General features: G+C 74.1%; 80 protein-coding genes. 30 read left to right on the top strand and 50 right to left on the bottom strand.

Translation table 11 applies throughout. The annotated features are described in order from the left end of the window. Positions 1 to 19 precede the first annotated feature (19 nt). The 3 genes from ACIOHG_RS19080 to tdh form a co-directional block, all read right to left on the bottom strand. Positions 20 to 940: a LysR family transcriptional regulator gene (locus ACIOHG_RS19080; protein ID WP_400951877.1), complete on the bottom strand. Its 921-nt coding sequence runs from the start codon at positions 938 to 940 to the stop codon at positions 20 to 22. 233 nt (positions 941 to 1,173) lie between these two features. Next, positions 1,174 to 2,364, bottom strand: coding sequence for a glycine C-acetyltransferase (locus ACIOHG_RS19075; protein WP_400951874.1), 1,191 nt, complete (start codon positions 2,362 to 2,364; stop codon positions 1,174 to 1,176). 47 nt (positions 2,365 to 2,411) lie between these two features. After that, positions 2,412 to 3,443: an L-threonine 3-dehydrogenase gene (gene tdh / locus ACIOHG_RS19070; protein WP_400951872.1), complete on the bottom strand. Its 1,032-nt coding sequence runs from the start codon at positions 3,441 to 3,443 to the stop codon at positions 2,412 to 2,414. A 459-nt stretch (positions 3,444 to 3,902) separates the two neighbouring features. On the opposite strand from tdh, the gene ACIOHG_RS19065 reads away from it, so the two are divergent. Next, complete coding sequence (locus ACIOHG_RS19065) at positions 3,903 to 5,855, top strand: fibronectin type III domain-containing protein (RefSeq protein WP_400951871.1); 1,953 nt, start codon at positions 3,903 to 3,905, stop codon at positions 5,853 to 5,855. Between the two features lie 73 nt (positions 5,856 to 5,928). Here ACIOHG_RS19065 and ACIOHG_RS19060 read toward each other — a convergent pair whose 3' ends face one another. The 3 genes from ACIOHG_RS19060 to ACIOHG_RS19050 form a co-directional block, all read right to left on the bottom strand. Continuing rightward, the gene (locus ACIOHG_RS19060; protein ID WP_400951869.1) at positions 5,929 to 7,227 is read right to left on the bottom strand and encodes a hypothetical protein; all 1,299 of its coding nucleotides are present in this window, start codon (positions 7,225 to 7,227) and stop codon (positions 5,929 to 5,931) included. Positions 7,228 to 7,306: 79 nt separating this feature from the next. Continuing rightward, on the bottom strand, positions 7,307 to 8,830 hold the full coding sequence (locus tag ACIOHG_RS19055; protein ID WP_400951867.1) for a serine hydrolase domain-containing protein: 1,524 nt from the start codon (positions 8,828 to 8,830) through the stop codon (positions 7,307 to 7,309). Between the two features lie 93 nt (positions 8,831 to 8,923). Next, a complete protein-coding gene (locus ACIOHG_RS19050; protein ID WP_400951864.1) occupies positions 8,924 to 10,141 on the bottom strand; it encodes an FAD-dependent monooxygenase in 1,218 nt (405 codons plus the stop codon). 170 nt (positions 10,142 to 10,311) lie between these two features. On the opposite strand from ACIOHG_RS19050, the gene ACIOHG_RS19045 reads away from it, so the two are divergent. Then, entirely contained in the window at positions 10,312 to 11,313 is a 1,002-nt protein-coding gene (locus ACIOHG_RS19045; protein WP_400951863.1) for a TetR/AcrR family transcriptional regulator C-terminal domain-containing protein, read from the top strand. Positions 11,314 to 11,370: 57 nt separating this feature from the next. Here the strand turns inward: ACIOHG_RS19045 and ACIOHG_RS19040 are convergent, their stop codons facing one another. Continuing rightward, positions 11,371 to 12,165 (bottom strand): class II aldolase/adducin family protein, encoded by a 795-nt coding sequence (locus ACIOHG_RS19040; protein ID WP_400951860.1) that lies wholly within the window; start codon positions 12,163 to 12,165, stop codon positions 11,371 to 11,373. Positions 12,166 to 12,335: 170 nt separating this feature from the next. Between ACIOHG_RS19040 and ACIOHG_RS19035 the strand changes: the two genes are divergently transcribed. Continuing rightward, positions 12,336 to 13,574 (top strand): helix-turn-helix domain-containing protein, encoded by a 1,239-nt coding sequence (locus ACIOHG_RS19035; protein WP_400951859.1) that lies wholly within the window; start codon positions 12,336 to 12,338, stop codon positions 13,572 to 13,574. 7 nt (positions 13,575 to 13,581) lie between these two features. Here the strand turns inward: ACIOHG_RS19035 and ACIOHG_RS19030 are convergent, their stop codons facing one another. Continuing rightward, positions 13,582 to 14,091: a DUF4188 domain-containing protein gene (locus ACIOHG_RS19030; protein WP_400951857.1), complete on the bottom strand. Its 510-nt coding sequence runs from the start codon at positions 14,089 to 14,091 to the stop codon at positions 13,582 to 13,584. Between the two features lie 99 nt (positions 14,092 to 14,190). Here ACIOHG_RS19030 and ACIOHG_RS19025 point away from each other — a divergent pair, with 99 nt between their 5' ends. Continuing rightward, the gene (locus tag ACIOHG_RS19025; protein WP_400951855.1) at positions 14,191 to 14,886 is read left to right on the top strand and encodes a MerR family transcriptional regulator; all 696 of its coding nucleotides are present in this window, start codon (positions 14,191 to 14,193) and stop codon (positions 14,884 to 14,886) included. Positions 14,887 to 14,958: 72 nt separating this feature from the next. Here ACIOHG_RS19025 and ACIOHG_RS19020 read toward each other — a convergent pair whose 3' ends face one another. Genes ACIOHG_RS19020 through ACIOHG_RS19010 form a run of 3 tightly spaced genes read right to left on the bottom strand, consistent with a single transcriptional unit; the run spans position 14,959 to position 18,388 of the window. Beyond that, entirely contained in the window at positions 14,959 to 15,687 is a 729-nt protein-coding gene (locus ACIOHG_RS19020; protein ID WP_400951853.1) for a succinate dehydrogenase/fumarate reductase iron-sulfur subunit, read from the bottom strand. Next, on the bottom strand, positions 15,684 to 17,627 hold the full coding sequence (locus ACIOHG_RS19015) for a fumarate reductase/succinate dehydrogenase flavoprotein subunit (protein ID WP_400951852.1): 1,944 nt from the start codon (positions 17,625 to 17,627) through the stop codon (positions 15,684 to 15,686). Before ACIOHG_RS19015 ends, ACIOHG_RS19020 begins: the two co-directional genes overlap by 4 nt. A 29-nt stretch (positions 17,628 to 17,656) precedes the next feature. Beyond that, complete coding sequence (locus ACIOHG_RS19010; RefSeq protein ID WP_400951850.1) at positions 17,657 to 18,388, bottom strand: succinate dehydrogenase cytochrome b subunit; 732 nt, start codon at positions 18,386 to 18,388, stop codon at positions 17,657 to 17,659. An 84-nt stretch (positions 18,389 to 18,472) separates the two neighbouring features. On the opposite strand from ACIOHG_RS19010, the gene ACIOHG_RS19005 reads away from it, so the two are divergent. Further along, entirely contained in the window at positions 18,473 to 19,417 is a 945-nt protein-coding gene (locus tag ACIOHG_RS19005; RefSeq protein ID WP_400951847.1) for a LysR family transcriptional regulator, read from the top strand. 145 nt (positions 19,418 to 19,562) lie between these two features. On the opposite strand, the gene ACIOHG_RS19000 is transcribed toward ACIOHG_RS19005, so the two are convergent. Continuing rightward, positions 19,563 to 20,600 (bottom strand): transcriptional regulator, encoded by a 1,038-nt coding sequence (locus ACIOHG_RS19000; protein ID WP_400951845.1) that lies wholly within the window; start codon positions 20,598 to 20,600, stop codon positions 19,563 to 19,565. Between the two features lie 47 nt (positions 20,601 to 20,647). Between ACIOHG_RS19000 and ACIOHG_RS18995 the strand changes: the two genes are divergently transcribed. Continuing rightward, the gene (locus ACIOHG_RS18995; protein WP_400951842.1) at positions 20,648 to 21,553 is read left to right on the top strand and encodes an aldo/keto reductase; all 906 of its coding nucleotides are present in this window, start codon (positions 20,648 to 20,650) and stop codon (positions 21,551 to 21,553) included. 47 nt (positions 21,554 to 21,600) lie between these two features. Here ACIOHG_RS18995 and ACIOHG_RS18990 read toward each other — a convergent pair whose 3' ends face one another. Together ACIOHG_RS18990 and ACIOHG_RS18985 are read right to left on the bottom strand one after the other, a co-directional pair. Next, a complete protein-coding gene (locus ACIOHG_RS18990; protein ID WP_400951840.1) occupies positions 21,601 to 24,366 on the bottom strand; it encodes an AAA family ATPase in 2,766 nt (921 codons plus the stop codon). 122 nt (positions 24,367 to 24,488) lie between these two features. Continuing rightward, complete coding sequence (locus tag ACIOHG_RS18985; protein WP_400951838.1) at positions 24,489 to 26,657, bottom strand: M4 family metallopeptidase; 2,169 nt, start codon at positions 26,655 to 26,657, stop codon at positions 24,489 to 24,491. 259 nt (positions 26,658 to 26,916) lie between these two features. Between ACIOHG_RS18985 and ACIOHG_RS18980 the strand changes: the two genes are divergently transcribed. After that, positions 26,917 to 27,786 carry a hypothetical protein gene (locus ACIOHG_RS18980; RefSeq protein WP_400951836.1) on the top strand — a complete coding sequence of 290 codons (870 nt, stop codon included), beginning with the start codon at positions 26,917 to 26,919 and terminating at the stop codon, positions 27,784 to 27,786. A 7-nt stretch (positions 27,787 to 27,793) separates the two neighbouring features. On the opposite strand, the gene abc-f is transcribed toward ACIOHG_RS18980, so the two are convergent. The 3 genes from abc-f to ACIOHG_RS18965 form a co-directional block, all read right to left on the bottom strand. Then, complete coding sequence (gene abc-f, locus ACIOHG_RS18975; protein WP_400951833.1) at positions 27,794 to 29,533, bottom strand: ribosomal protection-like ABC-F family protein; 1,740 nt, start codon at positions 29,531 to 29,533, stop codon at positions 27,794 to 27,796. 265 nt (positions 29,534 to 29,798) lie between these two features. Further along, on the bottom strand, positions 29,799 to 30,767 hold the full coding sequence (locus ACIOHG_RS18970) for a formylglycine-generating enzyme family protein (protein ID WP_400951832.1): 969 nt from the start codon (positions 30,765 to 30,767) through the stop codon (positions 29,799 to 29,801). A gap of 85 nt (positions 30,768 to 30,852) precedes the next feature. After that, positions 30,853 to 32,274, bottom strand: coding sequence for a sulfatase (locus ACIOHG_RS18965; RefSeq protein WP_400951830.1), 1,422 nt, complete (start codon positions 32,272 to 32,274; stop codon positions 30,853 to 30,855). A 289-nt stretch (positions 32,275 to 32,563) separates the two neighbouring features. Between ACIOHG_RS18965 and ACIOHG_RS18960 the strand changes: the two genes are divergently transcribed. After that, complete coding sequence (locus ACIOHG_RS18960; protein WP_400951829.1) at positions 32,564 to 33,169, top strand: ArsR/SmtB family transcription factor; 606 nt, start codon at positions 32,564 to 32,566, stop codon at positions 33,167 to 33,169. A gap of 107 nt (positions 33,170 to 33,276) precedes the next feature. Then, a complete protein-coding gene (locus tag ACIOHG_RS18955; protein ID WP_400951827.1) occupies positions 33,277 to 34,467 on the top strand; it encodes an MFS transporter in 1,191 nt (396 codons plus the stop codon). A gap of 83 nt (positions 34,468 to 34,550) precedes the next feature. On the opposite strand, the gene ACIOHG_RS18950 is transcribed toward ACIOHG_RS18955, so the two are convergent. From ACIOHG_RS18950 to ACIOHG_RS18935, 4 genes are all read right to left on the bottom strand, one after another. Then, positions 34,551 to 37,223 (bottom strand): glycoside hydrolase family 9 protein, encoded by a 2,673-nt coding sequence (locus ACIOHG_RS18950; RefSeq protein WP_400951824.1) that lies wholly within the window; start codon positions 37,221 to 37,223, stop codon positions 34,551 to 34,553. A 152-nt stretch (positions 37,224 to 37,375) separates the two neighbouring features. After that, positions 37,376 to 38,143 (bottom strand): GntR family transcriptional regulator, encoded by a 768-nt coding sequence (locus tag ACIOHG_RS18945; protein ID WP_400951821.1) that lies wholly within the window; start codon positions 38,141 to 38,143, stop codon positions 37,376 to 37,378. 112 nt (positions 38,144 to 38,255) lie between these two features. Further along, a complete protein-coding gene (locus ACIOHG_RS18940) occupies positions 38,256 to 38,888 on the bottom strand; it encodes a hypothetical protein (protein ID WP_400951818.1) in 633 nt (210 codons plus the stop codon). A gap of 208 nt (positions 38,889 to 39,096) precedes the next feature. After that, a complete protein-coding gene (locus tag ACIOHG_RS18935; RefSeq protein WP_400951815.1) occupies positions 39,097 to 39,657 on the bottom strand; it encodes a sigma factor-like helix-turn-helix DNA-binding protein in 561 nt (186 codons plus the stop codon). A 273-nt stretch (positions 39,658 to 39,930) separates the two neighbouring features. On the opposite strand from ACIOHG_RS18935, the gene ACIOHG_RS18930 reads away from it, so the two are divergent. Both ACIOHG_RS18930 and ACIOHG_RS18925 read left to right on the top strand, forming a co-directional pair. After that, positions 39,931 to 40,791, top strand: a complete 861-nt coding sequence (locus tag ACIOHG_RS18930; RefSeq protein WP_400951812.1) for an SAM-dependent methyltransferase — start codon at positions 39,931 to 39,933, stop codon at positions 40,789 to 40,791. Positions 40,792 to 41,012: 221 nt separating this feature from the next. Then, positions 41,013 to 42,530 (top strand): alkaline phosphatase family protein, encoded by a 1,518-nt coding sequence (locus ACIOHG_RS18925; protein ID WP_400951810.1) that lies wholly within the window; start codon positions 41,013 to 41,015, stop codon positions 42,528 to 42,530. Positions 42,531 to 42,606: 76 nt separating this feature from the next. Here ACIOHG_RS18925 and ACIOHG_RS18920 read toward each other — a convergent pair whose 3' ends face one another. The 3 genes from ACIOHG_RS18920 to ACIOHG_RS18910 all read right to left on the bottom strand — a co-directional run bounded on the left by ACIOHG_RS18920 (position 42,607) and on the right by ACIOHG_RS18910 (position 45,045). Further along, positions 42,607 to 43,782 carry an 8-amino-7-oxononanoate synthase gene (locus tag ACIOHG_RS18920; protein ID WP_400951808.1) on the bottom strand — a complete coding sequence of 392 codons (1,176 nt, stop codon included), beginning with the start codon at positions 43,780 to 43,782 and terminating at the stop codon, positions 42,607 to 42,609. Positions 43,783 to 43,919: 137 nt separating this feature from the next. Continuing rightward, positions 43,920 to 44,144, bottom strand: a complete 225-nt coding sequence (gene infA, locus ACIOHG_RS18915) for a translation initiation factor IF-1 (protein WP_400708730.1) — start codon at positions 44,142 to 44,144, stop codon at positions 43,920 to 43,922. Between the two features lie 136 nt (positions 44,145 to 44,280). Beyond that, the gene (locus ACIOHG_RS18910) at positions 44,281 to 45,045 is read right to left on the bottom strand and encodes a GNAT family N-acetyltransferase (protein WP_400951805.1); all 765 of its coding nucleotides are present in this window, start codon (positions 45,043 to 45,045) and stop codon (positions 44,281 to 44,283) included. A gap of 256 nt (positions 45,046 to 45,301) precedes the next feature. On the opposite strand from ACIOHG_RS18910, the gene ACIOHG_RS18905 reads away from it, so the two are divergent. After that, complete coding sequence (locus ACIOHG_RS18905) at positions 45,302 to 46,474, top strand: HEAT repeat domain-containing protein (protein WP_400951802.1); 1,173 nt, start codon at positions 45,302 to 45,304, stop codon at positions 46,472 to 46,474. Positions 46,475 to 46,626: 152 nt separating this feature from the next. Here ACIOHG_RS18905 and ACIOHG_RS18900 read toward each other — a convergent pair whose 3' ends face one another. The 4 genes from ACIOHG_RS18900 to ACIOHG_RS18885 all read right to left on the bottom strand — a co-directional run bounded on the left by ACIOHG_RS18900 (position 46,627) and on the right by ACIOHG_RS18885 (position 50,271). Continuing rightward, the gene (locus ACIOHG_RS18900) at positions 46,627 to 46,815 is read right to left on the bottom strand and encodes a hypothetical protein (protein WP_400951800.1); all 189 of its coding nucleotides are present in this window, start codon (positions 46,813 to 46,815) and stop codon (positions 46,627 to 46,629) included. Beyond that, complete coding sequence (locus tag ACIOHG_RS18895; RefSeq protein ID WP_400951797.1) at positions 46,812 to 48,011, bottom strand: hypothetical protein; 1,200 nt, start codon at positions 48,009 to 48,011, stop codon at positions 46,812 to 46,814. Before ACIOHG_RS18895 ends, ACIOHG_RS18900 begins: the two co-directional genes overlap by 4 nt. Before the next feature lie 79 nt (positions 48,012 to 48,090). After that, entirely contained in the window at positions 48,091 to 48,486 is a 396-nt protein-coding gene (locus tag ACIOHG_RS18890; protein ID WP_400951795.1) for a hypothetical protein, read from the bottom strand. Positions 48,487 to 49,404: 918 nt separating this feature from the next. Continuing rightward, complete coding sequence (locus tag ACIOHG_RS18885; RefSeq protein WP_400951792.1) at positions 49,405 to 50,271, bottom strand: nitroreductase/quinone reductase family protein; 867 nt, start codon at positions 50,269 to 50,271, stop codon at positions 49,405 to 49,407. Between the two features lie 358 nt (positions 50,272 to 50,629). Here ACIOHG_RS18885 and ACIOHG_RS18880 point away from each other — a divergent pair, with 358 nt between their 5' ends. Both ACIOHG_RS18880 and ACIOHG_RS18875 read left to right on the top strand, forming a co-directional pair. Continuing rightward, positions 50,630 to 52,087: a ricin-type beta-trefoil lectin domain protein gene (locus ACIOHG_RS18880; protein ID WP_400951790.1), complete on the top strand. Its 1,458-nt coding sequence runs from the start codon at positions 50,630 to 50,632 to the stop codon at positions 52,085 to 52,087. 32 nt (positions 52,088 to 52,119) lie between these two features. Then, entirely contained in the window at positions 52,120 to 54,297 is a 2,178-nt protein-coding gene (locus ACIOHG_RS18875; protein WP_400951787.1) for an RICIN domain-containing protein, read from the top strand. Between the two features lie 80 nt (positions 54,298 to 54,377). On the opposite strand, the gene ACIOHG_RS18870 is transcribed toward ACIOHG_RS18875, so the two are convergent. Further along, positions 54,378 to 54,812 (bottom strand): VOC family protein, encoded by a 435-nt coding sequence (locus tag ACIOHG_RS18870; protein WP_400951785.1) that lies wholly within the window; start codon positions 54,810 to 54,812, stop codon positions 54,378 to 54,380. Between the two features lie 148 nt (positions 54,813 to 54,960). Between ACIOHG_RS18870 and ACIOHG_RS18865 the strand changes: the two genes are divergently transcribed. Together ACIOHG_RS18865 and ACIOHG_RS18860 are read left to right on the top strand one after the other, a co-directional pair. Beyond that, the gene (locus tag ACIOHG_RS18865; RefSeq protein ID WP_400951782.1) at positions 54,961 to 55,536 is read left to right on the top strand and encodes a VanZ family protein; all 576 of its coding nucleotides are present in this window, start codon (positions 54,961 to 54,963) and stop codon (positions 55,534 to 55,536) included. A gap of 95 nt (positions 55,537 to 55,631) precedes the next feature. After that, positions 55,632 to 56,633, top strand: coding sequence for an LD-carboxypeptidase (locus tag ACIOHG_RS18860; protein WP_400951780.1), 1,002 nt, complete (start codon positions 55,632 to 55,634; stop codon positions 56,631 to 56,633). Between the two features lie 28 nt (positions 56,634 to 56,661). Here the strand turns inward: ACIOHG_RS18860 and ACIOHG_RS18855 are convergent, their stop codons facing one another. From ACIOHG_RS18855 to ACIOHG_RS18835, 5 genes are all read right to left on the bottom strand, one after another. Beyond that, positions 56,662 to 57,141, bottom strand: a complete 480-nt coding sequence (locus ACIOHG_RS18855; protein WP_400951778.1) for a macro domain-containing protein — start codon at positions 57,139 to 57,141, stop codon at positions 56,662 to 56,664. A gap of 296 nt (positions 57,142 to 57,437) precedes the next feature. Further along, positions 57,438 to 58,064: a hypothetical protein gene (locus ACIOHG_RS18850; protein WP_400951776.1), complete on the bottom strand. Its 627-nt coding sequence runs from the start codon at positions 58,062 to 58,064 to the stop codon at positions 57,438 to 57,440. A gap of 122 nt (positions 58,065 to 58,186) precedes the next feature. After that, on the bottom strand, positions 58,187 to 60,307 hold the full coding sequence (locus ACIOHG_RS18845) for a hypothetical protein (protein ID WP_400951773.1): 2,121 nt from the start codon (positions 60,305 to 60,307) through the stop codon (positions 58,187 to 58,189). Further along, positions 60,304 to 60,741 carry a hypothetical protein gene (locus ACIOHG_RS18840; protein WP_400951772.1) on the bottom strand — a complete coding sequence of 146 codons (438 nt, stop codon included), beginning with the start codon at positions 60,739 to 60,741 and terminating at the stop codon, positions 60,304 to 60,306. The genes ACIOHG_RS18845 and ACIOHG_RS18840 overlap by 4 nt, the downstream gene beginning before the upstream one ends. A gap of 312 nt (positions 60,742 to 61,053) precedes the next feature. Continuing rightward, positions 61,054 to 61,506: a MarR family winged helix-turn-helix transcriptional regulator gene (locus tag ACIOHG_RS18835; RefSeq protein WP_400952200.1), complete on the bottom strand. Its 453-nt coding sequence runs from the start codon at positions 61,504 to 61,506 to the stop codon at positions 61,054 to 61,056. A 207-nt stretch (positions 61,507 to 61,713) separates the two neighbouring features. Between ACIOHG_RS18835 and ACIOHG_RS18830 the strand changes: the two genes are divergently transcribed. After that, positions 61,714 to 62,292, top strand: coding sequence for an SDR family oxidoreductase (locus ACIOHG_RS18830; protein ID WP_400951770.1), 579 nt, complete (start codon positions 61,714 to 61,716; stop codon positions 62,290 to 62,292). Positions 62,293 to 62,366: 74 nt separating this feature from the next. On the opposite strand, the gene ACIOHG_RS18825 is transcribed toward ACIOHG_RS18830, so the two are convergent. The 4 genes from ACIOHG_RS18825 to ACIOHG_RS18810 form a co-directional block, all read right to left on the bottom strand. Continuing rightward, entirely contained in the window at positions 62,367 to 63,365 is a 999-nt protein-coding gene (locus tag ACIOHG_RS18825) for a TIGR03842 family LLM class F420-dependent oxidoreductase (protein WP_400951768.1), read from the bottom strand. An 86-nt stretch (positions 63,366 to 63,451) separates the two neighbouring features. Continuing rightward, positions 63,452 to 64,840, bottom strand: a complete 1,389-nt coding sequence (gene hydA / locus ACIOHG_RS18820) for a dihydropyrimidinase (protein ID WP_400951765.1) — start codon at positions 64,838 to 64,840, stop codon at positions 63,452 to 63,454. Positions 64,841 to 64,843: 3 nt separating this feature from the next. Continuing rightward, positions 64,844 to 65,686 (bottom strand): nitrilase-related carbon-nitrogen hydrolase, encoded by an 843-nt coding sequence (locus tag ACIOHG_RS18815; RefSeq protein WP_400951762.1) that lies wholly within the window; start codon positions 65,684 to 65,686, stop codon positions 64,844 to 64,846. A 364-nt stretch (positions 65,687 to 66,050) separates the two neighbouring features. Then, positions 66,051 to 66,515 (bottom strand): hypothetical protein, encoded by a 465-nt coding sequence (locus tag ACIOHG_RS18810; RefSeq protein WP_400951761.1) that lies wholly within the window; start codon positions 66,513 to 66,515, stop codon positions 66,051 to 66,053. Positions 66,516 to 66,905: 390 nt separating this feature from the next. On the opposite strand from ACIOHG_RS18810, the gene ACIOHG_RS18805 reads away from it, so the two are divergent. Further along, positions 66,906 to 68,102, top strand: a complete 1,197-nt coding sequence (locus ACIOHG_RS18805) for an IS110 family transposase (RefSeq protein ID WP_400952197.1) — start codon at positions 66,906 to 66,908, stop codon at positions 68,100 to 68,102. 8 nt (positions 68,103 to 68,110) lie between these two features. Here ACIOHG_RS18805 and ACIOHG_RS18800 read toward each other — a convergent pair whose 3' ends face one another. From ACIOHG_RS18800 to ACIOHG_RS18785, 4 genes are all read right to left on the bottom strand, one after another. After that, complete coding sequence (locus ACIOHG_RS18800; protein WP_400951758.1) at positions 68,111 to 68,716, bottom strand: TetR/AcrR family transcriptional regulator; 606 nt, start codon at positions 68,714 to 68,716, stop codon at positions 68,111 to 68,113. A 150-nt stretch (positions 68,717 to 68,866) separates the two neighbouring features. Further along, a complete protein-coding gene (locus ACIOHG_RS18795) occupies positions 68,867 to 69,280 on the bottom strand; it encodes a hypothetical protein (protein WP_400951757.1) in 414 nt (137 codons plus the stop codon). 43 nt (positions 69,281 to 69,323) lie between these two features. Further along, on the bottom strand, positions 69,324 to 69,740 hold the full coding sequence (locus ACIOHG_RS18790) for a hypothetical protein (protein WP_400951754.1): 417 nt from the start codon (positions 69,738 to 69,740) through the stop codon (positions 69,324 to 69,326). A gap of 627 nt (positions 69,741 to 70,367) precedes the next feature. After that, a complete protein-coding gene (locus ACIOHG_RS18785; RefSeq protein ID WP_400951752.1) occupies positions 70,368 to 70,592 on the bottom strand; it encodes a DUF397 domain-containing protein in 225 nt (74 codons plus the stop codon). Positions 70,593 to 70,991: 399 nt separating this feature from the next. Between ACIOHG_RS18785 and ACIOHG_RS18780 the strand changes: the two genes are divergently transcribed. From ACIOHG_RS18780 to ACIOHG_RS18770, 3 genes are all read left to right on the top strand, one after another. Then, positions 70,992 to 74,120, top strand: coding sequence for an ATP-binding protein (locus ACIOHG_RS18780; protein ID WP_400951749.1), 3,129 nt, complete (start codon positions 70,992 to 70,994; stop codon positions 74,118 to 74,120). Between the two features lie 132 nt (positions 74,121 to 74,252). Beyond that, positions 74,253 to 74,711 carry a hypothetical protein gene (locus tag ACIOHG_RS18775; protein ID WP_400951747.1) on the top strand — a complete coding sequence of 153 codons (459 nt, stop codon included), beginning with the start codon at positions 74,253 to 74,255 and terminating at the stop codon, positions 74,709 to 74,711. Between the two features lie 170 nt (positions 74,712 to 74,881). After that, complete coding sequence (locus ACIOHG_RS18770) at positions 74,882 to 77,134, top strand: ATP-binding protein (protein WP_400951744.1); 2,253 nt, start codon at positions 74,882 to 74,884, stop codon at positions 77,132 to 77,134. A 54-nt stretch (positions 77,135 to 77,188) separates the two neighbouring features. Here ACIOHG_RS18770 and ACIOHG_RS18765 read toward each other — a convergent pair whose 3' ends face one another. Beyond that, a complete protein-coding gene (locus ACIOHG_RS18765; protein ID WP_400951742.1) occupies positions 77,189 to 77,809 on the bottom strand; it encodes a hypothetical protein in 621 nt (206 codons plus the stop codon). Positions 77,810 to 78,204: 395 nt separating this feature from the next. On the opposite strand from ACIOHG_RS18765, the gene ACIOHG_RS18760 reads away from it, so the two are divergent. Next, positions 78,205 to 79,155 carry a beta-ketoacyl-ACP synthase III gene (locus ACIOHG_RS18760; protein ID WP_400951739.1) on the top strand — a complete coding sequence of 317 codons (951 nt, stop codon included), beginning with the start codon at positions 78,205 to 78,207 and terminating at the stop codon, positions 79,153 to 79,155. A gap of 27 nt (positions 79,156 to 79,182) precedes the next feature. On the opposite strand, the gene ACIOHG_RS18755 is transcribed toward ACIOHG_RS18760, so the two are convergent. After that, positions 79,183 to 79,518, bottom strand: a complete 336-nt coding sequence (locus ACIOHG_RS18755) for a hypothetical protein (protein WP_400951738.1) — start codon at positions 79,516 to 79,518, stop codon at positions 79,183 to 79,185. A 199-nt stretch (positions 79,519 to 79,717) separates the two neighbouring features. On the opposite strand from ACIOHG_RS18755, the gene ACIOHG_RS18750 reads away from it, so the two are divergent. After that, complete coding sequence (locus ACIOHG_RS18750) at positions 79,718 to 82,210, top strand: DEAD/DEAH box helicase (RefSeq protein ID WP_400952194.1); 2,493 nt, start codon at positions 79,718 to 79,720, stop codon at positions 82,208 to 82,210. 7 nt (positions 82,211 to 82,217) lie between these two features. Here the strand turns inward: ACIOHG_RS18750 and cpt are convergent, their stop codons facing one another. From cpt to ACIOHG_RS18735, 3 genes are all read right to left on the bottom strand, one after another. Next, positions 82,218 to 82,757, bottom strand: coding sequence for a chloramphenicol phosphotransferase CPT (gene cpt, locus ACIOHG_RS18745; protein ID WP_400951735.1), 540 nt, complete (start codon positions 82,755 to 82,757; stop codon positions 82,218 to 82,220). A gap of 44 nt (positions 82,758 to 82,801) precedes the next feature. Continuing rightward, complete coding sequence (locus ACIOHG_RS18740) at positions 82,802 to 83,971, bottom strand: UDP-N-acetylglucosamine--N-acetylmuramyl-(pentapeptide) pyrophosphoryl-undecaprenol N-acetylglucosamine transferase (protein ID WP_400951733.1); 1,170 nt, start codon at positions 83,969 to 83,971, stop codon at positions 82,802 to 82,804. A 180-nt stretch (positions 83,972 to 84,151) separates the two neighbouring features. Further along, the gene (locus tag ACIOHG_RS18735; RefSeq protein WP_400952192.1) at positions 84,152 to 84,739 is read right to left on the bottom strand and encodes a TetR-like C-terminal domain-containing protein; all 588 of its coding nucleotides are present in this window, start codon (positions 84,737 to 84,739) and stop codon (positions 84,152 to 84,154) included. Between the two features lie 322 nt (positions 84,740 to 85,061). On the opposite strand from ACIOHG_RS18735, the gene ACIOHG_RS18730 reads away from it, so the two are divergent. The 6 genes from ACIOHG_RS18730 to ACIOHG_RS18705 all read left to right on the top strand — a co-directional run bounded on the left by ACIOHG_RS18730 (position 85,062) and on the right by ACIOHG_RS18705 (position 92,522). Beyond that, entirely contained in the window at positions 85,062 to 86,072 is a 1,011-nt protein-coding gene (locus tag ACIOHG_RS18730; RefSeq protein WP_400951730.1) for a zinc-binding dehydrogenase, read from the top strand. A 129-nt stretch (positions 86,073 to 86,201) separates the two neighbouring features. Beyond that, positions 86,202 to 86,678, top strand: a complete 477-nt coding sequence (locus tag ACIOHG_RS18725; RefSeq protein ID WP_400951728.1) for a carboxymuconolactone decarboxylase family protein — start codon at positions 86,202 to 86,204, stop codon at positions 86,676 to 86,678. A 107-nt stretch (positions 86,679 to 86,785) separates the two neighbouring features. Then, entirely contained in the window at positions 86,786 to 87,325 is a 540-nt protein-coding gene (locus ACIOHG_RS18720) for a GNAT family N-acetyltransferase (RefSeq protein WP_400951725.1), read from the top strand. 287 nt (positions 87,326 to 87,612) lie between these two features. Beyond that, positions 87,613 to 88,440 carry a hypothetical protein gene (locus ACIOHG_RS18715; protein ID WP_400951722.1) on the top strand — a complete coding sequence of 276 codons (828 nt, stop codon included), beginning with the start codon at positions 87,613 to 87,615 and terminating at the stop codon, positions 88,438 to 88,440. A 62-nt stretch (positions 88,441 to 88,502) separates the two neighbouring features. Next, positions 88,503 to 89,429, top strand: a complete 927-nt coding sequence (locus tag ACIOHG_RS18710) for an aminoglycoside phosphotransferase family protein (RefSeq protein WP_400951720.1) — start codon at positions 88,503 to 88,505, stop codon at positions 89,427 to 89,429. A gap of 180 nt (positions 89,430 to 89,609) precedes the next feature. Further along, the gene (locus ACIOHG_RS18705) at positions 89,610 to 92,522 is read left to right on the top strand and encodes a discoidin domain-containing protein (RefSeq protein ID WP_400951717.1); all 2,913 of its coding nucleotides are present in this window, start codon (positions 89,610 to 89,612) and stop codon (positions 92,520 to 92,522) included. A gap of 166 nt (positions 92,523 to 92,688) precedes the next feature. Here ACIOHG_RS18705 and ACIOHG_RS18700 read toward each other — a convergent pair whose 3' ends face one another. The 3 genes from ACIOHG_RS18700 to ACIOHG_RS18690 are packed head-to-tail and all read right to left on the bottom strand — an operon-like array spanning position 92,689 to position 95,238. Continuing rightward, positions 92,689 to 93,324 (bottom strand): C39 family peptidase, encoded by a 636-nt coding sequence (locus tag ACIOHG_RS18700; RefSeq protein WP_400951715.1) that lies wholly within the window; start codon positions 93,322 to 93,324, stop codon positions 92,689 to 92,691. Beyond that, the gene (locus tag ACIOHG_RS18695; RefSeq protein ID WP_400951713.1) at positions 93,317 to 94,306 is read right to left on the bottom strand and encodes a threonine/serine dehydratase; all 990 of its coding nucleotides are present in this window, start codon (positions 94,304 to 94,306) and stop codon (positions 93,317 to 93,319) included. Before ACIOHG_RS18695 ends, ACIOHG_RS18700 begins: the two co-directional genes overlap by 8 nt. Next, positions 94,303 to 95,238, bottom strand: coding sequence for a D-alanine--D-alanine ligase (locus tag ACIOHG_RS18690; RefSeq protein ID WP_400951711.1), 936 nt, complete (start codon positions 95,236 to 95,238; stop codon positions 94,303 to 94,305). Before ACIOHG_RS18690 ends, ACIOHG_RS18695 begins: the two co-directional genes overlap by 4 nt. A 150-nt stretch (positions 95,239 to 95,388) precedes the next feature. On the opposite strand from ACIOHG_RS18690, the gene ACIOHG_RS18685 reads away from it, so the two are divergent. Beyond that, positions 95,389 to 96,283: Scr1 family TA system antitoxin-like transcriptional regulator (locus ACIOHG_RS18685; RefSeq protein WP_400951708.1), on the top strand; the 895-nt coding region annotated here is incomplete at its 3' end.

The following is a 96,283-nucleotide window of genomic DNA, read 5'->3' as shown; positions in this document are numbered from 1 at the left end:
GCGGGGTCAGGTCGGGTGCTCAGGCCGGGCGGTCGAGGTGGGTGGCGGTGGCGGCGAGGGTGTCGAGGACGGGGCGGATCAGGGGGTGGTGCTCGGCGCCGGCGCGGGTGGCGGCGAAGACCCGGCGGGTGGCGAGGGCGCTGTCGACGGGGCGGACGGCCACGGTGGAGAGTTCGGCGCCGCGGAGGGCGGAACGGGGGACGAGGGCGACGCCCGCGCCGGCGGAGGCGAGGGCGGTGACGGCGCGGAAGTCGTCGGAGGAGTGCACCAGGCGGGGCTGGAAGCCGGCGTGCTCGCAGGCGAGCAGGACGACGTCGTGGCAGGGGTTGCCGGGGTAGGGGCCGATCCAGGGTTCGGCGGCGAGGTCGGCGACGGCGACGGGGCCGTCCCGGCCGGCCAGCGGGTGGTGCAGCGGGAGGACGGCGTCGAAGGGCTCGGCGTACAGCGGGAGCATGGTGAGCCGGCGGTCGTCGGGGCGGGGCGCGCCGCGGTACTCGACGGCGACGGCGATGTCGGCGCGGCCGTCGAGCAGCATCGGGAGGCTGGCGTCGCCCTCGGCGTCGAGGACCCGGACCCGCAGGCCGGGGGCGGTGCCGGCCAGGTCGGCTATCGCGGGGGCCAGCACGAGGGCGATGCCGGTGGCGAACGCGGCGACGGTGACCTCGCCGGCCGCGCCGGTGCTGTACGCGGCGAGGTCGGCCTCGGCGCGTTCCAGCTGGGCGAGGACGGCGTCGGCGTGGCTGAGCAGGATCTCCCCGGCAGCGGTGAGGCGGACGCCGCGGCCCGCGCGGACCAGCAGGGTGTGGCCGGTCTCCTGTTCGAGGGCGGCGAGCTGCTGGGACACCGCGGAGGGGGTCAGGTAGAGCGCGGCCGCCGCGGCGGTCACCGTCCGGTGGTCGGCCACGGCCCGGAGGGTCCGCAGCCGTCGTGCGTCGATCACGTGGTCAATTCTGCCAGGGCGGCGGAGTGCGGCGGGACGGGACGGGACAGCACGGGACGGCACGGGACGGCACGGGCAGGGGACGGCAGGGGGCGGCGCGGGCAGGAGGCGGCGCGGGGAGCCGGGTGCATCGGCTCCCCGCGCCGGACGGGGGCGCCCCCGCTGCGGGCGGGGCGTCCTCGTCGGGGAACGGCGCGGTCGAGGGTGGTACCGCGCCTTGGTCGGTGGGGCGCTCAGCCCTCCAGCGCGGCCCGGGCGTCGACGAACGCGGCGACGGCGCGCTCGACGTCCTCGGTGCTGTGGGCGGCGGAGAGCTGGACCCGGATCCGGGCGGCGCCGTGCGGGACCACGGGGTAGGAGAAGCCGATCACGTAGACGCCGCGTTCGAGCAGGAGCTCGGCGAGGCGGCCGGCCTTGGCGGCGTCGCCGACCATGACGGGGGCGATGGCGTGCTCGCCGGGCAGGATCTCGAACCCGGCCTCGGTCATCCTCGTCCGGAACAGCTCGGTGTTGGCGCGCAGCCGGGCCCGCAGGTCGTCGCTGGTCTCCAACAGGTCGAGCACGGTGAGCGAGGCGGCCGCGATCACCGGGGCGAGCGAGTTGGAGAACAGGTAGGGGCGGGAGCGCTGGCGCAGCAGCGCGACGATCTCGCGGCGGGCGGCGACGTAGCCGCCGGAGGCGCCGCCGAGGGCCTTGCCGAGGGTGCCGGTGATGATGTCGACGCGGTCCATCACGCCGTGCAGTTCGGGGGTGCCGCGGCCGGTGGGGCCGACGAAGCCGACGGCGTGCGAGTCGTCGACCATGACCATGGCGTCGTAGCGGTCGGCGAGGTCGCAGATCTCGGCGAGCGGGGCGATGTAGCCGTCCATCGAGAACACGCCGTCGGTGACGATCAGGCGGCGGCGGGCGTCCTGGGTGTCCTGGAGCTGCTTCTCCAGGTCGGCGAGGTCGCGGTTGGCGTAGCGGTGGCGGCGGGCCTTGCTCAGGCGGATGCCGTCGATGATGGAGGCGTGGTTGAGCGCGTCGGAGATGACGGCGTCGCGCTCGTCGAGCAGGGTCTCGAAGACGCCGCCGTTGGCGTCGAAGCAGGAGGAGTACAGGATGGTGTCCTCCTGGCCGAGGAACTGGGAGAGGCGCTGCTCCAGTTCCTTGTGGACGTCCTGGGTGCCGCAGATGAAGCGGACGGAGGCCATGCCGTAGCCCCAGCGGTCCAGGGCGTCCTTGGCGGCGGCGACCACGGCGGGGTGGTCGGCGAGGCCGAGGTAGTTGTTGGCGCAGAAGTTGAGCACCTGGCCGCCGGTGCCGGAGGTGACGGTGATCTCGGCGGACTGCGGGGTGCCGATGACGCGTTCCGGCTTGAACAGGCCGGCTTCGCGGATCTCGGCGAGGGTGGCGGCGAGGTCGTCGCGGACGTTCTCGAACACGGGGTGTCGCTCCTAACGAGGGATCAGCGGGCTTGCCGTCAAAGCGCTTACAGCGTCGTCCAGTCGAGGATGACCTTGCCGCAGTGGCCGCCGGCGGCCTCGTCGAAGGCGGCTTCGAAGTCCTGGGCGGCGTGCCGGCCGGTGATCACCGGGCCGAGGTCGAGTCCGCCCTCCAGCAGCACGGACATCGCGTACCAGGTCTCGAACATCTCGCGGCCGTAGATGCCCTTGATGGTGATCATCGAGGTGACGACGCGGGCCCAGTCGATCGGGAAGTCCTCGGCGGGCAGGCCGAGCATGGCGATCTTCCCGCCGTGCGTCATGTTGGCGATCATCGACTGCATGGCCTCGGGGCGGCCGGACATCTCCAGGCCGACGTCGAAGCCCTCGCGCAGGCCGAGCTTCTGCTGGCCCTCCTCGATGGTGTGCTGCGAGACGTCCAGGGCGAGCGTGACGCCGAGCTTGCGGGCCAGGTCGAGGCGGTACGGGGAGACGTCGGTGATCATCACGTTGCGGGCGCCGGCGTGCTTGGCGACGGCGGCGGCCATGATGCCGATCGGGCCGGCGCCGGTGACCAGGACGTCCTCGCCGACCAGCGGGAAGGACAGCGCGGTGTGCACGGCGTTGCCGAACGGGTCGAAGATCGCGGCGACGTCGAGGTCGACGGGGACGCGGTGCACCCAGACGTTGGAGGCGGGCAGCGCGACGTACTCGGCGAAGGCGCCGTCCCGGTTGACGCCGAGGCCGATCGTGTTGCGGCACAGGTGGCGGCGGCCGGCCAGGCAGTTGCGGCACTTGCCGCAGACCAGGTGGCCCTCGCCGCTGACCAGGTCGCCGACGGTGACGTCGGTGACGGCGGCGCCGACGGCGGCGACCTCGCCGACGAACTCGTGGCCGATGGTCATCGGGGTCCGGATGGTCTGCTGGGCCCAGCCGTCCCACTTGCGGATGTGCAGGTCGGTGCCGCAGATGCCGGTGCGCAGGACCTTGATCAGGACGTCGCCGGGGCCGATCTCGGGCTCCGGGACGTCGGTCATCCAGAGGCCGGGTTCGGCGTTCAGCTTGACGAGTGCCTTCACGGCGAGCGCTCCTGACGCAGGGTCGGTCCGGGCCTGCTGGTCGGCAGGCCGGTGGGCGGGCCTGCGCGGGCGCAGGTCCGGTCGGGCGGCCCGGCGTGCGGCGGTCACCGGCCGGGCAGGGTGAAATCTGCCTGGTCACGGCGGGTGCGGTCCATCGAGGAATTCTTAACGGGTGCCACAGCAGGGCTGAACGATCGTGCCCGAGCTGGGCCCCGGAGCCCGGCGCGGCGTGCCGGGGGACACCCGGACGGAGCAGTGGCGTCCCGTCCGGGCGGGGCGGATCGCGGCGGGTCGGCGGGGCGTCGGGCGGGTGTTGACGGAGGGTCGGCGGAGGGTGTTGACGGAGGGTCGGCGGCGGGTCCGGGTTTTGACCAAGCCTTGACATCCGCAATTGGTCCAGTCCATTTTGTAGTCCGCGCTCCCTCGCACCTCCGCCCCCAACCCCCACTGGAGGTCCCCGTGCACGCCCCCACCCGTCGCCTCACCGCGGTCGGCGCCGCCGCGCTGCTGCTGGCGACCGCCGCGGTCGCGGCCGTTCCCGGCACCGCGAGCGCCGCGAACATCCTGGTCAACCCCGGTTTCGAGACCGGCACGCTGAGCGGCTGGAGCTGCTCCGGCGGCCTCGGCTCGGTGGTCTCCACGCCCGTCCACGGCGGCGGCAAGGCGCTGGCCGCGGCGGTCAGCGCCTCCGACAACGCCAAGTGCGTGCAGACCGTCGCCGTGCAGCCCAACACTACCTACGCGCTGTCGAGTTGGGTCCGCGGCAGCTACGTCTACCTGGGCGTGACGGGCGGCGGTTCGACCTGGACGCCGGCGGCCGCCGACTGGCAGAAGCTCACCGTGTCGTTCACCACCGGCGCCGCGCAGACCACCGCCGAGGTGTACCTGAACGGCTGGTACGGGCAGGGCACGTACTACGCGGACGACGTCAGCCTGGACGGCCCGGGCGGCGGCACCCCGGACACCCAGGCCCCGACCGCGCCGACCGGCCTGACCGCGACCGCCACCGCCGCCACCCAGGTCTCGCTGAGCTGGGGCGCCGCCACCGACAACGTCGGCGTCACCGGCTACGACGTGTACAAGAACGGGACGCTGGCCACCAGCGTCACCGGCACCACCGCGACCGTCACCGGCCTGACCGCCGCCACCGCGTACACCTTCACCGTGAAGGCGCACGACGCCGCCGGCAACGCCTCGGCCGCCTCCAACTCCCTCTCGGTGACCACGAGTTCGGGCTCCGACACGACCGCGCCGAGCGCGCCGACCAACCTGGTCGCCACCGCCACCGCCGCCACCCAGGTCTCGCTGAGCTGGGGCGCGTCCAGCGACAACGTCGGCGTGACGGCGTACGACGTGTACAAGAACGGGACGCTGAACACCTCCGTCACCGGTACCACCGCGACCGTCACCGGGCTGAGCGCGTCCACCGCGTACACCTTCACGGTCAAGGCCCGGGACGCGGCGGGCAACGCCTCGGCCGCCTCCAACGCGCTCGCGGTGACCACGCCCCCGGTGACCGTGCCGAGCGGCTTCAAGCAGGCCGCGCCGTACCTGTACAACGGCTGGGGCAACCCGCCGGCCGCCGCCACCGTCATGAACGCCACCGGCATCAAGTGGTTCACGCTGGCCTTCGTGCTGGCGCAGAACGGCTGCAACCCGACCTGGGACAGCCAGCGCCCGCTGCTGAACGGCGTGGACCAGCAGACCATCAACGCGGTGCGGGCCGCGGGCGGCGACGTCGTCCCGTCCTTCGGCGGCTGGTCGGGCAACAAGCTCGGCCCGAACTGCGCCGACGCGACCGCGCTGGCCGGGGCCTACCAGAAGGTGATCGACGCCTACGGCCTGAAGGCGATCGACATCGACATCGAGAACACCGACGAGTTCGAGAACTACACCGTGCAGGACCGCATCCTGAACGCGTTGAAGATCGTCAAGCAGAAGAACCCGGGCATCCGGACCATCGTCACCTTCGGCACCGCCACCAGCGGCCCGACCGCGGACGGCAACCGGCTGATCGAGCAGTCCAAGGCGCTCGGCGCGGACATCGACGTCTTCACCATCATGCCGTTCGACTTCGGCAACGCCTCGACCGACATGTACGCCGCCACCGTCAGCGCCGCCACCGGCCTGAAGAACAAGCTGAAGTCGGTGTACGGCTGGGACGACGCCACCGCGTACGCGCACGTCGGCATCTCCGGCATGAACGGCCTCAGCGACAACAACGAGACCACCACGGTCGCCAACTGGACGGCGATCCGCGACTGGGCCAACACCAACCACCTCGCCCGGCTGGCCTTCTGGTCCGTCAACCGCGACCGCGGCTGCGCGGGCGGCGGCCTCCAGGAGACCTGCTCCGGCATCGCCCAGTCCGACTGGCAGTTCACCGCCATCACCGCCGGCTTCACCGGCTGACGCACCACCCCTCCCCCGCCGGCCCCGCCCCCACCCCACCGGGCGCGGGGCCGGCCCCTTTGCCGCCCGCGCTTCAGGGCCGCAGGTAGTGCGCCAGGTGGGCCAGGTGCTCCGGGTCCAGTTCACCGGCCCGGCGGCGCTCCCGGGCGGCGGTCCGCAGCGTCTCCTCGGCCAGGTAGCGGTAGGCGAACACCTCGGTGCTCGGGGCGCACCAGAACAGCTCCGCCGGCCCGACCGACACCAACTCGCCGTCGGGGCCGTACCGTTCGACCGGCTCCTCGGTCAGGTCCCGGGTGGAACCGACCACGGCGGAGGAGCCGTCGCGGTGCAGGTAGAGGTACTGGAGGTAGAGGCTCTGGCCCTCGCGCAGGAACGGCACCAGCCGGTCGTCCGGGTGCAGCGGGCTGGGCAGCGGCCCCGTCACGTCCGTCCGGTCGCCGCCCGCCCGGTCGAGGCAGCGGTGCAGCCGGGACCGGGTGATCAGCGCGACGAAGTCGGCCGGGAGGGCGAGGCCGTCGGGTGCCAGGGCGGCGGCGATCCGGTCGGTCACGGCGGTGCGGTGCTCCAGCGGCTCGCCGATCCCGCCGGTTCCGTCGGCTCCGTCGGCTCCGTCGGTTCCGCCCCTTCCGCCCCTTCCGTCGGTTTCCCTGAACCAGGACCAGTCGCCGGTGAAGGAGTCCTCGTCGAGCGGCGGGAGCAGGTCGAAGGAGCGACCGAAGCCGTCCTCGGGGTCGTGCGCCCACGGGTCGGCCGGCGGGTACGGGACGCCCGCGTAGCAGAACCAGCGGGCCGGGAGCCGGAGCGCCGACGGACCGTCACCGATCCACCGGTAGCCGTCGTCGGGGCCGTTCCGGCCGGTCGGGCGGGTCTCCAGGACGCGGGTGCGCGGGCTCCACGCGACGGCGGGCAGCACCAGGTCGGGGCGGCCGAGTTCGTCCGGCGGCACCACCCGGTCCGGGTCGTCCAGCGGGTCGGGCTCCGGCGGCGGGGCCAGCAAGTCCCCGTAGCCCTTGCGCAGTTCCGCCGGCCAGCGGGCGTCCACGGCCAGCGCCTCGGACCGGCAGTCCGGGCACTCCTCCGCGTCGTACCCCCACCCGCCGTACGGGGAGCCGGCCAGGTCGGGCCGTTCGATGCCGCACAGCGTCCGCCCCCGGCCGCTGTACGCGTGCCGCCCCGCGTCCGGCAGCAGGTCCGAACAGGCCCGCTCCCAGCGCAGGTCCCACGGGACGTACGGCTGCCGACTCACCGTCAGCCCGGGCCCGTGCCGGGTCACCTTCGCCCGGCACCACCCGCACTCCCAGCACTCCCGCCACCACCGACCGGGCGGCACGTCCCACCGCTCCATCGCCCGCCCGCACACGTCACAGCTCACGCCGGGCATCCTGCCACCCCGCCCCGGCGGCGCAGGACGGACCGGGCCACGGTTCGCATGCGCCTGATGGGCAGGGTGGTCAGGCGACGTCGGGGCGGGTCATCAGGGGGGTGCGGAGGTGGAGTTCGAGGCGGGGGCCGGTGAGGGGGACGGTGGTCCAGGTGGCTCGGGCGGTGGCGGTGGTGGTGTCGACGGTGAGGCGGACCCGGTGGGGGGTGGTGATCGGGCAGAGGTCGGCGGTGAAGGTGTCGCCCTGCCAGGCGCCGGTGGCGAGGACGGGGCGGCCGAGCGGGGCGCTCTCCTGCCAGGTGGTGCGGCCGACGGCGAGGGTGAGGGTGGTGCCGGTGTCGGGGAGCGGGCCGATCCGGAGCTGCCAGCCGTCCGGGGCGGGGGCGAGGTGCACGGGGGTCGCGGCGGGCAGTGCGGATTCCTCGGTGGCGGGGCCGAGTCGGGCGTCGGCGGTCCGGCCCGGGGCGGGCGCGCCGGTGGGTACGGGCAGGGCGAGCCGGTGGAGGCGGTCGGCCAGGACCCGGTCCGCGCGGGTGCCGTCCGGGTGGCCGAGGCCGGGCAGCAGGCACTCCCAGAGGGCGTCGAGCACCTGTTGGGCGTCCGTCTGGGCGGTCACCGCGACCACCAGGTCGTACTCGGGCACCACCACGCACTGCTGTCCGAAGGCGCCGTGGCCGTGGTAGCCGTGCCGGGACCGCCAGAACTGGTAGCCGTAGCCGCGGGCGAAATCGGGGTCGGCGGCCCCGGCCCGGTAGGGCGTGCAGTCGACGTGCCGCCGAGTGGCGCGCTCGACCCAGGCGCGCGGGAGGAGTCGGCGCCCGCCCCACCGGCCGCCGCGGCGCAGCAGTTCGCCGAACGCGGCGACGGCCTCGGTGGTGAGGTGCAGGCCGTGGAAGCCGAAGGCCGCGCCGCTGCCGACCCGGTCCCACTCGGCGGGGCCGATGCCCATCGGGGCGAACAGTCGCTCGTCCAGGAACTCCGGGAGGCCGCGGCCGGTGACCCGTTCGACCATCCGGGCCAGGACGAAGGTGGTCGCGTTGTCGTAGGTGTGCCGCGTCCCCTCCGCCGCGGTGAACGGCAGCGACAGGAAACCCCGCACCAGGTCGGCGGGTTCGCGTTCCCACGCCTCGGCGAGGGTGTCGGCCGGGTGTCCGGCGGTCATGGTCAGCAGGTGGTGGACGGTGAGCCGGCGGGCCTGGGCCGGGGCGCCGGCCGGGACGTGGTCGGGCAGCACGTCCACCACCCGGTCGTCCGGTGAGAGCAGCCCGTCGGCGACCGCGAGGCCGACCGCGACCGAGGTGAAGGACTTCGTCAACGAGTAGAGCAGGTGCGGGCGTTCGGCCGAGTACGGGGCCCACCAGCCCTCGGCGACCACCGCGCCGCGGTGCACGATCATCAGCGAGTGGCACTCGACGGAGCGCGCTTCGAGCCGGTCCAGCAGCGCGCCGACCGCCCGGGCGGAGAGGCCGGACGCGCTCGGGGTGCGGCGCGGCAGCAGCGGCATCGGCACCGTCACCGGCACCGGCACCGGCACCGGAGGCGACTTCGGTGACGGTGACGGCGACACCGGCAGCGGCAGCGGCAGGACGGGCATCGGGGCGGCTCTCCGTCGGGGGCGCGGGCCCCGGCATGCTACGGGCGGCCCCGCTCCGGGAGCCACGGGTTTTCCGGTGCGGCGGCCGGCCCATCATCCTCGCGGGAGGGCGAACTCGGTGGCGTAGTCGGGGAGTTCGACCTCGGAGGCTTTGGCGACCTGGGCCTCCATGAGGCGGCGCAGCGGCCAGCGGGTCATCCAGCGCATGGAGGCGGCGCGCAGGCGGATCATGGCGGCGCTGCCTGGGGCGTAGCCGGTCATGCCGCCCGGGGGGAGTTCGCGGGCCTTGGCGGCGTAGGGCTGCATGCGGTGCTGGTAGGTGGCGTAGGCGGTGGTGAAGTCGCCGCGGGCGGCGGCGAGTTCGCCGGCCAGCAGGTAGGCGCCGACCAGGGCGAGGCTGGTGCCGAGGCCGGTGAGGGGGGTGGGGCAGCAGGCGGCGTCGCCGATCAGGGCGGTGCGGCCGCGGGTGAAGTCGTTCAGGCGGACCTGGCCGAGGGATTCGAAGTAGAAGTCGTCGGCGTCGGCCATCGCGGCGAGCAGGCGGTCGGTCTCCCAGCCGGCGCCGGTGAACTTCTCGGCGAGCAGGCGCTGTTGGGCGGCGCGGTCGCGGCGGTCGTAGGCGATCGGGGCGGAACGGAAGCTGAGTCCGGCCTTGGTCTCACCGGGGAGGCGGCCGGGCCGGGCGGTGGCGACCAGGCCGCCGGGGGCGTTGTACATCAGGAACCAGCCGTCGAGGTCCAGTTCGGTGCGGGCGGTGAACCAGGCGGTGTAGCCGCCGATCGGGACGACGAGTTCGCTCTCGGGGCCGAAGGCGAGGCGGCGGGTGACGGAGTGCAGGCCGTCGGCGCCGACCACCAGGTCGAAGCGGCGGGGCGGGGCGTTCTCGAAGGTGACGTGGACGCCGTCGGCGTCCTCGGTGAGGGCGGTGATGCTGTCGTCGAAGCGGTACTCGACGTCCTCGGCGGTGGCCTCGTACAGGACGGCGGCCAGGTCGCCGCGGAGGATCTCCAGGTCGGAGACGATGCCTTCGCCGCCGAAGAGTTCGGTGGGCAGCCGGGCGGTGTGCCGGCCGTCGCGGTCGACCAGGGCGATGCCGCGCTGGTCGACGGCGAGTTCGCGGACCCGGTCGAGCAGTCCCATCCGGGTGATCACGGTGCGGCCGGCGCCGCGCAGGTCGACGGTCTGGCCGCCGGGCCGGGGGGCGGGGGCGCGCTCCACCACGACGGGGCGGAAGCCTGCCTTGCGTAGCCAGTACGCCAGGGCCAGGCCGGCGATTCCGCCGCCCGAGACGAGGATGTCGGTGTTCTCCATGGCTCTGAATGTACGGCGTACGCAGTGCACTGGTCAAGCAGGAAAAGCAAGGCAGTTGGGGGTCGCGCACTAGTGCACTAGTGCGGTGGCGGGCGGCCCCGCCCTGGTGTCGCGACCGTCCCGGCAGCTAGCATGGGCCGCACTGGTGCACTAGTGCGGAGGTGGGGCGGGTGGACCGCTACGAGCAGATCGCGGCCGAACTCGGGGAGCGGATCGGGCGCGGCGAGCTGCGCCCCGGCGACCGGGTGCCGTCCACCCGGGAGATCACCCGGCGGTGGGGCGTGGCGATGGCCACCGCCACCAAGGTGCTCGCCGAGCTGCGCACCCGGGGCCTGGTGCGGGCCGTCCCGGGCGTCGGCACGGTGGTCGCCGAGCACCCGCCGGGCGCCGACTCCCCCGACTCCCCCGGCGGCCCGGCGCCCCGGCCCGCCGCGCGTCCGGCCCCGGCAGCTGCGGCGGCCCCGGCAGCCGGGGCAGCCGCACCGCCCCGGCGCCCGGCCGTCGACGGCGGTCTGACGGCGGACCGGATCGTCACGGCGGCGGTCGCCGTCGCCGACGCGGAGGGCCTGGAGGCGCTGTCGATGCGCCGGGTAGCGGCCGAACTCGGCGTCGCCACCATGTCGTTGTACCGGCACGTGCCGGACAAGGATGGCCTGGTCGAGCGGATGATGGACCGGGTCTTCGGCGAGCTGCGGTTCTCCCCCGCCGAGACGGCGCTGCCCTGGCGGCCCCGGCTGGAGCTGGCCGCGCACCGGTTCTGGGCGCTCTGCCGGGCGCACCTGTGGCTGGCGTCCGCACTGTCGGTGACCCGCCCCCAGCCGCTGCCCAACGCGCTCCCGTTCGGCGAGTGGGTGCTGTCCGCGCTGGTCGGCGCCGGGCTGGCGCTGCAGGACGTGCTGACCGCCTACCTGACGCTGGTGAACTACATCCGCGGCACGGCGTTGAACCTGGAGCTGGAGGCCGCCGCGGAGGCCGCCACCGGGCAGGACGCGGAGGCCTGGATGGACCAGCAGGAGCCGCGCTACACCGAGCTGGTGGCCGGCTTCCCGACCTTCCGCCGACTCACCGAGGAGGGCTACGACTTCGACCTGGACGGCCTGTTCGAGTTCGGCCTGCAGCGCCAACTCGACGGCCTGGCCGTCCTGGTGGAGCGGACGGCCGAGCCGGGGTGAGACCGTGCGGGGCGGTCACCGGGGTTGTCACCGGGATGGGACCGTGCGGGGCGGCAGTCAGTCGAACAGGTCGGGCTGCTCGCGGACGATCTGGTCGTGCAGCGGCTGGTAGTTGACCCAGCCGGCCAGGTCGCTGCCGATCTGGCGGTACGTCAGGGCGGCGTTCTCCGGGGAGATCGGGACGGGCGTCCCGGCGGCCTGGGCGAGCAGCTGGACCTGGCAGGAGCGCTCCATGGTGATGAACCACCAGGCGGCGGCGTCCACCGTGCTGCCAACGGTGAGCAGGCCGTGGTTGCGCAGGATCAGCGCCTTGCGGGAGCCGAGCGCGGTGGCGATCCGCTCGCCCTCCTCCAGGTCGGTGACCAGGCCGGTGTAGTCGTCGAACAGGGCGTGGTCCTGGTAGAAGGCGCAGACGTCCTGGGTGATCGGCTCCAGGGTGCGGCCCAGCGCGGAGAGCGCCCGGCCGTGGGTGGAGTGGCTGTGCGCGGCGGCGACGGCGTCCGGGCGGGCCCGGTGGATCCGGGAGTGGATGACGAACGCGGCCTGGTTGACGGGGTAGCGGCCCTCGACCACGGTGCCGTGGTGGTCGACCAGCACCAGGTCGCTGACCTTGACGTGCTTGAAGGACATCCCGAACGGGTTGACCCAGAAGTGGTCGGTGCGCTCGGGGTCGCGGGCGGTGATGTGCCCGGCCACGCCCTCTTCGAAGCCGAGCTTGCCGAAGATCCGCAGTGCGGCGGCCAGCCGCTCCTTGCGGTGGCGGCGCTCCTCCTCGACGGTGGCGAAGCTCGGCGGGAGGCGGAAGACCAGATCGGCGGGCAGCCGGTCGAGGATCGACTCGGTGTCGGACATGGCGGCTCTCCTCTGGGTGTGCGGAAGGGTGCCGGTGTCGTCCCGGCGGGCCAAGCTCAGCAGAGCGGTGGCGCCCGGCCTAGGCTGTGGGCGCCCAAGACGGACGGGGCGGATTGTCCGCCGGGGACAACCATGGGACAACCAGGGGACAACCACGGGAGGCGGGTGCGGTGGACGGCGCGGCGGGCGGCACGGACGGCATGGCGGACGGTTTCGTGCGGCTGGTGGCGGGCCGGACCGCCGACCCGGAGGTGCTGGCGGCGGCGGTGCGGGCCGCCCGGGCGGCGTCCGGACTGGTCGCGGGGCTGCCGGAGGGCGAGGTGCGCCGGCACACCCGGGCGCTGCTGGACGGGGTGCGCACTGCGCTGGAGGCGGGCGGCGAGGTGGACGCGGGGGTGCTCGCGGCGGCGGCGCTGCTGGGCTCGGACCGGGCCCGGCAGGGAGTGCCGGTGGCGGCGCTGCTGGACGGGTTCCAGGCGGGCCGCGCGCACCTGGTGGAGTCGGTGGTCGCGGCCGGACGGCGGGCCGGCGTCCCGGCGGACGACCTGCTGGACGGGGTGACCCGGATCGACCGGATCAGCACCGCACTGGCCCGGCGGATGGTGCAGGCGCACCGGGAGGCCGAGCTGGAGTCGGCCCGCACCGCCCGGGAGGGCGCGGTGCTGGCGCTGCGTCAACTCCTGCACGGGGAGGCATTGCAGGCCCTGCCGGGGGTGCTGTCGGCGGCGGGGCGCTACCACTGCGTGGTGACGGCGGTCGGCGACCCGGCGGCGGCCGGGCCGCTGGAGCGGGTGCTGTCGGCGGCGGGGCCGGGCCTGTGCGGGTTCGTGGACGGGCGGCTGACGGCATTGGTCGCCCCCGTACCGAACGCTGCCGTCCCGGTCGCCGCCGTACCGGTCGCTGCCGCATCGAACGCTGCCGCGTCGGGGGCGTTCGGGCCGGAGGCGTCCTGGTCGGCGGTGCTGCCGGTGGACGGTCCGCTCGCGGTGGTGACGCCGGCCGCGCCGCCCGAGGGGCTGGCGCCGCTGTACGCGCTGGCCCGGGAGGCGTTGCGGGCGGCCGAGGAGGCGGGGCTGGCGGGGCCGCACCGGCTGGCCGACCTGGCGCTGCTGACGGCGGCGCCGACCGGGCCCGGCGGGCTGGGCGCGGTGCTGGCGGCCGAGCTGCTGGGCGGGTTGGACCGGTCCGACGCCTTCCACCGCGAGCTGGCGGCCACCGCGCTGGCCCAGCTGGCGCACGGCGGCGGCCCGGAGCGGACGGCCGCCGCGCTGCACGTGCACGCCAACACGGTGAAGTACCGGCTGCGGCGGCTGCGCGAGCTGACCGGCGCGGACCCGTTCGCGGGCGGGGTGGAGCGGGCCGCGCACTGGTGGTGGGCGCTGCGCTGCTGGCTGGCCGGCCCGTCCTGACGCCTCGTCACTCCCCGGCGGGGGCGGGCGCGGTTCCGTGCGCGAAGCGGTCGCGGGCGGTGCGGCCGCGCCGTTCGGCGGGGACGGTGCCGGTGGCGGCGCCGAGGCCGTAGGGCGGCATGTCGCCGTACAGGGACTCGTAGTTGCCGGGCGGGACGACGTAGGTCTCGTGCCAGATGCCGACGTGGCGGCGGCCCAGCCGTTCGAAGCGGTGGATCGTCCCCCAGGAGCGGCGGTGCAGCTTCTCGGGGGCGCCGGCGTAGGCGAGCAGCTTCTCGGCGGACTCCCAGTACTGGACCACGTAGTAGGTGCGCGGGGAGCCGGTGAGGAGCTGGAAGTGCAGCAGGCCGGAGGCGGGGTCGCGGGAGAGTTCGCGCAGCATCCGCGGCATGCCGAGGAAGACGGGCAGCCAGTGGTGGGGCGCCCAGAAGTGGTTGATCCGCATGCCGATCAGGAAGACGACGACCTCGCCCTCGGCGGCGGCGGTGGTGCGGCCCGGCAGTGGTTTCGTGAACATGGCGGCCCCCTCGTCGGAGCACCCCGTGGTGGGATGTCCCTACTCTTCAGTTGCTCACTTTCTTGGATAGTGGCACTCACCAATGGAGGACACAAGAGGATGCGCCTGGCGGACCTGGGCGAGCGCAGCGGCGTCCCGCTCGCCACCGTGAAGTACTACCTGCGCGAGGGGCTGCTGCCGCCCGGGCAGCGGGTCAGCGCCACCCGGGCCGAGTACGACGAGTCGCACCTGCGGCGGCTGCGGCTGGTGCGGGCGATGATCCAGGTCGGGCGGCTCCCGGTGGCCACCGTGCGCGAGGTGCTGGCGCACGTGGACGACGAGTCGCTGGGCACCTCGATCCGGCTGGGCGCGGCGCTCTGGGCGCTGCCGCACTCCGCGGGCGGGTCCGAGCAGGAGGCGGGCCCGGCAGCGGGCCCGGCGGCGGAGCCCGCGGAACCCGAGCAGGCCGACCCGGCGCGGGCCGCCGCGGACGCGCTGGTCGGGGAGCTGCTGGCCGAACTCGGCTGGGACGCCGCCCGGGAGATCGGCGGCCTGTCCCCCGCGCACCGCGCCCTGGTCGCCGCGCTGGCGACGCTGCACCGGCTCGGCTACGCGTTCACCGCCGCCGACCTGCTGCCGTACGCCCGCACCATGGAGCAGGCCGCCGGGCACGACCTGGACCGGATGGAACAACTCCCGGACACCCGCGCCCGGGTCGAGTACGCGGTGGCCGGCGCGGTGCTCTTCGAACCGGTCCTGCTCAACCTCCGCCGGATCGCCCAGGCCGAGCAGTCGACCCGCCGCTACGGCATCTGACGGACCGTCAGGTCACTGGTGACCGGCTGCGGTCAGCTGCGGTCAGCTGCGGTCAGCTGCGGTCAGCTGCGGTCAGCTGCGCAGGAACTCCCGGTTGAGGCGGGCGATGCCGGTCAGCGGGATGCCCTTGGGACAGGCGGTGGCGCATTCGCCGGTGTTGGTGCAGCCGCCGAAACCCTCGTCGTCCATCGCGCCGACCATGTCGCGGACCCGGGAGGCGCGTTCGGGAGCGCCCTGCGGGAGGACGTTGAGGTGGACGACCTTGGCGGCGGTGAACAGCATCGCGGAGCCGTTGGGGCAGGCGGCGACGCAGGCTCCGCAGCCGATGCACTCGGCGTGTTCGAAGGCCAGGTCGGCGGCCTCCTTGGGGACGGGGGTGGCGTGGGCCTCGGGGGCGGAGCCGGTGGGGGCGGTGATGTAGCCGCCGGAGCCGATGATCCGGTCGAGGGCGGAGCGGTCGACCATCAGGTCGCGGACGACGGGGAAGGCGCCGGCCCGCCAGGGTTCGATGTCGATGGTGTCGCCGTCGTCGAAGTGCCGCATGTGGAGCTGGCAGGTGGTGGTGCGTTCGGGGCCGTGCGCCTGGCCGTTGATGACCATGCCGCAGGCGCCGCAGATGCCTTCGCGGCAGTCGTGGTCGAAGGCGACCGGGCGTTCGCCGCGCAGGATGAGTTCCTCGTTGAGGGTGTCGAGCATCTCCAGGAAGGACATGTCCGCGCTGATCCCGGAGACCCGGTACTCGGTCATCTCGCCCGGGGTGTCCGGGCCTTGCTGGCGCCAGATGCGCAGGGTGAGGTTCACGCGTAGCTCCGCTGGGTGGGGTGGACGTGCTCGAAGACGAGCTCTTCCTTGTGCAGGACGGGGGCGGTGCCGGTGCCGGTGAACTCCCAGGCGGCGGCGTAGCCGAACTCCTGGTCGCGGCGGGCGGCTTCGCCCTCCGGGGTGGCGGACTCGGTGCGGAAGTGGCCGCCGCAGGACTCGGCGCGGTGCAGCGCGTCCAGGCACATCAGTTCGGCGAGTTCGAAGTAGTCGACCAACCGATTGGCCTTCTCCAGCGCCTGGTTGAGTTCCTCGCCGGTGCCGGGCACCTTGATCCGGTGCCAGAACTCGTCCCGAATCTGCGGGATGCGGGCCAGTGCGCGGCGCAGTCCGGCCTCGTCGCGGGCCATGCCGCACTCCTCCCAGAGGAGTTCGCCGAGTTCGCGGTGGAAGGAGTCGGGGGTGCGGTCGCCGTCGACGGCCAGGATCAGGTTCAGCCGGTCGGCGGATTCGGCTTCCACGGCGGCGAGTTCGGGGTGGTCGGCGGGGACAGCGGGCAGCTCGGTGCGGCCCAGGTAGTCGTTCAGGGTGGGCGGCAGCACGAAGTAGCCGTCGGCCAGGCCCTGCATCAGGGCGCTGGCACCGAGCCGGTTGGCGCCGTGGTCGGAGAAGTTGGCCTCGCCGATCGCGAACAGGCCGGGGATCGTGGTCTGCAGGTCGTAGTCGACCCAGAGGCCGCCCATCGTGTAGTGGATCGCCGGGTAGATCCGCATCGGGACGGTGTACGGGTCCTCGGCGGTGATCCGCTCGTACATCTCGAACAGGTTGCCGTACTTGGCCTCGACGGCGTCCCGGCCGAGCCGGGCGATCGCGTCGGCGAAGTCCAGGTAGACGCCCTGCCCGCCGGGGCCGACGCCGCGGCCCTCGTCGCAGACCACCTTGGCGGCCCGGGAGGCGATGTCGCGCGGCACCAGGTTGCCGAACGCCGGGTAGATCCGCTCCAGGTAGTAGTCGCGCTCGTCCTCGGGGATCTGCGCCGCCGGGCGGGTGTCGCCCTTCGCCCTGGGCACCCAGATCCGGCCGTCGTTGCGCAGCGACTCGCTCATCAGGGTCAGCTTGGACTGGTGGTCGCCGGAGCGCGGGATGCAGGTCGGGTGGATCTGGGTGAAGCACGGGTTGGCGAACAGGGCGCCGCGCCGGTGGGCCCGCCAGATGGCCGTCGCGTTGGAGTTCTTGGCGTTGGTGGAGAGGTAGAAGACGTTGCCGTAGCCGCCGGTGGCGAGCACCACGGCGTCCGCGGTGTAGGAGCGGATCTCGCCGCTGACCAGGTCGCGGGCGACGATGCCGCGGGCCCGGCCGTCGACCACCAGCAGGTCGAGCATCTCGGTGCGCGGGTGCAGCTCGACGTTCCCGGCGGCGACCTGCCGGGACAGCGCCTGGTAGGCGCCGAGCAGGAGTTGCTGCCCGGTCTGGCCGCGGGCGTAGAAGGTGCGGGAGACCTGGACGCCGCCGAAGGAGCGGGTGTCGAGCAGGCCGCCGTACTCGCGGGCGAACGGGACGCCCTGGGCCACGCACTGGTCGATGATCTCGACCGAGACCTCGGCGAGGCGGTGCACGTTGGACTCGCGGGCCCGGAAGTCGCCGCCCTTGACGGTGTCGTAGAACAGCCGGCGCACCGAGTCGCCGTCGTTGCGGTAGTTCTTGGCGGCGTTGATGCCGCCCTGCGCGGCGATCGAGTGCGCACGTCGCGGCGAGTCCTGGAAGCAGAACTGGACGACGCGGTAGCCCTGTTCGGCGAGTGTGGCACCGGCCGCGCCGCCGGCCAGGCCGGTGCCGACCACGATCACGGTGTGCTTGCGGCGGTTGGCGGGGTTGACCAGCTTGGCCTCGAACCGCCTTTGTTCCCAGCGCTGTTCGATCGGCCCGGCGGGGGCGGCGGTGTCGGTGACCGGCGCACCGAGGGTGTAGTCGAGGTAGCTCATTGCCGTGCTCCCGGTGGGGTGGTGGGGGTTCATCGGACCAGTCCGGTCATCACGGCGACCGGCACCGACAGGAACCCGGCGGTCAGCAGCAGCGCCAGCCCGTTCGCGGCGAGCTTCAACGCCCGGTCGCGGCGCGGGTTGTTGACGCCCAGGGTCTGCGCGGCGCTCCAGAAGCCGTGCCGCACGTGCAGGCCGAGCGCCAGCATCGCCAGGCAGTAGATCGCGCCCGAGTACCAGGTCGAGAACGAGGCCACGATGTTCTGGTACGGGTGGCCCTCCTCGGCGGCCGGATTCACCGTGAGGGTGGTCAGGTCGAGGAGGTGCCAGACGACGAACAGCCCGAGGATCACCCCGCCCCACCGCATCGTCCGGGTCGCGTACGTGGCCCGCTGCCGCCGGTGCGCGTACTTGACCGGACGGGCCTTCAGGTCGCGGCGGGAGAGCTGGTAGGCGGCGGTGCCGTGGGCGAGCACGGCCGCGAGCAGGACCAGCCGGGCCAGCCAGAGGAACCAGCCGTGGTGCAGGAAGGGCTCGCCGATGGTGCGCAGCCAGTGCGCGTAGCCGTTGATGTCGTCCGGGCCGAAGAACACCTTGAGGTTGCCCAGCATGTGGGCGACCAGGTAGGCCAGCATCAGCAGGCCGCTGACCGCCATCACCGCCTTCTTGCCGACGGAGCTGCGCCACAGCGACGCCAGGGAGGACGGGTGCCGGCCGGGGGCGGCGGTCCGGGTCGTCCGGTTCGTCCGGGTAGCAGGAGCCATGACCATGACCGTAGGCCGGGCGCGTCGGGGGTGTCCAAGACATGAAAACGCCGCTGGTGATAGGTCATGCCTATGATGGCTGGTGTGCAGTTGCAGCAGCTCGCCTACTTCGTCGCGGTCGCCGACGCCCGGCACTTCACCCGGGCCGCCGAGGCCAGCCACGTCTCGCAGCCCTCGCTCTCCCAGCAGATCCGTGCGCTGGAACGGGAGTTGGGCGCCGAGCTGTTCCACCGCTCGCGGGCCGGCACCACCCTGACCGACGCCGGGCAGGCCCTGCTGCCGCTGGCCCGGCGCATCCTCGCCGACGCGGACAGCGCGCGGCGGGCCGTCGCCGAGACGGTGCAGCTGCGGCGCGGCCGGGTCCGGTTCGGCGCCCCGCCCTCGCTCTGCGCCAGCCTGGTCCCGGAGGTACTGCGCGCCTACCGGGCCCGGCACCCCGGCGTTGACCTGCACCTGACCGAGGGCGGCTCCCGCGACCTGGTCCGCGACCTGGAGGCCGGCGAGCTGGACCTGGCGCTGGTCATCGCCCCCGACCCCGCGCCGTGGGCGGCGCTCGCCGTCACCCCGCTGCTGCACGAGGACCTGGTGCTGGTCGCCGCCGAGCCGCTGCCCCGCCGCCGGGCCCGGATCACCGACCTGCGCGGCCGGGGCCTGGTGATGTTCCGCGAGGGCTACGACGTCCGCGAGACCACCCTCGCCGCCTGCCGGGCGGCCGGATTCGAGCCTTCGTACGCCGTCGAGGGCGGCGAGATGGACGCCGTGCTGGCCGCCGTCCGGGCCGGGCTCGGCCCCGCCGTCGTCCCCGGCATGGTCGCGGCCAGCTCCGGCCTGCCCGCCGCGCCCTTCACCGCCCCCGGGCTGGGCCGCACCATCGCCCTCGCCCACGGCCGCGACCTCCCGCTCGGCCGGGCCGCCGCCGCCTTCCGCAGCGCGCTGCTCGCCCACCTGGCCGACGCCGACCGGGCGGGCGCGCTCCCGCCCGGAACGCGGCTGCCGGCGTTCGACCGCACTGCATCCGTCGGCCGTTGACGACCGGTCAGGTCCGGTCGGGGAGCTGCGGTCCGACCGTCCGGAGGGTCGCGCCCGGGACGCGGCCGCCGGGTCGCCGTGGTCGTCCGGCGCCGGGGAGGGGTCGTTGTCCCGACGGACCGTCACCGGGTGCGCGCCCGGGGGCTCAGGCCCCGGCGGCCGCGTCGAGCAGGGTCTCGGCGGCGGCCGTCCGGGCGTAGAGGACGCTGCGGCCGACCCGGTGGGCGGTGACCAGGCCGGCCGCGCGCAGCGCCGTCAGGTACTGGGAGACCCCGGCCGGGGAGAGGCCGGTGCGGTGGGCGAGCCGGGTGGTGGAGGCCGGGGTGTCGAGTTCGGCGAGCAGCCTGGTCCGGGAGCGGCCGAGGACGGCGGCCAGCGCCCCGGTGCCGCCGGTGGGCGCGGGGGCCCAGAGCGTGCCGGTGCCGCGCGCCGGGTAGACGAGCTGCGGCGGGTCCGGCGGGGCGATCCGGGTCGGCACCCGGGCCGCCGTGAAGACCGACGGCACCAGGACCAGCCCGGGCCCGGCCGTCGGCCGGGACAGCGCCTTGGGCCAGCGGGTCAGGTGCAGCGCCTCGCCGTCCCAGCTCACGGCGGTGTGCAGGTCGTCCAGGGCCCGGCCCGCGCCGTGCTCGGCGACCTGGCGGGCCCGGTGCAGGACGTCGGTCTCCAGCACGGCGCGGATCCGCGCCCAGTACGGGGCGAGCGCCACGTCCCAGAACGCCCGGACCTCCCGGGCCAGCCCGTCCAGGGCCGGTCCGGGGTCGTGCCGGAGCTCCCGGGCCCGGGGGCCGAGCGGCCCGCGGTGGTGCTCCAGGTGGGCGAGGTCGCGGTGCACCAGTTCCGCGGGCGCGGACCGGAGGGCCGTCAGTTCCTGTTCCAGCGTGGGGGCGTGGCCGGTGGGGGCCGGGTTCAGGAACTTCGGGTAGAACCCGTCCGGCGGGACGAGTTCGGCGAGCCGGCCGCGGTCCAGTCCGGCCGCCGCCACCCGGGGCCCGACCTGCTCGGCCCAGGCCCGGTGCACGGTCGACCCGGCCGTCCCGCCGCGCAGCAGCCGGTAGCCCGTCACCACCTGCCACATCGGCGTGACGGCGAAGCGCAGTCGGGCCAGGTCGCCCGCCGAGAAGGCCAGTTCCGCCACGCCGCTCCCCGCCCCGTCCGGTCGATTCAGTATCGATTCAGTCATGTGTGAATCATTGGCGGCCACCCTAGCGGGGCGGTGATCCTTCCGGCATGACTCCACTCCTTCCCCTCGCGGCGGCCGCCGGTACCTGGGTGCTCGGCGACCGCACCGTCCACCGGATCGGCCTGGGCACCATGCGGCTGCCCCAGCTGGGTCCGGCGCTGCGGCCCGACGCCGAGCCGCGCGACCGGGACGGCGCGATCCGCCTGCTGCGGCGGGCCGTCGACCTGGGCGTCGACCACCTGGACACCGCCGCCTTCTACTTCTCGCCGCTGCGCTCGGCGAACGAGCTGATCAGCCGGGCGCTCGGCCCGTACCCGGCGGGGCTGACCATCGCCACCAAGGTCGGGCCGGGCCGCGACCCGTCCGGCCACTGGCTGCCGCACGCGACGCCCCGTCAGCTGCGCGGCCAGGTCGAGGAGAACCTGCGGCAGCTCGGCCGCGACCACCTCGACCTGGTCAACCTGCGGATCGTCGGCACCGATTCGATCGCCGAGCGCTTCGGCGCGCTCGCCGAACTGCGGGCCGCGGGGCTGATCCGGCACCTGGGGCTGTCCAACGTCCGCCCGCACCACCTCGACGAGGCGCTGGCGGTGGCGCCCGTGGTGTGCGTCCAGAACGCTTTCGGCCTCGGGGCCTCCGCCGAGCAGCGGGCGTTCCTGCGGACCTGCGGGGAGCGCGGCATCGCCTTCGTTCCGTTCTACGCGATCGCGGGCGAGGGGCGCACCACCGGGCGCACCGGCCCCGAGCCCGCCGCCGTCCGGGCCGTCGCCCGCCCGCACGGCGCGAGCCCCGCGCAGGTCCGCCTCGCCTGGACCCTGCACCAGGGTCCGCACGTCCTGGCCATCCCGGGCACCGGCGACCCCGCCCACCTGGCCGAGAACCTGGCCGCGGGCGCCCTGCGGCTGAGCCCGGCCGAACTCGCCGCCCTGGACGCCGTTCCCGGGCCGGGCTGACGGGCGGTCGGTCGCGGCGGCGGGCGGGCGGGCGCGGTGGCGGGCCGTCAGTCGCGGTGGCGGGCGAGTTCGGCGCGGCCGCGGACGCCGTACTGGCGGTAGAGGCGGGTGAGGTTGGCCTCGACGGCCTTGACGGAGAGGTGGAGGGCGGCGCCGATCTCGCGGTTGGTGGCGCCGTTGCGGATCAGGGCGAGGATCTGCTGCTGGGTGGGGGTGGGGTCGGCCTCCAGGGCGTCGAGCGCGGCGAGGGCGGTGGCGGTGTGCTGCTGCCAGGGCAGGCAGGCGGCGGCGGTGTAGCGGGCGTGCGCCTCCTGGAGGGCGGTGCGGGCGGCGGCGCGGCGGCGGGAGCGGCGTTCCAGGTGGGCCAGCGCCAGGTGGGCGCGGGCGAGTTCGAGCGGGTAGGGGTGGGTGTCGGGGAGCAGCGCCCGCAGGGTGTCGGCGGCCCGGCGGGGGTCGGTGGCGGCGGCGAGGTGGGCCTCGGCGCGATGCAGGCCGAGCAGGACGACGTCGCGGCCGAGCCGGCCGGCGCGTTCGCGGGCGTCGGCGAGGACGGCGGCCGCCTCCTCGTGGCGGCCGGAGAGGGTGAGCGCCTCGGCGAGGTCGGCGTCGACCAGGAACAGCGCGGGGTCGTGGAACTCCATCCGGCGCAGCTGGGCCAGGCAGCGGGTGAGGTGGTCGGCGGCGGCGGGGTGGTGGCCGCGCAGGAGTTCGACCCGGCCGCGCAGGCCGTGGGCGTAGGCGAGCCATTCGTGGTCGTGGTCGTCCTCGGCGGCGCGGATCGCGGAGTCGAGGAGCCGGGCGGCGCGTTCGGCGGTGCCGCCGTTGAGTTCGGCGGCGCCGCCGAGGACGCGGGCCGGCCCCGGGCTGGGTTCGATGCGTTCGCGCAGGTCGTGGGCGGCGCGGCCGGCGGCGAAGGCGTCGGCGCAGCGGCCGGCGCGTTCGTAGACGGAGGCGGCGATGTAGAGGACGTTGGCGAGGTCCTCGGTGCGGCCGGCGGCCTCGACCCGGTCGCGCAGGGTCTCGACCTCGTCGAGGGCGCGGGGCAGGTCGCCGGTGCGCAGGGCGGCGATGGCCAGGCCCTGGTGGCAGAAGACGGCGGCGGCGGTGAGCGGGCGGCCGGCGGCGAGGCGGGCGCCGCGTTCGAGCTGGGCGAGGCCGCGGGCGGGGTCGGTGAGCAGGGTGATGGGGGCGCGCTGGGCGAGGAGTTCGACCAGCAGGTCGGGGTCGTCGGCGTGGTCGGCGTGCTTCTCGGCGGTTTCGAGTTCGGCCATGCCGGTGGCCCGGTCGCCGTGGTGCAGGGCGCGGACGGCGCGTTCCTGGTGGACGGCGGCGGTGAGGGCGGGGTGGCCGCCGGTGTCCTCGGCGGCGGCGGCGAGCAGGGGTTCGGCGCCGGGGTGGTCGGGGCCGAGCAGGCGGGCGAGCAGCAGCCGGGCGTGCACCCGGATGTCGGCGGCGGGGGCGGTGGTGAGGCGTTCGGCGCAGGAGCGGGCCAGGTCGGGCAGGCCGGCGGCGGCGGCGTTGCGGGCGGCGGCGAGCAGGCGGCGGCCGGCGGCGTCGGGTTCGGGGGTGTGGTCGGCGGCGAGGCGGAGCAGTTCGGCGGCGGTGCCGGGGGCACCGCGGGTGAGGGCGGCGTCGGCGGCGCGGGCGAGCCGGGAGGCCAGCCGGGGGTCGGGGCGGTCGGTGGCGAGGGCCTGGTGACGGACCTGTTCGACGGGGTCGGCGGTGAGGGTGGACAGCAGCCGGTGGGCGGCGTGCAGGTCGTCGGGGTCGGCGTCGGCGAGCAGCACCTCGGCGACCAGGGGGTGACTGAACTGGGGCGTGCCGCTGGGGGTTTGGCGGATGACGCCGTGGCGGCGGGCGGCGGCGAGGGCTTCGGTGACGGCGGCGGGCAGGTCGGTGCCGGGGCGGGCGGCGGCCAGGACGGTGAGGGACTGCCGGGCGGAGTCGGGGAGTTCGCCGATCCGGGCGGAGACCAGGGCGCGCAGCCGGTGCGGGACGTCGAGCGGGCGGGCGGGGTCGGCGGCGAGCGCGGCCTCGCTGCCCCCGGCGGCCAGTGAGCGGCCCAACTCCAGCGCGTAGTAGGGGTTTCCGCCGCTGACCCGGTGCACCCGGGTGAGGGTGAGGCCGCTCAGCCGGAGGCCGAGGCGTTCGCGCAGCAGGGCGCCGGTGCCGCGTTCGCCGAGCGGGCCGACCGGGATCTCGCGGGCGGCGGGCGGGCAGAGCCGTCCCATCGCGGGTTCGGCGTCGGTGTGTTCGGTGCGTTCGGTGACGGCGAAGCGGACGGGCCGGTCGGTCAGTCGGCGGGCGGCGAAGGCGATGACCTGGCGGCTGGCCTCGTCGAGCCACTGGGTGTCGTCGAGCAGGACGAGCACGGGGCCGCGCTGGGCGAGGCGGCGCAGTGCCTCCAGGACGGCGACCCGGACGGCGAGCGGGTCGGTGGGGGTGCCGGGGGCGGGGGCGCGGTGCAGCAGGGCGCGTTCGAGGGCCTGCCGGAGGTGGTCGGGGAGGTCCTCGGCGAGGCCGGGGAGGGCTTCGCCGAGGAGGTCGATCAGCGCCAGGTGGGGGAGGTCGGCCTCGGCCGCGGTGGGGCTGCTGCGCAGCACCGACTCCCCGGTGGTGTCGGCGTGTTGGGCGAGCGCGTCGAGCAGGGCGGTCTTGCCGATGCCGGCCGGTCCGTGCAGCAGGACGCCGCCGGTGGCGGTGAGGGCGGCGCGGATCTCGGCGAGCAGGTTCGCACGGTCGACGAGCGGGAGCCCGGTCGGGTCCGCCGGGGTGGTGGCGGACCCGACCGGGCCGGTGTGGATGCCGGTCATGGCGGTCAGTGTGCCGCCTCCGCCCCGGCTGCGCGAGGGTGTCGCATGAACACGACACCTCCGCGATCTCCCGTTAAGCCCCCCTTAAGGATCGGCCGCGGGGGCCGGTCCCTGACGGTGCGTCAGCCGAGGGCGACGTCGTCGAGCAGGAAGGTGGTCGCCAGGTAGGCGTCCTCCTGGCCGGCGAACTCCAGGCTGACGGTCTGGCCGCGGTAGGCGGACAGGTCGACGGTCTTCTGCACGTACCCGGCGCTGGCGTTGGCGTTGGAGTAGGTGGCCAGGGTGGTGCCGTTGACGTTGACCTTCAGCGTGTCGTAGACGGTGGAGCCGGACTCGGCGGTGGTGACCTTCAGCCAGAAGGTGAGCTTGGGCGAGCCGGTGGCCGGGACGGCGATGTTGTTCTGCGACAGCGACTCGGTGGCGGCGCTGCCGTAGCCCATCATCCAGGCGTACCAGGAGCCGCCGTGCGCCTGCTGCTGGGTGGAGTTGGTGATGTCGTTGGCGCTCTGCGTCCAGCCGGTGGCGCCCTGCTCGAAGCCGCCGTTGGTCAGCGCGTTGCCCGGGTTGGGGTTGGTGGGCGAGGCGGTCGGGGACGGGCTGCCGGTGCCGGTCGGCGAGGGCGAGGGGGTGCCGTTGCCCGGGTCGGGCAGCGCGGTGCCGATGGAGACGGCGGCCCAGGCCTTGGAGACGATGTACCGCTCCTGCGAGTTGGCGCCGTACAGGTCGGCGGCGGCCTGCAGGGTGGCGGTGCGGGCCGCCGAGTAGTTGGTGGTGGAGGTCATGTAGGTGGACAGCGCGCGGTACCAGATCTGCGCGGCCTTGTCCTTGCCGATGCCGCCGAAGCTGTCGCCGTTGCACGGGGTGCCGTTGTGCGGCAGGCCGCCGATGGTCTTGGCGCCGGTGCCCTCGGCGGTCAGGTAGAAGAAGTGGTTGGCGATGCCGGAGGAGTAGTGCACGTCGACCTGGCCGGCCCGGCTGCTGTAGCAGGACAGCGAGGAGCCGTCGGCGGCCGGGTTGTCCATCCGGCGCAGGTAGCCGTTGCCCATGTTGAGCTTCTCGCCGATGTAGTAGTCACCGGGGTCGGTGCTGTTGCCGGCGGAGAACTCGACCATGGTGCCGAAGATGTCGGAGGTGGCCTCGTTCAGGCCGCCGGACTCACCCGAGTAGTTCAGGTTGGCGGTGGCGGCGGTGACGCCGTGGCTCATCTCGTGGCCGGAGACGTCGAGCGCGGTCAGCGGGATGTTGCCGTTCTGCGAGGAGCCGTCGCCGAACGACATGCAGAAGCACGAGTCGTCGTAGAAGGCGTTCAGCAGCTGGTTGTCGACGTGCACGTACGCCGGGGCGCCGCGGCCGTCGTTGCGGATGCCGGAGCGGTTGAAGGTGTTCTTGTAGAAGTCCCAGGTCTTGGCCAGGCCGTAGGAGGCGTCCACGGCGGCGCTCTCCCGGCTCGACGTGGAGCCGTTGCCCCAGGAGTTGGAGGACTTCGAGAAGGTCCGGGCGTTCTGCGCCGGGTTCGACTGCGGGCTGTTGTACGAGTCGTAGACGATCGTGGAGCCGTGCAGCGCGTCGGTCAGCGTGTAGCCGCTGCCGCCCTGGCTGGTCTCGATGGTGACCTGGCCGACGTTGACGCCGTTGCCGGTGCCGGAGACGCCCTGCTCCAGCTCGTACTGGTCCAGCACGGCGCCGCTGGCGGCGTCGACCAGGACGGCCTCGCGGGACTGCGCGCCCGCCTCGCCGTCGCCGGTGACGGTGGTGCGGTAGGCCAGCAGCGGGACCTTGCCGACCGCCCAGACCACCAGCTGGCTGCTGTCCAGGGTGCCGGTGCGGGCCTGCTTGACGTGCTTGGCGCTGCGCTCGGCGGTGGCCGAGGCGTCCTGGGTGCTCAGCTTCGGCGCGAGGCCGGCGACCTTGATCGCGCCCTCGTGCGCCCAGCTGGTGGAGGTGATCCGGCCGTTCTTCGCGCGGTACACCACCAGGTCGCCGCCGACCACCGGCAGGCCCCGGTAGGTGCGGTCGTAGCGCACGTGCCGGGAGCCGTCGTTGTCGACCAGGACGTCCTTGGCCAGCAGGCGCTCGTCGGAGCCGAGGCCCAGCGACTTCGCCACCGCGTCGGCCTCCCGGCCCGCCTGCTCCATGGCCGCCAGGCGGCCCACCGTGCTCATCGCCTGGAACCCGGCCCCGGACTGGGTGGTGGGGCTGGCCAGTGCGACGTTCTGCGAGCTCGCCACGAAAGCACTGCCCAGGGTGAGGGCGGCCGCGACGGCTGCCGTCAGCGCGGTCTTGCGGTTCATCGGGTTTCCTCCCGCCGGGCCGGGGTTGATGGGGGACGGCCTTCGGCTCCGATGGGGTGTGGAGCCTCGGCCGGTACGGCTCGGCGGCAGGACGCTAGGACCGCCGGGCACCCCCGCGACATGCCCTCGCCGACCCGGCAAGGGCCGGTCAAGGGTGGATCACGGGAACCCGGCGCGGACGCCCGGGGTCGCCGGGAGGGTCACCGGGGCAGGGGAAAACCGGTCGCCGAAGGGCGTTCCGGCCCGTCATCCTGGCCCGGTGGGAGACCGGGCGAACGTCGTCGTGGTGCGCGCGGACGGCGCGCACGAGCTGTACCGGAGCGGGTGGGCGGTCGGCCTCGACCTCGACCTGCTGGACGGCCCGGCCGCGCTGCTCGACCTGCTCCCCGGGCTGCACCGGGACGGCTGGTGGCTGGACGAGGTGATGGCCGACGGCGGGGTCCTGGTCGACCTCGGCCGACGGGTGCTGCTGTTCTTCGTCCGGGAGGGCCCGAGCGGCGAACTTCGCCACCACGCGGCCCTGTTGGAGCTGGTCCGGGCGGCCTGGCCGGGCTGGGAGGTCCGCCGGCTGTACGACGGCCCGGCCGAACTGCGCGCCCACCTCGGGCTGGACGCGGAGTACGTCCGCTGCCCCGACGCGCCGCTCTGTCCGGCGCCGTTCCTGGCGCCCGACGACGAGGACCTGGCCGGGCCCGACCCGGGCGGCGTGCTGGTCACCGTCGCCGGGGGTGGCTGCCACGTCGCCTCCCACTGCTTCGACCACCCCGTCCACGAGGGGCCGGCCCTGCTCGACCGCCTGGCGGACGCGCCCGGGCACGACACCGGCCGCCTGCACGTCAACGCCGGCCTCCACCTCGACCCGGCGCGCCGCCGCCTGGGCTGGTGGACGCTCTGCTTCTCCCCCGGGGCCTACCGCGCCCCGGAGTCGTGGCCGGGCTGGACGGTCGAGTTCTGGCAGGACGACTGGCGACGGCACGCCGCGGCCGACCCCCGCTGCGCCCCGGCCCCGTTCGACGCCGGGGCGACGGCCCTGACCGCCGTCCGCACCGAGGCCGCGGAGCGCCGGGCCGCCCGGGAGGAGCACCGCGCCCTGGTCGAGAAACTGCGGGCGGCACGGGCCGCGAGGTGAGGCGGCGTCAGCCGGCGTTCGCGGCGGCCTCCCGCGGGGTGAGGGCGAGGTGCTGGTCGGCGGGGAAGCGGGCGCGCAGGCGGCGGTCGTGGGTGACGAGGGCGACGGCGCCGGGGTAGGCGGACAGGGCGGACTCCAGTTCTTCGACCAGGGCGGGGGCGAGGTGGTTGGTGGGTTCGTCGAGCAGCAGGAGGTCGACGGGTTCGGCGACCAGGCGGGCGAGTTCGATCCGGCGGCGCTGGCCGTAGGAGAGGTCGCCGATCCGGCGGCCCAGGTCGGCGCGGTGGAACAGGCCGAGCGAGAGCAGCCGGTCGAGGTGGTCGGCGGGGTCGCCCGGGCGGCCGTGCGCGAAGGTCCGCAGGACCGTCAGGCCCGGTGGCCACGGGGTCTCGCGCTGGCGCAGGTGGCCGATCCGGCCGCGGGTCCGGACGGTGCCCCGGGCGGGGTGCAGTTCGCCGGCCAGGACCCGGAGCAGGGTGGTCTTGCCCGCCCCGTTGGGCCCGGTGACCAGGAGGCGTTCGGCGGGGCCGATCCGCAGGGCGGGCAGCGCGAGCCGGCCGGGGACCAGGACGCCGTCGAGCTCGGCGGCGGGCGGCGGCGGGCCGTCCGCCGCCGGTCGCTCGGCGGTGCCGATCCGGGCGGCGAACACCAGGGGTTCGGGCGGGGGCAGGACCGGACGGTCCGTCAGGCGGGCGACCCGCTCCTTGGCGTTGCGGATGCGGACGGTGGCGCCGTGCGCCCGGCCGCGGGCCCGGAAGCCGCCGTGGCCGAAGACGGCCAGTGGCGCCTTGCGCGGGATCGCGGCCAGCCGCGTCACCTGGGTGGCGGCGAGTTCCTGCTGGCGCGTCAGTTCGGCGCGCCACTCGGCGTGTTCGCGCAGCCGGCGGCGGCGGTCGGCGGCGCGGGCCGCGAGGTGGCCCGCGTAGCCGTCGCCGTGGCGCCGGACCCGGCCCTCGGCGACCTCCAGCACCGTGTCGGTGACGCGTTCCAGGAAGACCCGGTCGTGCGTGACGGCGAGGACCGTGCCGCGGTGGGACCGCAGGTGGGCCTCCAACCAGCCGAGGGCGTCGTCGTCGAGGTCGTTGGTGGGCTCGTCCAGCAGGAGCAGTTCGGGGCGGGCGGCGAGGGTGGCGGCCAGCGCGAGGCGGGCGCGCTCGCCGCCGGAGAGCGTGCCCAGGCGGCGGGCCCGGTCGAGCCCGGGCAGGCCGAGGCCGTGCAGGGCGGCCTCCACCCGGCTGTGGGCGGTGTACCCGGCGCGGGCCTCGTACCGGGCGACCAGCCGGCCGTACTCGGCGAGCGCGGCGGCCTGCCGGCCGTACTCGGCGAGCGCGGCGGCCTGCCGCGAACCGTCCGACCCGCCGGAGCCGCTGGAGCCGTCGGGGCCGTCGGGGCTGTCGGGGCCGTCGGCGAGGTCGGCCTCGGCGCGGCGCATCCGGCGCTCCAGGGCGCGGAGGTCGGCCATCGCCTCGTCCACCGCGTCCTGCACGGTGGCCTCCGGCGGGAGGGCGGAGGACTGGGCGAGGTGGCCGGTGCCGCCGGGGGCGCGGACCGTCAGTTCGCCCGCGTCGGGCGCGTCCAGCCCGGCGATCAGCCGCAGCAGCGTGGACTTCCCGGCGCCGTTGTCGCCGATGACGCCGACCCGCTCGCCGGGCCGGACGCCGAAGGAGACGTCCTCCAGTACGGTGCGGTCGCCGAAGCGGCGGGTGACGTGCCGGAGCGTGAGAGAAGCGAGTGATGAGGTGCGCATGCGCGGCCCCCTGTTCCCGGCCGGAGCGGGCCGATGGGCGTGGGTGGTGGACACGCCCGCGCACGCCGCCGCGTCCTCACGGCGGCCGGAAGACCGGCCGTACCGGAGGCGCGGAGGGCGCGGGCGGGAACGCGCGGCGGCGGAGCCTTGCTCGACGCGGCCGCGCGGGGAGTGTCACAGAGAACCCATGCGCAGAACGGTAGACGGCGTCCCGGATCGGACACAAGCGATTATTCGGGCGCCCGCTCCCCCGGTGCCGCCGGGCTCAGCGGGCCACCCGGAAGCCGATGTTGCCGCTGGAGCTGTCCGGGGTGTTGGAGGAGCGGGCGGCCAGCCGGTAGCGGTGGCAGTAGGAGGCGTGGCAGAGGTGGGAGCCGCCGCGCATCACCCGGTTCGGGCCCTCGGCGGGGCCGGTCGGGTTGTCGCGGGTGGCGGGGGTGGCGGCCCGGTGGTGGTCGGGGCTGAAGCGGTCGGCGCACCACTCCCAGACGTTGCCGAGCACGTTGTGGAGGCCGTACCCGTTGGGCCGGTAGGCGCGCACGGGGGCGGTGGAGCGGTGTCGGCCGGTCCTGCGGGTCGGGAAGTCGCCCTGCCAGATGTTGAGCATCTCCCGTCCGTCCGGGGCGAGTTCGTCGCCCCACGGGTAGCGGGTGCCCTGGCGGCCGCCGCGCGCCGCGTACTCCCACTCGGCCTCGGTGGGCAGCCTGGTGCCGGACCAGGCGCAGTAGGCGAGGGCGTCATGCCAGGAGACGTGCACCACGGGGTGCTGCTGCCGGGCCGCGAAGTCGCTGCCCGGGCCCTCCGGGGCGCGCCAGCTCGCGCCTTCGACGGAGCGCCACCACGGGGTGGCGGCGACCGGCGGCGAGAGGGCGCGCAGCCGGTCGGTGAGGAAGCCCTCGAAGACGAAGCTCGACCCGAAGCGCTCGGCCTCGGTGCGGTACCCCGTCTCCCGGACGAAGGAGGCGAACTCGGCGTTGCTGACGGTGGTCGCCGCGATCGCGAACGCGTCCACCCGCACCTCTCGGACCGGCCCCTCGCCGTCCCCCGGTATCCCGTCCGGGTCCTGACCGCCCATCAGGAACGCCCCGCCGGGCAGCTCCAGCAGCCCCCGGGCGGCCCGCCGGGCGGCGGGCGAGGGCTCGGGGGCGGACGGCGGGAGCAGCGGGAGCAGCGGGAGCGGTGGAAGGCCGGGGTGGTCGGTGGGCTCGTGCCCGGGGGTGCAGCAGGAGAGCATGGCGGCCTCTTCTTCGCGTTCTTCGCGGAGGTGCGGGTCCGGCCGGCCGCCGGGGAGACGACCGGCCGGGGTACTGGGGGTGGGGTCAGGCGCTGCGCTCGGCGGCGAGGGTCGCGGCGAGGGCCGGGATTCCGAGCGCCTGCTCCTGGGCGGGGGTGGCCTGGTACAGGCGGTTGACCAGCTGGTACGGGTCGGCGGCCAGGTCGTAGTACTCGCGGAAGGCGACCTCGCCGGTGCCGACGGGCAGGCCGTCCGCGTCGGTGTGCAGCTTGTAGTACTCGGTGTACTGCTCGGTCTTCGACAGGTACGAGGACCAGGTGTGCGGCCGCCCGGCCTGGTGCACGCCCTGCTCCCAGTACTCGGTCAGCAGGTGGTCGCGGCTGTGGGTGCCGAGCAGCGAGTGCCCGTCGAGCGCCCAGCCGGGGGTGATCCCGGCGGCCTCCAGGACGGTCGGGGCGATGTCGATGTTGGCGACGATCCGGTGGTCGGCGGGGCTGCCCGCGCCGAAGCCGCCGGCCGGCCAGGACAGGTAGAACGGCACCTCGACGGAGGGCAGGTAGGGCACCGACTTCTTCGACCAGCCGTGGTCGGCCCAGGTGTAGCCGTTGTCGCCGAGGTAGATCACCAGGGTGTTGTCCAGCTGTCCGAGCGCGGCCAGCCTGTCGTGGAGGGCCTGCACGGCGTCGTCCACCGAGAGCAGGGTGCGCAGCTGGCGCTCCCTCAGCTGCCGTCCGGTGGCGAGGGTGCCGGTGGCGTTCTGGATCCACTCGGGCTTGTCGCTGCGGTCGGCCTCGCCGACGGACGGGCGGCCGTCCCAGACGGGGACGGGCGTGGTGGCGTACCGGGGCTCGGGCGTGTTGGGTTCGTGCGAGGCCTTCGGGGCGACGAAGGCGAACCAGGGGCGCGGGTCGGCGGCGGCCTTGTCCAGGAAGGCGAGGGCCCGGTCGCGGATCACCGTGGTGGAGTAGCCGGGGACGGTCCGCACGGTGCCGTTGTCGTTGTACTGGCCGTCGTTGTAGACCACCGGCGCGGCGAGCAGCCACTCGTCGAAGTGCGGCGGGTTGTCGGCGGGGTGCCAGGCGTTCAGGTACTTGCCGAACAGGCCGGTGCGGTAGCCCGCCTGGTGCAGCAGCCGCTGGAAGGTGTGCCGCTGGTCGAGGCGGTACGGGTGGCCGTTGTCGCGGACGCCGTGGTGGTGCGCGTACTGGCCGCTGAAGATCGAGGACCGGGAGGGCGCGCACAGCGGCGTGGTGACGTGCCCGGAGGTGAAGCGCACCCCGTGGCCGACCAGCCAGTCGACCGTCCGGGGCGTGGCCCACTCGGTCTGCTTCGGCTGGTCGTCGGTGAGGATCACCAGGACGTTGGGCCGGGCGGCGGGCCCGGCGGCGACGGCGCTGCCCGCGCCCAGCGGCAGGGCGGCCGCGGCGGCGACGGACGCCGCCCCGGCCAGGAACCCGCGGCGGCCGAACGTCGGCTCCTCGCGGGACGGTTCGGGATTCCGACTCATGGCGTGCAGACCCTCTCTCGGCGGGACGGGCGTGCGGACGGAAGGAAGTCGGCGGGCGTCCCCGACCGGACGGAGCGCGCGCTGCGCACTGCCCGGCGAACCTACGACCGCCCCGGAACCCCCCGCAATCGCTTCCGCCCGGACAACGCACGCTTTTCACGGCCCTGTTGCAATGTTGCGCGTCGGTGTTGCGCACCGTGCCGCCGGGGTGCCGGCGGGGTGTCGGCGGGTGCCCCGCCGGGAGATCTGAGAGTTGACGCTCAGGATATGTGAGAGGATGCTCTCAGGAATGAGTTCCGAGAATCCGCTGGGTGACGTCGAGGTCACCGATCCCCGGGCGATGCGCGCCCTGGCCCATCCCGTGCGGTTGGCGATCCTGGAGCGGTTGCGGCTGCACGGGGCCGCCACCGCGAGCGAGTTGGCGCCGCATGTGGGGGCGACGCCGACGGTGGCGAGTTGGCATCTGCGGCACCTGGCGGAGTTCGGTCTGGTGCGGGACGCCGAGCCGGGGCCGGACCGGCGCAAGCGGCGGTGGGAGGCGGTCGGGCGCGGGTTCCGGTTCGCGGCCGGGGCGGAGGAGGGGTCGGCGGAGGCGGCGTCCGCGCTGTCGCAGCTGATGTTCCAGCGCTCGGCGGCCCTGCCGGCCCGCTGGATGGCCGAGGTCGAGCCCGAACTTCCGCTGGAGTGGCGGAAGTTGTCCGGCCTGGCGAACACCCGGGTGGTGCTCTCGCCCGCGGAGCTGGCCGAACTGGAGGAGGCCGTCGAGCAGTTGCTCGCCCCGTACGTGCACCGCGAACGCGCCGACTGGCCGGCCGGGGCCCGGGCGGTGCGGCTGATGCGCTATGCCCTGCCGGAGGCCACCGAGGCCACCGAGAACTTGGACGGCACCCCGTGACGGCCCCGACCGGATCCGCAACCCCGGCTACGACTCCGGCCACGACTCCGGTCCCGGCCCCGCTCTGGCGTGACCGGCGGTTCCGGCGGTTCTGGGCGGGCCAGTCGGTGTCCCAACTCGGGGACCGGATATCGGAGCTGGCGCTGCCGCTGATCGCCGCCGGAGCGCTGGACGCCTCGGCCGTGCAGGTGGCCGCGCTGACGGCGCTGGCCTGGGCGCCGAACCTGCTGGCGGTGCTGCTGGGGGCCTGGGTGGACGGCCGCCCCGGCAAGCGCCGGCTGATGGTGCTGGCGGACGTGGTGCGCGCCCTGGCGCTGGCCTCGCTGCCGGTGGCGGCGCTGTGCGACGCGGTGACGCTCGGTCAGCTGTACGCGGTGGCGCTGGTGACGGGCGCGGCGGGCGTGCTGTTCAACAACGCGTACGCGCCGTTCTTCGCGCACCTGGTGCCGCGCGCCTCGTACCTGGAGGCCAACAGCCGCCTGAGCACGACCCGTTCGGCCGCGCAACTGGCCGGTCCGGCGCTCGGCGGCGTGCTGGTGCAGGTGCTGACGGCGCCGGGCGCGGTGCTGGTGGACGCGCTGTCCTTCCTCGGTTCGGCACTGCTGATCGGCCGGATCGACGTCCACGAGCCGGAACCCTCGTCCGCCGCCGGTCCCTCGGTGCTGGCCCGGGCCGGGCACGGGCTGCGGTTCGTGGCCGGGCACCCGTACCTGCGGGCGGCGCTGGGCTGCTGCACGACCGTCAACTTCTTCACCTTCCTCGGCTACGGCCTGACGGTGCTGTTCGCCAGCCGGGAGCTGGGCCTGTCGGCGGGCGGCATCGGCCTGGCCTTCGGCGTCGGTGCGAGCGGTGCGCTGCTGGGCGCGGTGCTGGCCCCGGCACTGTCGCGCCGGATCGGGGTGGGGCGGACGATCGTGCTGGGGGCGGTGCTGTTCCCCGCGCCGGTGGCGCTGCTGACGGTGGCGGACGGGCCGCCCTGGGCCCGGGCGGGCGTGCTGGCGGCGGCCGAGTTCCTGTCCGGCCTCGGCGTGATGCTCTTCGACGTGAACTTGAATTCGGTGCAGGCGGCGGTGATCCCGGAGGCGCTGCGCAGCCGGGTCTCGGGCGCGTTCGCCACCGTCAACTACGGGGTCCGCCCGCTCGGCGCGCTGGCCGGCGGCCTGCTCGGCTCCACGGCGGGCCTGCGCGCCGCGCTGCTGACGGCGGCCGCGGGCGGCGTGCTGTCGGTGCTGTGGCTGCTGCCCTCGCCGATCCCCCGGGTCCGCGCCGTCGCGGACCTGGACGTCCCGGCGTGTTGACGCGCTGATGTGCCGACGTGCTCCGGCGGCACCCCCCACAGGTGTCGCCGGAGCGCGGTGCGCGCCGGGTGCTAACGGTCGGGTCAGCCGGGCGTGCCGGGGACGACCAGGCGGTCGAGGTCGGGGGCGGCGCCGGACGGGTTGGCCACCGCGAGGGTGTTGCCGCCCGCCGCGAGGGCGAGCGGGACGGTGACGGTGCCGGGGGTGGTGAAGGCGCCGGTCGGCGGGAAGCTCACGGTGGTCACCGGGCCGCCGTTGACGGACAGTTGGGCGGAGCGGGCGCCGGCCGAGCCGTTGGTGTAGGTGATCCGGACCTGGTACGTCCCGGCGGTGGCGGTGGTGATGCCCTGGAAGGTGAGGCTGCCGGTGCCCGCACTGACGGTGCCGAGGTAGCCGATCCGGGTGCCGCCGGAGCAGTCGGGGCAGGCCACCGGCGCGGCCCGGCCGGTGCGGGTGTTGCCGGCCGCCTCGGCCTCGTACGCGCGGTCGGCCGGGGCGGTGCCGGTGACGGTCAGGGTGTAGCCGGCGCTGTGGGCGGTGGAGCCGGAGGTGCCGGTGACGGTGATCGGGTAGCTGCCGGGCGCGGCGCCGGCCGCGACGGCGGCGGTCAGGGTGGCGGTGCCGCCCGCGGTGACGGTGGCCGGGCTGAAGGAGACGCTGACGCCGGCGGGGGCGCCGCTCGCGGTGAGGGCGACGGGCTGGGCGGCGCCGGCGACGACGGTGGTGGTGACGGTCGCGGTGGCGCTGACGCCGGGCGCGGCGGAGCCGGTGGCGGGGCCGACGCTCAGCGCGAAGTCGTCGGCGGGCGCGGTGCCGGTGCTGTTGACGGCCTGCTGGAGCGCGGCGCCGATGATCGCGGAGGCGGTCATGTCGATGGCGGGCTCGGAGGTCTGCCAGGACCGGACGTCGTCCACGTAGCGGCTGCTGTGGCCGGTGAAGGCGTTGAACGGGTCCGCGCCGCCGGCCGGGCAGGTCTTCATGCCGCTCTCGTAGCCGCCGAGGCCGCCGCTGAAGATGCCGGAGGAGTTCGGCCCGTTGACCACCGCGCCGACCGGGATCGCGCCGGTGCCGTCGGTGGAGCCGTTGATGTTGGCGACCTGGTGCTGGATGCAGTGCGGGAAGGTGGTGCCCTCGCCGACCATGAAGCTGGTGCCCCACGGGTTGGCGCCGAACAGCCAGTTGCGCTGCTGGGTGGCGTAGTTGTCGTACGTGGTGTCGCCGCTGGCCTGCTTGTAGAGCGCCTCGGTGGCGAGCAGGCCGAAGCTGTGCGAGTTGACGTCGAAGTCGGTGTAGTTGCCGCCCGCGTGGAACATGTCGGCGGCGGCGTGGTCGGCGCCGGCCTTGGTCTGCCGCTTGAGGTCGGCGGTCAGGTCGGCGGTGCTGACGGCCAGTCCGCCGGGGTTGCCGGCCGCGGCGATGGCCCGGATCAGGTCGGCGTGGGCGAGCGCGCTGGTGTCGTACAGGTTGAAGGTGTCGCCCTTGTCGTTGGCCAGGTAGCCCTTGGCCCAGGTCGCGGCGGCGGTCAGGTACGGGGTGGCGTTCTGGCCCAGCTTCTGGGCGGCGAGGGCGAGTTCGGCGGCGCCGAACTCCATGTCGTCACGCCAGGTGGACTCGGGGTAGTAATCGTTGGGCACCGCGGTGGTCAGGGTGCTCGGCGGGTTGGCGGTGTTCGCCAGCGCGTACAGCGAGGTCGCGGCCTGGTAGTACGCCTGTGCCTGGACCGGGTTGGTCGCGGCGTCGACCTGGGCGGCCAGCGCGAACGCCGCCGAGACCCGGCCGGCCAGGTTCGGACTGACTTGCCCGCCGGGGGTGTTGGCGCGGAACACCGGCCGGTGCGCGGCCGCGTAGCGGTTCTTGGACGAGGTGTCGCCGTCGTCCTTCTCCGGGAGCCGCCACAGGTCGTGGTCGCCGGTGAAGGTGCCGGCCGAGTTGCCGGAGCCGATGCCGACCTGCAGGTACAGGGTCTTGCTGTTCTGGTCCCACATCCGGTTCAGCCAGGCCGCGCCGAAGTGCGCCTCGGCGTCCAGGGCGGCGGGCGCGGCGGAGCCGAGGGCGCGCTGCGAGGCCAGCAGGACGGCGTCCGCGTAGGCGGTGGTGTGGGTGAACTTGAGGTAGTCGCCGGCGTCCGACCAGCCGCCGGCCACGTTCACCGGGCCGCCGATCTTCGACAGGTCGCTGTTGGTGATCTCGTCCGAGCCGCCGCTCTTGAAGGACGGCACCGCGTAGACGTTCGCACTGGCGTCGTTGAGGTGCGCGGGCTTGCGGTTCAGCGTGCCGGGGACGGTGTCGGCGCCGTCCCGCTGGGTCTGGAAGAAGCTCACCCCGTCGGTGACGAACTTGCCGTAGAGACCGGCGGGTTGGGTCACCTTGAAGCTGGGTGAGGTGGCGCTGACGCCGCCGCTGACCACCACCTTGTAGGTGCCGGGCGCGGTCAGGCCGCCGATCGTGATCGGGTAGACGGCCGGGTAGGCGGTGTTCCACGAGCCGAGGCTGGTGGTGCCGACGGTGCCGGTCTTGACGGTGGTGCCGTTGGAGTCGACGACGCTGAAGCTCGCCGAGCCGACACTCGCGCTGGTCATCAGGTAGGCCTGCTTGGCCTCCCCCGGCAGGAACCCGGCCTGGTCGACCCGGACGAGTCCGGTGGTGGCGGCGTGCGCGGGGGCACTGACGAGCGCGAGCGGCGCGGCGGTGAGCGTGGCAGCGAGGGTCGCGCCGAGCGCGGTGCGGCGTCGGGCGCGACTGCGGGCAGGGGGCATCGGCGACTCCAACCGTTCAACAGTTAGGAACATTTCCTAACTGATCGCAGGAAAGCTAGAACCTCCCCGCGAACCGGTCAAGGGGCCACGCACACCCACCTCCCCGGGTTCACCGTCCCGACACCTGCCTCGACGGGCGCGTTGACGGGGCGTCAGCCCCGTGGCGGGGCGGTGAGGTCGAGGGTGAAGCTGAAGCGGTCGCCGCGGTAGAGGGTGCGGACGAGTTCCAGGGGGTGGCCGGTGGCGTCGCGGCTGCGGCGGTGCAGCAGGAGCATCGGGAGGGCGGGCGGGGTGCCGATCAGCAGGGCCTCGCGGGGGGTGGCGAGGACGGTCTCGATGCGTTCCTCCGCGCCGGCCGGCCGGACGCCGCGCTCGGCCAGGTGGGCGTAGAGCGAGCCGGACGGGTCGAAGTCCCGTTCCAGGTGCGGGAGTCGGGCCACCGGCAGGTAGGTGGACTCCAGGCCGACGCGCTCCTCGTCGGCGCGCAGCACCCGCTCCAGGTGCCAGAGCGGTTCGCCGGGCGGGACGGCGAGGCGTTCGGCGGTGGCGGGGTCGGCGGGCAGCCGGTCCAGGGCGATCAGGGTGCGGCCCGGGCGCAGGCCCTGGCGGGTGACGCCCTCGGTGTAGCTGGCCAGCGACAGCGGCTGCTCGATCTTCGCGCCCGCCACCACCGTCCCGCGCCCCTGCCGCCGCAGCCGCCCCTCCACCAGCAGGTCCCGCAGCGCCTGCCGGACCGTGGCCCGGGCCACCCCGTACCGCTCGGCCAGGTCCGCCTCGGTGGGCAGCCGCCCGCCCGGCCCCAGCTCCCCGAGCAGTTCCTCCACCCGGGCCTTCACCAGGAAGTACTTGGGCACCCGCCCGTGCTCCGGCACGCCGGACCGGGCGGGGGCGACAGGGCGGTGCGCAGAGCCGTGGTTCACCGCCCCACCCTACCGACGCCGCACCGGCCCCGGACGGCCGGACGACCGGACAGCACGGATGCGGACAGGCGGGTGGGCGGACGGATGCACGGGCGCACGGACGGTTCGGCGTTCACCCGGCCAGGTCGCGGACCAGGGTGGTGCTCACCTGGGGCAGTTCGCCGTACTCGGGGTCGTCGCAGGCGACCGGGAGCCGGTGGACCACGGCGGCCAGCCGGGGCGGGAGCTTCACGTCCAGACCCTCGTGGCACAGGGCGAGGAGTTCCGCGAGCACCCCGGGCGGGAGCAGGGTGTCCCGGGCCTCCAGCACCCGTTGCGGCGGGCGGGGGCCGACGGCCAGGGTCTCGGCCTGGCGGCGCCAGACCTCGGCGTCCAGGAACTCGCCGAGGCTGCGGTGCAGCAGGCTCAGACAGGACGCCGCGGTGTAGGAACCGCCACCGGCCGCGAACTGCCACCAGAACTGGGCGCCGTCGCGGTGGCCGGCGACGTACAGCAGCGCGCCCAGGACGAGCGCCCCCTCGGGGTGGATGCGCCGGTCGTCGACCAGCAGGTCCAGCGAGGCGGCGGCGGTCGGCATCGCCAGGACCAGGCTGGCCGCCAGGTCGAGTTCGTGGGCGGCCTGCAGGTGCTCGGAGGGGAAGGGGCGCGGGGCGGTCAGCAGCCGCTCCCAGGACACGCCGGTGTCGTCGGGGCGCGGCCGGGGCGCCCGGGCGGGCAGGTGCAGGCTGTCGCGTCCGGCGCTCATCGCTGTTCCCCGTCCATCCGCCCGGCCTGCTCCCCGGTGCCGCCGAACCCGCTCGCCCGGCCCGCCCCGCCCCCGCCGTGCGCCCGGCCCGTACGGTCCGTACCGGGCATTCGATCCCTGCCGGGCATTCGATCCCTGCCGGGCATCCGGTCCGCACCGGGCATCCGGCCGCTGCCGGGCGCCCCGGCGGTCCGGTGCCGTCGGCCGCTCACCGGTGCCGCTCGCGCGGGCGGCCGCCGAGGGCGCCGGCCAGCCGGTCGAGGGCCTGGCCCGCGGTGGAGCGCACGTTGGCCTCCGTCGTGGCCAGGCTGTCGGCGATCTGAGTGTCCGTCAGGCCGATCAGGTAGCGCAGCACGACGACGTCGTGGCGCCGTTCGGACAGTCCGCACAGGGCGGCGTGCAGCCGCTCGTGACCGGCCTCGGTCTCCGGCAGGTCGCCCGCCCGCTCGGCGGCGGCCCGCACCGCGTGGACCCAGCGCGGGACGGGCCCCGGGGCGGGCGACGGTTCGCCGTCCATCATCCGGCGCAGCAGGGCCGTGGCCACCTCCTCCTTGAGGATCGTCCACGCCTGGAACGCCGGGTACGGCTCGCGCAGGATGCGCTGCCACTCCCGCCACACCCGGTCCTTCGCGGTCTCCACCGCCTCGCGCGCGGCACTCTCGTGCAGGCGGGTGCCGGCGAAGCCGGACCACGTCCGGTGGTGCGTGTCGCAGAACGCGTCGAACGTCAGGCGGCGCCGGTCCCCCACCGCCCAGTCACTCTCGTTCACGCACCCAACCCCTCACCGGTGGCCCCGGGCGACGGCCGTACCGTGCCGCCGCGGGAACTCGCTTCCCTGGTAAGAACATTAAGGCGCATGAAGGGTCGAAAGGGTAATCCGGCCCAAGAGGTTTCCGGATCGGACGCAAGTCACTCCATCGGACAATATGTCCATCCGACCTTTCCATCGCCCGGGGCCCGACACTCCCCGTCCCCTTGATTGCCCGTTCGTGCGTATGGGCATAGTGGGGGCGCAGTGACAGACGATCAGGGGGGACCACCCATGGCAGACGCACACGTGCAGACCGACGGAGCCCACGGGACCGACGGGACGGACCGGACGGACCGGCCGGACGGGGTCGAGGTCAACCTCGACATCCATCTGGCGCACTCGGCCCGCATGTACGACTTCTACCTGGGCGGCACCACCAACTTCCCGGCCGACCGGGAGGCCGCCGGTCGCGCCCTGGCCGTCTTCCCGTACGCGCGCTCCGCCGCCCGCGCCAACCGCGCCTTCATGCGCCGCACCACCCGGCGGCTGGCCGAGGCGGGCATCCGGCAGTTCCTCGACATCGGCACCGGCATCCCGACCTCCCCGAACCTGCACGAGGTCGCCCAGCGGATCGCCCCGGACGCCGCGGTGGTCTACGCCGACAACGACCCGATCGTGCTGCTGCACGCCCAGTCGCTGCTGCGCGGCACCGAACAGGGCGTCACCGCCTACGTCCAGGCCGACGTGCGCGAGCCCGACGCCCTGCTGGAGGCCGCCGCCCGCACCCTGGACTTCGACCGGCCGATCGCGCTCAGCATGAACGCCCTGCTGCACTTCGTGCCGGGCGAGGCCCACCGGATCACCGAGGGCCTCAAGGCCCGACTGGCCAGCGGCTCCGCCTTGGTGATGAGCCACCTCACGCCGGACTTCGCGCCCGACGAGACCGCCCGGCTGATCCAGGTCTACACCGCCGCCGGCACCCCCGTCGCGGCCTGCACCAGCGAGGAGTTCGGCCGTTTCTTCGCCGGCTGGGACATGCTCGCCCCCGGCGTCGTGGCCACCCCCCGCTGGAACCCCTCCCCCGACGACGACACCGAGCAGATCACCGACGCCGGAGCCTCCTGCTACGGCGCCGTCGCCATCCGCCCCTGACACCCCCGCCCCTCCCACACCCCCGGGCCGACCGGCCCGCCGATCGGCCCGGGGGCTGCATTCGACCGCTGACGAACCATCACGAAAATGTAACCGGTCTGGACTGAATTTCGGCGCTTGTTCATACAAGCGTGGATTCGGAGCGGGTTCGCGCTCGCCCGGCCGCTCCATCCTCGGTGTGCCGGTGCGACCGCACCGTCCGCTTTCCGTTGGGAGCCCCCGTGCGCAACTCCCGTTCCACCATGGCCCTTTCGCTGTCCGCCGCCGCAGTGGTCGCGGCCGCCCTGCTGCCGCTGGGCGGCGCGTCCGCCGCCGCGGCGACCGCCTCGTACAACGGCCTGCCGAACGGCACCAAGCAGGCCAAGACGCTGGTGATCGGCATCGACGGCACCCGGTACGACAAGATCGCCGCGGCCGACGCGCCGAACCTGAAGGCGCTGATGGCCTCGGGGACCACCTCGACCTCCGACCTGTACGCGAACCCGCTGGCGCCGACGCTCTCCGGGCCGGGCTGGTCGACCATCGCCACCGGCGTGTGGCCGGACAAGCACAAGGTGCTGGACAACACCTTCACCGGCGCGCGCTTCGACCTGTACCCGGACTGGGCGAGCCGGCTGGAGACCGCCGACCCGGCCACCTCCACGCTGGTGATCGGCTCCTGGAACCCGATCACCGCGAACGTCTTCAACGGCAAGGCCGACCTGCGGATCGCCGAGAGCGAGAACGACGCCAAGACCGCCGCGGACGCCGCCGACTACCTGGCGCACGGCAACCCGGACGCGGTGTTCCTGCACTTCGACGAGGTGGACGAGGCCGGGCACTCCTACGGCGGCGCGTCCAGCCAGTACCTGGCCGCGATCCACGGCGTGGACGGCCTGCTCGGGCAGGTGCTGGCCGGGCTCAGGTCCCGTCCCACGTACGCCGCCGAGGACTGGCTGGTGGTGGTCACCACCGACCACGGCCACACCGACGCGGGCGGCCACGGCGGCAACTCCGCCAACGAGCGGCAGACCTGGATGGTCCTCAACGGCAAGGGCTACAGCGCCGGTTCGCGCCGCTACGACGTCAAGCCGGTGGACATCGCGCCGACCGTGCTCAAGCACGAGGGCGCGCCGATCGACCCGGCCTGGGGCCTGGACGGCAAGCCCGCCGACGAGATCGTGCCGGACGAGTTCGACGCGCTGCGCCCGAGCCTGCAGACCCGGGTCGACGAGACCGGCATCGGCTCCACGATCAAGGGCTTCACCCACACCCCGCCGGCCGGCTGGTCGATCGACAACGCGCGGATGCCGTCCGGCGGCGTCACCGAGTGGCGCGGCTGGGCGTTCGCCACCGACGAGTTCTGGACCGCCGCGCAGCTCGGCCAGAGCCGGGAGACCAACGTCCGGGCCCGCAACGTCTTCGCGGTCGCCGACTCCGACGAGTGGGACGACAAGGCGCACGGCGCCGGGCAGTTCGACTCCACCCTGGTCAGCCCGGCCTACCCGGTGGCGGGCCGCACCCGCACCACGCTGTCCTTCGCCACCGACTACAAGGTCGACGGCCCGCAGACCGGCGACGTGTACGTGTCCTTCGACGGCGGCGCCGCCCAGCTGGTGAAGTCCTACCGGGCCGACCTGAACACCGTCGAGCACCTGGAGGTGGCCGTACCGGCGGGCGCCTCGACGGCCCGGTTCCAGTTCCGCTACACCGGCACCAACTCGGCGTTCTGGACGGTCGACCAGGTCGTCGTGGGCTGACCCGGCCGGTCCGCCGGGGCCCACCGGGGCCCGCCTGGGTGAGCGGCCCCGGTGGGCCTCAGCGGGTTCAGCGGGTTCAGCGGGTCTTGAGCACCACCGCGACGGCGAAGGCGATCTGCTCGTCCGTCAGGTCGGCCCGGGCGGTCAGCCGCAGGCGCGGGACGCCGTCGGGGACGGACGGCGGGCGGAAGCAGCCGACGGCCAGGCCCTCGGCCCGGCAGGCGGCGGCCCAGCGCACCGCGTGCTCCGGGTCGTCGGCGCGGACGGACACCACCGCGCCGTCGGGGGCGGAGGCGTCCAGGCCCGATTCGGCGAGGCGCCCGGCGAGTTCGCGGGTGACCCGGACGGCGTCGGCGGCCCGCCCGGGTTCGGCCCGCAGCAGGCGCAGCGCGCCGAGGGCGGCGCCGACGGCGGCCGGGTTGAGGCCGGTGTCGAAGATGAAGGTGCGGGCGGCGGAGACCAGGTGGCGGATCACCCGTTCGGGGCCGAGCACGACGCCGCCCTGCGAGCCGAGCGACTTGGAGAGCGTCGCGGTGGCGACCACGTCGGGCTGTCCGGCCAGGCCGAAGGCGGCCCCGGCGCCCGCGCCGCCGGGGCCGAGCACGCCCAGGCCGTGCGCGTCGTCGATCACCAGGGCGGCGCCGGACTCGCGGGCGGCGGCGTGCTGTTCGACCAGCGGGGCGGCGTTGCCGTCGACCGAGAAGACCGAGTCGGTGACCACCAGGGCGCGCGGCTCGGCGCGGGCGGCGAGGTGCGCGCGGACGGACTCGGGGTCGGCGTGCGCGGCGCGGGCGACCCGGCCCCGGGCCAGGCGGCAGCCGTCGATCAGCGAGGCGTGGTTGTGCGCGTCGGAGACGATCAGGGTGTCGGGGCCGGCCAGCGCGGTGAGCACGGCCAGGTTGGCGGCGTAGCCGGAGGAGAACACCAGGGCGGACTGGTAGCCGCAGAACTCGGCGAGTTCGCGCTCCAGTTCGGTGTGCGCCTCGGTGGTGCCGGTGACCAGCCGGGAGCCGGTGGCGCCGCCGCCCCAGCGCCGGGCGGCCTCGGCGGCGGCCGCGGTGACGGCCGGGTGGCGGGTCAGGCCGAGGTAGTCGTTGGAGGCCAGGTCGAGCACCGGGTCCTCGGCGGGGCGGCTGTGCAGCCGCCTGGTCAGCCCGGCGGCGTCGCGGTCGGCGGCCGCCGCGTCCAGCCAGTCGAACACCGTCTCCGGCCCTGCGGCCCGTTCCCCCGTGCTGACCTGCGCTTCTCCCATGCCCGGCACTCTGTCATCCGGGGCGGCCCGGAGCAACGGACTCCGGCCCGATGTGCCGTGTCGCACACCACGGCGCGGCCCGCCGCCCCGCCCCCGGGCGGGGGTGGGACGGCGGGCCGGACGCACCTGACAGGGGATCAGGTGCGGTAGCGGTACATGATCCGTCCCCTGGTCAGGTCGTACGGGCTCAGTTCGACCAGGACGCGGTCGAACGGGAGGATCTTGATGTAGTTCTTCCGGATCTTCCCGCTGATGTGGGCGAGCACGTGGTGCCCGTTCTGGAGCTCCACCTTGAAGGTGGCGTTGCGCAGGCACTCGAGGACGGTGCCCTCGATCTCCAGGCCCTTCGAAACTCGTGGCAAGGCTTCTCGCTTCTGTGAGACGGGGTGGGTTACTGCTCGGGGTGGTGCTGGGGGTGTTCTTCGGATCGTGGCACAGGTCGTGGCACCGGCGGTGGCACCGGTCGGCGCGGACGCGCCGGGTGCCGCCGCCCGGGTGTCAGCGGCGCACCAGCTGCAGGGTGTGGCCCGCCCGCTCGGCGCCGAAGCGCTCGAACAGGGCGGTGGCGGCGCTGTTGGACTGGTCGACCTCGGCCCAGGCCCGGGAGACCCCCGCGCCGTCCAGCTCACTCAGAGCGTGCCCGAGCAGGGCCGCGCCCACACCACGGCCGCGGTGCTCGGCGCGGACGGCGAGCAGTCCGATCCGGGCGGGGCCGCGGCCCCGGACCACCCGGACCAGGCCGGCGTACTCGCCGTCACGGACTGCAACAGCGTACAGGGAGGGGTCGACCAGGGTGTCCCCGGGCGGGCCGCAGCGCAGCTCGGCGGGCATGGTGTGCCAGCCCCGCTCCGCCTCGACCTCGCCCCGGAGTGCGCCGTCCAGCTCCCGCAACCGGGCCTCGTCGGCCGTCCCGGCGGGCAGGACCGTCACGCCCCGCACCACCTCTTCCGTACCTCCGAACGCCCCGGTGCCGAGCGAGTATTCCCACTCCCGGCGCTCGGGGACGAACCCGGCCCGCTCCCAACGGGCCGTCAGCTCGGCGTCCTCGCCGCCGACCAGGGTGTGCAGCGGCGCGGGCAGGGCCGCGACCATCGCCTCGGCGAGCGGGGCGAAGGCGGCGTCGTCCCAGACGTCGATGCTGACGAAGCGCCGCCCGTCGGGACGGGTCGAGACGTCGCCGCTGCCGACGACCGTCTCGCCCGCCAGGGCCTGCCACTGGGTCTCGTCGACCCGTTCGACGATCAGCTCGGTGTTCGTGTTCATGGCTTTCGCCTTTCAGGAGTGCCTGCGTGTGTACAGCGGGCGCTCCCGACGACACCTGAGGTCAGTCGATCACCGTGCGGGAAAGGCGGAGCACCCACCTCGATCCAGCTCTCATGGGTCACACCTCCTCGCGTCCTGTCACGGTGATCCGTACGTTAGCAAGCCCGGGCCCGCCGTCCAACCCATTTACCGCTCCGCCTCCCGGAGTCCGGAAAACCGCTGGTGGACGGCGCTTCCGCCGGGGAACATTCTGCGGGTGGACCTCTCCCCGCTGCTGGCCGCGATCGACCGCGCCGACGTGCCCGCGCTGTGCCGGCTCCTCGACGCGCGCCGCGACGGACGCGGGGTCGGCCCCGGCGCGGACGCGCTCCCGGCCGGGGCGGGTGCGGTCCTGCTCGCGGCGGCCGTCCGGGGCGGCGGCCCGGCCGACCTGGCGGAGGCGCTGCTGGTCGCGGGCGCCGACCCGCTGCGGGCCGGGCCCGACGGCGAGGACTTGGTGGAGTGGGCGGCCCGGCACGGCAAGGACGAGGTGCTGGACCGCCTGCTCTGCCGGACGCCGCACGACCTGACCGCCGGAGCCGCCGAGCGCGCGCTGCGGGCGGCCCGCAGGGCGCTGGCCGAGGCCGGCCCGCTGCCCGGCCGCTGGGCCGTCGTCACCTCGATGGAGACCCGGGCGGGCACCCCGGCCCCGCCGGACGAACTGCTGCGCCGCGCCCTGGTGCACGCCGATCCGGCGGGCGAGGACTGGTCCGCCTGCGCCTTCCCGTTCGCCCGCTTCCCCTCCGCCGAGTTCCTCGCCTGGGCCCGCGCCCGGTACGCCGACGCCCCGTCGGTGGCCCAGCGGCGCTTCGCCGTCGAGGTGCTGGTCTCGATGGGCCTGGGCGTCTGGGACGCCGAGGACGACCCGACCGAGGAGTTCGCCCCCGAGGCCGCGTTCTTCCTCCGTCCGGTGATCGGCACCGAGCCCGACGGCCACGCCCTGCACCGGGCGATCCACGCTTACGCGTGGTACGCCGAGCGGGCGGACGTCGCCGACACCGTCCTGCCCCACCGGCACCACCCGGAGCCGGACGTCCGCGCCGCCGTGGCGCACGCCCTCGGGTACGCCCGCCACCGACCCGACCCGCGCCCGGCGGCCGCCCTGACCGCCCTCGCCGCGGACGCCTCCCCCCGGGTCAGACGGTGCGCGCTGCGCGCCTTCGCGTTCCCGGCCGCCGACGGCCACGACCCGCGCCCGCTCCTGCTGGCCGCCCTCGCCGACCCCGACCTGGACGTCCGGCTCTCCGCCCTGAACGGCCTGGTCAAGCACGGCGACACGCACGCCCCGGCCGCGCTGGAGCGGCTCGCGGCCGACGTCGCCGGTCGCTACGAACCCGGCTGGCTGGAGATCGACTGCCTGCGCGACCAGCTCCGCCTGGCGGCTTCCTGACGTGCCCGACCCCGCCGCCCGGGGTGGGCCGGTGGCCGTCTACCCTGGTGGTGATGAGGTCGCCCGCACGGTAAAGAACGGGACCCGGGGTGCGGACAGGGTCGTTTGCCTCATCGCCTTCACGTGATCGAACTCCTGCGGGGGCGTCAGCCCTACCGTTTCTGGGCCCGGTACCGCTTCAGGAGGGCGGTGAGCTTCGCGGGGTCGGCTGCGCCGTTCAGTTCGGCGGTGAGGTCGTCGGGGCAGAAGTCGTACAGGTCGCCCCACCAGCGACGCCCTCGGTTGTCCCAGATGCGGTACCCGCCGGGCACGCCCCTGGCCACATAGCGGCGCTTACTCACAGCGCCCCCCGCCGAACCCGAGGGCGGCACCCGCAGGCCGGGTCACTGTGCGTCCGGGGTGTCGTCGGTGAGGCCGAGGACGGTGCGGACCGGGGCGAGGTCGTCGTCGGTGGCGCCGTCGACCTGGATGCGGAGGTCGAGGTGGGTGAAGCGGGGGGCCAGGTCGGTGAGGAGGTCGAGGGGGTGCGGTCCTCGGCGTGGTGCTCCTCGACGACCAGTTCGCGGAGGGTGAGGTGGGTGAGGTGCGGGAGCAGCGGGTGGTCGGCGAGGAGGAGGAAGTCGCCGGTCTCCTCGGGGTCGAGCTCGGCCGCGCCGAGGTCGAGGCTGCGCAGGTGGGGGAAGCGGGCGGGGTCGAGGTCCTCCAGTTGGAGGTTGGAGCCGACGGTGCCGTGGACGTCGGGGCCGATCTCCACCTCCAGCGCGGTGAGGGCGGGGGTGGTGAAGTCGAAGAGCGAGCCGTCGGAGAAGACCGCGCCGCGGGTGCGGAGTTCGGTGAGGGTGTCGTGGGCCAGGTGGTCGAAGAGGAAAGCGCCTTCCAGCTCCAGCGAGCGCAGGGCCGGCAGCGCCGGCCAGAGGGCCTTGCCGAGTTCGGCGGGGACGACGGGGTCGTGCAGGTGCTCCGCGGGGGAGATCCGGTTGCCCGTCGAGGTGGTGTGCGGGGCGAACAGCAGGGTGAAGTCGTGGCCGAAGCGGAGGGTGTCGAGCCGGGGTCGGGGGTGGGCGGCGAGGACGGCGGCGGCCCGGGCGGCGGAGTGGTGGTGGTCGGTGAGGTGCAGTTCGAGGCGGCGCAGCAGGCGGGTGGCCGGGTGCGCGAGGAAGGCGTCGACCAGGGCGGCCTCCCACTGCTCGGGGTCGGCCGGGTCGAGCGGCGCGGACAGCGGCAGGTGCTCGACCAGGGCCCGGCGGCGCGCCGCGCTCCCGGGGTCGAGCCGGAACACGGCCGTGTCGATCCGCCCCCGGGACCAGGTGAACTGCCAGGAGCCGTCGGCCCGCAGCGCGTCGAGCCCGAAGGCGCGCTCGACCCGGGTGTACGCGGCGGCGGCCTGCGCCGCGTCCCCGTCGCCGGTCTCCCGCAGGTGCTCCAGCCGGATCGCCCGACCCCGGGGGTCGCCCGCCGCGGCGAGGGCGTCCGCATGGGCCAGCCAGTCCGTCCACGCGTCGGTCTCCGGAACGGCGATGTGCTCGGCGAAGGCCATCTGGTTCTCTCCCGGTCTCGGTTTTCCGGCACCCTACCCAGCGCCGCCGACGGTCGGCCGACGGTCGGCTGACGGATCGTCAGTTCGCGGTCGGGTAGCCGGTCTCCGCGAGGTCGGCGGCGAGGTCGGCGAGGGACAGTCCGGGGTTGAGGGCGGTGACCACGGCCTCGGTGAGCGGGCGGAGCGCGAAGACGTGGCGGACGGCGTCGAGGCCGACGGCGGTCTCATAGTAGTCCTCGGCGAACTCCCGGTACGCCTCGGGGGTGCCGGTCGCCAGGACGTCGAACAGCCAGGCCGCGCCGCCGTCGCCGACCTGGTCGGGGGCAGCGGGGCGAGGTCGCCGGTGCGCCAGGCGGTGTCGTGGGTCTCGCGCCAGAAGCAGACCGTGGCCCGCAGCACGCCGTCGTCGCAGAAGGCGGGTTCCTCGATCTGGGGCCGGAAGACGGCGGGGACGCTGTCGAGCAGGCCGGGCCACGGGGCGAGCGGGTCGGCCCGGTAGGGGCTGATCGGCGACTCGTGGTCGAAGCCGCGGGCGAAGACGCCGTCCGGGGTGAAGACGAGGGAGTACTCGTCGCCGGAGCCGTTGCGCATCGAGGCCATCTCCTGGTCGGGGGCCCAGTGCGCGTCGTGGGAGAAGTACCGCCACTCCCACTCCGGGCTGAGGACGGCGTCGAGCACCGCCAGGGCGCGCGAGCGGTCGCGCAGGACGGGGACGGCGGGCAGGCGGGCGATCAGCGGCAGGACGTTCACCTGCCCATTCAAGCAAGCGGCCCCGGACGGACGGCGCGCCGCTCCCCTGGTCGCGCCGCACCGCCACCGCCATGCCGCGCTACGCCCCCACGCCGCCCGGCCGCTCCGCCACTCCCCCGCCGCGCCCTGTTCGTAGGCGGCCACGGTGCGGACGAACAGGGTGCGCTCGGCCGGGGAGAGCGGGGCGAACGCGGCCTGCCGGGCGGCGGCCCCGTTGGCGAGCCAGCGTTCGACGGCGGTGCGGGTCGCGGGTTCGGCGGTGAGCGAGACGATGGTGCGGCGGCGGTCGGCGGGGGCGGGCGGCGTTCCGGGACGCCCCGGCGGGTGAGGTCGCCGACCATCAGGCTCGCGGTGGGGTGGGCGACTTCGAGGCGTTCGGCGAGGGTGCCGACCGGCATCGGGCCGTCGTACAGCAGGCAGGCGAGCAGGGTGAGGTGCCGGGGCGCGAGCCGGGAGCCGGCCAGCGCGTCGGGGACGGCGATCTGCTTGACCCGGGCGGCAGCCCTGGGCATCAGCAGCAGCATCGCGCGCACCGCCTCGGGGTGCTCAGCCCGTCCGCGGGAGCGCTCGGCCGGGCCGCACCGTACCGGACGGGGCCGGCAGGAACGGCGGCCCCGGCCCGGCGCCCCGTTCAGCGCCTCGTTCAGCGTTCCGGGTGCGGCGCGGGCGGGATCGTCAACTGCTCTTCCTCGTGGGCGAAGTAGGTCTCCAGACCGGTGGTGAGGCGGTCGAGTTCGGCGCGCAGCGCGGCCGGGTCGGCGGCGGTGGCGGGGTCGGCGAGGCGGGTCTCGAAGCGGGCCAGGGCGTCGGCGACGGTGCGGTGCTCGACCCGCAGCCGGGCCAGGGCGGGGATGAGCGGAGGGTAGCGCTGTTCGAAGGCGGTGAAGGCGCCCTCCGCGCGGCGGTGGTGCAGGTCGAGGCCGTAGCAGAACGACAGGCAGCGCTCGCGGAGCCGGGCAGCGAGGTCGGACCCGGAAAAGCCCTCGGCCTGCTCCAACCGGTCGCGCAGGTCGGCGAGTTGGCGGCGCAGGTCCTCGTGGTGCAGCCGGAGCCGGGCCAGGACGGCGCCGGCCAGGCGGGGGTCGGCGGCGAGGTCGAGGGGGTGCAGGGCAACGACGGGGATGGTGCGGTCGGTGCGCCGGGCGTAGTCGGCGAAGGCGGGGGCGTCGGCAGCCTGGGCCGCGAACTGCCGTGCGCGCTCGGCGCCTTCGAGGAGGACGGGGCGGACGGACAGCACGCTGGTGCCACCCTCACCGTCGGGGACCTCGGCGGTGCCACCGCCGGCGGCGAGCAGGTTGCGGTACCACCAAGGGTGCTGCGGGGAGCCGCCGTTGGAGGCGAAGACCAGGTAGCGGCCGCCGTCCTCGCGGTAGGCGAGCGGGGTGGTGCGGGGGCGGCCGGTGCGCCGCCCGGCGACGGTGAGCAGGAGCAGCGGCAGGTTGAAGCCGTCGACCCGGCCCCCCTCGGCCGGGAACTGCTCGATGACGCGCCGGTCGAAGTCCTCGGCCATGGCTGGTTTCTCCCCGTTCGTCGGCCGGCCCGGAATCACCTTTGCCAGCAAATGGGTTCAAACGGATTCTGGTTCGCGCCCGGCCCACCGGTCAACCGACCCCGGGGCCTCATTCCCCGACGGCTCGTCCACGACCTTCGACTCCTGTACGCACGGGGGTTGACGTGGTCGCGCCCACACCCCTAACTTCACGTCTTGAAAAAGGTCCAGACCAACCCGGCAGGGCCGCCGGCCACCACCACCGATCCGCCGCCAGGCGGACAGGCCGCCCTGCCCGGACCGCTCCGGACGCTCCCTCAGGCATCGCTTCGCGTTCACCTCATGAACGAGTGGACGTTCTCCCCCACGAGGAGCCGCCTTGATCCGCACCCGCCCGCTCCGCCGCACCCGCCCGCTCCGCCGCAGCGCGACGGCCGTCGCGCTGCCCGCCACCCTCGCCACCGCCCTCGCCGCCGCCCTGCTGGTGACCGGCGCCGGCCCGGCCTCGGCGGCCGCCAACCCCGGCCCGGGCTTCCCGGCGCACTACGCGGCGCCGTACTTGGAGACCTGGAACTCGCCGAACACCCTGGCGGACGCCCGCACCGGCGGCGGGCTGCGGTACGTCACCCTGGCCTTCGTGATCAGCGACGGCAGCTGCAACGCCACCTTCAACGGCAACACCCCGATCACGGACGCCGGTTGGACCGGCGCGATCAACACGCACCGGGCGGCCGGCGGCGACGTGATCGCCAGCTTCGGCGGCGCCTCCGGCACCGAGCTGGGCCAGGCGTGCACCAGCGTCTCCGCCCTGCAGGCCCAGTACAAGCGGGTGGTGGACGCGCTCAACCTGACCAGGATCGACCTGGACATCGAGGGCGGCGCGCTGAACGACACCGCCGCCAACGACCGCCGCAACCAGGCGCTGGCCCAGCTCCAGCAGGCCCAGGCGGCGGCGGGCAAGCGCCTCGACGTCAACTACACGCTGCCGGTCAGCCCTTCAGGACTCGAATCCAACTCGATCAGCCTGCTGAACAACGCGAAGAGCCGGGGCCTGACCGTCAACGCCGTCAACATCATGACGATGGACTACGGCTCGCCGATGGACATGGGCCAGGCCGCGATCAGCGCCGCCAACGGCCTGCACACCCAACTGGGCCAGATCTGGCCGTCGAAGACCTCCGAGCAGCTGTGGGCGATGGAGGGCAACACCCCGATGATCGGGGTCAACGACACCACCTCCGAGGTGTTCTCCACCGCGAACGCGCAGACCGTGGAGTCCTTCGCCGCGTCCAAGGGCATCCAGCTGCTGGCCTTCTGGGCGGTCGGCCGTGACAAGGCGTGCGCCAACAGCGGGACGCTGTCCGACAGTTGCAGCGGCACCCCGCAGTCCGCTTACCAGTTCTCGAAGACCTTCGACCAGCTCACCGGCGGCACCACCACCCCGCCGGGCGGCCGCACCGGGCAGGTCACCGGCTACGGCGGCAAGTGCGTGGACGTCGCGGCCGCCAACCCGGCGAACGGCACGGCGATCCAGCTCTACGACTGCAACGGCACCGCCGCCCAGCAGTGGACGGTCGGCACCGACGGCACCCTGCGCGCGCTCGGCAAGTGCCTGGACGTCACGGCGGCCGGCACCGCCAACGGCACCCAGATCCAGCTGTACGACTGCAACGGGACCGGCGCCCAGCAGTGGCAGGCGCAGGCGAACCGGACGCTGGTGAACCCGAGTTCGGGCCGCTGCCTGGACGCCACCGGCCCGTCCTCGGCGAACGGCACCCGGCTGCAGATCTGGGACTGCTTCGCCGGAGCCAACCAGCAGTGGAACCTGCCCGTCTGACGCACCGTCAACCTCAGAAAGGAGCAACTCCCGTGCGCAGGAAGACCCTTCTCCCGCTGACGGCCACCGTCGGCCTGCTGGCCTCCTCGGCGGTGCTGCTGTCCCCCGCCCCGGCCGCGCTGGCCGCCGTCCCGACCGGGGCGACCACCCTGGTCGCGCAGAACTCCGGCAAGTGCGTGGACGCCGCCGCGGCCGGCACCGCCGACGGCACCGCCGTCCAGCAGTACGCCTGCAACGGCACCGGCGCCCAGCAGTGGCAGGTCCAGGACCTCGGCAACGGCTACGTCCGGATCAACAACCAGAACGACACCTCGAAGGTGCTGGACGTGGTCGACGTCTCGACCGCCGACGGCGCGAAGATCCAGCTCTGGGCGTACGGCGGCGGCCTGAACCAGCAGTGGCAGGCGGTCGCCGAGAGCAGCGGCGCGTACCACTTCGTCAACCGCAACAGCGGCAAGTGCCTGGACGTGCCGAGCGCGTCCACCGCCGACGCGGTGCAGCTCCAGCAGTACGCCTGCAACGGGACGGCCGCGCAGTCCTTCACCTTCGGCAGCACCGTCCCCAACCCGCCCGGCACACCCGACTTCGGGCCGAACGTCACGGTCTTCGACCCGTCGACGCCCGCCGCCACCATCCAGGCCAAGCTGAACGCGGTCTTCGCCCAGCAGGAGTCCAACCAGTTCGGCGCCCAGCGCCAGGCCCTGCTGTTCAAGCCCGGCAGCTACAGCGTGGACGCCAACGTCGGCTTCTACACCCAGGTCGCGGGCCTCGGCCTGTCCCCCGACGACGTCACGATCAACGGCGCGGTGCACGCCGAGGCCGACTGGTTCCAGGGCAACGCGACGCAGAACTTCTGGCGCTCCGCGGAGAACCTGTCCGTCAACCCGACCGGCGGCAGCGACCGCTGGGCCGTCTCGCAGGCCGCGCCCTACCGCCGGATGCACGTGCGCGGCAACCTCCAACTGGACGACGGCGGTTGGTCCTCGGGTGGCTTCATCGCCGACTCGAAGATCGACGGGCAGGTCCGTTCCGGCTCCCAGCAGCAGTGGCTGTCGCGCAACGCGCAGTGGGGCAGCTGGAGCGGCTCGAACTGGAACATGGTGTTCGTCGGCGACGTCAACGCGCCCGCCAACTCCTTCCCCAACCCGCCCTACACCACGGTGAACCAGACCCCGGTGGTGCGCGAGAAGCCCTTCCTGTACGTCGACGCGGCCGGCGCCTACCAGGTATTCGTCCCGGCGCTGCGCTCCAACACCTCCGGCACCACCTGGGCGGGCGGCGCGCAGCCGGGCAGTTCGCTGCCGATCGACCGGTTCTTCGTCGTGAAGCCGGGCGCGACCGCGGCCGACATCAACGCGGCCCTCGCCCAGGGCAAGAACCTGCTGATCACGCCGGGTGTGTACCACCTGAGCCAGCCGCTGAACATCACCCGGCCCGACACGGTGGTGCTCGGCCTGGGCCTGGCCACCCTGGTCCCGGACAACGGCGTCACCGCCGTGAACGTCGCGGACGTGGACGGCGTCAAGCTGGCCGGCCTGCTGATCGACGCCGGGACGACCAACTCCCCGGTGCTGATGCAGCTCGGCGCGGCGGGCTCGTCCGCCGACCACTCGGCCGACCCGACCTCGCTGCACGACGTGTTCTTCCGGATCGGCGGTGCGGGCGTCGGCCGGGCCACCCAGTCGCTGGTGGTCAACTCCGGCAACGTGATCGGCGACCACCTGTGGCTGTGGCGCGCCGACCACGGCAGCGGCGTCGGCTGGACCAGCAACACCGCCGCCAACGGGCTGGTCGTCAACGGGAACGACGTCACCATGTACGGCCTGTTCGTCGAGCACTACCAGCAGACCCAGGTGAGCTGGAACGGCAACAACGGCCGGACGTACTTCTTCCAGAACGAGCTGCCGTACGACCCGCCGAACCAGGCCGCCTGGACGAACGGCTCGACCCGCGGCTACCCGGCCTACAAGGTCGCCGACTCGGTGACCGCCCACGAGGCCTGGGGCCTGGGCTCCTACGCCTACTTCAACGTCAACCCGGCGGTGGTGGAGGAGCACTCCTTCGAGGTCCCGAACCGCTCCGGCGTCCGGTTCCACGACATGGTGACCGTCTCGCTCGGCGGCACCGGCACCATCAACCACGTGATCAACTCGACCGGCGGACCGTCCAACTCGGCCACCAACGTCGCCAACCTGGTCGCCTACCCGTAGGCTCCCGGCCCCCGGAACGGCCGGGGCCGCCCCTCCGTGCGGGAGGGACGGCCCCGATGCCGTGCCGTCCTGACGGAGCGTCAGTCGAGGCAGAACTCGTTGCCCTCGACGTCGTGCATCACCTGGCAGGACTCGTTCTCCTCGTCGGCGAGCAGCAGCGGCCCCCGGGTGGCGCCCAGCTTCTCCAGGCGGGTGGCCTCGGCCTCCAGCACGGCCAGGCGCTCGGCGCCGACCAGGCCGGTGCCGACCCGGACGTCCACGTGCACCCGGTTCTTGACGACCTTGCCCTCGGGGACGCGCTGGAAGTACATCCGCGGGCCCGCGCCCGTCGGGTCGGCGGCCGCGCCCCACGCGCCCCGCTTCTCGGCCGGCAGCTCGCGCTCGGCCTCCTCCCAGGAGGCGAAGCCCTCGGGCGGCGCGGGCATGACGTACCCCAGTACCTCGCACCAGAACGCGGCGACCCGGCGCGGCTCCGCGCAGTCGAAGGTGATCTGTACCTGCCTGATCGAACTCATCGCGCCACCGTAGCAGCGGTCTTCCCGGCGCGCAGGGAATTTTCCGGCCGTCCTACCCGGCGTGCGACGGGCGTTGCGGGGTATCCGCGCGACGTCCCGGTGCGGGAGACCTGGAGGGCGGATGTCGAGGGCGGGGAAGGCGGTCACAGTGGGCGGCAGAGCGCGGACCGGCGCGGCGGGGGGACGGGCCGAGGAGCAGAAAGGGGCCGTCGGCGCGGCCCCGGCGGAGGGCACCGGGGAACGGGCCGCCCGGCCGCCGTTCCTGCAGCGGCGGGGCCCGCTGACCGCGGTCGTCCGGGGCCTGATCCTGCTGGCCGCACTGGCCCTGACGGTGGCGTTCGCGGTGGCGCTGGCCCGGGTGACGCTGGTGCCGGAGCCGGGGGCGCGGCACCTGGTGCACCCCAACTTCCATCCGGGCAGTTCGCTGCGGACCTACCTGGACCGCCCGGCCGTCCGGACGGCGGCCCAGCAGGTCGGCGGGAACCTGCTGCTGGGCGTGCCGTTCGGCGTGCTGCTGCCGGTGCTGTTCCCCAAGCTGCGCAGCGTGCTGGCCGTGATCGCGCTGACCGCCTTCGTGATGCTGGCGGTGGAGGTCGCGCAGGGCTTCCTGGTGGCCGGCCGGGCCTTCGACGTGGACGACGTGCTGCTGAACACCGCCGGCGCGCTGCTCGGCCACCTGCTGCTCGGACGGCGGCTCGGGCGGGCGCTGTACCGCCGGCGCTGACCCGGGGCGCCGGCGCGGCAGGTGTTCCCGGCACGGAGAGGCGGCCCGATCGAAATCCGGGTGACCCGGGTCGCTCCGGCGGCGAAACTGACGGCATGACAACTTCCGCCCCGCTCCCGCTGCTTCGACCGCGCGCACTGGAGCCCGGGGACCTCGTGGTGATCGCCGCACTGTCCGGTCCGCTGCCGGCCGCGTACGAGCCCAACGTCGAACGGACGGTGGCGGTCTTCGAGCGGATGGGGTTCCGGGTCCGGCGGGCCCCGCTCCTCGAAGTGGGCCGGGAGCGGTGGTGGAGCGCGGCCGCGCCGGCCGAGATCGCCGCCGAGCTGAACGGCCTGCTGCGCGACCCCGGGGTGCGGGCGATCGTGGCGAGCGACGGCGGGCAGACCGTGCTCGGCTACCTCGACCTGATCGACTTCGAGGCGGTCAGGGCCGATCCCAAGCCGATCCTCGGCTACAGCGACCTCTCGCTGCTGCACCTGGTCCTGCACGCGCGCACCGGCCTGGTCGGGTTCCACGCCGACCTGGCCGTCCCGGGCTTCGGCGGGAACTGGCAGGCCGCGCCCCCGGCCCGCCGGAGCCAGTTGGAGGGCCTCTACCGCGCGTTGCTGACCGGCACCGAGCCGCTCGGTCCGCTGCCCACCGGCCCCGCCTGGGAGTGCTGGCGCCCGGGCCGGGCCGAGGGCCCGCTGATCGGCGGGGTGATCAACCGTCTCGTGCTGTCCCGGGCGACGCCGTTCGCCCTCCCCCTCGAACGCTTCGACGGCGCGATCCTGTTCTGGGAGGAGATGGGCGGCCTGGCCTCGTACGTCTGGAGCTACCTCCAGGTGCTGCGGCACAGCGGCGTCCTCGACCGGATCGCCGGCATGGTCGTGGGCGTCCCGCACGAGATCGGCGGCCTCGGCCCCGGCTCTTCCCCGACCCTCGCCGAGATCGTCCTCGACGTCCTCGGCGACCGGGACGTCCCGGTCCTGGGCAACGTCGACTTCGGCCACGCCGGCCCGAACCTCCCGATGCCGATCGGCCTGCGCGCCGGCCTCGACGCCCGGGCGCGCACCCTGTCCCTGCTCGAACCGGCGGTGGCGCCCCCGTCCTGAGCCGGAGGGCCCCCGGGGCGGGCCCGGGTCAGTGGTCGTAGACCGTGACGGGGATGCCGCGGTCGGTCAGGCGGGCCGTGATGAGGGGTTCGACGCGCTCCCAGCGGCCGCCGGCCAGGCCGCAGCCGATCCGGGGCATGTGGACGGAGGCGCCCAGCCGTTCGGCGTGCCCGGCGAGCGCGGCGAGGGCGGTGTCGATCGCCTCGTAGCGGACCGGGACGCCGGTGGAGCGGGCCGTCCGGGTGCCGCGCTGGCCGACCATGTTGGCCACCCACAAGTACGGCGAGACCTGCACCAGTTGGACCGCGCCCAGGCCGAAGTCGTTGCCCGCGCGCTCCCGGTGCCACCGCCGGTACGCCGCCTCCGGCTCGGGCCAGCGCTTGGACAGCGCCAGCACGAAGCCCTTGCCCCACCCGCCGAGGTCGTTGCAGACGTGCGCGACGATCCGCACTCCCTTCCCCTGCGGGGCGGTCGCGTCACCACGGACGTACACGATCGTCTCGCTCATGCCCGCCATCCTGTCACCCGCCCCCGACAGCGGGGCCGACGGATGCGGACGATCCGTCAGCCGGGCCGACCGGTCCTGCGCGACCCGGGGGGATCCGGGCGGTGCCCGCTCCGCCGGTAGCCGTTCTCGTCGGGGTTCAGCACGACCCTGGCGTGCCGCCAGGCGGTATCGAACGAAACGTTGCCGTACCCCGCCCGGACGAGCCGCAGGGCGTGCCAGCAGGTGCGCGGGGCCAGCACCCAGCGCAACAACAGAATCGGGATCGCGTACGGGGGAAGGGAGTTGCGGCCCACTGCTCAGCCCCCGACCGGTGCCGGCACAGCGACCAGCGACTCGACCCGCTCCGCGTGGACCGTCCGGTCGGCCCGCCGCATCCCGCTCGCGAGCAGCGTGCAGAGCATCTTGCGCTGTGCCTGCTCCGGGAAGCTCGCCAGGAAGTCCCGCAGCACTTCCAGGACCGCGAGGTCGACCGACCGCTCGGACTCCGGACGGTACCCGGCGAAGGCCCGGGCCACCGCTGCCGCGGTGTCCGGGGTCGGCGGACGTGTCCAGTCCACCGATTCCTGTTCCGCCCAGCGGGCCAACACCCCCGCCGGGTCGCACAGTTCTTTCGCCAGGGCATCCGTCCGCTGCTGCCGCAGGGCCTCCACCACGGCCTGCCGCCGCTGCGCGTCGAGGAGCCGGTCGACCGCCGTCCGGTCACCGGGGGCGAGGCCCATCACGATCGTGGCGCGGAACTCCACCCCCGGGTCCGCCTCCAACCGGCGGTGCTGCCTGAGGTGCCGGGTCAGCACGTCCCGGGCGGAGTCCGGATCGGCCGGATCGCAGCCGCAGGACACTTCCCGGGCGCTCTCCCGAAGGACACCGCGGACCCGGTCGGCGACCTCGTCGACGTCGGCCAGCCCCTTCGGAGCGGCCGTCACGACACCGCTGATCCGGGCGGTGAATCCGATGCCCGGGCGGGTGCTCGGCAGTCGGACGTCGATCCGGCCGAGAGCACGACGCAGTCTCCTGACGGATCCCCGCCCGGACCGGCCGCGGAGGTTCACGGCCGACCGCCGGTGGTGATGGTGGTGGTGGCGTCGTCGAAGTCGAAGGCCTCCATGACAGGAATCGCCAGTTCCTTCCGGAGTGCGATGACCGCTTCGTCGTACCGGACGTTCGGTTCGCCGTAGACCAGTGCCGCGATCGGAGTGGTCATCATGTGGCGCGTGACGACCTGCCGCAGCACGCCGGTCAGAACAGCACGGTGCGCCGGGTCGCCCTGTGCGTGGACCTGGGCCCACGCGATCAGGACCCGGCCGGCCTCACCGTGCACCCGACCGTCGAGCAGGGTGGCGCTCCATGCGTCGACCAGCGCCCGCGCGACCTCCGCGTTGCCCTCCGCGGACTCCAGCAGCGTTCGAAGCAGCCAGGAGTCGGTGCTCGGGTCCACCAGGGCGAGGAACCCGCGGTGCCCGGCGAGGTCCGCAGGGTCCTTCGCCCAGGCCGCGACCGAGATCCACACCCGACCGAGGTGCCGGTCGGTGGCCGCGAAGGCCCGCAGGGCATCCTCCGCCAGCACCACCGCCCGGTCGCGTTCGGACCGACCGAGGATGTGACGGAGCCTCACCAGCGCCTGCCGGGGGTAGTCGTCGGCGAACGACGTCCGGCAGACCAGGGCCACCGTGGAGGCCACGGCCTCGTCCTTGTCCTGCGCCCAGCCGAGCAGCCTGCCGCGCACCGCCGGTCCTACTCCGTCCGCCTCGGCGGTGCGGGCGAGCACCCCGGCGATCAGTTCGAGGTGGCTGGTCCCGGTGGTCCCGTTCCCGATCCAGTTCCGGATCTCCTCGATCACCCGGACGTCGTTCTCGGCGATGGCCAGGTCGACCAACAGGTCGCTGATCGGCGCCAGGAGCCGGGCGCCGGCATTCTTCGGCTGGGTCAGCCTGCCGAGCCATTCCAGCAGCGGAGCGTGGATGTCCGCGCGCTGCCGCCACAGATGCCGCAGAGCGGCCCGGGCGTAGCCCGGCCTGTGGTCCAGGGTGACGCGTCGTCCGTCGACCTCCGCTCCGACCGCGGTGAGCCGCGCGGTCAGGTCCGGACCGGTGAGGATGTCGCGGACACTCGTCTTCGGACGCTCCCCGAGGAGGTCCCGGCTCGCCCCGTCGACAGCCAACGCCTCTTCACCGGGGAGGAACAGCGCCGCGATGAGCAGCGCCCGGTCGTCGGCGTTGTCCTGGGTGCTCGCGAACGCCGACTCGATCTCGGAGCGCCACTCCCGGAACGACGACCTGGCCGCGGCGATCCCTGCCGTCGTCCCGTCGGCCGCGGCCAGGAGACCGGCCAGGCGCACCGCGTCGGCCGGACTGCTGCTCCCGGTCAGGAGGTCCGCCGCTTCACCCGCCCGCCCGGCGGGGCTCCCGGCCGGCTCGACCAGGTGAACCCGGTCGGGCGCGTGATGGAGGTGCCGGAGGTGCGCGGCGGCGACCCGGTGCGCGGACGGTCGGACATCGGCCGGCACCACGACCCGGGCCAGCCCGCCGGACTCGTCGGTGGGCCAGGTCCGCTCGTCGGCGACCACCACCAGGAAGGATCCCTTGCGGCGCAGCGTCTCGGCGTGGCCCACCAGTCCGCGGGCGACCCTGCGGGGATCGGTCCAGTCGCCGATCTCCGCGGCCACGTCGAGCAGGTAGCCCGTTCCCGCTTCCTCCGGGAGGAGCGACAGGTCCGGCGCCGAGGGGTCGTTCCAGTCCGGCCTGATCTCTACCAGTGGAGGTTCGGTCCCGGTCGCCTCGTACTCCGCCCGACAGGTCTCCCACAGCGCACGCACCCCGGTGGTGCGCTTGCCGTACCCCGGCGCTCCGGCGATGACGGCGAGTCCCGGACCGGGGACGGACAGGAGGGCGGCAGCGGCTTCCGCCGCCTTGACCGGTCGGCCGTCGACCCCGACGGCCACCCAGGCCGCGGACCGGACGACGTCCAGGTCCGCAACGGGGATCGCGGCCGTGGGGAGCAGTTGCCTGGCGGACATCGTGACCGGGCCGGCGGCGATGACGATCGACGAGCGGTCGTTGTGCGCGACGGTGACCGTCATGATGCCCGCCACTGCTGCCGCTGCCGCCGGTTCCGGCTGTTGCGGGGTCGGGTCGTCGAGTGCGGAGCCGTGGCCGCTGTCCTCGGTCAAGAGGTGCCTCCCGGAATCCGGTTCCCCATTCCGCCGTCCACCCGGACCGGGCCGGCGGCGATCACGATCTGGGAGTCGCGGTTGTACTGGACTCCGATGCTCGGTGCGGCGGCCCCTCCCGCCCGGCCATCGGCGAATTCCCCGAGTTCCGCCGCCGCCTCCGGGTACTTCTGGAGAAAAGCCATCAGCTGGACGAACAGCGTCTGCTGTGCCTGCGACCGGCCGACTTCCCGTTCCTCCTCCGCACACCCCAGGAACCGCGTCCGGGTGTCGTCGATGATCCGCAACTCCCGTTCCACGGGCTCCCGTCCGCCCCGCCCGAGCAGCCGCGCGATCGCGGCCCGGCAGGAGTCCCAGCCCGTCGTCGCCATTCCCGCCACCAGCGCGGCGGCCCCACTGGTGGCCACCTGCCCGAGGTCGATGACGTCCGCCACGAAGTCCCCCCACGAAGATCGATGGAAAATATCGAGACCCCAGATTACATAGATCCACGCGAGTCAATTAATCGAAAATGCGCATGCGACGGAAATCGGAAACCTTCCCCGGTTCACCCGGGGAATCATTCGCATCCCTGGAAACGGGAAACCTCCAGGACATTCGCCCCCACCTCCGGCCTTGCCTGCGTCCGGGGGCTGCGGAACGCCGCACCGGAACGGCAGAAGTGGCGGAAAACAGACCCCGGACCACCCGGTCTGCCATCGAACAGGTACCGATCACCGGGCGAAGGGATGCGGATGCGGCAAGCTTCAGGCGCGGGTGCGGCGGTGCTCCTTGAGGTGGTCGAGGGAGTCGACGTACTTGAGCATCAGGCGGGCGAACTCCAGGCGTTCGGCCTCCGGCCGGTCGGCGGTGATGTACTCGAAGGCGGAGCGCTGGTGGCGGCGGAACCGGGTCATCAGCTCCTCGCCGGCGGGGCTGAGCCGGAGCACGGTGCGGCGGCCGTCCTGCTGGGAGGCGGCGCGCAGCAGGTAGCCGGCGTGGATGTTATCGGTGACCATCCGGCTGGCCACCGAGGGGTCGACGGCGAGGAGTCCGGCGATCGCGCCGACGGTGACCTCCCGCTCCGGGTCGCGGGTGTGCTCCAGCACCAGGTTCAGCACCAAAGTGCGGCTGAGGTCCTTGGCGGAGATCGGGTGCTCGACCTCCAGGAGCGAGGTGCGGCGCAGCTTGCCGAAGGCCGGGCCGACGGCGTCCAGCAGCTCGTCGGCGCTCCTACCCGTCCGCGCCGCGAGCGCCCGGCCCGGGGAGCTGTCGGTCCCGGCCGGGGTCGAGTCGGTGGAGCTGGCGCTCGGCCGGCCGGAGTCCTTCGCGGCCACGCTGTCCGGGGTCCGCCAGGTCTTCCTCTATCCGGAGCCTCGGAGGTCGACGCCTTCGTCGGGGCGGCCCGGGCCGCGGGCGTCGAGCACGTGGTGCTGCTCTCCTCCGCCGCGGTGCTGGCCGAGGGCGCGGCGGAGGACCCGCTCGGTTCGCACAACCTGCGGGTCGAGCAGGCGCTGCTCGCCTCCGGCCTGCCCTGCACGCTGCTGCGGGCCGATTCCTTCGCCAGCAATGCGCTGGCCTGGGCCCACTCGATCGGCCGGGGACTACCGATCGAACTCCCCTATCCGGAGGCCGCGTTGGCGGTGGTCTATCCGGAGGATCTGGCCGAGGTGGCCTTCGCCGCGCTGACGGGGCGGGAGCCGCGCGGCCGCGCGGTGACGGTCACCGGCGGCGAGTCGCTGACGCTGCGCCGGCAGCTCGCAGTGCTGGCCGAGGTACTGGGCCGGGAGATCCCGGTGGAGACGACAGGCCGGGCGGCGGCGGCCGAGCAGCTGGGCCGCCACCTGCCCGCCGCCTTCGTCGAATCGCTGCTGACGTACTGGGCCGCAGCGAGCGGCGGCGCCCCGGCCGCCCTCGGCGACACCACCCGTACGCTGCTCGACTGCCCAGAACGGACCTTCCGCGAGTGGGCGGCCGAGCACGCCGGGGAGTTCACCGCGCACTGAGCTCTTTCAACCCGGTCACCGATCGCTCGAACGCCTGCCAACGACAGTCGGCTCACCACTCGTCCGGGCCGCCCTCAGCCCAGCGCCGGGATCACCTCCGCGCCGTAGGCGTCGATCGTCGCCTCCCGCGCGTCGTGCATGGCGTACACCGCGAACTGGTCCACCCCCAGGTCCCGCAGCAGGCGCAGCTTCTCCACGTGCGCGGAGGCGGGTCCGAGCAGGCAGAAGCGGTCGACGATGCCGTCGGGGACGAAGTCGGTGGAGGGGTTCCCGGCCCGGCCGTGGTGGCTGTAGTCGTAGCCGTGCCGGTCCTTGATGTAGGCGGTGAGCTCCTCGGGGACGAGCCCGGAGTGCTCGCCGTACTTGGCCACCAGGTCGGCGACGTGGTTGCCGACCATGCCGCCGAACCAGCGGCACTGCTCGCGGGCGTGGGCGAGGTCGTCGCCGACGTAGGCGGGCGCGGCGACGCAGACGGTGATCGCGGCGGGGTCGCGGCCGGCCTCCTCGGCGGCCCGGCGGACGGCTTTGACCATCCATTCGGTGAGGAAGGGGTCGGCGAGTTGCAGGATGAATCCGTCGGCCTTCCGTCCGGCCAGGGCCAGGGCCTTCGGCCCGTAGGCGGCCATCCAGACGGGCAGCCGCCCGTCCCGCACCCAGGGCAGCCGGACCGGGTTGCCGTCGACCTCGGCCTCCCGGCCCTCGGCGAGGTCGCGGATGACGTCGATGGCCTCGCCGAGCCGGGCCAGGGTGTTCGGGCGGCGGCCGGCCACCCGCATCGCGGAGTCGCCGCGGCCGATGCCGCAGACCGTCCGGTTGCCGTACATGTCGTTGAGGGTGGCGAAGGTGGAGGCGGTGACCTCCCAGGTGCGGGTGCCGGGGTTGGTGACCATCGGGCCGACGTGCAGCCGTTCGGTCTCGGCCAGAATCCGGCTGTAGATGACGAAGGGTTCCTGCCAGAGCACGGCGGAGTCGAAGGTCCAGCCGTAGCGGAAGCCGCGCCGTTCGGCGCGGCGCATCAGCTCGACGACCTTGGCGGCCGGCGGGTCGGTCTGCAGGACGAGTCCGAAGTCCACTGTGCGAGAGCTCCCGGGGTGTCGGCGGAGAGGGCGGGGCAGGCGGGGCGCGGTCGGAGAGGGCGGGCTGGGCGGGCGGGGCGCGGTCAGAGGTACTGGCAGGTGGCGCGGCGCAGGAAGGCGCCGTGCCCGGGGCGGCCGAGGTACTCGCCCCGGTCGACGAGCACTTCGCCGCGGGAGAGGACGGTCTCGACCCGGCCGGTGACGGTGCGGCCCTCGTAGGCGGAGTAGTCGACGTTCATGTGGTGGGTGGCGGCGGAGATCACCTGGGTGGCGTGCGGGTCGTAGATCACCACGTCGGCGTCGGAGCCGGGCGCGAGGGTGCCCTTGCGGGGGTAGAGGCCGAACATCCGGGCGGGGGCGGCGCAGGCGAGCTCGATCCACCGACGGCGGGTCAGGTGGCCGTCCACCACGGCCTGGTGGAGCAGGTCCATCCGGTTCTCCACGCCGGGCAGGCCGTTGGGGATCTTCGAGAAGTCGCCGAGGCCGAGTTCCTTCTGGCCCTTGAAGCAGAACGGGCAGTGGTCGGTGGAGACCACCTGGAGGTCGTCGGTGCGCAGGCCGCGCCAGAGCGCGGCCTGGTGGTCGCGGGGGCGCAGCGGGGTGGAGCAGACGTACTTGGCGCCCTCGAAGCCGGGTTCGGCGAGGTTGTCGGTGGAGAGGAAGAGGTACTGCGGGCAGGTCTCGCCGAAGACGGGCAGTCCCTGGTCGCGGGCGGCGGCGAGTTCGGCGAGCGCTTCGCGGGCGGAGACGTGCACGACGTAGAGCGGGGAGCCGGCCACCCGGGAGAGCTGGACGGCGCGGTGGGTGGCCTCGGCCTCCAGCAGCGCGCGGCGGACTTCGCCGTGGTACCGCGGGTCGGTCTCGCCCCGGGCCAGGGCCTGTTCGACCAGCACGTCGATGGCGGGGCCGTTCTCGGCGTGCATCATGATCAACGCGCCGGTGTCGCCGGCCTGCTGCATGGCGCGCAGGATCTGCCCGTCGTCGGAGTAGAAGACGCCGGGGTAGGCCATGAACAGCTTGAAGGAGCTGACGCCTTCGGCGAGCAGTCCGGGCATCTCGCGCAGCGTCGCGTCGTTGACGTCCGAGACGATCATGTGGAAGGCGTAGTCGACGGCGCAGTTGCCCTCGGCCTTGGCGTGCCAGGCGTCGAGTCCGGCGCGCAGCGAGCCGCCCCGGCTCTGGACGGCGAAGTCGACGACGGTGGTAGTGCCGCCCCAGGCGGCGGCGCGGGTGCCGGTCTCGAAGGTGTCGGAGGCCCGGGTGCCGCCGAAGGGCAGTTCCATGTGGGTGTGCGCGTCGACGCCGCCGGGGATCACGTACTTCCCTCCGGCGTCGAACACCCGGTCGGCGGTCCACTGCTGACTGCCCGGCAGGGCGAGGGCGGCGATCCGGCCGTCCTCGATGAGTACGTCGGCGCGGGTCTCCTCGGCGGCGGTGACGACGAGTCCGCCGGTGATCAGGGTCCGGGTCACGGCTCAGCCCTCGGTGAGCGGGCCGTAGGCGTCGGGGCGCCGGTCCCGGTAGAAGGCCCACTGCTGGCGGACCTGCTCGATCAGCCCGAGGTCGAGGTCGCGGACGACGAGTTCCTCGTCCTTGTCGGAGGCGACCTCGCCGACGAACTGGCCGCGCGGGTCGACGAAGTAGCTGGTGCCATAGAAGTCGTTGTCCCCGTACTCCTCGACGCCGACGCGGTTGATCGCGGCGACGAAGTACTCGTTGGCGACGGCGGCGGCGGGCTGTTCGAGCTGCCAGAGGTAGGCGGAGAGGCCGCGGCTGGTCGCCGAGGGGTTGTAGACGATCTCCGCGCCGGCCAGGCCGAGGGCGCGCCAGCCCTCGGGGAAGTGCCGGTCGTAGCAGATGTACACGCCGACCTTGCCGACGGCGGTGTCGAAGACCGGCCAGCCGAGGTTGCCGGGCTTGAAGTAGTACTTCTCCCAGAAGCCGCGGACCTGCGGGATGTGGTGCTTGCGGTACTTGCCGAGGTAGCTGCCGTCGGCGTCGATGACGGCGGCGGTGTTGTAGTAGAAGCCGGCCTGCTCGATCTCGTAGACCGGGACGACCATGACCAGGCCGAGTTCGCGGGCGAGGGCGCTCATCCGGCGCACGGTGGGGCCGTCGGGGACGGGCTCGGCCCAGGCGTAGTGCTCCGGTTCCTGCACCTGGCAGAAGTAGGGGGCGTTGAACACCTCCTGGAAGCCGATCACCTGCGCGCCCTGGGCGGCGGCGTCCCGGGCGGCCTTCTCGTGGGCCGCGAGCATCGTTTCCTTGTCGCCCGTCCACGCGGTCTGGAACAGGGCTGCCCTGACGACACGACTCATGGCCGTACTCCTCGCTCGAAGGCTCAGCGGATGACGCTGTAGACCGTCGAGACTAGGAGCTGTCCCGCGAGAGAGCGCGTGCCACGCGGGAGGCCGGAGAAATTCGGTCCCGCACTGTCCATTTGAGCCCGCTCATGACGCATTCCCGACTGTTTTCTTTCGAGTAGGTCGGCGGCACGCCAGCGCCCGGGCGCCTGGGCGGCAGCCGCCCCTCGGCGCCGCCCGAACCGGAACCGCCCGAACCGGAACCGCCGATGCGAACTACCCTCCCCTGCGCCGACCTGCGACTTCGGGGCGGTATTTCACCGAGCCGAATGGGGTGCACGGAAATGGGCGAGGCCGATATTCCACCCGCTCACCCCGCTCACCCCCACGGCGCTTCGGCCGCCCGCCGGTACCACCAGTACTCCCCCGGCCGGTCCGCGAACGGGTCGGCGAGCGTGCGGCGGCGGAACGCGGCGTCCAACGGGCGCACCAGCCGGGCGAGTTCGGCCCGCGAGCGCGGGGGCAGCCCGGCCAGCACCTCGTGCAGCGCGTCCCGGGAGTGGCGGACGTCGTCGGCGGCGTTGCAGCCCGGGCAGGACCCGCACCAGGACTCGCGCGGGTACAGCGGGCGGTCGCCGAACTGCCGGACGAACGCGCGGTAGCGGGCGAGCGCGGCCGCCGTCGCGCCGGGCGACACGGCGAAACCGGGGCGGTCCCGCTCGACGCGGTGCACGTCCAGGCTCGCGGCCGCGGACAGGCCCCGGATGCGGGACGGCGGCGTCTCGGACCAGCGGGGCCGGGCGGGCGCCCTCGCGCGCAGGGCGCGCGGTCGGTTACGCGGCACGGGCCTTTCGGAAGTCGGTCATCCGGCCATCCTGCCACCGGCCGCCGACGCCGTCACCGGGGTTTCCCGACCGGAGTCTCCCGGCCAGGGTTTTCGAACCGAAGTCTCCCAACCAGGGTTTCCCGACCGGGCTCTCCCGACCGGGCGAGCCGGTCAGGCGGCTCTACCTTCTGAGCCGGGTTGGTCTGGTCATTCGTAGGGTTGGGCCACCCAGGGGTGCCGGGTGTGGCTATCAGGCGGCTGCCGTCTTGTGGCTTCCCTCGCTTCGCCGCCCAGCGCCCCACGACGACTCGGCCGCCGATTAGGAAGTGCGAGCAAGTCGCTGAGTAGAGCAATGCCGGCGAAGTCGTCCGTGGTACGAACAGCATGAACACGCACGCCAGGAGCATGATGAGCCGGATATGGACGGGGATCGACAGCGGCAAGGGCCACCACCACGGCCTGGCCCTCGACGCGGATGGCAGGACGTTGCTGTCCCGGCGGGTCGCCAACGACGAGCCCGAGCTGCTGCAACTGATCGGCGACGTCCTGGCCCTGGCCGACGACGACCAGGTGACCTGGGCGATCGACATGACCGGCGGGGAACCGGCCCTGCTGCTGAGCCTGCTCGTCGCCCACGGCCAGGAGGTCCTGTACATCCCCGGCCGTCTGGTGAACCGGGCATCCGACGGCTACCGCGGCGAGGGCAAGACCGACGCCCGAGATGCCTTCGTGATCGCCGACCAGGCCCGGATGCGCCGCGACCTGCAGCCCGTCCGTCCCAGCGACGAGGCCGCGATCGAGCTCAAGCTGCTGACCGGCCGCCGGGCGGATCTGGTAGAGGACCGCACCCGCGCGGTGAACCGTCTGCGCGGCACCCTGCTGAGCATGTTCCCGGCCCTGGAGCGGGCCTTGGACGTGACCAACGTCGGCCCGCTCAAGCTGCTGACCGAGTACCAGACTCCGGCCGCGATCCGCCGCGCCGGTGTCACGCGGCTGACGAAGTGGCTGGCCAATCGCAAGGTCCGCAACGCAAGAGCTCTGGCCGAAGCGGCCGTCGATGCCGCGCAGCGCCAGCACACCTCCGTCCCCGGGGAGAAGACCATCGCCAGGCTGGTTCACACCCTGGCCGAGGGGGTGATGGCCCTCAACGAGCAGATCGCCGAGATGGACAAGCTCATCGAGGGCCGGTTTCGCGAGCACGAACTCGCCGACATAGTCCGGAGCGTCCCGGGCATCGGCGCGGTGCTCGGCGCCGAGTTCCTGGCCGGCGTCGGCGGCAGCCTGGACGGCTTCGCCTCCCCGGACGCCTTGGCGGCCTTCGCCGGTGTCGCCCCGGCGCCACGGGACTCGGGCAAGGTCAGCGGCAACCTGCACCGCCCGACCGTCTACCACCGCAGGCTCCAACGCGTCTTCTACACCTCGGCGTTGGTGAGTATCCGCTGTGATCCGAACTCGCGGGCGTTCTACGACCGCAAGCGGGCGGAGGGCAAGCGGCACGTCCAGGCCGTGATGGCCCTGGCCCGCCGACGGGTCAACGTCCTGCGGGCGCTGATCCGTGACCGACGGTGCTACCACGTCACACCTCCAGTGACCACGGCGGCTTGACAACGACATTAGGAAGCGAGGACGCGGTGCAGGGCGCGGCGGGTGCGGGTCGCGGCGAGCGGGTCGCGGAGCAGTTGGAGCGCCTGGTTGAGGGCGAGGTAGATGCCGGTGAGCTCGTGGACGATCTGCTCGGGGTCGGTGTCGGCGGGCAGTTCGCCGGCATCCACGGCGAGCCGGACCTCGCCGGCCAGGCGGCGGCGCCAGACCAGCAGCAGCCGGGCCAGGGTGCGGCGGACCGGCCCGTCGTGGGCGTCGAACTCGACCGCCGCGGTGGTGAACAGGCAACCGCCGGGGAAGGTCTCCCGGGCGTGCTCCAGGTAGGAGATCCAGCTCTCGCAGACCGCGCGCAGGCGGCGCAGCCCCGGTTCGGAGTCGGCCGCCGGGTCCCAGACCAGGGCGGTGAAGACGGTGGAGGCCCGTTCCAGGGTGGCGAGTTGCAGGGCCTCCTTGGTGCCGAAGTGGCCGAGCACCCCGGCCTTGCTCAGCCCGAGGTCGGTGGCGAGTCGCCCGATGGTCAGCCCTTCGAGGCCGTCCACGGACGCCAGCGCGACGCTCCGTTCGATGATCCGGGCCTTGGTCCGGCGGGCCTCGACGGCACTGTTGCGCGGGCTCATCGGTCCTCCTCCGCGATCCGTCCCGGCCGGGTCCGCTCCTGTGCGCCCCGGTCCGCGCATCCTACGGCGTGCCCGGCCCACCCCGGCCCGGCGGCGCGGGGTCGGCGGCGTCGGCGTCGGCGACGTCGGCACGGGGTCGGGGGCAGGGCGTCAGCGGAGCAGCGCCCGCCGGGCCAGGGCGAGGGTCACCTCGGTGGTGTCGCTCCAGGAGCAGACCTCCAGCCAGGAGAGGTAGCCGCCCTGGGCGAAGACCAGGACCTCGCCGGGGCAGTCGCCGTCCTCGGTGCGGATCAGCGCCTCGGCGACCACCACCGTGCCCGGCCCGCAGGCCGCCGGCCGGACCGCGGCCGGGTCGAGCTGCTCGAAGTAGGCGCTGCCGCAGCCGCACCCGCACCGCCGCCGGACCCGCAACTGCGGCACCTGGGCCCGGAGCGCACGCCGCACCGAACCGCCGCCACCCCCGCCGCCGTCCCCCTCGCCTGCCCCTTCCCTTGCCCCGTCGCCGTCGCCGTCGAGCAGGACGCCGAGCACGTCGGCCACGTCGTCCGGGAGGCTTTCGCTCATGCCCGCACCGTACCCGGCCGGGCGTCCGCCGCCGACGGGGCGGTCAGTCCGCGGTGCAGCCCCAGTAGGCGACCTCGGCCGCCCGGTCGTCCCGGTAGAGCACCGTGCAGCGGCCCTCCCCCCGGCCGACCGCGAAGATCAGCCGGTCCTGCACGGCCTCCCACTGCTCGCGGGTCGGACGGCCGCCGGGGGCCCAGGCCCGGATCTCGTCCTCGCTCAACGGGCGCATCACGAAGGGGATTTCGTCCTCGGTGACGGCCAGTTCGCAGAAGTCGAGCACTGTCCCGGTGCCACCGGTCGCGATGTACTCCTGCCACTCCTCGTCCTGCCACAGCTCGACGATGCCGCACCCCGGGAAGCCGTGGTCGTCCCTCGCCAGCTCCAGCTCCTGGGCCTGCCGGAACGCCACCGCCAGCTCCTCCTGGTAGGGCCCGGTCTCCGCCCACCCGTTGCCACCCATCGCACTGCCCCCTGTTCCGCTTCGTCCACCGACCTTCGGCGTGACCGCAGGCTAACCGCCGCCCCCGACAACGCCGACGCACCCCGGAGCGGGCCCCGACCGCCGGGGCCGGGGACCGAGGCGGCGCCGGAGGGCGTTCCAGATCTCGGTGGCTTGTCGGACCTGGCGCACTACGTCGAGCACTACCACGTGGCGCTCGACGCGCAGTTCACCGTTCACCGCGCATGCGCGGGCCAACGGCTGGACGGTCCCGCGGCTCGACGACGCGGACCCGCTCGCGCTGCAGACAGTCTTTCTCGGTGACGGTACGGACCGAGTCGACCCACTGCGAGCCGGTCCGGCAACGCAGGCGGCGATCACCGTCCATACCGCTCCCCGGTGGAGGAGAGCCGGCGAACGGGCGTTTCACCACCGGACCAATGCGGAATGACAACGGCCTGTCGGAACAACATCCCGGTGGAACTGCCCTCCCGTTCCGTTTCGCGGGGCATTGCCACCGGGCCAGGAAATAAGGCCCGGGAATCGGGAAACAAGAAACAGGAAACCGTCACCGGCACGAACCGCGGCCCGCCGGCCGCCCGGGCGGGCGACGAGCGGGCCGCAGGTCCGCAGGCGGTGCCGGTCCGGTCAGCGGAGGGTGAACTCCCCGGCGAAGGCGCCGAGGAGGAAGGCGTCCCACTCCGCGTGGGTGAACGTCAGGACGGGGCCGTCGGTGACCTTGTCGTCGCGGACCTCGACGCCGCCGTCGACGAAGCGCACCTGCACGCAGGCGTCGCTGTCCTCGCTGAAGGAGCTCTTGAACCAGTTGTCGCCCTCGGGGCGCTCGGGCAGGGGCAGCAGGGTCGTGACCATGGCGGGACTCCTCCGGTCGGTGGCCGCTCCGGGCGGGGCGGCCGGTGGAGCGAGCACACCGATGAGGGCCGCGATGAAACCATGGTGACCGGAGCTCATTCCTCCTTCGTTCACCCCCGTGTTCGCCCTCGGGCCGACCCCGCGTTCCTCCTCGGGCCGGCCGTCGTGGAAAGGCCGCGCCGCCCACCATTTCCCAGCGGCCCCAGGGCTCCGCTGATTCCCTCTCCCCACACCAGGAGCAATGATATCCTCCTGACCCGGAATGGTGATTTCCTTGGGAATGACCTTTCCCTTTCCCGGGTATTGCTGGACGGGGACCGCCCGGCCCGTCGCGGCCGCGGAGGGAAAGGGGGGAAGACTTTGGGGGACAGCCGTGCCGCCGAGCAGCGAGGTGGTGTCGTGCCGGAGGCAGCCGCGGCGCTTTCCGAGTTGAGGGCGTTCCGCACCCGGCTGGAGGAGTTCCGTACCCAGCAGGGCCTGTCGATGCGGGCGCTGGCCCGGCGGATGGGCTTCGACCCCTCCTACGTCAGCCACGTCCTCGCCGGGCGCCACGCCCCTTCGGGCGACTTCGCCCGGCTGGCCGACCAGGCCCTGGCCACCACCCCCGCCCTCGCCGACCTGTGGTCCGCCTACCACACCGCCCGGCTGCGCGAGCACCCCCAGCGCACCCCGGCCCCACTCCCAACCCCGGCCCCAACCCCAACCCCGGCCACGGTCTCAGCCCTCAGTACGGTCCCGGCCGCGGAACCAGGCGGCCCCGCCCGGCACTTCGCCCCCTGGTCCGGTGCCGTCCGCCCCTCGCCGGTCACCGTCGTGCGGACGCTGCCGCGGGACGCGGCGGCCTTCACCGGGCGTGACCGGGAACTGGAGCGGCTGATCCGCGCGGCGGGTCCGGACGGGGCGGCCGCGGGGTCGGGCGAGGTGATCGTCATCCACACCGTCGACGGGATGCCCGGGGTCGGCAAGACCACCCTGGCCACCCGCGCCGCCAACCTCCTCGCTCCGCGCTTCCCCGACGGGCAGCTCTTCGTGCGCCTCCACGCGCACACTCCCGGCCAGCGGCCCGCTGACCCCGCCGAGATCCTCGCGGCCCTGCTCACCTCCCGGGGCTTCCCGCCGCGACTGGTCCCCCAGCGGCTGGACGAGCGGGCCGCGCTGTGGCGCGACCACGCCGCGGGCAAGCGCATCCTGCTGGTCCTGGACGACGCCGCCGACCACGCCCAGGTCGAACCGCTGCTGCCGGGGAGCGCGGGCTGCCTGGTCCTGGTCACCAGCCGCCGTCGCCTGGTCGCCCTCGACGGCGCATCCCCCCTGTCGCTGGACGTCCTCGCCCCCGACCACGCCGCCCGCCTCTTCGCCCGCCTGGCCGGCCGCACCCCCGAGCCGTCCGGGCCCTCCGAGCCACCCGAGTCGTCCGAGCACCCTGAACCCTCCGAACCGTCCGAACCGTCCGAGCCCGCCGGGCCCGCCGAATCGTCCGAGCAGTTCGAGCCCGCCGAGCCCGCCGAAGCCGCCGCCCTCGCCCGGGCCGTCCGCCTGTGCGGCCACCTCCCCCTGGCGATCGCCCTCCTCGCCGGGCGCCTCGCCCACCACCCCACCTGGAGCATCGCCGAGTTCACCGACGAGTTCGCCGCCGCCCGGGACCGCCTCGGCGAGTTGGAGGCGGGCGACCGCGCCGTCCGGACCGCCTTCGACCTCTCGTACGGCCACCTTCCCGAGGCCCGGCAGCGCCTCTTCCGCCGGCTGGGCCTGCACCCCGGGGCGGACCTCGACGCCCGGGCCGCCGCGGCCCTCGCCGACGTCCCGCTCCAGCAGGCCCGCCGCGAACTCCGGGCGCTCTACACCGATCACCTGCTGGAGGAGCCCGCCCCCGGCCGCTACCGCCTGCACGACCTGCTGCGCGCCTACGCGCGGAACCTCCTCGCCGCCCAGGACCCGCCCGGCGACCGCGAACAGGCCACCGTCCGCCTGCTCGACCACTACCGGCGCACCGCCCGCACCGCCGCCCGCCACCTCGACCACCGGGCCCGCCCCCTCCCCCGGACCGCCGCAACCACCGCGGTCCCCGACCTCACCACCCGTGAACAGGCCCTGGCCTGGCTGCGCGCCGAACGCCCCAACCTGCTCGCCGCGATCGACCACGCCACCGCCCGGCGCCACCACGCCCACGCCGTCTCCCTCACCGCCGCCGTGGCCGGGCTGCTGCGCCAGGACGGCCCCTGGCCCCTCGCCGTCGCGCTCCACCGGCGGGCCGCGACCACCGCGCGGCACCACGCCACGCCGCGGGGCGAGGCCGAGGCCCTGCACCACCTCGGCGTGGTGCGGTACCTGACGGGCGGGTACCAGGAGGCGGCGGACGCGCTGCGGCAGTCCCTGGCCCTGTTCCGCGGCCTCGGCGACCGGCGCGGCGCGGCGGACGCCCTCAACGACCTCGGCGTGGTGCGCCGGTTGGCGGGCGCGCACGGGGAGGCGGGCGACCTGCACGCACAGGCCCTGGCCCACTACCGGGAGCTCGGCGACCTGCGCGGCGAGGCGGACGCGCTCAACGACCTCGGCCTGGTGCGGTACCTGGCGGGTGCCCACGGGGAGGCCGACAGCCTGCACGGCCGGGCCCTGGCCCACTACCGGGCCCTCGGCGACCGGCTGGGCGAGGCCGACACCCTCGACCACCTCGGCCGGGTACGGCAGGTGACAGGCGCTCACCAGGAGGCGGGCGAGCTGCTGGAGCAGGCCCTGGCCCTGTTCCGCGACCTCGGCAGCCGACTGGGCGAGGCCAACACCCTGAACGACCTCGGTCGGGTACGGCAGCACCTGGGCGCGTACGGGGAGGCGGGCGACCTGCACGCGCAGGCCCTGGCCCGCTACCGGGCGCTCGGCGACCGGCTCGGCGAGGCCAACGCCTTGAACGGCCTCGGCCGGGTGCGGCAGCTGACGGGCGATCACCAGGAGGCGGGCGTCCTGCTGGAGCAGGCGCTGACCCGCTACCGGGAACTCGGCAGTCGGCACGGCGAGGCCGACGTCCTCCACCACCTCGGCCGGGTGCGGCAGCTGACGGGCGATCACGAGCGGGCGCGCGAGCGGCTGGAGCAGGCCGTGGCCCTGTTCCACGACCTCGGCCACCGACTCGGCGAGGCCGAGGCGCTCAACGGCCTGGGCGCCCTCCTCACCGGGAGCACCGGGAACGCCGAGAGCGCTGGGAACGCCGAGAGCGCTGGGAGCACCGGACCGCGCGAAGGTCTGGCGACACACCGGCGGGCGCTGCACCTGGCCCGTGGGACGGGGGCCCTCCTGGAGGAGGCGCGGGCACTGGAGGGCTGCGCCCGAGCCCGGGCGCGCCTGGGCGAGCACGACCGGGCCGTGGCCGACCTGCACCGGGCCGTGGACCTCTACCGGCGTCTCGGGGCTCCCGAGCAGCGCTCCGCGACCGCCCTCCTCACCGCGCTGGAGGGCGCTGCCCCCGAGGGCGCCGCGCCGGACGGCGGGCCGCTCCCGGTGGAGGAGCCGGGGACCTCGCGCCGGGGCCCGTAGTCCCCTGTCGCGTCCGGCCCCGGACAGAGGTGACAGGTTCATGTACACGACCACGAGCCGGAGAGCTTATGGTCGCAGGGACAGCAAATCGGCTGCGGGTGAAGGGGGTTGGGGATGCTGGAGGAGACCTTGGTGGCCTTGGCCACGGCGGGCGGTACGGCCGTGGTCCAGGCGGCGGGGACGCAGGCGTGGGAAGGGCTGCGGGCCCGGGTGGCCCGGTTGCTGGGCCGGGGGGACGCCGAGCGCGAGCGGGTGGAGTTGGAGCGGCTGGAGCGCACCGCCGACGCGCTGGACGCCTCGGGCGGCGCCGGGGCCGGGGCCGAGCGGGTGCGGCTGCGTCAGGAGACGTCCTGGCAGACCAGGTTCGAGGACCTGCTGGAGGGGGCCGACGGCGCGGACCGGGAACGGATCGCCGCCGAGTTGCGCGCCCTGGTCCGGGAGCAGGGCGCCGGCGCGGTCTCGGCGGGCGACCACGGCGTGGCGGTCGGCGGGAAGGTGGAGGTCCGGGCCGACCACGGCTCGGTGGCGGCACTGCGGACGGGGGACGTGACGATCGGAAACCCTACCCGGCCGGGCCCGCCCCAGGGCTGAGCGGACCCGGCGCCACACCGCCCGCACCGATCCCGCCGGCCACCGCGCGCCGTCCGGTCGCCGAACGCCCCGCGGTCTCCGCCGAGCACGGCGGCTTCGCCGTCGGCCGCGCCCAGCAGATCGTCCACTACCACTCCGCGCACTCCTGGCCGCCGGGGCAGGAGATCCGGGTGCCACGTCAACTGCCCGGTGACGTACCGGGTTTCGTCGGCCGCGCGGCCGAGCTGGCGCGCCTCGAAACGCTGGGGGCGGCCGGGCCGGGCGGTGGGGTGCGCCTGATGCTGGTGGCGGGGACGGCGGGGGCGGGCAAGACCTCGCTCGCGCTCCGCTTCGCCCACCTGGTGCGGGAGCGCTTCCCCGACGGGCAGCTGTTCGTCAACCTGCGCGGCTACGACCCCGGACCGCCGCTGGCGCCCGAGGCCGCGCTGGAGCGCTTCCTGCGCGCGCTGGGCATCGAGGCCGGCGCGATCCCGACCGACGGGGAGGAGCGCGCGGAGCTGTACCGCTCGCTGCTGGCCGAGCGCCGGGTGCTGGTGGTCCTGGACAACGCCGCCACCGTCGGCCAGGTCCGCCCCCTGCTGCCCGGCCACGCCGACTGCCTGGTGGTGGCCACCAGCCGCGGCCGCCTGGCGGGCCTGTCCGCCCGCGACGGCGCCCACCGTCTCACCCTCGGCCTACTCACCGAGCCCGAGGCCGTCGACCTGCTCACCACCGCGACGGCCGGCTACCGCCACCGCGACGCGCCCGAGCACCTGGCCGAACTCGCCCGGCTCTGCGCCCACCTGCCGCTGGCCCTGCGGATCGCCGCCGAACGCGCCGCCACCCGCCCGCACATGCCGCTCACCGACCTGATCGCCGACCTGCGCGAGGAGTCCTCGCTCTGGGACGCCCTGTCCACCGACGACGACGCCGAGGCCGACGCCGTCCGCTCCGTCTTCGCCTGGTCCTACCGCGCCCTGCCCCCGCCCGCGGCCCGGGTCTTCCGCCTGCTGGGCCTGCACCCGGGCCCCGAGTTCGGCGCCGACGCCGCAGCCGCCCTCACCGGCCAGAGCGTGCGCCAGATCCGCAACCACCTCGACCTGCTGGCCGGCGCCCACCTGCTGGAGCAGACCGGCCCCACCCGCTACCAGTTCCACGACCTGCTGCGCGCCTACGCCGCCGACCGGGCCCACCGGGAGGAGTCCGCCGCGGCCCGGCACGCCGCCCTGGTCCGTGTCGCCGGGTGGTACCTGCACACCGCCGACGCCGCCGTCCGCAGCGTGCAGAGCCTCTCCCCCTCGTGGCTGACCGCCCCGCCCGACCCGGAGCTCCGACCGCTCGCCTTCGCCGACGGCGGGCGGGCGATGGACTGGTACGCCGCGGAGCGGGCCAATCTGCTCGCCCTGGTCCGGGCCGCGGCCGCCGCGGGCCTGGACGCGATCACCTGGCAGCTGCCCGCGACGCTGCAGCCGCTGCACGACGCGCACGACGCCGTGGCCGACGCGGTGGAGACGGCCGGGCTCGGACTCGTGGCGGCGCGGCGGCTGGGCGAGCGGCGGGCCGAGGCCCGGATGCAGCAGAGCATCGGGTACGGCCACCGCCGGGCGGGCCGGTTCGCGGAGGCCACCGCGTGCCTGCGGGCGGCCCTGCGGCTGCAGGAGGAGGCGGGTGACCGGCCCGGCGTGCTCCGGACGGTCAACGGCCTGGGGCTGCTGGACATGGAGCAGCGCGTGCTCGACCGGGCCGTCGGGCGCTTCGAGCAGGCCCGCGCGATGGCCCGCGCGCAGGAGCAGCCGGGGTGGTGCGTCACCACCCTGTCCAACCTGGCCTGGGCGCACAGCGAGCTGGGCCGGCCCGAGGAGACGGCCGAGTTCGCCGGACAGGCCCTGGAGGCGTGCGGCCGGGACGGCGTCAGCCCGGTCCAACGCGTCGAGCCGTTGGTCTACCTCTCCCGGGCGCTGCGGGAGACCGGCCGGCTCGACGAGGCCGAGGAGCACCTGCGCACGGCGGGCCTGCTCATCACCGGCGGGACGGTCTTCCGCGGGCACGAGCTCCTGCTCCTGTGCGAGGAGGCCGAACTGGCCCTGGCCCGCGACGACGGGGCCCGGGCGCTGGAGGCCTACCGTCGCTGCCTGCCGCTCGCCCGGGCCACGGGCAACCGGCGGCGCGAGGTGCAGGTCCACGACGGGACCGGCCGAACCCTGCAACTCCTCGGCCGGGCCGACGAGGCGGTCGGCCACCACCAGCAGGCCGCCACCCTCGCCCGGCGCCACACCAACCCCTTCGCCGTCGCCACCGCCCTCGCCCACCTCGCCGACGCCCTGTCCCGGACGGGCCACGACGAACCGGCCCGGACCACCCGCACCGAGGCCGAGGAACTCCTCGCCCCCTACACCGACCCCCGCGCCACCGCCCTCCGCGCGCACCTGCGCACCTCCCCCTGAACCCCACCGGCCACCGCCGGAACGGCCCACGGCCCGGTCGGTGGGCGGCCGGTCTCAGGTACCGGTCGTGCACATGAGGAGAGCAGCCTGCTGCCGGAACGTCTCGTGGGGCTTGGCGCAGTCCATCCAGCCGCTCAGGGGGAAGTCCGGCCAGAAGGTGGTGACGGTGCCCACGGCGTCCCGTTGCGCAGCCGCGCCGGGGCAACTGCGAACGAAGGAACTGGTGTAGACCAAGTTGTACCCGTAGCGGACGTACTGGCCGGGCCCGATCTTGGTCACCCTGACCGGATCCTGGTACGGCGGCAGCGCCTTCCCGAACTCCGGCAGGCCGGCGCGGACGGTCGGCTGGTCACGGAACGCGGTGTACGCCCGGCGGGCGTCCGCTTCACCCGCGCTCGATGTCGCGGTCGCGGTGAGCGGTTGCACGGGCAGCGCCGGGGGGTACTCCGGCGGCCCGCCCTCGGGAGCCGTGACGGTGGCGGACGGGGCCACGTACGTCAGGGTCTCCGTCTCCACGGCCGGGGTGAAGGTGTAGCCGCAGCCGACCGGTTCGGCCGACGGTGCGGTGACGGATGGCGCGGGCGGGGCCGCCCCGCGGTGCGGCGCCGTACAACTGGCCACGGCCAGCACCAGCACGACGGCCCCCGCGCCCCGCGCGATTCGCTCCTTCTGCAACTCTCCCCCTCGAAGTTCCCGTTCCGACGCCTCGGAGCATGACGCAACGCCGGCGCGGCGCACAGCCCTCGTGATCGTGCCGGTACCGAACACGAACAGCCCTGCCGCAAACGCCCCGGCCGACGGGGCCGGACAGGCGAGCGGGTCCGACCGCCCCGTCCGGTGCGCCGCACGGGGCGGTCGGCCGGATCCCGCCGCTCGTCCCATGGGCACGGCGGTCGGACTTCGACGAGCCGAACCGCTGCCGGTCGAGCTCCGGTGGGCCGGGCCACGGGCGGCGCCTGCGCGGGTGTCCGTTCTGCGGGCCGGCGTTTAGCTTCCGATCGGTCGGATGCTATGTTCCAGGCCGTTGCCCCGGCATCGGCCGGTGGCCGCTGTCGAGGAGGGGAACCGCCATGTCCGGAGTCCGTATCGCAGCCCTGGGCCACCACCAGCCGGAGCGGGTGCTGACCAATGACGAGTTGGCGGCCATGGTGGACACCAACGACGAGTGGATCCGGCGCCGGACCGGGATCGTCACCCGGCGGATCGCGGGGGCGGACGAGTCGGTGACCGACCTGGCCGCCGCGGCGGCGGCGAAGGCGCTGGCCGCCTCGGGCCTGGACCCGGCGGAGATCGGGCAGGTGACGGTGGCGACCTGCAGCGCCGTCGACCGGTGTCCGTCGATCGCGGCGCAGGTCGCGGGCCGGCTGGGCATCCCCGGCGCGGTGGCGTTCGACCTGAACAACGGCTGCGCGGGCTTCTGCACCTCGCTCTCGGTGGCCAACCACTCGCTGCTGGCGGGCGCCGCCAAGCACGCGCTGGTGATCGGCGCGGAGAAGATGTCCGACCTGGTCGACTGGACGGACCGGCGCAGCTGCATCCTGCTGGGCGACGGCGCGGGCGCGGCGGTGCTGTCGGCGACCGACGGGGCGGGCAGCGCGATCGGCCCGGTGGTGTGGGGGTCGGACCCGTCGCGGGCGAGCGCGGTGCGGCTGGTGGACCAGTGGCACCCGCAGTTCGAGCAGGACGGCCAGGCGGTGTTCCGCTGGGCCACCACCGAGCTGCCCGCGCTGGCCGAACAGGCGTGCCGGGCGGCCGGGTTGAGCCCGGCGGAGCTGGACGGGGTGGTGACCCACCAGGCGAACCTGCGGATCATCGAGTCGCTGGTGCACAAGCTCGGCCTGTCCGAGGACGCGGTGATCGCCCGGGACGTGGTGGACTCCGGCAACACCTCGGCGGCCTCGGTGCCGCTGGCGCTGGCGAAGCTGGTGGAGCGCGGCGAGCTGCGCCCGGGCGCCCGGGTGCTGCTGTTCGCGTTCGGCGGCGGCCTGTCCTGGGCCGGCCAGGTCGTCACCTGCCCCTGAGGCCGGCCCGGGACCGCGCGGGGCGGGTCAGCAGTCGCGGTGGCAGACCACGGTGATCGCGATGCTCTCCGGCGGCGGCGGGGAGTTGAAGTAGGGGGCGATCCAGCCGGCGGCGCCGTTGAGGATGCCGTCCTCGTAGATGCCCGTCGTGCGCCAGCGCTGGCCGGGGGCGAGCGGGCTGCCGTCGCCGTTGGTGAGGTGTGCGTCGCCGGCGGTCCAGCCGTGCGGGCAGCGCGCCTCGACGCCGCCGGGGTCGCCGACGGCGGTGACGGTCTCGGTGTTGATGTCGGCGGCGGCGGGCGCCGCCGTCACCGCGCCCAGGGCGGCCACGGCCAGGGCGAGGCCGAGGAGTCGTTTGCGCATGGAGGTCCTTCCGTCGTGCCGCCCCGCGGTTCGGAGCGGTCGGTTCGAATCCCTCTCCGTAACGCTGCGTCACATTCATGTGACGGGGTGAAACCACTCGTTCGGTCCGGCGCGGGGAGCGCGGGGACGGTGCGCGCGCGAGCTTTGCCCGCGGTGATCCCGGAAGGGCAAGATAGGGCGGGTGACCCTCCTGGACCTGATGCCGAAGCCCGCCACCCCCGACTCGCTGTTCGAGACCTTCGCCGAGTGGGCGTCGGACCGCGGGATCACGCTGTACCCGGCCCAGGAGGAGGCGCTGATCGAGCTGGTCTCCGGGAACAACGTGATCCTGGCGACCCCGACCGGCTCGGGCAAGTCGCTGGTCGCGATGGGCGCGCACTTCGCGGCGCTGGCCGAGGGCAAGCGGACGTTCTACACCGCGCCGATCAAGGCGCTGGTGTCGGAGAAGTTCTTCGACCTGTGCAAGGTCTTCGGCACCGAGCAGGTCGGCATGATGACCGGCGACGCCTCGGTGAACCCGACCGCGCCGATCATCTGCTGCACCGCCGAGGTGCTGGCGCAGATCGCCCTGCACGACGGCCCGCGGGCCGACGTCGGCCAGGTCGTGATGGACGAGTTCCACTTCTACGCGGAGCCGGACCGCGGCTGGGCCTGGCAGATCCCGATCCTCGAACTCCCGCAGGTGCAGTTCCTGCTGATGTCGGCGACGCTCGGCGACGTCCGCCGCTTCGAGGAGGACCTGACCCGCCGCACCGGCCGCCCGACCACCGTGGTGCGCTCGGCGACCCGCCCGGTGCCGCTGTTCTACGAGTACCGCCGCACCACCCTGCACGACACGCTGGAGGAGCTGCTGAACACCGGTCAGGCGCCGGTGTACGTGGTCCACTTCACGCAGAAGGAGGCGGTGGAGCGGGCGCAGTCCCTGATGAGCATCAACATGTGCTCGAAGCAGGAGAAGGACGCCATCGCCGACCTGATCGGCGGCTTCCGGTTCACCACCAAGTTCGGCCGCAACCTGTCCCGGTACGTGCGGCACGGCATCGGCGTGCACCACGCCGGCATGCTGCCCAAGTACCGCCGCCTGGTGGAGCGGCTGGCCCAGGCCGGCCTGCTGAAGGTGATCTGCGGCACCGACACGCTCGGCGTCGGCGTCAACGTGCCGATCCGCACGGTGCTGTTCACGGCGCTGTCGAAGTACGACGGGCAGCGGGTGCGGATCCTGCGGGCCCGCGAGTTCCACCAGATCGCCGGGCGGGCCGGCCGGGCCGGGTTCGACACCGTCGGCCAGGTGGTGGCGCAGGCGCCGGAGCACGTGGTGGAGAACGACAAGGCGCTGGCCAAGGCCGGGGACGACCCGAAGAAGCGCAAGAAGGTGGTCCGCAAGAAGGCCCCGGACGGGTTCGTGTCCTGGACGGAGGAGACCTTCGAGCGGCTGATCGCGGCCGACCCGGAGCCGCTGGTGTCCCGGTTCAAGGTCAGCCACGCGATGCTGCTGTCGGTGATCGGCCGCCCGGGCAACCCGTTCGAGGCGATGCGCCACCTGCTCACCGACAACCACGAGGACCGCGCCGCGCAGCGCCGCCACATCCGTTCGGCGATCGCCATCTACCGCTCGCTGCTGGAGGGCGGCGTGGTCGAGCGGCTGGCGGAGCCGGACGCCGAGGGCCGCACCGTCCGGCTGACCCTGGACCTGCAGGAGAACTTCGCGCTGAACCAGCCGCTGTCCACCTTCGCGCTGGCGGCCTTCGACCTGCTCGACCCGGAGTCGCCCTCGTACGCGCTGGACGTGGTCTCGGTGGTCGAGGCGACGCTCGACGACCCGCGGCAGATCCTGGCCTCGCAGGAGAACAAGGCGCGCGGCGAGGCGATCGGCGAGATGAAGCGCGACGGCGTCGAGTACGAGGAGCGGATGAACCGGCTCCAGGAGATCACCTACCCGAAGCCGCTGGAGGAGCAGCTCGGCCACGCCTACGAGGTGTACCGCCGGGCGCACCCGTGGATCGGCGACCACCCGCTGCGCCCGAAGTCGGTGGTGCGGGACCTGTACGAGCGCGCGATGACCTTCACCGACTACGTGGGCTTCTACGAGCTGGCGCGGACCGAGGGCATCGTGCTGCGCTACCTGGCGGGCGCGTTCAAGGCGCTGGAGCAGACCGTCCCGGACGACCTGAAGACCGACGACCTGAAGGACGTCATCGCCTGGCTGGGCGAGCTGGTCCGGCAGGTCGACTCCTCGCTGCTGGACGAGTGGGAGGCGCTGGCCAACCCGACCGGGCCGGAGGCGGCGGAGGTGCGGCTGGACGACAAGCCGGCGCCGGTCACGGCCAACGCGCGGGCGTTCCGGGTGCTGGTCCGCAACGAGCTGTTCCGCCGGGTCGAGCTGTGCGCGCTGGAGCACTACGACGCGCTGGGCGAGCTGGACGGCGAGGACGGCTGGGACGCGGACCGCTGGGCGGACGCGATGGACGGGTACTGGGAGGAGTACGACGACCTGTCCACCGGTCCGAACGCGCGCGGCCCGAAGATGCTGCTGATCGAGGAGGTCGAGGACGAGGGCCTGTGGCGGGTCCGGCAGATCTTCGACGACCCGAACGGCGACCACGACTGGGGCATCTCCGCCGAGGTCGACCTGTACGGCTCGGACGAGGAGGGACGCGCGGTCGTCAAGATCACCTCGGTGGGCGCGCACTGACGCCCCGTCAGCCGCCCGGCCGCTGTGCCAGCCGGGCGGCGACCGTGCGGGCGCAGTCGGCGGCGGAGGCCGACGCGGTGTCCACCGTGAGGTCGTAGTCGACCCCGGTGTGCACGCGTTCGGCCTGGTCGGCGGCCATTCCGGCGGTGCGGTCGGGGCGTTCGGCCTCGCGGGCGGCGGCGACGGGGGCCGGGCAGCGGACGCCGACCCAGAGCACGTCGAGGCCGTGCAGCGCCGCCCGCCAACGCGCCTGGGAGGCCGCGCCGGAGAGGAACACGTCGTCGACGAGCACCCGGGCCCCGGCCCGGGCGGTGGCCGCGACGCCCGCCATCCAGGCGCCCTCCAGGGACCGGAACTCCGCGCCGACGCTCACCGCCCCGTCGGCCGCCCCGAGTGCGATGCCCGACCCGCCGCGGAGCAGCCGTCCGGGCATCGCGTCGATCAGGTCGTCGATCCCGAACAGCAGCCAGGGGTCGGCCAGTTGCTCCTGGAGCGCGCGGGCCAGGCTGCTCTTGCCGCTGCTGGAGCCGCCGTTCAGCACGATCACCCGGGCCGTCGTCCCGCCGTCCCTCGGTGCCGTCCCGGCGGCGCTCACCGCTGCTCGACCACCGACAGCAGCACGTCCACCAACTGCTGTGCCGCGTCCGGGCGTCCGTGCTCGCGCGAGCGGGCCGCCATCGCCGCGCGCCGCTCCGGGTCCTCCAGCAGGGGTGCCAGCGCCGCCCGCAGGTGGTCGGGGGCGACCTCGCCGAGCAGGGCGGTGGCGGCACCGGACTGCTGGAGGTGGGTCGCGTTGTGGGCCTGCTCGTTGCCGGCCGCGGAGGCCAGCGGGACGAAGACGGCGGCCTTGCCGAGCGCGGTGAGTTCGGCCAGGGTCCCGGCGCCGCTGCGGCTGACCACCACGTCGGCGAGGGCCAGCACGTCGGGCAGTTCGGCGCCCAGGTAGCCCGTCGGCAGGTAGCGGGCGGCCGGCCCGGGCGGCAGTGCGGCGGCCGCCGCGCGCACGGCCTCCTCGTTGGCGGGGCCGCACTGGTGGACCACGTTGGCGCGCTCCAGCAGCCACGGCAGGATGCCGGTGACCAGGGTGTTGATCTGCACCGAGCCCTGCGCGCCGCCGGTGACGTAGACGGTCGGCAGCGCCCGGTCGAACCCGTACAGGCCCAGTGCCGAAACGGCCTTCTCGGCCTGCCCGGCGAGCACCGCGGGCCGGACGGGGTTGCCCGTGACCGCGGCGGTGCGGCGGGCGGCGCCGGGGAGCAGCGGCAGGGTGGACGGGGAGGAGACCGCGACCCGGGTGGCGGCCCGGGCCAGCACCTTGTTGGCCAGGCCGAGCCGCACCGTCTGCTCGTGCACCACCAGCGGCACCCGGAGCGAGCGGGCGGCGAGGCCGACCGGCACCGCGACGTACCCGCCGGTGGCCAGCACCGCGTCGGGGCGGAACTCCGCGATCAGCCGGCGGGCCTGGACGGCGCCGAGCGGCACCCGGGCCATGTCCTTGAGGTTCACCGGGGAGAGCAGCTTCAGCGGGTTCGAGGAGCGCCGGAGCTTGCCGGTGGCGACGGGCGCGAACCGGATGCCCTCGGCCGGGGTGACCCTGGCCTCCAGCCCGGCCGCGGTGCCCACCCACAGCACCTCCACCGTCCGCCCCTGCCCGGCCAGCCGCTCCTGCAGCGCCCGCACCGCCGTCAGCGCCGGGTACGTGTGTCCGCCCGTCCCGCCGCCCGTGACCACCAGCCGCACCGGCCCGCCGCGCTCCGCCATGCCCTCGCCCGTCCTCCCGCACCGTGAAACCCGCCTGACGGTCCCTCAGCCTACGGCGCCCGGGCCCGCGGTCGGCGCACGGCGTGGCCGGCACACGGTCACCGCACGGCGCGCGACCAGGGCAGGGCCGTCCCGCACCGAATCTCCCCCGTTCTTCCGACCCGTTCCCCCGACGGTGCGTCAGCCACCGGAGCGGGCGCCGGAGCGGGGCGGGTGCGCCGGGGCGGTCGCGGGTCCGGGGGCGAGGCCGCGGACGGCCAGGTCGACCAGGGCGTCGACGTAGGCGGGGGTGACGGGTTCGCCGAGCAGCAGGTGGCGGGCGAACAGCGGACTCATCAGGGCCTCGACGGCGGCGCGGAGGTCGGCGCCGGGGCGGATCTCGCCGCGTCCGACAGCCCGGTGCAGGAGCTGTTCGGCGCGGGCCAGCCGGTCGGCCCAGTAGGCGTCGCGGTTGTGGCGGGTGTCGGCGTTCGGCGGGGCGATGCTCAGCCGGAGCAGCGCGGGGCCCTCGGGGGTGGCGAGGAACGCGGCGAGGGCGGTGAGGAGTTGGCGCAGGTCCTCGCGCAGGCTGCCGGTGTCGGGCAGCGGCACGGCCTGGTCGGCGTAGTCGGCGAGGGCTTCGCGCAGCAGTTCCTCGCGGGTGCCCCAGTTCCGGTAGACGGAGGTCTCGTGCACGCCGGCGGCCGCGGCGACGGCCGCCACGGTGGCGGCCTCCAGCCCGCCCTCGGCGAGCAGGCGCACGGCGGCGTCGAGCACGGCCCGCCGCATCGCGGCGCCGCGCCGCCGCAGCGGGGTCACCTTTGCGCCGATGGTCGGCTCCGGACAGATGCCGTCCCCTGTCTTCATCCCGTCTCCCCGTCTCCCCGTCGGTCGTGCTCTTCCCGTCCCTGCCCGCCGCGCCCCGTCCTGGGGTGGAGGGCCTTCGCAGCAGGGTAACGCAGGCAACCTTGCGTTGCCCTCGGGCGCGACGTAGGCTCGACAACGCAAGTCAGCTTGCGATAGCCCGACCGGGGTCCGAGCACCCCGGGGCGGGCCCTCGTGAGGGCAACGAGGCCGCCGACGGTCCGCCGACGGCCGGAGAGGATCGACCATGGCCGTGATGCGCGCCGTCCGCCTGCACCTGCCCACCCGCACGCTGAGCGTGGCGGAGGTGGAGCGTCCGGTGCCCGGCCCCGGCCAGGTGCTGGTGAAGGTCGAGGCGGCCGGGGTCTGCCTGTCCGACGTGCACCTGATCGACGGCACCCTGACGCCGCTGTACCTGCCGGGCGAGAGCGTCACGCTCGGGCACGAGGTCGCGGGCACCGTCGCCGAGGCGGGCCCGGAGGCGGGGAGTTGGCGGCCCGGCGACCGGGTGGTGCTGCAGGCCGGCGAGCGGCGCGACGGGACGGTCTGGACCCGCGGCGTGGACTACGACGGCGGCTGGGCCGAGTACGCGCTGGCCCGCACCGACACGCTGGTCCGGCTGCCCGACGCGATCCCGTTCGAGCAGGGCGCGATCGTCCCGGACGCGGTCTCCACCCCGTGGGGCGCCGTCACCACCACCGGCCGGGTCCGCCCGGCCGAACCGGTCGGCGTCTGGGGCATCGGCGGCCTCGGCGCGCACGGCGTGCAACTGCTGCGGGCGATCGGCGCCAACCCGATCGTCGCCGTCGACCCTTCCCCCGCCGCCCGCGAGCGCGCCCTCGCCTTCGGCGCCGACCTCGCCCTGGACTCCGCCGACCCCGAACTGGCCGCCCGGATCGGGGCGGCCACCGGCGGCGCGGGCCTGGCCGCCGCCTTCGACTTCGCCGGGGTGCCGGCCGTCCGCGAGCAGGCGCTCAAGGTGCTCGGCGCGCACGGCCGCCTGATCCTGGTCGGCCTGACCGACCAGCCGCTGACGGTCCGCGACAGCATTCGCTTCTCCTACCTGCAGCAGCAGGTCCTCGGCCACTACGGCTCCGAGGAGAGCGCCGTCCCGCAGTTGCTCGCCCTCGCCGCCGGCGGCCGCCTCGACTTCTCCCGCTCCATCACCGAGGTACTGCCGCTGGAGCGGGCCGCCGAGGCCGTCGAGCGCCTGCACACCAAGCAGGGCGACCCGATCCGGCTCGTCCTCAGGCCCTGACGCCCCGTCACCCTGCCGGGCCCGCCGCCCTCACCCGGGGGGGCGGGCCCGGTTTGCGCTGGAGCACACTCCAACCCGTACGTTTCCGGTGTTCCCGCAGCGCGCCACCGCACCCGAGGAGAGCCCACCATGACCAGCGGCCCCGACAGCACCGACGCCACGGCGGCCCCCACCGCAGACCCCACCGCGGACCCGGCCACCACCCGGCGGCAGCGGTTCGAGCACGGCAAGGAGGTGCTCGACCGGGTCAACGGCGACGTGGGCGAGCAGGTGATTGCCTCGCTCGCCGACGTCTCGCCCGAACTGGCCCACCAGGTGGTCGCCTGGGGCTTCGGGGAGATCTACTCGCGGCCGGAACTCTCCCCGCGCGACCGGCAGTTGGTGACCCTCGGCATGCTCACCGCGCTCGGCGGCTGCGAACCGCAGCTGCGGGTCCACGTGCACACCGCCCTGAACGTCGGCCTGACCCCGCAGCAGATCGTCGAGGCACTGCTCCACTCGACCGGCTACTGCGGCTTCCCCCGCGCCCTGAACGCCACCTTCGCCGCCAAGGAGGTCTTCGCCGAACGCGGCCTGCTCCCGCTCGACGAGGCCCCGCCGGCCTGAACCCCGTCCGGAGTGCCCGCCAGCCGCCCGCCAGCGCCCACCAGCGCTCGCCGCCGGGCCGCCCGGCCGCGGGAGTACGGCCGCACCGGGTGTGATTGGCTGCCGGGATGAGCGAACCCCGGGCCACCGCCGTCCTGCGCCCGCGCGAAGCGGGTGACCTGCCCCGCTGCGCGGCGGTGCTGCGCGCCGTGCACAAGGCCGACGGCTACCCCCGCAACTGGCCCGCCGACCCGGCGGCCTGGCTGGCGACGGCGGGGCAGTGCGCGGCCCTGGTCGCGGTCCTCGACGGCGAGATCGTCGGACACGCGGCCCTCACCCCCGGAACGGCCCGGGACACCGCCGCCGCCCGCTGGGCCGCCCGGACCGGACGGGACGCGGCGGAGACCGCCGAGGTCGGCCGGCTGTTCGTGGCCCCGACCGCACGCGGCCTGGGCCTGGGCGCGCGACTGCTGGCAGCGGCCGGCGCGGCGGCCCACGAACGGGGGCTGCACCCGGTGCTGTGCGTCCGGGACGGCGACCGGGCGGCCGTCGCCCTGTACCGGCGCGCCGGCTGGACCGACACGGGAACGGCCCGGGAGGACTGGCCGGACGGACCGGTGACACTGCGCTGCTTCGCCGGCCCCGCCCGAGCCGACGAACCCGCCTGAGCCGCCGGAGCCCTCGGCCCTTCCCGAACCACCGACCCACCGTGCTCCCCCACCTGCCCGACCCTCCCGTGCTGTGCAGCCCTCCCGACCCACCTGACCTGCCCTACCCGCCCACGGCCTCGCCGAGCCGCCAGAGCCCTCCACCTCTCCCGGGCCGCCGACCCCACCCGACCTTCCCGACCTGCTCGGGCCGCCTGGCTGCCCCTCCGCCCAACCATCCGACTACCCGGGTCGGCAGAGCAGCCGGGGCCGCCGGAGCGACAGGGGCGGCCACTACAGTGCGGGCCATGGTTCACAACTCCTTCGGGCCCCAGGACCATTGGGCCCCCTGCGCAGCCGAGTCGGCCCCCGATCCGGACTGGGACCGCGAGCTCGCCGAGGCGTTCGGCGCCCTGCTCGGCCGTCCGCTCGACGGGTACGACCAGGGCGCGGTGTATGCGGCCAGTGTCAACGGCAACTACCTGCGGGAGCTGGGCTTGCACCGGGACCCGGCCTGGATGCGGCCGGCCGTGCTGAGCGGGGCGGAGCCGCTGGTGTGGGAGGCGTACGTGTTCGACGCGGACCCGAAGTCGCCGGTGTTCGACGCGAGCCGGTCGATCTTCGAGTTCTGGGCGGGGGCGACCGCGGCCCGGGCCGCGCTGCCCGCCGGGTTCGTGGCGGCCGTCGACGCGGCCTGCTTCCGGGACGGCCTGATCCGGGGTGCCGAACTGGCGCCGCTGGTCGAGCAGTTCGGGGTGGACCTGGGCGACCCGGCGGTCCTGGACAGCTGGCAGCTGTACTTCCCGTGCCTGCGCTCCGACGGCACCCTGCTGGACGCGCTGTGCACGGCGACCGCGACCGGCCGCCGCCCGGCCGACCTGCTGTCCTTCGAGGTGGAGCCGGACGAGGAGTGGGCGGAGGCACTGGAGGGCATCGGGCACCCCGAACTCCGCGAGCACCTGGCCTACTTCTGCACGGACGGCGACGAGGGCCTGATGCCGGACTTCGACGCGGAGCCGCCCGGTGCGGTGCTGGTCGAGGAGGGCTGCCGCGCGGTGATCGGCTGGCAGGACGGGCACGGCCAGATCGACCTGGTGGTCATGCAGTTGAGCGACGAGGCGGCCGGCCGCCGCTGAACCCCCGTGCGGCGGTGGGCAAATCGTTCGCGTCCGGCGTCCGGGCGCCGGATGATCGCGGGATGACGACGCTGCACGAGAACGAAGTCCCGGTCGACGAGGCGACCTTGCGCCGCCTGCTGCGCGCCCAGCGGCCGGAGTGGGCCGAACTGCCGCTCGCCCCGGCCGGATCGGGCACCGACAACCGGATGTTCCGGCTGGGGTCGGAGCTGCTGCTGCGGCTGCCGCGCACGGCGGAGAACGCGGCGGCGGTCCGCAAGGAGCAGACCTGGCTGCCCCGGCTCGGCCCGGCGCTGCCGTTCGCGGTGCCGGAGCCGGTGCACGAGGGCGCGCCGGACGAGGCGTTCCCGCTGGCCTGGTCGGTGTACCGGTGGATCGAGGGCGGGACGCCGGGGCCCGGGTCGGTGGACGACTGGGCCGCGTTCGGCGCCGAGCTGGCGGCGGCGGTGCGCGCCCTGCACGCGCTGCCGCTGCCCGCCGAGGAGGAGCGGGCGGGCCTGTCCTGGTACCGGGGCGGCGAGTTGGCGCCCTGCGACGGCTGGGTGCGGCGCGACTTCGCGGCCGTCCGGGCCGCGGGAGCGGGCACCGACCCGGACCTGGATCTGGCGCGGCTGCACGGCTGGTGGCGGGAGGCGCTGCGGCTGCCCGCGCCGACCGGTCCGCGGGTGTGGCTGCACGGTGACCTGAAGCCGAGCAACCTGCTGGTCCGGGACGGCGCCCTGCACGCGGTGATCGACTTCGGCGGCCTGTCGATCGGCTTCCCGGACGCCGAGCACGCCCCGGTCTGGGACCTGCCCGCCCCGGCCCGGCGGGCGTACTGGGCGGCGGCCGGGGCCGGGGAGGAGTCCTGGCTGCGGGCCCGGGCCTGGGCGATCGCGGTGGGGGTGGCGGGTCTGTCGTACTACCGGGAGCGCGATCCGGCGTTCGCCGCGGAGTGCCGGTCCCGGCTGCTCGCGGTGCTGGCGGACACCGAGGAGGGCACCCCCTGACCTGTCCGCCCGTGCGGACGCGACCACCGCCAGTCACCTTCCCTCGCCGCCTTGCAACTGATCTTGCGTCAATCTGTATGTTTTTTGCATGCACCCGTGGACTTCCTGCCGGGCCGCGCCTACGCTCGGCACGCCCGGCCACCACCCGGGCCCTCCCCCCTGCAGGAAGCACGGTCCCCCATGCAGAATCCCCCCACCCGCGCCAGGCGGGCCGTCGCCTCGTTGGCGGCTCTCGCCACGGGCGCAGCAGGTCTGTTGGCGGTGGCGTTCGTCGGCGCCGGGCCGGCGCACGCCGCGGCCGTTCCCACGCTCTCCCCGCTGAGCGTGCCCAATCGGGGCGCGAGCGTCCCGTTCGTCGAGCAGGAGGCCGAGTACGCGGCCACCAACGGCACCGTGGTCGGCCCGGACCGGCTGTACGGCCACCTGGTCTCGGAGGCGTCCGGACGGCAGGCGGTGACGCTCGACGCGGTCGGCCAGTACGTGGAGTTCACGCTCACCGCGCCGGCCAACGCGATCGACTTCCGCTACAGCCTGCCGGACTCCCCCGACGGCAAGGGACGGGACGCCTCGCTGGACCTGCTGGTCGGCGGGCAGAAGCTGAAGAGCGTCGACGTGACGTCCAAGTACAGCTGGTACTACGGCGGTTACCCGTTCAACAACAACCCGGGCGACTCCAACCCGCACCACTTCTTCGACGAGACCCGGACTTTGCTGGGCGCCAGCTACCCGGCCGGGACGAAGGTCCGCCTCCAGGTGTCGTCCACCGCGCAGTCCCCCAGCTTCACCGTCGACCTGGCGGACTTCGAGAACGTCGCCGCGCCGATCGCCAAGCCCGCGGGCGCAATCGACGTGGTGGCGGACTTCGGCGCCGACCCCACCGGCGCCACCGACTCCACCGCGAAGTTCCAGGCCGCCGTCAACTCCGGTGCGGCGCAAGGCCGGACGGTCTACATCCCGCCGGGCACCTTCACCCTGTACGACCACGTGGTGGTCGACCGGGTGACGCTGGCCGGGGCGGGTCCCTGGTACAGCGTGCTGGGCGGCCGTGACCCGGTCAACCGGAACCGGGCGGCGGGCGTCTACGGCAAGTACGTCTCGGGCGGCGGCTACGGCGGCGCGATCCGGCCGCAGGAGGCCGGCGGTCCGAGCCAGAACGTCACGCTGAAGGACTTCGCGATCATCGGCGACGTCCGCGAGCGGGTCGACGACGACCAGGTGAACGGCCTGGGCGGCGCGATGTCCAACTCCACGGTGGACGACCTGTGGATCCAGCACACCAAGGTCGGCGCCTGGATGGACGGTCCGATGGACCACTTCACCATCAAGAACAGCCGGATCCTGGACCAGACCGCCGACGGGGTCAACTTCCACACCGGCGTGACCAATTCGGCCGTCACCAACACCTTCCTGCGCAACACCGGCGACGACGGCCTGGCGTCCTGGCCGGAGCGGGTGGCCAACGTCAACGACAGCTTCACCCACAACACGGTGGTACTGCCGATCCTCGCCAACAACATCGTCACGTACGGCGGCAAGGACTTCACCATCGCGGACAACGTGATGGCGGACACCGTCACCAACGGCGGCGGCCTGCACATCGCCAACCGCTACCCCGGCGTCAGCTCCGGCAACGGAACCGCCGTCGCCGGGACGATCACCGCGGCCCGCAACACCCTGATCCGGACCGGGAACAGCGACTACAACTGGCAGTTCGGGGTCGGGGCGCTCTGGTTCGACGGCCTGAACGAGCCGATCAGCGGCGCGACCATCAACGTCACCGACACCGACATCCTGGACAGCTCCTACGAGGCGATCCAGACCATCGAGGGCGGCGTCACCGGCGTCAACCTGACCAACGTGAACATCGACGGCGCGGGCACCTACGCGTTCCAGGCGCAGGCCAACGCACAGCTGAAGCTGACCAACGTCCGGGCGAAGAACATCGCGCAGGCCGCGACCCCGATCCACAACTGCGTGGGCACCGGCTTCCAACTCACCGACGGCGGCGGCAATTCCGGCCTGACCGGCTCGACCTGCACCGGCCAGTGGCCGGCCCCGGTCTGGACGTACAACGGCGTTCCGGCGAACGGCGGTTCGACCTCCTCGCCGTCCCCGTCCCCGTCCGCCCCGGGTTCGCCCTCGCCCTCCCCGTCCCCCTCGCCCTCCGGCTCGACCGGCCCGGCCTGCCCGAGCGGCAGCGGGAACCTGGCGCAGGGCCGCCCCGCCACCGCCTCCGGCACCAGCCAGAACTACGGCCCGGGCAACGCGGTCGACGGTGACGCCAACACGTACTGGGAGAGCACCAACAACGCCTTCCCGCAGTGGATCCAGATCGACCTCGGCTGCCCCACTGCCCTCTCCAAGGCTGTCCTCAAACTCCCCCCGGCCAGCGCCTGGGCCCCCCGCACCCAGACCCTCACCGCCCAGGGCTCCACCGACGGCACCACCTTCACCACCCTGACCGGCTCGACGGGTTACACCTTCGACCCGGCCACCGGCAACACCGCCACCGTCACCCTCCCCGCCACCCCCACCCGCTACCTCCGCCTCACCATCACCGGCAACACCGGCTGGCCCGCCGGACAACTCTCCGAACTCCAACTGTTCGGCGGCACCACCACCTCCTCCCCGTCGCCGTCGCCGTCCGCCTCGACCGGCCCGGCCTGCCCGAGCAGCGGCAACCTCGCCCAGGGCAAGCCGACGACCGCCTCCGGCACCAGCCAGAACTACGCTCCGGGCAACGCGGTCGACGGTGACGCCAACTCGTACTGGGAGAGCGCCAACAACGCCTTCCCACAGTGGATCCAGATCGACCTCGGCTGCCCCACCACCCTGGCCAGGGCCGTCCTCAAACTCCCCCCGAGCAGCGCCTGGGCCACCCGCACCCAGACCCTCACCGCCCAGGGCTCCACCGACGGCACCACCTTCACCACCCTCACCGGCTCCGCGAACTACACCTTCGACCCCGCCACCGGCAACACCGCCACCGTCACCCTCCCCGCCACCCCCACCCGCTACCTCCGCCTCACCATCACCGGCAACACCGGCTGGCCCGCCGGACAACTCTCCGAACTCCAGCTCTACGCCCCCTGACCCACCCCGCACCACCCCGGGGCCCGGCAGCCGCACCCGCCGGGCCCCGGGGCTCCGCGGAACAACCGGCCGATCACCGGCCGGAGCGCCGCCCTCTCTACGAACCGAGGCCGGTCGATGTCCGTCGCCGCCAGCCCGGCGATCGTGCGGCGATCGGTGGTGGCGGTCATGGTGCTCCTGTGAGGTCGAGGACGATGCCCCGGTGGGCGGCGTAGCGGTCGAAGTCGCTGCTGGGGAGGCGTGCGGCGACAGTGTCGGGGGTGTGGCCCGAGGGGTTGTTGAAGGTGACGTGGTCGTTGTCGTGCCCGATGACGAGGACGAGGTGGCCGCCTCGTCCCGGTGCCGGCCGGTCGGGGCGGCGGATTTCCTTGTGCACGGAGGCGATGACGAGATGCCCGGCCGTGGTCTCGGCGGCGAGGCGGGTCGGGGTCAGGTCGGTGACGACCCGGGCGGGAAGGGCGAAGGCGTCGGCGGCGTACTCGGTGAACTGCCGGTAGAACAGGCCCGCGACGCTCCCGTCTGCCTGTTGCTGGTAGGCGTCCCACTTGAGGGCTCCGTGCAGCAGCTCCCAGAGGGTGGGTGCGTGACCGTCCCGGGCGAGCAGGGCCATCCGCAGGCACGCCATGCCGCACCACCGCCCGGCCCAGTACGCGTAGCTCTCCCGGTCGGGTGCTCCGGAGACCGCCCAGTTCGGATCGTCGGCCTTCGGCCGGTCGTGGTAGGCGACAGCGCCGATCAGGTCGGGGCTGGCGTACTGGGTGACGGTGGGGACGGCGTGGCGGGCCTGCGGGCGGTCAGACACGGGTGGGTTCCTCCGGGGTGCTGGTGAGCCGGTGGAAGGAACCTATGCCCACGGAGCCGCCGGTGATGAGCACGCCGACCGGGTGGGTGCCCGGGTCGAGAACGGTCAGGGCAGCGAGGGCCACGGCCCCGGAAGGTTCGACGACCACCTTCAGGTACTCGAACGCCGTGGCCATGGCCCGACGGATCTGATCGTCCGTCACCGTCACGATGCCGTCGAGCATCACCCGGTTGACGGCCCACGGCAGCGGGGCCGGGGCGGTGTGGCGGAGTCCGTCGGCGATGGTGCCGGGAACGGTGGAGAGTTCGGCGATGGCACCCGCCCGCAGGGACATCGCGGTGTCGGCGGCGGTGGCGGGTTCGACCCCGATGACCTTGATCGTGGGGTCGATGTGCTTCGCGGCGACGGCGGTGCCGGCGGCGAGGCCGCCACCGCCGACCGGCACGAGGATGGTCTTCAGCCCCGGGGCCTGGGTGAGCATTTCGAGGGTGGCGGTGCCGGCTCCGGCCATGATGTCGCGGGAGTTCGCCGAGGGGACGATCGTGCGGCCGAGTTCGGCGGCCAGGTCGGCGGTGATCTCGTCGCGGTCGTCGCGGTCGCGGTCGTAGTGGACGATGGCCGCGCCGAGGGACCTCGCCCCCTCGATCTTCCCGGGCGGGGCGTCGTGGGGGACGACGACCGTGACGGGGGCTTCGAGGAGTTGCCCGGCGAGGGCCAGGGCCTGCGCGTGGTTGCCGGAGGACGCCCCGATCACGCCGCGCCGCCGGACGTCCGGCGACAGTGCGGCGACGGCGTTGTAGGCGCCGCGGAACTTGAACGAGCCGGTCAGTTGGAGGGCTTCGACCTTGACCGCGACCCGGCGGCCGGCCCGGCTGTCGATGGCGTGGTGGTTGAGGGCGGAGGTGACGGCGGCGATGCCGCGCAGCCGGCGCCGCGCGTCGTGGACGTCGGCCGCGACGACGGGCAGCTCGGCGGGCTTCACGGCCGGTACCCGTCGCGGTGGGCGGAGGCGATGATCATGCCGATGAGCTGGTCGTAGCTGTACCCGGCGGCGTTGGCCATGGTGGCGAGATTGCCCTGCGGGGACAGGCCGGGCAGCGTGTTGATCTCCAGCCAGTGGAGTTCGCCGGTCGCCGTGACCATGAAGTCCGAGCTGGAGTACCCGTGGCAGGACAGCGCATCATGGGCTTTCACCGCGGCGTCCTGGATGGCCTTGATCGTGGACGGCGGCAGCTCGGCGGGGCACCGGTAGCGGTGGCCGTCGGGGTTGCGCTTGGCCCGGTAGTCGTAGAACTCGGCGTCGGTCGGCAGGGTCTCCAGGGGCGGCAGCGCCTCGGTCCTGCCGTCGCGGGTGATGATGCCGCAGGTCACGGCGGTGCCGGTGACGAACGGCTCGATCAGCCATTCGCGTCCGTCGCCGATGGCGGCCGCGAGCGCGCCGGTCTCACGGATGATCGTCATTCCGATCGACCCGCCCTCGGAGGCGGGCTTGACGATGACGGGGAACCCGAGGCACTGGGCAACCTGGTCGGCCACCAGGCGGGGGTCGTCGCCGCTCTGGGCGATGAGGTGGGGGAGCACGGGGACGCCGGCGGCGTGGACGAGCTGCTTCGCGGTCGGCTTGTGCATGCCGAGCGCGGATGCCAGCACCCCGGACCCGGTGTAGGGGGTGCCGAGGCTGTCGAGGAGTCCTTGGAGCTTGCCGTCCTCGGAGTACTGGCCGGCGATGGCCATGAACGCCAAGTCGGCGCCCTTCACGTTCTCGACGAACTCCGGGGCGGAGGCATCAAGAACGGTGTGCGCGATTCCCATCCGGGCCAGGGCCTCGTGCACGGCCTTTCCCGAGAGGAGCGAGCGGTCCCGTTCCTCGGACCGGCCGCCGGTGACGACCGCGATTTTACGGATGGAATTCATAGAACTTCCCTCGCTTTCAACGGACTTGAAGAATGAACAGGCGGCGTCGGGACGTCTTGCGGCATTGCGGGCGGCGCAGGCGCCCCGCCGATGCATCCGGGGATCGGCGACGGTTACAGCTTCGGTATGGGGCGCTACGATCGGTAGGGCTTGGAGTTCAACAGCCGATCTGTGAGACGAGGGACTTTGCCGAGCCCGCGAGAACTTGACCCGGCGTCATCGATAGCGGCCCTGTTCGGGACCGAGCTTCGACGGGTCCGCATCTCGGCGAAGCTGAGCCAGGAAGCCCTGGGTGAAGTGCTTGGCTACACAGGGTCGTTGGTCGGCCAGGTGGAGACTGCGCGGCGATCGCCGACCTTGGAGTTCGCGGAGCGGCTCGATGGGGCGCTCGAAACGGGCGGCCTGTTCAGCCGCTTGTGGCCGCACGTCGTGCGAGGGCCGTTCCCGGACTACTTCAAAACGTACGCCGGGCTGGAGCCGAAGGCGTCGGAGATCTTCGGGTACTTCGCGCTACTGATCCCGGGTCTCGGGCAGACCGAGGAGTACATGTGGGAGGTGTTCCAGTCGGCGTTGCCGCTGGCGTCGGATGCCGACATCGAGAGCAAAGTCGCAGCACGGTTGTCGCGCATGGACCTGATGGCGGGTCCAACAAGGCCGGTGTTGTGGTGGCTGATCGACGAAGCCGCGCTGCGCCGTCCTGTTGGCGGACCTGCCGTGATGGCTCGTCAACTGCGCCACTTGGCACACCTGATCCGCTCAAGAGTAGTGCTTGTCCAGGCGCTCCCGTACGCGAGTGGCGCACATGCAGCCCTTGAAGGCTCGTTGACCCTGCTGTCGTTTGCCGATGGAAGCCCTGACGTGGCATACATCGAGGGACCGCACAGCGGTGTGCTGGTCGAGAGCACGGATACGGTCAGGAAGATCCGCCTGACCTACGATCTGGCTAGGTCTGAGAAGCCGTTGTTGTATCGATCACGGTGGACACGGGTTCGACTGAGGAAACTCGGTCGGGCGATCTTGTCGCCCGCCGTGCATGAAGACAGGG

Origin of the sequence: Kitasatospora sp. NPDC088134 (assembly GCF_044741705.1) — a bacterium.
GTDB lineage: Bacteria > Actinomycetota > Actinomycetes > Streptomycetales > Streptomycetaceae > Kitasatospora.
This window is presented reverse-complemented; position numbering and strand designations above follow the sequence as displayed.

What these genes read in the sequence shown, in the direction of transcription:
- ACIOHG_RS19055 (WP_400951867.1), bottom strand. Translation starts at nt 8,830, where the DNA reads ATGCCCGTCCTGCCGCTGCCGCTGCCGGTGTCGCCGTCACCGTCACCG.
- ACIOHG_RS19050 (WP_400951864.1), bottom strand. Translation starts at nt 10,141, where the DNA reads ATGGAGAACACCGACATCCTCGTCTCGGGCGGCGGAATCGCCGGCCTG.
- ACIOHG_RS19040 (WP_400951860.1), bottom strand. Translation starts at nt 12,165, where the DNA reads ATGTCCGACACCGAGTCGATCCTCGACCGGCTGCCCGCCGATCTGGTC.
- ACIOHG_RS19030 (WP_400951857.1), bottom strand. Translation starts at nt 14,091, where the DNA reads ATGTTCACGAAACCACTGCCGGGCCGCACCACCGCCGCCGCCGAGGGC.
- ACIOHG_RS19025 (WP_400951855.1), top strand. Translation starts at nt 14,191, where the DNA reads ATGCGCCTGGCGGACCTGGGCGAGCGCAGCGGCGTCCCGCTCGCCACC.
- ACIOHG_RS19015 (WP_400951852.1), bottom strand. Translation starts at nt 17,627, where the DNA reads ATGAGCTACCTCGACTACACCCTCGGTGCGCCGGTCACCGACACCGCC.
- ACIOHG_RS19010 (WP_400951850.1), bottom strand. Translation starts at nt 18,388, where the DNA reads ATGGCTCCTGCTACCCGGACGAACCGGACGACCCGGACCGCCGCCCCC.
- ACIOHG_RS19000 (WP_400951845.1), bottom strand. Translation starts at nt 20,600, where the DNA reads ATGACTGAATCGATACTGAATCGACCGGACGGGGCGGGGAGCGGCGTG.
- ACIOHG_RS18995 (WP_400951842.1), top strand. Translation starts at nt 20,648, where the DNA reads ATGACTCCACTCCTTCCCCTCGCGGCGGCCGCCGGTACCTGGGTGCTC.
- ACIOHG_RS18990 (WP_400951840.1), bottom strand. Translation starts at nt 24,366, where the DNA reads ATGACCGGCATCCACACCGGCCCGGTCGGGTCCGCCACCACCCCGGCG.
- ACIOHG_RS18985 (WP_400951838.1), bottom strand. Translation starts at nt 26,657, where the DNA reads ATGAACCGCAAGACCGCGCTGACGGCAGCCGTCGCGGCCGCCCTCACC.
- abc-f (WP_400951833.1), bottom strand. Translation starts at nt 29,533, where the DNA reads ATGCGCACCTCATCACTCGCTTCTCTCACGCTCCGGCACGTCACCCGC.
- ACIOHG_RS18970 (WP_400951832.1), bottom strand. Translation starts at nt 30,767, where the DNA reads ATGCTCTCCTGCTGCACCCCCGGGCACGAGCCCACCGACCACCCCGGC.
- ACIOHG_RS18965 (WP_400951830.1), bottom strand. Translation starts at nt 32,274, where the DNA reads ATGAGTCGGAATCCCGAACCGTCCCGCGAGGAGCCGACGTTCGGCCGC.
- ACIOHG_RS18960 (WP_400951829.1), top strand. Translation starts at nt 32,564, where the DNA reads ATGAGTTCCGAGAATCCGCTGGGTGACGTCGAGGTCACCGATCCCCGG.
- ACIOHG_RS18950 (WP_400951824.1), bottom strand. Translation starts at nt 37,223, where the DNA reads ATGCCCCCTGCCCGCAGTCGCGCCCGACGCCGCACCGCGCTCGGCGCG.
- ACIOHG_RS18940 (WP_400951818.1), bottom strand. Translation starts at nt 38,888, where the DNA reads ATGAGCGCCGGACGCGACAGCCTGCACCTGCCCGCCCGGGCGCCCCGG.
- ACIOHG_RS18930 (WP_400951812.1), top strand. Translation starts at nt 39,931, where the DNA reads ATGGCAGACGCACACGTGCAGACCGACGGAGCCCACGGGACCGACGGG.
- ACIOHG_RS18920 (WP_400951808.1), bottom strand. Translation starts at nt 43,782, where the DNA reads ATGGGAGAAGCGCAGGTCAGCACGGGGGAACGGGCCGCAGGGCCGGAG.
- ACIOHG_RS18910 (WP_400951805.1), bottom strand. Translation starts at nt 45,045, where the DNA reads ATGAACACGAACACCGAGCTGATCGTCGAACGGGTCGACGAGACCCAG.
- ACIOHG_RS18895 (WP_400951797.1), bottom strand. Translation starts at nt 48,011, where the DNA reads ATGGCCTTCGCCGAGCACATCGCCGTTCCGGAGACCGACGCGTGGACG.
- ACIOHG_RS18885 (WP_400951792.1), bottom strand. Translation starts at nt 50,271, where the DNA reads ATGGCCGAGGACTTCGACCGGCGCGTCATCGAGCAGTTCCCGGCCGAG.
- ACIOHG_RS18870 (WP_400951785.1), bottom strand. Translation starts at nt 54,812, where the DNA reads ATGAGTTCGATCAGGCAGGTACAGATCACCTTCGACTGCGCGGAGCCG.
- ACIOHG_RS18860 (WP_400951780.1), top strand. Translation starts at nt 55,632, where the DNA reads ATGACAACTTCCGCCCCGCTCCCGCTGCTTCGACCGCGCGCACTGGAG.
- ACIOHG_RS18855 (WP_400951778.1), bottom strand. Translation starts at nt 57,141, where the DNA reads ATGAGCGAGACGATCGTGTACGTCCGTGGTGACGCGACCGCCCCGCAG.
- ACIOHG_RS18815 (WP_400951762.1), bottom strand. Translation starts at nt 65,686, where the DNA reads ATGAGTCGTGTCGTCAGGGCAGCCCTGTTCCAGACCGCGTGGACGGGC.
- ACIOHG_RS18805 (WP_400952197.1), top strand. Translation starts at nt 66,906, where the DNA reads ATGAGCCGGATATGGACGGGGATCGACAGCGGCAAGGGCCACCACCAC.
- ACIOHG_RS18800 (WP_400951758.1), bottom strand. Translation starts at nt 68,716, where the DNA reads ATGAGCCCGCGCAACAGTGCCGTCGAGGCCCGCCGGACCAAGGCCCGG.
- ACIOHG_RS18795 (WP_400951757.1), bottom strand. Translation starts at nt 69,280, where the DNA reads ATGAGCGAAAGCCTCCCGGACGACGTGGCCGACGTGCTCGGCGTCCTG.
- ACIOHG_RS18790 (WP_400951754.1), bottom strand. Translation starts at nt 69,740, where the DNA reads ATGGGTGGCAACGGGTGGGCGGAGACCGGGCCCTACCAGGAGGAGCTG.
- ACIOHG_RS18785 (WP_400951752.1), bottom strand. Translation starts at nt 70,592, where the DNA reads ATGGTCACGACCCTGCTGCCCCTGCCCGAGCGCCCCGAGGGCGACAAC.
- ACIOHG_RS18760 (WP_400951739.1), top strand. Translation starts at nt 78,205, where the DNA reads ATGTCCGGAGTCCGTATCGCAGCCCTGGGCCACCACCAGCCGGAGCGG.
- ACIOHG_RS18755 (WP_400951738.1), bottom strand. Translation starts at nt 79,518, where the DNA reads ATGCGCAAACGACTCCTCGGCCTCGCCCTGGCCGTGGCCGCCCTGGGC.
- ACIOHG_RS18750 (WP_400952194.1), top strand. Translation starts at nt 79,718, where the DNA reads ATGCCGAAGCCCGCCACCCCCGACTCGCTGTTCGAGACCTTCGCCGAG.
- ACIOHG_RS18740 (WP_400951733.1), bottom strand. Translation starts at nt 83,971, where the DNA reads ATGGCGGAGCGCGGCGGGCCGGTGCGGCTGGTGGTCACGGGCGGCGGG.
- ACIOHG_RS18735 (WP_400952192.1), bottom strand. Translation starts at nt 84,739, where the DNA reads ATGCGGCGGGCCGTGCTCGACGCCGCCGTGCGCCTGCTCGCCGAGGGC.
- ACIOHG_RS18730 (WP_400951730.1), top strand. Translation starts at nt 85,062, where the DNA reads ATGGCCGTGATGCGCGCCGTCCGCCTGCACCTGCCCACCCGCACGCTG.
- ACIOHG_RS18725 (WP_400951728.1), top strand. Translation starts at nt 86,202, where the DNA reads ATGACCAGCGGCCCCGACAGCACCGACGCCACGGCGGCCCCCACCGCA.
- ACIOHG_RS18720 (WP_400951725.1), top strand. Translation starts at nt 86,786, where the DNA reads ATGAGCGAACCCCGGGCCACCGCCGTCCTGCGCCCGCGCGAAGCGGGT.
- ACIOHG_RS18715 (WP_400951722.1), top strand. Translation starts at nt 87,613, where the DNA reads ATGGTTCACAACTCCTTCGGGCCCCAGGACCATTGGGCCCCCTGCGCA.
- ACIOHG_RS18710 (WP_400951720.1), top strand. Translation starts at nt 88,503, where the DNA reads ATGACGACGCTGCACGAGAACGAAGTCCCGGTCGACGAGGCGACCTTG.
- ACIOHG_RS18705 (WP_400951717.1), top strand. Translation starts at nt 89,610, where the DNA reads ATGCAGAATCCCCCCACCCGCGCCAGGCGGGCCGTCGCCTCGTTGGCG.
- ACIOHG_RS18690 (WP_400951711.1), bottom strand. Translation starts at nt 95,238, where the DNA reads ATGAATTCCATCCGTAAAATCGCGGTCGTCACCGGCGGCCGGTCCGAG.